The sequence below is a fragment of the Aliivibrio fischeri genome, assembly GCF_009727955.1.
GTDB lineage: Bacteria > Pseudomonadota > Gammaproteobacteria > Enterobacterales > Vibrionaceae > Aliivibrio > Aliivibrio fischeri_A.
Genome location: NZ_WOBR01000008.1, coordinates 114,653 through 223,660, shown reverse-complemented (window position 1 = coordinate 223,660; position 109,008 = coordinate 114,653). Strand labels below are relative to the sequence as shown.

Sequence of the window (109,008 nt, the reverse complement as noted above, 5' to 3'; positions counted from 1 at the left end):
AAGATTAGGGCTTTTTTACGTTTGTGGAAAATGGATAAGTGAAGGTAGACACTGTGAAGTGGTAGTTCAGTTGGTTAGGCTTTTTATTAGAGAGCTTAGCGGCCAGTCACGCCGGGGGGCGTGTCGCTTTCAAGGTTGATAGAAAGTCCCGTTAACGTAGTCACTTATTTGAAGAAGCCCTAATCGAAAGATTAGGGCTTTTTTACATCTGTAGAAAATGGATGACTGAAGGTAGACACTGTGAAGTGGTAGTTCAGTTGGTTAGGCTTTTTATTAGAGAGCTTAGCGGCCAGTCACGCCAGGGGACGTGTCGCTTTCAAGGTTGATAGAAAGTCCCGTTAACGTAGCCACTTATTTGAAGAAGCCCTAATCGAAAGATTAGGGCTTTTTTACGTCTGTAGAAAATGTATAAGTGAAGGTAGACACTGCGAAGTGGTAGTTCAGTTGGTTAGGCTTTTTATTGGGAAATAAGGCCCTTTTCTTCTAATTGTGTTCTTAGCTTTTCCACTCGTTTACGGTTTACGCCAAAATCTGAATAACCTGTTCGAGACTCAGAGCGAACAATCAGAGTATTACCGTAAATTCGTAGTTCTAAGTCATCAACAAAACGGAATATTGAGCTTGTACATTCAATGCGGGCGTAATCATTATTAATATCGACTAATTTAGCTCCTTTTAATTGGCTAGCAATATGGCTGATTGCTTTCATATTTGCTGAACTAGTTAATATAAAGGGTTTTGCAGTAAACTCCTCACGCTCATCGAGTGTTGATATGCAGTTGGGTTTATCTCCACAAGGGGCTATTGATTTGTCTTCCATTGATTCAGTCCTTTGACTACAAGCAACAAGTAATGAAGTGCTAACTAAAGTGAGAAGTAATTTTTTCATAAATATAATTAACCACTTTTTATTATAGATTTAGGTGTTTATTAAAGAAGTATAAGTACAAAATAGCTAAAAATCGTATTTAAATTGTCGATTTTTAGCTATGAAGCAGAAAAAAGGCCAACATCGAAATGTTGGCCAAAGGTTTGGAAGGAAACCTGAATTTAGTAAATTATGAAGCAGAAAGCATTAATGAATCTGCTTTTGCTTCTAAGTTAGAGCCACCCATTAGATAGCTATCTATTTCACGAGCACATTCACGACCTTCATTAATACAACGAACAACCAGAGATTGTCCTGTTCGCATATCTCCTGCCGCAAAAACGCCTTTTTGATTTGTCGCAAAGCCATCTGTAGCCACATTACCACGATCGTCTAGCTTGATGTCTAATTGTGCTAATACACCTGTTGGTTCTGGATGTAAGAAGCCCATAGCTAAGAAGGCTTGGTCACAAGGAATAACTCGTTCACTACCTGCAACTTCATCAAAGCCTGGGCGTTCACCTGGCTTCGCATCTTGCCAAACGATATCTGCAATACGAAGACCTTTTACATTACCAGCATTATCAGAGATAAATTCTTTGGTTAAAATATTCCAATGACGCTCACAGCCTTCTTCGTGAGAAGTGGTTGTTTTCATGATCATCGGATATTGAGGCCAAGGCATATTTGCAGGGCGTTTTTCTGGTGGGATCGGCATGATCTCTACCTGAGTAATGCTTGCTGCACCATGGCGATTAGAAGTACCAACACAGTCAGAACCTGTATCGCCACCGCCAATAACCACAACGTGTTTATCTTTAGCGTGGATTTCTTTGGTTTTTAAATCCATGTTATTAGCACGGCGGTTATTTTGACCTAAGAACTCCATTGCAAAGTGAACCCCGTTGAGTTCACGACCAGGAATTGGTAGATCACGTGGCACGGTAGAACCACCTGTAAGTAGAACTACATCAAAATCTTGTCGTAGTTGTTGTGCATTAACATCAATACCAATATGAGCGTTAACTTCGAATTTAATACCCGCATCAGCCATTAAATTGATTTTACGATCAATGATGTCCATTCCTAATTTAAAATCTGGAATACCAAATCGAAGTAGTCCACCTACTTTTTCGTCACGCTCATATACGGTGACTGAATGGCCAGCACTGTTAAGTTGCTCTGCCGCCGCTAAGCCAGCAGGACCTGAACCAACAATAGCTACCGTTTTACCTGTTCGTGAACGAGGTTTCTTCGGTTGTGCGTAGCCCTCACGATATGCCGTCTCGACAATTGTTTTCTCGATATTACAAATTGTGATTGGATCTTGGTTAATACCAAGAACACAGGCACTTTCACAAGGTGCAGGACACACTCGACCAGTAAATTCTGGAAAGTTATTTGTTGAACTTAAGATCTTCCATGCTTCTTCCCAACTATCACGATAAACGGCATCGTTAAATTCAGGAATAATGTTACCGATAGGACATCCGTTATGACAAAACGGTACGCCACAATCCATACAGCGAGATGCTTGAGTATTAATTTTGTCGCCAAACTCTTCGTTTAAGACGAATTCTTTATTGTCTTGAATTCGAACACTAGGGTCGATTTTCTTTGGAAGTTCACGACCATGCTCTAAAAAACCAGTAGGCTTACCCATTATACTGCCTCCACTTCTTCCGTTTGTGCTTGTTGTGCTTCAGCTTTACGCTTTTGAAGTACCGCTTTGTAATCTCGCGGCATTACTTTAGCCAAAGAGGCTAAGTTAGCTTCAAAGTTATCTAAGAAAGACTGAGCAACTTCACTTCCTGTGAATTCAACATGCTTGGTTAGCATTTCTAATAGAAGATCTTTATCTTCTTGTTCAATAGGGTCTAAATCAACAAGTTCAGGATTTAGTTTGGATTCAAAATCGCCTGATTTATCCCAAACATAAGCGATACCACCGCTCATGCCAGCAGCAAAGTTACGACCAGTTGAACCAAGGATAACAGCTACCCCACCAGTCATGTATTCACAGCCGTGATCACCAACACCTTCAACGACCACTTTGGCACCGGAGTTACGAACACAGAAACGTTCACCAGCCATACCACGAATGTAAGATTCACCTGAAGTTGCACCGTAGAAACAAACGTTACCAACAACAATGTTATCTTCAGCGACAATGGTTGATTTCGCATCTGGATAAAGAACGAGTGTACCCCCTGATAGGCCCTTACCCCAGTAATCGTTCGCATCACCTTCAACTTCAAATTTCACGCCTTTAGCTAGGAATGCTCCCAAACTTTGACCAGCAGAACCGTTGAATTTAACGTTCATCGGTTGAGGTAAACCTTGGTCTTTATACACTTTTGAAATCTCGTTTGACAGCATAGTACCGACACTTCGGTCTGTATTGATGATGTCAAATTCAGCAGTAACGGCTTCGCCTCGTTCTAATGCTGGAATTGCGGCTTGGATAAGTTTGCGATCCAGAACGTCTTCAAGGTTATGCTGTTGTTGAATTTGGTTATAAATACCATCTTCAGCACGTGGTTGTTCAATATGAAGAACCGGTGTTAAGTCTAGGTTTTTATATTTCCAATGGCCGATGTCATCACGAACCTTAAGTTTATGAGATTGACCAACCATTTCATCAATAGAACGGAAACCAAGTTCAGCCATCACTTCACGTAGGCCTTCAGCCATATATTGGAAGAACGTCACCACGTCTTCAACACGCCCGTCAAAGCGCTCACGAAGTGTTTTATTTTGCGTTGCAATACCTACAGGACACGTGTTTTTATGACATTTACGCATCATGATACAGCCTTCAACGACAAGAGCGGCCGTTGCTACACCCCATTCTTCTGCACCAAGAAGCGTTGCTACTGCAAGATCTCGAGGTGTTTTCATTTGGCCGTCTGACTGAACAACGATACGGTTACGTAAACCATTTTTCAGTAGCGTTTGGTGTGTTTCTGCTAGACCTAGCTCCCATGGAAGACCGGTATGACGGATAGATGACATTGGCGATGCACCTGTACCACCATCAAAACCAGCAATAAGAACCACATCAGCTTTTGCTTTAGCTACGCCAGAAGCGATAGTACCAACACCAGCTTCAGATACTAACTTAACGTTAACGCGTCCTTTACGGTTGGCGTTTTTCAGATCATAGATAAGTTGTGCTAAATCTTCGATAGAATAAATATCATGATGTGGCGGTGGTGAAATCAGACCAACCCCAGGAGTAGAGTGACGTGTTGCACCAATCCAATCATCGACTTTATCACCAGGTAGTTGACCACCTTCGCCTGGTTTTGCACCTTGAGCCATCTTAATTTGCAGCTCATCAGCGTTAGTTAGGTAATAAGAGGTAACACCAAAACGACCAGATGCGACTTGTTTGATAGCTGAACGTTCCCAGTCACCATTATCTTTCTTCTCAAAACGGATAGGGTCTTCACCACCTTCGCCTGAGTTAGATTTAGCACCAATGCGGTTCATTGCCACTGCAAGTGTTGAGTGAGCTTCATGAGAAATTGAACCAAACGACATTGCACCAGTCGCAAAACGTTTCAGAATATTCTCAATTGGCTCTACTTCTTCTAGAGGGATTGAACCCGCAGGGTTTTTAATGAAATCAAGTTGGCTACGTAGTGTTGCCGCATCATCACCTTGGTCATCTACCGCTTTCGCATATTTCTTAAATTGAGCGTAATCTTTATTGCGAGTTGATTCTTGTAGTAGTGAAATCGTTTCAGGATTAAACAGGTGTTTTTCACCACGTTGTTTCCATTGATATACACCACCAACATCAAGAACTTGCACTGGGATTTCGCGCGTTGGATAACCTACACGGTGACGGATAAGTACTTCTTTTGCGATATCATCAATCGTTAAACCTTGGATACGAGAAACGGTACCTGTGAAGTATTTATCAACAACTGGCTTACTAATACCAAGCGCTTCAAAGATCTGAGCGCCATGATAAGACTGCAGTGTTGAAATACCCATTTTAGAGAAAATTTTAAGTAGACCGCCATTAACCCCTTTACGGTAGTTATCAAAATATTCTTTTGTTGATACTTCTGGGTCAAGTTTCTTTGTTCTCTGCAGTTCAACAATGGTTTCAATAACAAGGTATGGGTTTACTGCGTTAGCACCATAGCCAACGAGTGTTGCAAAGTGGTGAGTTTCACGAGCGTCACCCGTTTCAATAACGATGTCACATTTAGCACGTAAACCTTTACGAATTAGATGGTGATGCACAGCGCCTACAGCAAGCATTGCAGGAATCGCAGCATGGTTTGAGTTCACTGCACGGTCTGTCAGAAGGATAATAGAGTAACCATCGATTACGGCATCTTCTGCATACTGACAAATGCGTTTAAGTGCTCGTTCAAGTTTACCTGCATCTTCATTTGCTTGGAAAACGATATCAAGCGTTTTAGCTTGTAAGTGTTCGTTATCAATCGCACGAAGCTTTTCTAACTCAGAGTTAGAAAGAACAGGGGATTCAAGTTCTACTTTTTGACAGTGTTCAGGTGTTTCAGTCAGTAAGTTCTGATCTTTACCTAAATAGGTATTCAGAGACATCACCATACGCTCACGGATCGGATCGATCGGCGGGTTAGTTACCTGTGCAAATAATTGCTTAAAGTAGTTAGATAAATGCTGAGATTGATGTGAAAGAATCGCTAATGGCCAATCGGCACCCATTGCAGTTAAGGGTTCATACGCCGTTTTTGCTAATGGTAGAATAATTTCATTCACTTCTTCTGATGTCACACCAAACGCTTGTTGACGGTTGAGTAGACGTTCAGGAGATGGTTGACTGAATTGGTTTGTTGCTTCAGGCAGTTTATTCAAACTTAATAGGTTTTCTTCAACCCATTTTTGATAAGGCTGTGCGTTAGCAATACCATCTTTTACTTCTTCATCTGAAATAATGCGACCTTGCTCTAAATCAGCAACAAAGATACGTCCTGGCTGTAAACGACCACGGAATTCTACGTTTTCAGGTGCAATGTCAACAACACCTGATTCTGAAGCCATGACAAGGAAGTCATCTTTTGTCACAGTATAACGAGAAGGACGAAGACCATTACGGTCAAGCGTTGCACCTACCTGTACACCATCGGTGAAACAAACAGAAGCTGGACCATCCCATGGTTCCATAACGTTTGCATGATATTGGTAAAATGCACGACGCGTTGGATCCATGTTTTTATTTTCTTGCCATGCTTCAGGGATCATCATCATTAGTGCATGTGGCAAGCTACGACCAGAAAGAACCAGAAGCTCTAACGCCATATCAAAATTAGATGAGTCAGAACTGCCTTCTTGACAGATAGGCAGTAGCATATCAATTTCTTGTTGAGTGAATAAATCAGATTCGATGATCGCTTCACGCGCTTTCATCCAATTTAAGTTACCACGAACAGTATTGATTTCACCGTTATGTGCAATGTAACGGAATGGTTGAGCTAAACGCCAGCGTGGGAAAGTATTGGTTGAGAAACGAGAGTGAACTAATGCTAAGGCTGTCACCATCGTTGGATTTTGTAAATCTAAGAAGTACTGTGGTACTTGTTCAGTCGTTAGTTGACCTTTATATACCAAGGTTTTGTATGATAGAGAGTTAATGTAAAAATCATCACCGATATTTGAAATGCTTTCTAAACACACACGAACCGTATAGTTACGTAAAACATATAATTTACGTTCTAGTTCTTCAGGGCTCATTGATGGGCCACCAGAAATAAATACGTGTTCAAATTGTGGTTCTGTGCTTAGAGGATCATCACCTAACATCGAGTTATCGACAGGAAGAACGCGGTAACCAAGGATTTCTAAATCCAAGCGTTGTGCATTACGCTCTAAAATATCTCTACATTGTTGACGTTTGTGTTCATCTTTAGGGAATAGAACAACACCAACACCATATTTTTCAAAAGAAGGTAATTTAATGCTGAGTTTAACGGCTTCTTCTAATAAAAACTCATGTGGCTTCTGTAAAAGAATACCCGCGCCATCACCACTGCATGGATCACAGCCTTGACCGCCACGGTGCTCCATTCGAGCTAGCATATCAAGCGCTTGAGTTACCACATCATGAGATTTGCGGTTCTTTAGGTGAGCGACAAAACCGATACCACACGCATCATGCTCCAGTTCTGGAGTATACATGCCTTGTGCATTCTGCTCTCTATCTACCATAGATACTTCCTTCCAGTTTAATGCAGACACAACTTCTCTACGTAAGTTTCTGTCTAGTCCTTTGCTAATTTTCAAATCGAACTTGCAGTGAGTTAGTCTCAAGAGGTTGCAAGTTTGAATCCATTCTGGTGTTTACTGGCATCACTTATTGTGACGTGCAAACTAACCAATCCATTGTGATATCAATCAAATACTTTTATCCGTAGTACTTGCTTAAAGAGGGTAGATATCACTATCGAAACGCCCCAATAACCATATTGGTGGCAAATTAAACTAATTAACGATGTAACTATCCTACATTTTTGTCATATTAAATACCAACTAAAGTTGCACGTAAATTTCACTTTTTTTCATCAAAATGAATAAATATTTAATATAAAACGGTGTTTTTCTCTAATAATTGCCAGTTTATGCGACTTTTATTGATATAAATTAGAATAGAGATAGCGGAATATCGTTATTATTTACGGTCTTTTTTTACAAACGAGTTAGCAACTTTCATAAATAACAAGAAAACTTCTTTTTATTTGTAAAGTAAGTGCTTGATTTAATACTGGTTACTCCAATGCAACTTCACGAATTAGCAAATACTTTTGGACAAGATTTACAACGCAGATATGGTGAAAAAGTACATAAACTGACGTTGCACGGTGGATTTAGCTGCCCGAATCGAGATGGAACAATAGGTAAAGGTGGCTGTACATTTTGTAATGTTGCTTCATTTGCTGACGAACAAGAACAATTTAAATCGATTCATGATCAATTGACCGATAGAGCGGGTGAAGTTCAGCGTGCGAAAAAGTATTTGGCTTATTTTCAAGCTTACACAAGTACTTTTGCTGAAGTACAAGTTTTAAAAAATATGTACGAAGAGGCGTTAAAAGCTGCCAATATTGTAGGACTTTGTGTCGGCACTCGTCCCGATTGTGTTCCAGATGCGGTATTAGACTTGCTTAAAGGGTACGTCGACGATGGCTATGAAGTATGGTTAGAGCTAGGTCTACAAACAGCGAATGATAAAACATTGAAACGTATTAATCGTGGACATGATTTTGCTTGCTATGATGCCATTACTCGTAAAGCCCGCTCTTTAGGTATTAAAGTTTGTACGCATTTAATTATTGGATTACCTGGCGATACTAGAGATGACAACCGTCAAACGTTAGATAAAGTATTAGCGACAGGAACTGATGGTATTAAATTGCATCCTTTGCATATCGTTGAAGGTAGCACGATGGCGAAAGCATGGCGTGCAGGTAAACTTAACGCACCAGAAATGGATGAATATGTTGATATTGCTTGTGAGCTTATTCGTTTAACGCCACCTGAAGTGGTTTATCACCGAGTGTCAGCAACCGCACGTCAACCAACACTATTATCTCCATTGTGGTGTGAACCAAGATGGTTAGGATTAACCAATGTCGGTATGGCATTAAATAATAGTGGTCCTCAAGGTTCATTGATTGATCAACCTTTCAAATATACTGCCCCAGAGCTGAAAAAATAACTCAAATGCATCTAACCCTGATATTATTTATGTGAATATTATCAGGGTATGTTTATGAAGCAGTTAAAAATTCTCGCGCAATTTTATGTCGACCTTATGGTAAGGCTCGGCATTGTTCGTTTTAGTCTATTACTTGCAATTGCCTTAGTTGCACTCGCCGTCATTGTTCAAGTTGGTGTGACGCTTGTTCTGAGTGGTGAAGTGAATGATCTCGATATTATTCGTTCTGTATTTTTTGGTTTATTGATCACGCCTTGGGCGGTGTTCTTTTTATCTGTGGTGGTTGAACATTTAGAAGATTCTCGTCAACGCTTGTCTAAATTGGTGAGTAAGCTTGAAGAGATGCGTACTCGAGATCTTGATCTAAATAAAAAGCTTAAAGGGAATGTTAAGAAGCTAAATCAAGAAATTGAAGAACGTGAAAAAGCAGAAGAAGCACGACAAGAAGCGATGGAAGATCTAGAAAATGAAGTTTTTCAGCGTGAGAAAGCACAATTAGAGTTAGCTGAACAAACTGCATTATTACGATCTTATTTAGATACCTCTCCTGATATTATTTATTATCGAAACGATCTTGGTCTATTCTCTGGCTGTAATAAAGCCATGGAGCATCTGACTGGAAAGCTAGAAAAAGAGCTGATAGGCCTCTCCCCTAAAGATGTATACGATGCAGAAGTCGCTGCAAAAGTTATTGATACGGATAGACAAGTTTTACAAGAAAACCAAGCATTAACTTATGAACAATGGCTTGATTACCCTGATGGCCGCAAAGCGTGTTTTGAATTGAGTAAAATTCCATTTTATAGCAAAGATGGCCGTCGTTTAGGCTTGGTTGGTTTTGGACGAAATATTACTGAACGTAAGGAATATGAAGACGCGTTACAGAAGGCGAGCCGTGATAAAACAACCTTTATTTCAACCATCAGCCATGAATTACGTACCCCATTAAATGGTATTGTCGGTTTAAGTCGAATGTTATTGGATTCTCGTTTAGATGATGAACAACATAACTACATGAGAACCATTAATGTTAGCGCTATTACATTAGGTAATATTTTTAACGATATTATCGATATGGATAAATTCGATCGTCGTAAATTAGAACTTTTCCCTAAACCGTTAGACTTCATTAGTTTTGTTACTGAAATGGAAAATATTTCAGGATTAATGGCAGAGCAAAAAGGGTTACGCTTTGATCTTGAACGCTTGACTGATTTACCGCCTCATATCAGTGTAGATAGCACTCGATTAAGACAGGTGTTATGGAATCTTGTTGGTAATGCCACCAAATTTACCAAAGAAGGTGGGGTTGTTATGTCTGTGAGTGCGGACATACATCAGAATAGCGCAGAGATAACCTTTGAGATTGAAGATACGGGAATTGGTATTCCTGAGGAAGAATTAGAAAATGTTTTTGCGATGTATTATCAAGTTAAACAAGGCAAAGATAATTTACATGCTGTAGGGACAGGGATTGGGTTAGCGGTATCAAAAGAGTTAATTAACTTAATGGGCGGTGATATCACGGTTACTAGCGAAGTCGATTTTGGAAGTACTTTCATGGTAACCATTAATGTTCCACTCGTAGATTATGTTGAAGAAGAAGAGGCAATGCCGGAAACAAAAAGCTCAAAGTCATTACGTATTTTTATGCTTGAAGACATTGAATTGAATGTCACGGTTGCGTGCTCTTTATTAGAAAGTTTAGGTCATACAGTTGATGTAGCAATGTGTGGTGAAGATGCAATAAAGCAATTTGATCCAACTAAATATGATTTAGCACTTTTAGATATTCAATTACCAGATATGACTGGATTTGATGTCGCTAAAACATTACGTGATAAGTTTGATAATTTACCACCATTAATTGCATTAACTGCTAATTTACTTAAAGAAAAAGATGAGTATTTTAAAAATGGAATGGATGAAGCGTTAAGTAAACCACTGAGTGTTAAAGCGTTAACCGAGGTACTTGAGCAATTTTCAATGTCAGAGAAGAAGACAGACATTCCAAGCGTACAACAAGAACAAGAAGTATCTTCTGAGCCGACTGAAAATGATCAGCTAATTGAATGTTTACTCGATTTAGAAATGTTAGAGTCTTATATTGAGATAGTAGGAACAAAACCTATTTATGCAAATATTGAAATGTTTGAAAAAAGTATGAAAGAATACATTCAAATACTTGATACAAACATGACGGCCAGAGACCAAGATGGCATTGTGTTTGAAACGCATAAAATGAAAGGTGCAGCAGGTTCGATTGGGTTAAAGCATATTCAACAAGTCGCACAGAAAGCACAATCACCAGATTTACCTGCGTGGTGGGAAAATATTGATGATTGGGTTGAAGAAATCAAAAATGAATACGAACATGATATTCAAATTTTAAAAAGCTGGTTAGAGCAGCAAGATAAGTAAGGAATAATATGAAGAAGGTACTATTTGCCGCAACACTAATTACAGCTTTATCTGGTTGTCAAATGACGACTCAATCTGAAGCGGATTGGAAACAAGATAATAAAATTGAAATGATGAATGCCAAAATTGAATTAAATTCAGCTATTTGGGTTGATCAAATGCCAACAATTGGTGAAGACAGCGATGAGAGTAAAGTTAACTTTGCATTAGGCTTGAGCTCAAAACAAGTCATTGCACCTGAATTGAATATTGAACGTGTTGAATTACGTCAAGGTGACGACTCTTGGGAAGTAACTGAAGAAGAGTATGAAGTTCGAGTTCAAGATAATCATAATTGGGAAATCGCTGGACAGACATTCCATACTTTAGATGCAAATAAAAAAGTAGATATAGCGATTAAAGCAAGTGGTGAATGGGTTATTGAAACAAACGTGAGTGTTGATACAGTATATTGATACTATGTTATACAGATAAAAAAATGCCCAGCTAGTGATAGCTGGGCATTTTATTTAAAAGTTATATAGAAGAGGTTCTTATAGCTCTTCTAGGTCACCACAGAAGCGGTAGCCTTCACCGTGAATTGTAGCGATGATCTCTGGAGTATCAGTTACAGATTCAAAGTGCTTACGGATGCGACGGATAGTTACATCTACTGTACGATCGTGTGGCTTAAGCTCACGGCCAGTCATTTTTTTCAGTAGATCTGCACGAGTCTGGATTTTGCCTGGGTTTTCACAGAAGTGAAGCAGAGCACGGAATTCAGAACGTGGAAGCTTGTAGCTCTCACCGCTTGGGCTAACAAGAGAACGGCTGTTGATTTCTACAGTCCAACCGTTGAACACATAGCGCTCAACCATTTTCTTATCTTCAACAACTGTGTTTTGGTTCATTGAACGAGTTAATAAGTTACGTGCACGAATAGTCAGTTCACGTGGGTTGAATGGTTTTGTGATGTAATCATCAGCACCGATTTCTAAACCTAAAATCTTATCAACTTCATTATCACGGCCTGTTAGGAACATTAATGCCATATCGCCTCGTTCACGAAGTTCGCGAGCAAGAAGAAGGCCATTTTTACCTGGCAGGTTAATATCCATAATCACAAGATTAAGCTGCTGTTCAGAAAGCACCTTGTGCATTTCTTCGCCATCGCTAGCTTCAAAAACATTGTAGCCTTCAGCTTCAAAAATGCTTTTTAACGTATTACGAGTTACGTGTTCATCTTCAACGATTAGGATCTGTGGGGTTTGCATGGGCGGTACCTAACTAACTGGTTAAAGTCAAAAGTAGAATTAACAAATTTTAATTCTATAATAAAAAATTTACAAATAGGAAAATAGATTCTTCAATAGTTAATAAAAAGTAATATAGAAGAATTGAAACCTAAACGGTACGCCATCCTTGGTGGTTGTTATTGAATATAAAATCAATAACAAAATAAAGCTCTAATTTGATGAGCTGCTTACTGAAACTCCATTAGAAGCAGGATTTTAATCCTTTAACACCACTCTAACAATAAGCGATTTTTATTTCCATACATTTTATTGATTTATATCAATAGCAACCGATAACAATAGAGTGTAGTAATAAATAAGGAAACATATCTATATTGAAATTGTAAATATCTATGCGAATACTAACTAAGAAATTTGAAAAATGTTGTTATTGTATAGCCTATTTTACAAACAAGGAGAACATAAAATGGATTTATTACCTGATATTTGTGACCAGTTTGAAGATAAAGTGCAGTTAGTTGATATCGATTTTAAAAACTTTGGCGGGAAGGCGTGTTTTTATGGCGAGATTGTAACGGTTCGTTGTTATAAAGATAATTCTTTGGTTAGAGAAGTGCTCCAGCAGAATGGAAAGGGCAAAGTATTATTCATAGATGGAAATGGATCGCGCCAAAAAGCGTTACTTGGTGATCAAGTTGCTACCTTAGCTGTTGAAAATCAGTGGGAGGGAGTGATTGTCTATGGTGTTGTACGTGATGTCGGTGCAATACAAACCATGCCATTAGGCCTAAAGGCACTAGGAACCTCACCTTTCAAAACAGAGAAAAGAGGTGCAGGAGAGCAACAAGTTTCTCTCACTATTAATGGAAAAATGATTTCTCCAGGAGATTATATTTATGCAGATCTCAATGGGTTATTAATGAGTAAAGAGTTATTAATTTAAATAAATTTTATAAATAAATAAAATATTTGTTTTTATTATTCAAGGTCTTGGTGATTAGTTTGTATATTTTATTGAGTAAATAAATAAACTTTTCATTGACTTATTAGCTCTAAGTAAGGTAAATGTTACATAAGACAAACAATTTACTTTAGAATTTATTATATGTTTATTATCAGCTCTATGATTATTACCACAACAATTACCGGCACCATGGTTGCTGGGGTGGGCTGATACGTATAAGTATATGAAAAAGCCTGCTCTGATTACCAGAGCAGGCTTTTTTTTTGCAAATTTGTTACTAATTCTTAATTGTATTCTTTTATTATCAAACGAAAAGGTTATGATGATGTTAGTTATGCAGTAAGGATATTGCAGTAACACTCGTTTTTAGGGAGGAAGAAATGCGAGTATTAAAATTTGGTGGTTCGTCATTAGCTGATTCAGATCGTTTTTTACGTGCCGCAGACATTATTGCCAATAATGCACAGCAACAAGAAGTTTCTGTCGTATTATCAGCGCCTGGAAAAGTAACAAATAAATTAGTTTCAGTGGTTGATAATCTTCTTACCAATGGTGAAGCAGAATTACAAATCTCAGAACTAGAATCTGTTTTTACTCAATTATTTAGTGGTATTTCTAACACCCTTCCACAAGTTGATCTTAAATTACTTGAAAATAAGCTGAAAGATTCTATTTCTCAATTACGTCAATATGCTCATGGGATCACCTTGCTTGGTATGTGCCCTGATAATGTATATGCAAAAATCATCAGTAAAGGTGAACGCATTTCTATTGTCATGATGAAAGCCGTATTAGAAGCAAAAGGTCAACCAGCAAGCTTAATTGATCCTGTTAAGTATTTATATGCGAAAGGCGATTACCTTGAAGGTGCGGTAGATGTTGATGTATCAACATTAAACTTTAAGAATGAACCATTGCCGCAAGGTCATGTAAATATTATGCCTGGCTTTACTGCTGGTAATGCGAAAGGTGAGTTGGTAACTCTTGGTCGTAATGGCTCTGATTATTCAGCAGCTGTACTTGCAGCATGTTTACGAGCTGAATGTTGTGAAATTTGGACTGATGTAGATGGTGTTTATAATTGTGATCCACGTTTAGTTGATGATGCTCGTCTATTAAAATCATTAAGTTATCAAGAAGCTATGGAGCTCTCTTACTTTGGTGCTTCTGTTCTTCACCCGAAAACCATCGCTCCTATTGCTCAATTCCACATTCCTTGTCTAATTAAAAATAGCTTTAACCCTCAAGGTGCAGGGACTCTAATCGGTCAAGATACTGGTGAAGATAATCTGGCTATTAAAGGCATCACCACACTCAATAATTTAACCATGGTTAATGTTAGTGGGCCGGGCATGAAAGGCATGGTTGGTATGGCAAGCCGTGTATTTGGAGCTATGTCGGCAACAGGGATCTCAATTGTCCTTATTACTCAATCCTCATCAGAATACAGTATAAGTTTTTGTATTGAAGCTGAAGACAAATGCAAGGCAGAGCAAGTACTAAGAGAAGCGTTTGAATTAGAACTTAAAGATGGCTTATTAGAGCCGGTTGAGTTTACAGATAATGTTGCCATTGTTACTTTGGTTGGCGATGGTATGCGTACATCGAAAGGCGTAGCATCTCAATTCTTTACTTCTCTTACTGAAGTTAATGTGAATATTATTGCCATCGCGCAAGGATCTTCTGAGCGTGCGATTTCTGCTGTTATTCCTGAAGATAAAGTATCTGAGTCGATAAAAGCATGTCATGAAAACCTATTCAATAGTAAACATTTCTTAGATGTATTTGTTGTTGGTGTTGGTGGTGTTGGTGGTGAATTAGTTGATCAAATCAAACGCCAGCAACCAAAATTGGCAGAGAAAGGCATTGAAATTCGAGTATGTGGTTTGGCAAACAGCCGAGGCTTACTACTGGATAGCAAAGGTATTCCGCTAGAGGATTGGCGTGAGCGCATGAGCAATACGTCTGAGGAGTTTAGCTTAGCTCGTTTAATTGCTTTGGTTCAACGTAATCATATCATTAACCCAGTTATTGTTGATTGTACATCGGATCATGGTATTGCTGCTCAATACGTTGATTTCTTATCAGCTGGTTTTCACGTTATTACGCCAAATAAGAAAGCCAATACGGATTCAATGGCTTATTACCATCAGTTACGTAACGCTGCTCGTGGTACTCGTCGTAAATTCATGTATGAAACAACGGTTGGTGCTGGCTTACCTGTTATCGAAAACTTACAGAACTTGATTGCAGCAGGTGATGAGCTTGAAAAGTTCAACGGTATCTTATCTGGCTCTCTTTCTTATATCTTTGGTAAGTTAGATGAAGGAATGTCATTAAGCGAAGCGACAAACGTAGCGAAAGAAAATGGCTTTACAGAACCAGATCCTCGAGATGATCTTTCAGGGATGGATGTTGCACGTAAATTATTAATTTTAGCTCGTGAGTCTGGACTTGAAATTGAGCTGGATGATGTAGAAGTAGAGCAAGCATTGCCACCGGGCTTTGATGATTCAGGTACGGTTGAAGAGTTTATGGCTCGACTTCCTGAAGCGGATGCGTATTTTGCTGAGCAATCGGCTATTGCAGCAGAAGATGGCAAGGTATTGCGTTATGTCGGTGAGATCTTAGACGGTAAATGTAAAGTAAGAATTGTTGCCGTAGATGGCGATGATCCTATGTTTAAAATTAAAGATGGCGAGAACGCATTGGCTTTCTATAGCCGTTATTATCAACCTATTCCATTAGTATTGCGTGGTTATGGCGCAGGAACCGAAGTGACAGCAGCTGGCGTGTTCTCTGATTTAATGCGTACACTTGGCTGGAAATTAGGAGTATAGAATGAGTGTTGTTGTTTATGCTCCTGCATCAATAGGAAATGTCAGTGTTGGCTTTGATGTATTAGGCGCAGCAGTCTCACCTATTGACGGTACATTATTGGGAGATCGTGTTTTAGTTGAGCTTGGAAGTGAGGCATTTACATTAGCTACCGCTGGCAGCTTTGTGGATAAATTACCTGAAAACCCGAAAGACAATATTGTTTATGATTGTTGGTGTGTATTTTCTCGTGAATTGAATAAAAAAAATGTGGCATTAAAGAATGTTCACATGATTTTAGAGAAAAATATGCCAATTGGTTCTGGCCTTGGTTCTAGTGCTTGTTCTATTGTTGCGGCGTTAGATGCATTAAACCAATTTCACGATAACCCTTTAAATGACATGGAACTATTGGCATTAATGGGAGAAATGGAAGGGCAGATATCAGGTGGTATTCACTATGATAATGTAGCTCCATGTTATCTTGGTGGTTTACAGTTAATGGTGGAAGAGCTTGGTATTATTAGTCAAGAAGTCCCATGCTTTGATGAATGGTATTGGGTTATGGCTTATCCAGGAATTAAAGTATCAACCGCTGAAGCTCGTGAGATTTTACCTTCTCAATACCGTCGTCAAGATGTGATTGCACATGGTCGTAACCTTGCTGGTTTTATTCATGCTTGTTATTCAAAGCAACCTGAACTTGCAGCAAAGATGATTAAAGACGTGGTGGCTGAACCTTATAGAGAGCGCTTGCTACCAAACTTTGCTAAAGCTCGTGAATATGCAGCATCAGCAGGTGCATTAACGACAGGGATTTCAGGTTCTGGGCCGACACTTTTTAGTATATGCAAAGATAAAGATGTAGCGGATAGGGTATCTCGTTGGCTACAAGAAAATTACGTTCAAAATAATGAAGGATTTGTTCATGTTTGTCGTTTAGATAAGCAAGGATCACAAGTGACAGGAAGTAAACTATGAAGCTGTATAACATAAAAGAAAATGATGAGCAGGTCTCTTTTGGCCAAGCGGTTCGCCAAGGTTTAGGTCGTAATCAAGGACTATTTTTTCCATCAGAATTACCTAAGTTTGATGATGTTGATGCACTTCTTGCTGAGGATTTTATTTCTCGTAGTACCAAAATTTTATCTGCTTTTATCAAAGAAGAGTTACCTCAAGATACCGTAAGAAGTATGGTTGAGAATGCATTTCAATTTCCAGCACCGATTAAAGCCGTAAAAGATGATGTCTATGCGTTAGAGTTATTTCATGGACCAACATTAGCATTTAAGGATTTTGGTGGCCGTTTTATGGCTCAATCTCTAGGTGCTGTGACCGATAGCGATGAACAAATTACGATTTTAACGGCGACATCGGGTGATACTGGTGCGGCTGTTGCTCATGCATTTTATGGTATGGATAATATTAAGGTCGTCATTCTTTACCCGAAAGGTAAAATCAGCCCGTTACAAGAGAAGTTATTTTGTACATTAGGTAAGAATATCCATACTGTTGCGGTTGATGGTGATTTTGATGACTGCCAAGCATTAGTGAAACAGTCTTTTGATGATGCAGAATTGCGTAAAGAAGTTGGATTAAACTCTGCAAACTCAATCAATATTAGCCGCTTGATGGCACAGATTTGTTACTATTTTGAGGCGGTATCTCAGCTACCAAAAGAAAAACGTAATGACGTTGTTATTTCAGTGCCAAGTGGTAATTTTGGCAACTTGACTGCGGGATTATTGGCGAAATCATTAGGCTTACCTGTAAAGCGCTTTATTGCTGCAACGAATGTTAATGATACTGTTCCTCGTTATCTTGAGACGGGTCAGTGGGAACCTAAAGTCACGATCCCAACGATTTCAAATGCAATGGATGTAAGTCAACCAAATAACTGGCCTCGTATTGAAGAGTTATGTCAGCGTTTAGGATGGGGATTAGAAACTCTGGGGAAAGGTGCCGTTACTGATGAGCAAAGTGCTGAAACATTAAAAGAGATGAATCAAGCGGGCTATCTATGTGAGCCTCATGGTGCAATTGCTTATCGTATATTGAATGAGCAACTTTCTGATGGTGAAACAGGTCTTTTCTTATGTACTGCACATCCTGCTAAGTTTAAAGAAGTAGTAGAAGATATCCTAGGTAATGATATTGAATTGCCAGCCCCACTAGCTAAGCATAATGCGATGGAATTGTTATCTGAAGATTTAGATAATGATTTTGATGCGCTCAAAGCGGTGTTAAGAAAAGTTCAATAAACATACGATAGAAATAGATGAGTCTCTTTGGTTTATGATCAAAGGGACTTTTTTATATGACTAAAGTAATAATACTCATTGCTATGGGTACAAAAAAACGGCACTCATGAGCATTGAGTGCCGTTTCGTATTTTTAAATCGACTATAAAATTATAGAGATTCAGTAAAAGTACGTGCGATAACGTCTTTTTGTTGTTCTGTTGTTAGAGAGTTAAAACGCACAGCATAACCAGATACACGGATAGTTAGTTGTGGGTAGTTCTCTGGGTGTTTAACAGCATCTTCTAGAGTGTCACGTTGTAAAACGTTAACATTTAGGTGCTGACCACCTTCAATTTTTGGTGCTTTTTCGATAGCTACATCACGGCTTTCGTACTCACCTAGTTCGCTTGCTGCGATAACTTGGTCAGCTTCAAAACCAGCTGTTGCAACAACACAACGTGCTTCGTTTTTCTCGCTATCTAGTAGCCAGATTGAGTTAAGAAGATCGTCATTTGCAGCTTTAGTAATTTGGATACCTGTGATCATTTTACTTTCTCCTAGTCCACTTTGTGGTTATTTTCTAAATATCTTATGGGTCACATTATATACATGATACCCTTACTTTGTATATTGATATATGTCAAAAAACTACAAAAACTTTCAATTAATTCAGATTGAAAATCTTGTCCTAAATCAATAAAGTGCCATATAGCTTGCTTGTAGCACGTTTTTTATGGTTATTGGTTTTGTTTTCTTTTTGTCGATTTGTAGTAAATTTACTACAAAATTAACTATTTACCTCATTCATGATTTATATAGCCAATTGTGGGTAGGGCAGAGAAGTACTGACAAATAAAGTGTTTACCGTAATAATAAGACGAAATAAATTTTGAAAGGAAATAACAGAGATGAAATATATTGGTGCGCATGTATCTGCTGCTGGTGGTGTTGATCAAGCGCCAAAACGCGCTTATCAAATTGGCGCTAATGCTTTTGCTTTATTTACAAAAAATCAACGTCAATGGGTAGCAAAACCATTAACAAAGAAAATCATCTCTGATTTTAAGGCTAACTGTAAGCGATTTGGCTTTAGTAGTGATCAAATCCTACCGCATGACTCATACCTAATTAATTTAGGAGCGCCTGAAGCTGAGAAGCTTGAAAAATCACGAGCGGCTTTTATTGATGAAATGGAGCGCTGTCATCAACTTGGTTTAACGTTATTAAACTTCCATCCAGGGAGTCATTTGAAGAAAATTTCAGAAGATGAATGTTTATCTTTAATTGCTGAATCGATCAACCTTGCTCATCAAGCGGTTCCTGATGTTGTTGCTGTTATTGAAAATACGGCAGGGCAAGGAACTAATCTGGGATGGAAATTTGAACAACTTGCTCAAATTATTGAACAAGTCGAAGATAAATCTCGAGTAGGGATTTGTATTGATACTTGTCACACGTTTGCTGCTGGATACGATTTAAGTTCAAAAGAAGCGTGTGAGCATACTTTCGCTGAATTTGAACGTATTGTTGGTTTCCAGTATTTACGAGGTATGCATATTAACGATGCAAAAATCGAATTAGGCAGTCGAGTTGATCGCCATCATTCGTTGGGGCAAGGAACGATCGGTTGGGATTGCTTTGAATATATTATGCAGGATGACCGATTTAATAATATACCGTTAGTTTTAGAAACGATTGATCCTGATCTTTGGAAAGATGAGATCGCTCAATTAAGAACGCTAAGTGAGAAAAAGTAATGGTATTAACTTGGGACTCTATTATATCAGCAGAAAAAAAGAAGGCTTACTATCAGTCTATGTCGGAAAAGATTGATGCCCAGCGCGCTCTTGAAAAACGTATTTTCCCAAAAGAAGAGCATATTTTTACTGCCTTTGACTTAACTCCTTTGAATGATGTAAAAGTGGTTATTCTTGGTCAAGATCCTTATCACGGAGAGGGGCAAGCACATGGATTGTCTTTCTCTGTGTTGCCTGGAGTCAAAATCCCTCCCTCTTTACGTAATATGTATAAAGAGCTGGCTGAGGATATTCCCGGTTTTACTATTCCTGAGCATGGATACTTAAAAACATGGGCAGAACAAGGGGTGCTGCTGTTGAACACGGTTCTGACTGTTGAGGAAGCAAAAGCTCATTCTCATGCCAAGCTTGGTTGGGAAACTTTTACTGATAGTATTATCAAAAGAATCAATGAGGATATGGAAGGCGTTATCTTTTTATTGTGGGGTGCTCACGCTCAGAAAAAGGGAGCGAATATTGATACAAGTCGTCACTTTATTCTTCAGGCTCCACATCCATCCCCTTTATCAGCACATCGCGGTTTTTTTGGTTGTAAGCATTTTTCACAAACGAATGAATTGTTACGCCAGCAAAACTTATCTGAAATCAATTGGGGATCGGTTACATTAAGTTAACTGGATAAAATTTGAACTCAATCCTGTGCTCTCATACTGATGATATACACTTATCTATTGTAATAGTTTACAAAGTAAAGGAGGACAGGATGCTTATTGAAAGTATTTATAAGGAGCATGGATACATAAATCGTATTGTGCAATTACTTGATAGTAAGTTGGAACGATTAGAGGATGAAAAAACAGTTAACTATAATGTAATTCGTGAAGGCGTTGATTATTTATCTTCTTTTGCTGAAAAAACTCACCATCCTAAAGAGGATATGATTTATCAATATTATATTGATCATTATGGTAAACATGAGGGGGTAAGTGATTTGCTTGAGGCTCATCATACTCTTTCACAAGATACTGAAGATTTTTCAATTACGATTGATATGATTTTAAATGATGCCATTGTACCTAAAGACATATTTAAAGCTCATTTGAAGGCATTTACTAAGCGTATAAAAGATCATTTAACACAAGAAGAGCAAGAGATTTTTCCTTTTTTAAAGGCGCACTTAACAACGGATGATTGGGATACCCTCGAGAAAGATTGGAAAGAGGTAGATGATCCTGTCTTTGGGGATAAGGTCGATAAACGCTATCGAGAATTAGCTGAAAAGGTAAGATAAGTTAGTTATATAAAAGGAGAGCAAGATGCTCTCCTTTTTCTTTAGAGGATTTTTATTTTAAATAGACATCGTCTAGATTACCGTTGAAAAAAGGGTCGAGCTCTTTTAGCTCATGTAATAATTGGCGGCGATCTTGAATCTCCTCAATCTCACGCCATAGGCGTTTGGCTTGCTTCTTTTTTGTCGTTGTTGTTTTCGTCGCTAATATATCGTTTAGTGTGTACCCATCCATAAGCACCTCATTTTTATAAATATTACAAAGAGTAAAACCATCCATTTAGCATGCTATTAAGTATCATAGAGAATAAATTATGACCTTGAACTGTTTCTCATTTGTTGATTTTTTATGAATTTTTTATGAGATAACGATCACTTAAATGCAATATATAGATAATTAATACTCAAAATGAGCGTCATAAAGGAATAAAAAATCAAAAGATAGCTAATTTTTTTATGTTTGTTTTTTGTTAACAGGAGTGCCGTTGGTTATCTGTCATCATTCGGTTTATTAGCAAACGTTTGTTTTAGTATGAAGATGCCGATTAAAAAATAATATTTAATATAGTAGTAAGTATCTTGTTGTTTTCTCTTAGGCATTCTTTTTAATTATCTTTATTTACTGTTCATTATTCCAATCTAATTTTGTAATTTTGTTGATTGAAATGTCATTAATATGCGTATTATTTGTTGCTTTGATAGCATTATTTTCTGAAATTGTAGAAAAAGTGTCACCTTTACTACATGTGTTTTCTATTGATTTTTTGTCAAATACTGATCATCATTCAGCACGCCAATCTTAAGCATCATTAAATGCATAAATAATTCATGAAAGTGAATAAAGGGGTAATCCCATAATTAATAGAATGATAGTTTAAGGTTAGGACGAGAAGGGGACACTTAATGATATTAAGTGTGTATGTGTTTTTACGAATGTAACTGAGGGGGAAAAGTGGCAAGTCTTATTAATTTATTGAATGACCTATTATGGGGTTCAGTACTTGTATATTTATTAGTTGCTATCGGTATCTACTTCACTGTTCGATTGGGTTTTATTCAATTCCGTCATTTTGGACATATGTTTTCGGTATTGAAGGACAGTCGAAAGTCAGACACATCAGGTATTTCATCATTCCAAGCATTATGTACGAGTTTAGCGGCTCGAGTTGGTACAGGGAACATGGCAGGGGTAGCTGTTGCGCTTACCGCTGGTGGACCTGGTGCTATTTTTTGGATGTGGTTGATTGCGATGTTAGGTATGGCAACATCATTTGCAGAAAGCACATTAGCGCAATTATATAAAACCAAAGACGATGATGGTAATTATCGTGGTGGTCCTGCCTATTATATGGAGAAGGGACTTGGAATGCGCTGGATGGGCGTGCTCTTTTCAGTTTTTTTAATCATCGCATTTGGTCTTGTATTTAACGCTGTTCAAGCCAACTCTATCGTTGGTGCAATGCAAACTGCATTTGGTTGGAAGCCTTTATATGTTGGTGTTGCGATTGTAATTTTATCTGCCATTGTAATTTTTGGTGGATTTAGAACAATTGCACGTACCGCTGAAATTGTTGTACCAGTAATGGCTTTAGCCTATTTGGCGATTGCTTTCTTTATCATGTTCACCAACATTGAAAAGCTACCAAGTGTCATTAGCTTGATATTCAAGAGTGCATTTGGTTTACAAGAAGCTGCAGCTGGTGGTTTAGGTTATGCAATAGCTCAAGCAATGATTAATGGTATTAAGCGTGGTTTGTTCTCGAATGAGGCAGGTATGGGCTCAGCTCCTAATGCTGCAGCATCTGCGACACCATATCCTCCGCACCCAGCCTCTCAAGGTTATGTACAAATGCTTGGTGTATTCATGGATACTATTGTGATTTGTTCTGCGACAGTGGCTATTATTTTGATGTCTGGTGAGTACGTTCCTCATGGTGAGGTCACTGGTATTGAATTAACTCAGTTAGCATTAACAAGTCAAGTTGGTGATTGGGGCGGTATTTTTGTTGCTGTAGCGATCTTCTTTTTTGCTTTTACCTCGATCATTGCTAACTACTCTTATGCGGAAACGAATTTAATATTCTTAGAGCATAATCACAAAGCGGGCATTGGTATTTTCCGAGTGATCGTTCTGGGTATGGTGATGTTTGGAGCGTTATCCTCATTACCTACTGTATGGGCATTAGCGGACGTATCAATGGGATTGATGGCAATTGTAAACTTAATAGCAATCGCATTGCTTTCAGGAACCGTGATTAAGCTTGCTAAAGATTATAATAAGCAACTTAAAGAAGGTAAATTACCTACCTTTGATAGTAAAGATTATCCAGAGCTTCACTCTCAATTAGAGGAAGGGATTTGGGATAATACAAAAGAGCAAAAATAGTCATTGTTTTTGCCCATCAAATAAATAGATAAAGCCATGCATTCGAGCGTGGCTTTTTTTTATTTGAATCGTTAATATCTTGTATATATAAAAATATACAGGGATATCTTGCTCATGCTTATTGTGGTTTCTCCAGCAAAAACACTCGATTATGAAACACCGCTACCAACATCTGCTTTTACTCAACCTGATTTCATTTCAGATTCGGCTGAGTTAATTAAGGTATGTAGAACATTAACGCCTGTTGATATCGCTAAATTAATGAAAGTAAGTGATAAAATTGCCAGTTTAAATGCTGTTCGTTTTGAAGAGTGGTCAACAACGTTTACTCAAGAGAATGCACGACCAGCTTTATTTGCTTTTAAAGGGGATGTATATACTGGTTTAGATGCAAATAGTTTGAGTGAAAGTGAAATTGAGTATGCTCAAACGAATTTGAGAATGTTATCTGGCTTATATGGGCTATTAAAGCCGTTGGACTTAATGCAGCCGTATCGTCTTGAAATGGGAACTAAGCTCGAAAATGGGCGAGGTGCAAACCTGTATCAATTTTGGGGAAGTTTAATTACTAATAAACTTAACCAAGAGTTAGAAGCTCAGGGCTCTGAAATATTAGTTAATTTAGCATCTAATGAGTACTTTAAATCTGTTAAGCCAAAAGAGCTGAAAGCAGATATTGTTACTCCTGTCTTTAAAGATTGCAAAAATGGTCAATATAAAATTATTAGTTTTTATGCGAAAAAAGCTCGTGGATTAATGGCTCGCTTTATTATTCAAAATAAGATCTCGAATGTTGAAGAATTAAAGAGTTTTGATAGTGATGGATATTACTTTGTTGAGGCAGAATCAACAGCGACTACGTTAGTCTTTAAGCGAGAAGAGCAGAATAAATAAACCCATATTTCAATAAATAAAATGTCAATAAAGTGTTTCACATTTGTACTTAACTCGTTATATTAACTAGGTGGTTGTAATTTAAACTTTTTCAGCTTCTTATAGAAGAGAAAGTAGTGAAATAATCAGGTTTTAAAATGGATTTTACCCCCAAGTTAACACAGAAAGTGTTAAAATCGGCGTAATGTCAAAATAATGGCAACCCTCTCAATTTTTTGAGAATAACTATAAAAGGACAAATCAAATGGCAGATCAAGGCGCTGTAACTGATTTAGCTACAACTGGTGTGGCTAATTTAGAGCATTGGCTAACAGATAATACTGAATTGTTTATTACTTATGGTGTAAACATTATTTCAGCTCTCGCGATTCTTTTTATCGGTAACATTATCGTAAAAAAAATAGCGAACAGTGTAAGTAACGTACTTAAAAAGAAAAAGATGGATAAAGCGGTTATCGACTTTGTTCACACTCTTGTTCGTTACCTTTTATTCATCATCGTATTAATTGCTGCATTAGGTAAAGTAGGCGTACAAACAGCATCGGTTGTTGCTGTGATTGGTGCGGCTGGTTTAGCGGTTGGTTTAGCGCTTCAAGGCTCGTTATCAAACTTTGCTGCTGGTGTATTGATCGTTGCTTTCCGTCCATTTAAATCTGGCGATTATGTCGAGATTGGTGGTGTTGCTGGTTCAGTTGACTCAATTCAAATTTTCCAAACGATCCTAACTACACCTGATAACAAAATGGTTGTAGTACCAAATGGTGGTGTTATTGGTAGCCCAATTACAAACTATTCTCGCCATGCAACGCGTCGTGTAGATCATGTTATTGGTGTTTCTTATAGTGCGGATCTTAAGAAAACAAAAGAAGTTATTACAAAAGTACTTGAGTCAGATCCTCGTGTATTGAAAACACCAGCTCCAACGGTTGGCGTTGTTGCTCTAGCTGATTCATCTGTGAACTTTGTTGTTCGCCCGTGGTGTAAAACTGCTGAGTATTGGGATGTTTACTTTGATACGCTTCAAGCGATTAAAGAAGGCCTAGATAACGAAGGTATTGAGATCCCATTCCCACAAATGGATGTTCATTTAAATAAAGTAGATTAATTTTTATTTAAATCAAAATATTAAATGCTACCTTCGGGTAGCATTTTTTTTGCCTTAACATGCATAATGATAAGGAATTATTTGCTGTTATTAGAGTCATAGCAATATGACATTATCTTGAGAATAAAAAATGAAAAAAATAATAAGTGTTTTATGTTTATCAGCTTTCTTAACGCCTGTAGCAATGGCTGCATCACCAGATTTCCCTCACTTGGAAGTTTCTGGTAAAGGAGAGGTTTTTGTTGTACCTGATATGGCTCAGTTCTCAGTGGATGTCGTTGAAAGTAAGGCAACAGCAGAAAAAGCGAAACAGGCTGCGGATAAAGCAGTAACTGGATTTTTAGCTCGCTTAGAAGTACAAGGTGTTAAACGTGAGAATATTAATAGTGGTAATATTCGTTTAACCCCTGAATACCGTTATCCAAAAGGTAAAAAGCCAGAGCTTGTTGGTTATAAAGCCACTCGAAATATTACCGTTACTGTAATGGATTTAAATAAATTGAATGGTTATTTAGATAAAGCATTGGGTGAGGGGATTAATCGTATTAACCATATTGAATTAAAAACAAGCAAAGAAAAGCAATACATTGAAGCGGCTCGTTTAGAAGCAATTCAAGATGCGAATGAAAAAGCCGCATCTTTAGCTAAAGGATTTGGAACTTCTGTTAAAGGGGTTTGGAAGGTTTCATATCATAATAATTACAGCCAACCTGTGCTAATGAGAAGTATGGCGATGGATAGCGCTGCAAATACAGCTGAAAGTTATCAGGATAACCAAATGGTGATTTCTGACTCTGTATCTGTTGTATATCGACTTAACTGATTACATTATTTAATATGAATAAAATGGGCAGCTAATTAAGCTGCCCATTTTTTATTTATCTTAATGAAGAATTCGAGCGCGGATAGTGCCTTCAATTGCTTTTAGTTGAACCAGAGCTTCTTCTGCTCGTGCGGTTTCAACATCAATAACAACATAGCCCATATCTGCTGATGTTTGTAAGTATTGAGCTGCAATGTTAATGCCTTCATTAGCAAAAATACTGTTTATTTGAGTTAGAATACCTGGACGGTTTTCATGGATATGCAATAAACGTGATGTATCAGTATGTTCAGGAAGTGACACTTCAGGGAAGTTAACTGATGATAATGTTGAACCATTGTCTGAGTATTTTGTTAGTTTACCCGCAACTTCAACCCCAATATTTTCTTGAGCTTCTTGAGTAGAACCCCCAACATGCGGCGTTAAGATTACATTATCAAACTTTTGTAATGGTGACTCAAATGGGTCAGCGTTTGTTTTTGGTTCTACAGGGAATACATCAACCGCTGCGCCACCTAAATGCCCAGACTCTAATGCGTCACATAGATCTTGAATTTTTACAACAGTTCCACGAGCAGCGTTAATAAAGATAGCCCCTGGTTTCATACGAGCAAATTCTTCTGCCCCCATCATGTCTTTTGTTCCAGCTGTTTCAGGAACATGTAGAGAGATCACATCACACTTATTTAATAATTCACTCATGGTAGGGATTTGAGTTGCATTACCTAGAGAAAGTTTATTTTCGATATCATAGTAATAAACTCGCATACCTAGGTTTTCAGCTAAAATGCCTAATTGTGTACCGATATGTCCATAACCTATGATACCCAAACGTTTGCCTCGCGCTTCAAAAGAAGCGTCAGCACTTTTTTTCCAAATACCACGGTGTGCTAATGCATTCTTTTCTGGGATACCACGAAGTAATAGTAGAATTTGACCTAAAACTAATTCAGCAACGCTTCGAGTATTAGAGAAAGGAGCATTGAATACTGGAATACCACGTTTTGCGGCTGCTTTTAAATCAACTTGGTTTGTGCCGATACAGAAACAACCAACAGCAACCAATTTGTTTGCAGCATCAAATACTTCTTGTGTTAATTGAGTGCGGGAGCGAAGACCAATAAAATGAACATCTTTTACTGCTTCTAAGAGTTCTTCTTCAGAGAGTGAACCTTTGTGGTATTCAATATTGGTGTAACCATCTGCTTGGAAAACTTCAACACAAGATGGGTGCAATCCTTCTAAAAGAAGAATTTTGATTTTTTCTTTTTCCAGAGATACTTTTGCCATGGTCGTTCTTATCCTTAAAAACAAAATTATGATGTGATTTATTGCTTGCTGATTATAAAGTATCAAAAAATAATCAGTTTGGGTAAGAAAATTACGGAATAGTTAATAAAAAACGGTGCTAATGAGCACCGTTTGTAATGAAATAACATTTTTGCTCCCTATTAGTAAGGGAACATTAAGTTTAGGTAGTTACTTAGTCGAACTTCTTAACGCCTTCTGGAGCACCTACTAATAGGACATCTGCACCACGGTGTGCAAATAGACCTACAGTTACTACGCCTGGAAGAGCATTGATTTTATCTTCTAGATCTTTTGCATCTGTAATTTTCATACCGTGAACATCAAGGATCACATTACCATTATCAGTAATTACGCCTTCACGGTATGCAGGGTCGCCACCTAATTTAACTAACTCACGAGCAACATAAGAGCGAGCCATTGGAATAACTTCAACAGGAAGTGGGAATTGACCTAAAACATCAACTTGCTTTGTGTCATCAACAATACAGATAAATTTATCAGAAATTGCAGCAACGATTTTTTCACGAGTAAGAGCTGCGCCGCCGCCTTTAATCATTTCGTTCTTGCCGTTAATTTCATCGGCACCATCAACATAAACATCAAGGCCTGCAACATCATTACAATCAAAAACTTCAATACCCAGTTCTTTTAACTTCTCTGTTGAAGCTACTGAGCTTGATACTGCGCCTTTAATTTCATTCTTCATGGTCGCAAGTGCGTCGATGAAATGGTTTACGGTTGAACCTGTACCTACACCAACAATGCTGCCAGCTTCTACGTATTCTAACGCTGCCCAACCAGCTGCTTTTTTCATCTCATCTTGAGTCATGACCTTCTCCTAGAAATATAATGTGCAAATGAAAGCGGCGTGATTATAGCGTAGAGTTTTTTCTTCGTCAGAAAAAATAAGTCAGTAAAGCGTAAAAAATGAATAAAATAGAAGCAAAGCAAACGGTTTCGGTTAACTATTTACCAGTACCATGTTTTTTGAGGCGTGATGATTTGAGGAAGTGGTACATCCCAAGATTCAATCGGTAGTAATGAAACTTGCTGACAAGTGTGTGATAACCCTATCGGCATTGGACCTTGCTGATGGGAGTGCCAATTAGAGAGTGTTCGGTCGTAGTACCCTCCGCCCATACCTAAACGATTACCGGTATGATCAAAAGCAACTAACGGCGTCAAAATTAGATCTAATTCAGAGGTCGGTATAATTTTAGTTTTGTTTAGTTTGGGTTCTAGGATCTGATATTTATTATGAACAAGTGGTGAGTTTTCAGTGTACTCGAGGAATAATAAATGACCCTTTGAGAATGGGTGTATTACAGGTAAAGCGACTTGTTTGCCCTGTGCCCATAACCAAGTGATGAGTGGATTGGTATCGATTTCACCATCGGAAGATAAATAGACGGCAATAGAGTGTGCTTTTTGAATTACAGGATTGATAGAACACTGCTGGACAAGAGCGTTGGCTGCTTGAGATTGTTCAATTGGAGATAAAGCGTTACGACGTTGACGTGTAGATTGTCGAATGAGTCGACGAGATGTCATGGAATACCCCAAAGTGCCGTAGTGGTCGTAGCCCTTGAACCCTAGGTTCAAGGCGGATCAGCAAAGTTTACCGTAGGCTTCTCAGTACAAGCCGAGCATGCTCAATAGCAAACAAGTACTAACCCTAATTTGTGCTTATCGGCTCAGGGACATAGATCCGCCTACAAACACTCCAGGGTAAATTTGATTCTTTTGCTATCCTTAGCGATGTTTCTATTCTGCCGTACTTTCTTCTGTTTGGCTAGGCTTAACTGTAGAAATTGCCGCTTCTAATGCGCTTGCAAGTAATCCCATGCGTTCATAAACATCAGAAGAGTGCTTACTTGCTTCTTTTTTGGCCGCATGAAGTTCGTAGCAGATATTTAACGACGTAATAGTCAATAGCTGTTCAGTATTGGTCACTTTGGTTCGTTCAGATAATTCATTTACACGATTATCTAAATCTTGAGCGGCTTCTTTTAATGCAGCTTCTTGACCAGCAGGGCAGTTAACCTTGATGGCTCGTCCTAATATTTGGACTTGCACGGCTTGGCTTGTCATCAATACATTACTCATCGTTAAACTATAAGATTCACTGACTTCATAAATAATCAGTGATAAGTGAATGAAACTATAAGAAATGATGTAAAAAGATTCAAGTATTTCGCATCGCTTTGTTGATGGTGGTTAACTATATTCTTAATAAAACAACAATCTGATGAAAAGATACTCAATTGCGAGAGATAGTGAGTTTTCTGAAAATGCATGAAGTGGTAGCATGGAGATATTAATCCTAATCTAGAGATCGTCAAATATGAGCGAAATTAAAATGCCAGAGTTTTTAACCGTTGAGTCAGCTTTAAAAGACAGCGGACTTGCAGTTACACCATCAGAATTGCATGGTCTATTAGTTGGCATGATAAGCGGTGGTCTATCTCTTGACGATCAAACCTGGAAGCCATTGATTTATGATTACACTAACGATGGTATGGGATGGCCAGACAGTGCAATTAAAGTAGGAAGTGCAGTATTCCAATGTACAGTAGCAGAACTAACCGCTGAGAAGTTGGCTTTAGAGTTGCTAATCCCTAGTGAGAAAGAGAGCTTAATGAATCGAGCTGATGGGTTAAGTGAATGGGTTAACCATTTTATCTCTGGTTTAGGTTTAGTTGAGCTTAAATTAGATAAAACATCTGATGCGCTGAAAGAAGCGTTGGCTGATTTAGAAGAAATTGCACGTTTAGGTATTGATGAAGAGGATGATCTTGAAGAACAAGAAAACCTCTTTGAACAAATAGTAGAGCATGTGCGCATTTGTGTTCTTACTATTCATGCTGAATTAGGTCAGCAAATACATACTGATGCATCTAAAACAGTGCATTAATGGATTCTAAAATGACACATTATGATGTAGTTATTGTTGGTGGTGCGATGGCTGGAGCAACACTCGCTTTAGCATTAGAAAAAATGAATCAAGGGCGTCTTTCGATTGCGGTTATTGAAGCTGTCGAACCAAAACTTGATTCACACCCAGGCTATGATTCTCGAAGTATTGCTCTTTCTAATGGAACTGCGCAGCTATTGAAAGACATTGCTTTGTGGTCTGATATCGCACCGTTAGCAACACCAATAAAGCATATTCACATTTCAGATCAGCAACATGCAGGAATAACAGAGTTAACATCAAAAGAATTGAATGTTGATGATCTTGGTTATGTTGTTGAGCTTGCTGATATTGGTGATTTTTATCATAAGAAATTAATTAACTCTTCAGATATAGAATTTATTTGCCCAGCATCGGTTTCTCATATTGAGCGAGAGTTAGCACTGACTAAGATCACGCTTTCTACGGGAGAGATTATCTCTGCATCTTTAGTTGTTGCAGCTGATGGCGCTGAATCTACCACGTGCAAAAGCATGCAATTAGAGTCTGAAGTGTTTGATTTTGAACAAGTCGCTATCATTGCTAACGTGACAACAGAGATTCATCCTCAAGGAAAGGCATTTGAGCGTTTTACTGAGCATGGTCCTGTGGCTCTCTTGCCGATGTCTAATGGTCGCAGCTCACTTGTATGGTGTGTCACCCCAGAAGCATCGCAAGAAATATTAGACTACAGTGATGAGCAATTTTTAGCGCATTTACAAAATGAATTTGGCTGGCGCCTTGGTAAGTTAATAAAAACGGGTAAGCGAGCACATTATCCTTTGTTACTTCGTCGTCAAAAACAGCATATCTCCCACCGTTTTGCTGCTATTGGTAATGCGGCTCAAACTCTGCACCCGATTGCAGGTCAAGGGTTTAACCTTGGAATAAGAGATGTATTTTCATTAAGTGAATGTATTACTCAAGCTTCTCTGAATGGTCAAGACATTGGTGATTATTCGGTACTAGCTGAATATCAGAATCGACGAGAACCAGACCAACAGCAAACCATAATGATGACTGCGGGATTAATTTCTATCTTTGCAACTCATTCATTCCCAATGGTAATTGGACGAAATATTGGTTTATATGCGGTTGATACTTTCCGTTTTTTATTAAAACCCGTGACATTACGAGCAATGGGTAGAGTGAAAAGATAATTATGATGCAGAGTGTAGATATTGCGATTATTGGTGGCGGTATGGTTGGTTTAACTGTAGCTGCTGCATTAGAAAATAGTGGATTAAGAATCGCAGTCATTGAAAGCCAACTGCCTAAAGAGGAATTAGCCTCTTTACCTGATATTCGAGTTTCAGCGATCAGTCGAGCAAGTGAAAATATCTTAAATAATGTTGGAGCATGGCAGGGCGTTTTATCACGCCGAGCTGCACCATATACATCGATGCGAGTATGGGAGCAAGACAGCTTTGCTAAGATTGAATTTGAAGCAGAGGACATCGCTCAGCATAATTTAGGGCATATTGTTGAAAACCGAGTTATACAGCTTTCTCTTTTGGATAAAATTTCAAAACAAGAAAACGTCACATTATTCGCGCCAGAACGATGCTCTAATATTATGTTTGGCGAAAGTGAAGCTTGGATTAATTTAGAATCAGGTAAAGCCATTACCGCAAAGCTGGTGGTTGGTGCTGATGGTGCAAATTCATGGTTACGTAATCAGTTAGATATTCCTTTAACACATTGGGATTACGGTCATAGTGCTCTGGTTGCAAATATTCGAACGGTTGATGTTCATGATGCAACTGCTCGCCAAGTATTTAGACCTGAAGGGCCGCTTGCATTTTTACCATTAGGTGAACCGAATTTAAGCTCGATTGTATGGTCTATTGATCCCTTACAAGCTGAAGATTTAGTCTCTATGCCTGAAGAAGATTTCAATAAACGGTTAACCACGGCATTTGATAATCAACTTGGATTATGTTCTGTTGAAGGTGTTCGTCAAGCATTTCCACTAAAGATGCGTTACGCCAAAGATTTTGTTCGTGAGCGAGCAGTACTGGTCGGTGATGCAGCACATACGATTCACCCTTTAGCAGGACAAGGTGTGAATCTTGGACTTGCAGATGCTGCAGCATTAGCTGAAACGATTTTAGCGTTACAAAATGAAAATAAAGACATCGGATTAAAAGTTAATTTACGTTCTTTTGAGCGATGGAGAAAAGCAGAAGCTGCTCAAATGATTGCCTCTATGCAAGGATTTAAAGAATTATTTTCTGGAAGTAATCCAGTTAAAAAGTTTATTCGAGGTGTGGGTATGTCTTTAACTAATGAGTTATCTCCCGTTAAAGATGAGTGCTTAAAAAGAGCGTTGGGTTTATCTGGACACTTACCAGAAATAGCCAAAAAATAGTATTTAGAAAAAACAAAAAAGGTAGCGCAATGCTACCTTTATTTTAATAAGCCATTTTCAACCGAGTTATTTCTGAGTTAATTTCTTTTACCATTTTATAGTGCTCACGCTCCGCTTCGGTAGGAGCAACTAATCGACCATCTTTAAATCGAAATTCGCCAATGCCATGAATATGAATCTTTCCATTAAATAGTCGACTAATATGTTTCGCAATCATGCTCGGTGCATAGTGCTTAAAAAATCGCATCACATTATCCTTCAGTGATTAAAACAAACGAGCTTTTATGCTCTGGATAGTATTATAACCAAATTTATGTGACATATATGTTGCATAAATGGGATAAGGTGAGGTGGAGCATATTATCAATATTTTAATATGCTGATATTTGATCTTTATCTAGATAAAAATATTAAAAAAAAGCCCGAAACAGAGTTCGGGCAAACAGTCACAGATGCATTTCCAATATATATAGGTATATTGGAGTAAATTGTTTGGAGTTAAACAATTTATGCGCTCTTTCGTAAGAAAAGAACATAAATAAAATAACTAAAAATTAACCAAAATGCTACTTATTCATAAAAAATAAATAATAATTCACTGATTGGTGGGGTTTAATGAGTAGCAGATCAAATTAGCTATGTAAGAATGTAAATTAATCTAATTCTCGACACAGAGAAGCTAGAGTCGGTTGACATAAATAGCATAAATCAGCGAGTGCAATTTCAAGTCCAGCCATTCGATCACCGCTAGATATATTAACAAGTTGATACTTTTGGAAATGAGAGTCTAGAAATATAGGTATAGAAGCGGTATTAATAATTGGATTTATAGTACCGATATCAAAACCTGTAATCACTTTAACATCACTAGCTGTAACACAAGTCATGCGCCTGCAATTGAGCTGCTGGCGAACTTTTTTTGGGTCGACTTGTTGATCTCCAGGAACGCAAGCTAAAGCTAGTTGGCCTCCCATATCTCGTAAAACTATCGTTTTAACCATCTGAGATGGAGAGACGCCACGCTGTTCTGCTGCATCTTGAACACTGATTGCGGGTGTTTTATGTGGAAGTATTCGATAAGGGATCTGCTCTTTATCAAGCAGATCCATCACAGGTGTTTGAAACTTACTCATCATCAAGTGTGTAAGGTAATTCTACTTTTTCCCAGATAGATTCTTGAAGTTTGAATTGTGTATCTTCATCTAAATCATTTGGAAGGATTGCTAGAGCAAGGGTATAACCATCTTCAAAACGGTATGCAGAAACAATGGTTCCGCCTTTACGCCAATTTTCACCCACGCTACGTTCAATAGCATCGCCAGCGCATGGTAATGTCTCTGATTGGCCTGAAAGCAAGTACATCGCACGTTTGTTTATACCACGATATTTTGCTCTTGCTACGGTTTCTTGGCCTGTATAGCACCCTTTTTTAAAGCTAATTCCATTGATGGCTTGTAGATTTAATGCTTGAGGAATATGTTCGTTACATAGTTGAGCGTCTATTTGCGGTAAGGCATGTTTAATATGGTGCAAAGACCATATAGCCTCATCGCATAATGTAGCTTCTGATAATAAAGAAAGAAGTTCTTCTTTTTTATCACCAGTTGTTACTAATAGCCATTGTGTATCGCTAATTTTGGCAAACGTACCAAATTTAGATACTCGGACGTTGGTATTTGAATCAGTATGTTGATCTATCCACTCAAGAGCTTTATCACCAGTAAAGCCAAGTAAAATATCATTACTAATTGAAATATCTACTTTAGAAAATACAGCGTATTTTTTTATTTCAGTCAATTCTGTTTCGATAGCACTTTTACGCTGAAATAAAGCGTAGCCATCATTATGATGAAATAGTTGGAAGATACTCCATAATTTCCCTTTTGCATCACAATGTCCACCAAAGGTGATCTCATCTTGAGCTAAAGAAACAACATCGCAAGTAACTTGACCTTGTAGGTATGATTTTTTATCAGCACCAACCATTGTGATTAATGTCCAATCATTTAATTCAGAGACAGTAAAGCTTGGTAACTGGTCATCTTTATTTAAATTTAATGTAGGGAATAGAGTACTCATCATAAAATTCTTATTTAAGTTAGATTATGTTCTTTATAGTAAATGCCTAAATTTTAAATGTCAGTAAAAAGAAACAAGTAGTTTCATGTCGCATCTTCTTAATCTTATGACTTTAGATCATGGTTGTCGTTGAAATAGACTGATAAACTCAAGGCCGTTATTTTATTTTTTACGCTAGGGGACAGTATGTACAGTGCCGAAGAAAAAGCACGAGTTAAGTGGGCTTGCCGTCGTGGAATGCTGGAATTAGACGTGGTAATAATGCCATTCTTTGATGAATGTTTTGAAGAGCTTACAGAAGCTGAACAACAAGCTTTTGTTTCATTGTTAGAGTGCGATGATCCTGATTTATTTACATGGATTATGGGACATGGGCGCAGTGACAATCTTGCTCATGCATCTATGGTAGATAAAATCGTTGAGCACAACCTCAGCAAGTTACGTTAAAATAACGCTGAACTTCTCTTATATCGCCTATCTTTTCCTAAATGGTAGTTATTTCTGCTTTGGATGGGCGATATTATTGATGGGGATAATCCCATTTCCAATCCTTCCCCTGTTTTTTTACTTCATTTATAAACAAGTGAACGCTACTTACCATCAACTATTAGAGTTGCAAGGTAGCTATACTTTTTCAAAGAAAGAAACCGATGATCATCGTGATTGGCTTGTGAAACGGGTACTGTGGAATAGTCGCTCATTAAGCATTATTTATGCTGAAAATGCTTATGCAAAGCAGTACTTTTATTTATTTTCAGATGCGATAGATAAAAAAAAGCACCATCAATTAATGGTGCTCTTAAAGTAGTCATGTTGTCGTTATTAAATAAACCTGGTTAGCGCTTACTTAAAGTTGGTTGGCACTAAAATAGTAGGACCGGACTCTTCCAATGCTTCTGGGTAGTCAAGTGTATAGTGTAAACCACAACTTTCTTTACGTTTCATTGCACAACGTACCATCAATTCTGATACATCTAATAGATTTCGTAGTTCAATTAAGTTATTAGAAACTCTGAAATTACTATAATAATCATGAGTTTCTTGTTTTAGTAACTGAATACGACGCAGTGCACGCTCTAAACGTTTATCAGTACGAACGATACCCATGTAGTCCCACATGAATAGACGCAATTCGTGCCAGTTATGCTGAATAACCACTTCTTCATCAGAGCATTCAACTTGGCTTTCATCCCATGCTGGTAATGTTGGTGGTAGTTCGCGTTTATCCATATCTTTAATAATATATTCAGCCGCTGACCAAGCATATACAACACACTCTAATAATGAGTTTGATGCTAAACGGTTTGCACCATGAAGGCCGGTGTAACTTACTTCGCCAATGGCAAATAAACCATCAATATCGGTTTGGCCTTGTTTATCAACCATTACACCACCACAAGTATAGTGAGCAGCAGGCACAATAGGGATTGGCTCTTTTGTCATATCAATACCAAATGAAAGCAGTTTTTCATTAATGGTAGGGAAATGATGGTGAATGAAGTCTTCAGGCTTATGACTGATGTCTAAATACATGCAGTCTGCCCCTAAACGCTTCATTTCATAATCGATAGCTCGAGCTACAACATCACGTGGAGCAAGTTCACCACGCTCGTCGAAATCTGGCATAAAACGAGTACCATCTGGACGGCGTAAATAAGCACCTTCACCACGTAATGCTTCTGTCATTAAGAAGTTTCGTGCATCAGGGTGGAAAAGACAAGTTGGGTGGAATTGGTTAAATTCTAAGTTAGCAACTCGACAACCAGCACGCCATGCCATTGCAATACCGTCACCTGAAGATACATCTGGGTTTGATGTATATTGGTATACTTTAGATGCACCGCCAGTGGCTAAAATAACGAATTTGGCACGAACGGTTTCAACGTGTTCTGCATCACGGTTCCAAATATAAGCACCAACCACTTTATCCGCATCACCACCAATTTTATCTTCAGTGATTAAATCCAACGCATTGTGGCGTTCAAAAATAGTAATGTTTGGATGGTTAAGCACATTTTCTTGCAGTGAATTCTGCATTGCTTTACCTGTCGCATCTGCAGCATGCAAAATACGACGGTGGCTATGCCCACCTTCACGAGTTAAATGGAATTTAGGATCGGAGATATCGGTTTCTTTTTCATCATCGTGATCAAAAGGAACGCCGCCATCAATTAACCATTGAACGCAATGTTTTGCGTTTTCTGCTATAAATGTAACGACATCTCGGTCACATATGTGTGCGCCTGCTACAAGGGTATCTTCAACATGTGATTCAACGGTATCACTTTCATCAAATACAGCAGCAATGCCGCCTTGAGCGTAATAGGTTGAGCCTTCATTTCGAGGGCCTTTACTTAAGACGATCACCTTTCCATGTGGTGCGACTCTAAGGGCAAGAGAAAGACCAGCAGCACCACTGCCTATGACTAAAACGTCACAACTGTGTTCATTGGTTATGTTCATATATTCATCATTTTCCTGTGATAATCCGATCATTTTACCAGAATCTATCCGGTTGCGTCACATTTTGGAATGGAATCTTAAATATCAAGAATAAAAGTTCGTAAATATCAGCAAAAAGGATTTTAAAGCCTCATGGATTGATATAGATATATTAAATTGATAAAAAAATGTAATAATAAAGGAACTTTCTAAGAATTAGAAACTCATACATAGTGCTCAAGTTAATCGTGGTATAGCTGGTTCATTATAAGCTATTGCGTTATGTAGACTTAATGCGCATCTAAGAAGAATAACATGGGAGTACCCGCTCCAATGAGTGAGCAGTTAACAGATCAAGTTTTAATTGAGCGTGTTCAACGTGGCGATAAACAAGCATTTAATCATCTTGTTGTAAAATATCAAAACAAAGTATGTAACCTTGTTGCTCGTTACGTAAAGAACAGTGGTGATGTGCCTGATGTAGCCCAGGAAGCGTTTATTAAAGCGTATCGTGCGTTACCAACCTTTCGTGGGGACAGTGCATTTTACACTTGGTTGTATCGCATAGCAGTCAATACAGCTAAGAATTACCTTGTTGCTCAAGGACGCAGACCGCCAGCATCCGATGTTGATGCAGAAGAAGCGGAATATTATGAAGGGGCAAGTGCATTAAAGGAAATCACGAACCCAGAGAATTTATCGTTGTCAGAAGAGTTAAGAGAAATCGTCTTTTCAACAATTGATGGATTGCCAGAAGATTTAAAAACAGCAATTACATTACGCGAGCTAGAGGGCTTAAGTTATGAAGAAATTGCTGCTGTAATGGAGTGTCCGGTTGGTACGGTTCGTTCTCGTATTTTCCGAGCTCGTGAAGTTGTTGAGAAAAAAATCCAACCGCTAATGCAGCGTTAATTATTTCCAACGGTCAAACGGTGAAGACAATGACTGATAAAGAACAAATATCTGCGTTTATAGATAATGAAGAAATGGACAATGCGTTCATTGAATCCTTATCAAACAGTGAAAATGCAGAGACTTGGAAAAATTACCATTTAATTGGTGATATTATGAGAGGCGATGCGCCTGACAGCAAAGAATGGAATATTGCTGCCAACGTTGCTCTCGCTCTTGAGGATGAACCCGCTCATTCTATGAATGATACGGTGACGGAGTTTATGCCGTCGCAACCTACACCAAGTGAAGCAAAGAAGACATTACCTAGTTGGTTAACTCAATTTGGCCAAGTAGCTATGGCAGCTTGCTTCTCGTTGGTTGTTATTGTTGGTGTTCAACAATATAACGGTTCAGAACCAAGCGCAATTCCTGCAAGTGGGGATATTCAAGTACTTGATACCATTCCATTTAGTGGCAGTGCTGAACCTGTGAGTCTAACGCGTGATTCATTAGTGAATAAAACGTCAAATGAAGCGGATGTAATGGAGCAACGTAAACGTATTAATGCGATGCTACAAGATTATGAATTACAACTTCGTTTGAATGCTCACGATGGTTCGATTGATAGAGAGCTATTAGAACAAAATTCAACATTGGCAGAATAGATGAAACGTATCCTGATCAGCTTTATTGCATTGGTCAGCTTCTTTCCAATAATGGCCTCAGCTGAAGAAAAACCTTCTGCTGAGGCTTTGTTGCATCTGATGGGAGAGGCTAGCCATAATTTAAATTATGAGCTTTCTTATATTTTAGTTAAGAAAAGTAGCATAGAACCTTTTATGTATCGTCACTCGCATTCAGAGAATATGACATTGTCTCACTTGGTTTATCTCAGTGGTTCAATGCGTGAGGTTATACGTAGAAATAATGAGATCAGTTACTTAGAGCAAGGCAGTAAGCCGTTTACGATTAAATCAGAGGCGATTGTTGCGCCTATTATTCCTCTTTTGCATAAAGATATTGCGAAATTAAAACAATATTATGATTTTGTATCGGTAGGTCGAGCAAGAGAAGCGGGTACGGCATCTCAAGTGGTACGAATTGTTTCAAAAGACGGTAATAGATACTCTTATATTGTTTGGATTGATGAACGTAGTCATCTCCCTATGCGTACTGACTTAGTTAGTCGAGAAGGTGACATTATTGAACAGTATCGTGTTATTTCTTATACCGTAAATGACCAAATTGCGACGTATATGACACAACGATTAGGTGATGCTGAGTTACCTAAGGTACTTTCTATTCCGAGTTCGACAAGTGATAAAGCTACGTGGGAAGTGACATGGATACCGAGTGGATTTAAAAATATTCACTTCAATCGTTATCGTTTAGCTATGAACCAAAGAGCGGTGGAAAGTCAGATGTATTCTGATGGTCTATTTAATTTTTCAGTTTATATATCAGAAGCCGATAAACTCAGTCATAAAGAACAACTTGTCCGTCAAGGTCGCCGTTCATTACATAGTTATATTAAAGGCGATTATGAAATCAGTGTTGTTGGTGATATTCCAGCATTAACAGCTAAACGTATTGCTGAATCAGTGGTTTTTAGTGAATCAAAACCAATTATTGAGGATAAGTAATCAAAATGATGACTGCATTAGCTACCGTTCTTGAAGTACAAGAAGACATTGTAGTAGTGGGATGCCAACAAAAAACAAGTTGTAACCATTGCTCATCAAAAGACTCTTGTGGAACAGGGATTGTTTCTAAAGCACTACCAGGAAAAGTCCATCACTGGGCTTTTCATACAGAGAAAAAATTATCAGTAGGCCAATTGGTTGAAATTGGTCTACCTGAAAAGAATTTATTGCAGTCTGCTGCTATTGTTTATTTAACACCACTTCTGTTTTTATTGCTTGGTGCGTTATTGTCTGAATGGTTTTTAAGTCCAATGATTGGGCTTGGAGAGTTAACAACAATTGTTGTATCGGCTTTATTCGCGCTTGGTGGTTACCAATTAGCAAAAAGACTTTCTCATCATATTGAGCAAAAAACAGAGCAACAAGTTAGCTTACTCAGAGTGCTAGGAGAGCCCGTTTCCGACACAAACTTGGGAAATGCTGCACGATAAGATAGCGACTTGCTCAGAAATTGGGTAGAATCCCACAACTTGATCTCACGATCCAATCCTATTAACTAATTGAGTTTGTCACATCATTCATGAAGCACATTCGTAATTTTTCTATTATTGCCCATATCGATCACGGTAAATCGACACTATCTGACCGCCTAATCCAAGTTTGTGGTGGCCTGTCAGACCGTGAAATGGCAGCGCAAGTTCTTGATTCAATGGATCTAGAACGTGAACGTGGTATCACCATCAAAGCCCAGAGTGTGACGCTCGACTACACGGCTAAAGATGGTGAGACTTATCAACTAAACTTTATCGACACACCTGGACACGTTGACTTCTCTTACGAAGTATCGCGTTCACTTGCTGCCTGTGAAGGTGCGCTATTGGTTGTCGATGCGGGTCAAGGTGTAGAAGCACAGACTCTAGCAAACTGTTACACAGCTATCGAAATGGACTTAGAAGTAGTGCCAATCTTAAACAAGATTGACTTACCTGCGGCAGATCCAGATCGTGTAGCTGAAGAAATCGAAGAGATCGTTGGTATTGATGCAACAGACGCAACGCGCTGTTCAGCAAAAACAGGTTTAGGTGTTGATGAAGTTCTTGAAACTATCGTTAAATCAATTCCTGCACCAGAAGGTGACCCTGACGCACCAACACAAGCACTTATTATCGACTCATGGTTTGATAACTACTTAGGTGTTGTTTCTCTAGTTCGAATCAAAAATGGTTCACTGAAGAAAAATGACAAGATCAAAGTAATGAGTACTGGCCAAGTTTGGGGTATCGACCGTATTGGTATCTTCACTCCAAAACAAATCGATACTGATGTATTGAATACTGGCGAAGTAGGTTGGGTTGTTTGTGGTATCAAAGATATTCTTGGTGCTCCAGTAGGTGATACATTGACACACGCTAAAGGCGGGTGTGAAGAGCGTTTACCTGGTTTCCAAAAAGTAAAACCACAAGTATATGCAGGTCTGTTCCCTGTATCTTCTGATGATTATGAAAACTTCCGTGATGCGCTTGGTAAATTAAGCCTAAACGATGCATCACTTTTCTATGAGCCAGAAAGTTCAGCGGCACTTGGTTTTGGTTTCCGTTGTGGCTTCCTTGGTATGCTTCACATGGAAATCATTCAAGAGCGTCTTGAGCGTGAATACGATCTTGACCTCATCACTACAGCACCAACCGTAGTTTATGAAGTGGTACTAAATAACGGTGATTTACTGTACGTAGATAGCCCATCAAAACTGCCAGCAGTTAACGATTTAGATGAAATTCGTGAACCAATTGCTCGTTGTAACATCTTAGTACCAGCAGATTATTTAGGTAACGTAATTAGCCTATGTGTTGAAAAACGTGGTGTACAAGTTGATATGGTTTATCACGGTAACCAAGTTGCACTGACTTACGATATTCCAATGTCTGAAGTTGTTTTGGACTTCTTTGACCGTTTGAAATCGACATCTCGTGGTTATGCATCACTGGATTACAACTTCCAACGTTATGAAGCATCAAACATGGTTCGTGTAGACGTATTAATCAATGGTGATCGAGTAGATGCATTAGCTATCATTACTCACCATGATAATGCACAAGGTCGCGGCCGTCTGTTGGTTGAAAAGATGAAAGAATTCATCCCTCGTCAAATGTTTGATATCGCGATTCAAGCAGCAATTGGTGCTCACATTATTGCGCGTTCAACAGTTAAGCAACTACGTAAAAACGTAATTGCAAAATGTTACGGTGGTGATATTAGCCGTAAGAAAAAACTGTTGAAGAAGCAGAAAGAAGGTAAGAAACGTATGAAGCAGATTGGTAATGTTGAATTACCACAAGAAGCTTTCCTTGCGATTCTTCATGTAGGTAAAGATTAATTTTCTGATTTCTGAATCCTCAGAGTTCTGTAAATTTAAGCTTTATTACAACTCAAAGAAAGCGATGATCCATGGTCTTCGCTTTCTTTGTTATGCAACACTTAACAACCGAAGGGAATGTAATGGCTAACACTTTTTCACTGATATTGGTTCTAGTAACCCTGTTTACTGGTGTTATTTGGGCAATTGATAAATTCGTATGGGCACCAAAGCGTAAGCAAAAAATTGCAGCAGCACGTGAACAAGCGAATGGACAAGTTGATGAGGCAACACTTGAAAAAGTAGCCCCACAACCAGCGTGGATTGAGCAGTCAGTCTCTATTTTTCCTGTAATTGGTATTGTTTTAGTGTTGCGCTCATTTATTTATGAGCCGTTCCAGATCCCATCCGGTTCGATGATGCCGACGTTATTGGTTGGTGATTTTATCTTGGTTGAAAAATTCTCTTATGGAATTAAAGACCCTGTTTGGCGTTCACAACTTGTAGAAACTGGTAAACCAGAACGTGGTGATATTGTGGTATTTAAATATCCACCACAGCCAAATATCGACTATATTAAACGTGTAGTTGGTGAACCTGGTGATACCGTTATCTATAGCTCATCTAAGCAATTGTGTGTGAAACCAAAAGGCGAAAGCCAATGTAACATCATTCCATTAACGAATATGAAAGACAGTGAATTCATGCAAGATCGCACTAATTTAGTTCAATATACTGAGCAATTAGCGAAAGATACAACGCATGATATTTTGGTTAACCCTATGCGTTCAGATCGTGTGTCGATGTATCAACCTCGACCAGGTTACAACGAATGGGTAGTACCAGAAGGTAACTACTTTGTGATGGGCGACAATCGTGACAACAGTGCTGACAGTCGTTATTGGGGATTTGTTCCTGAAGCGAACTTGGTTGGCAAAGCGGTCGGGATCTGGATCAGCTTTGAATTTGACCGTGGTAGCGATAGCATGCTGCCTTCCTTTATTCCTACTGGTGTTCGTTTCAATCGCATCGGTGGCATAGACTGATTAAAAATATATGAATTCTTCACTACAACGCTTAGAAAAGAAAATTGGCTATCAATTTAAAGATGAAAGTTTTCTTAAGTTAGCACTGACTCACCGTAGCGCTAATGGTACACACAATGAACGTCTAGAGTTTTTAGGCGACTCGATTTTGAGCTTTGTTGTTGCAGATGATTTGTACCACCGTTTCCCTAAAGTGGACGAAGGTGATATGAGTCGTATGCGTGCAACATTAGTTCGTGGTCATACATTAGCAGAGCTTGGTCGTGAGTTTCAGCTAGGTGATTACCTATACTTAGGTCCTGGCGAATTAAAAAGCGGTGGTTTCCGTCGTGACTCTATTTTAGCGGATGCGGTAGAAGCAATTATCGGCGCTATCTATTTAGATAGTGATACTGAAACAGTACGTGGCATTATTTTATCTTGGTACAACACTCGCCTTGAATCAATTGAACCTGGCGTATCTCAAAAAGACCCGAAAACACGTCTTCAAGAGTACTTACAAGGTCGTCGTAAGCCATTACCAACGTACACAGTAACTAAAATTAAAGGTGAAGCTCATAACCAAGAGTTCACTATTGAATGTATCGTGGCTGGCTTGGATAAGCCGGTTATCGGAAAAGGAAGCAGTCGCCGCAAGGCAGAACAGTCGGCTGCTGACATTGCATTAGGACAACTTAACTAATGTCAGATGAAAAAGAATTTGATTTAGACGCGTATTTCGCATCAGAAGGAAAGTCAGAAGTAGTAAGTGACAACCAACATTGTGGTTTCATTGCTATTGTTGGTCGTCCAAACGTAGGTAAATCAACGCTTCTTAACCAAATTTTAGGTCAGAAGATTTCGATTACTTCACGTAAGCCTCAGACTACTCGTCACCGTATTATGGGTGTTGATACTGATGGTGATTATCAAGCGATTTATGTTGATACTCCGGGGCTTCATATCGAAGAAAAACGAGCGATTAACCGTTTAATGAACCGTGCTGCAAACTCATCGTTAAGTGATGTGAATTTAGTATTATTCCTTGTGGATGGTACTCACTGGACTCCTGATGATGAAATGGTTCTAAACAAACTGAAGAAATCTGAATTTCCGACAGTATTGTTAGTGAATAAAGTTGATAACGTTAAAGATAAAAAAGACGTAATGACTCACTTGCAAGAAATGACGGAGAAAATGGATTTTGTTGATGTTGTGCCAATTTCAGCAAAAACAGGCTCTAACGTAGATGTGGTTCATAAGCTAGTTCGTGAGCACTTGCCTAAAGCGGTTCACCACTTCCCTGAGGAATACGTAACTGACCGTTCTCAACGTTTCATGGCATCAGAAATTATTCGTGAGAAATTGATGCGTTTTACTGGTGAAGAATTGCCTTATTCAGTAACCGTTGAAATTGAGCGTTTTGATTACAATCCAAAAATGGATGGTTTTCATATCAATGGTTTGATCCTTGTTGAGCGCCATGGCCAGAAAAAAATGGTTATCGGTAAGAACGGTGAAAAGATCAAAACTATTGGTCGCGAAGCTCGAATCGATATGGAAGGTTTATTTGACCGTAAAGTGTATTTAGAGCTTTGGGTTAAAGTGAAATCTGGATGGGCTGATGATGAGCGAGCACTTCGTTCTCTAGGTTACATCGACGATTTATAGAAAAAGCAGGGTTCAGATCGGTCGCAAGCTCCCTTAAAGGGTTCAGAAGAGCCGCGGTAGGCATCGAGTCTTACCGCGGCTCTTCTGAAATCTGCAAGCGAAGCGATCTGAACTCTTATTTATAGGTAAGAAACGTGGAAGAAGGCTTACAACGCTGTTTTGTCCTGCACCGTAGACCATATAGTGAAAGCAGTCTAATTTTAGATGTGTTTAGCGAAGAGTATGGCCGTTTATCTATTATATCCAAAGGGGCGAGAAGTAAACGCTCTAATTTAAAAGGCGTACTACAAGCCTTTACCCCATTGTTAATGAAATGGTCAGGTAAAGGATCCATGCGCACGCTGCGACAAGCTGAAACCATCAGCTTAGGCATTCCTCTTACTGGCATTAATCTTTACTCAGCAATGTACATCAATGAACTATTGGTGCGAGTTGTAGAGCAAGAAACCCCATATCCAGCCCTTTTTCTTGATTATCTCACCGCTTTAACTGAATTAGCTCAAAGTACCAATCCTGAACCTGCGTTGCGACGTTTTGAATTGGCTTTATTATCAGCAATGGGTTATGGCGTTGATTTTTTACATTGTGCAGGCAGTGGTGAAATGGTTTCTCCTGAAATGACTTATCGTTACCGTGAGCAACAAGGTTTCATGGCGTCCATTCGTCATGACCCTTTAATGAGCTTTAAAGGTAATGAGCTCATTGCCATTAGTGAGCGACGATTTACAACACCAGAACAATTAAAAGCGGCAAAACGCTTTACACGTATAGCCTTAAAGCCGTATCTTGGCGGTAAGCCCCTAAAAAGTAGGGAACTGTTTCTTCCTAGAACAAGGAGTATTCTAAAATGAGTTCAATTTTACTTGGCGTTAATATCGATCACGTAGCAACCCTTCGAAATGCGCGAGGTACTAAATACCCAGATCCTGTACACGCTGCAGAAATCGCTGAACGTGCTGGTGCTGCTGGTATTACGATTCACTTACGTGAAGATCGCCGTCATATTAAAGATCGAGATGTACGTATTCTGCGTGAAACGCTGCAAACTCGAATGAATTTAGAAATGGCTGTCACAGATGAAATGGTTGGAATCGCTTTAGAAACTAAGCCTGAATTTGTTTGCCTTGTTCCTGAAAAACGTGAAGAGTTAACCACAGAAGGCGGCCTGAATGTGTCAGGCCAGTTAGAAAAAGTGAAAGCTGCAACTCAAAAGCTGACAGAAGCGGGCATTAAGGTATCCTTGTTTATTGATGCTGATAAAGAGCAAATTGATGCGGCTGTTGAATGTGGTGCACCTTTCATTGAGCTCCATACTGGCGCTTATGCTGATGCAGAGACAGAAGAAGCACAGCAAGATGAGCTGAAGAAGATTGCAGCTGGTGCAAGCTATGCAGCAAATAAAGGGCTTATTGTTAATGCTGGCCATGGTTTGACTTACCATAATGTAGAAGCCATCGCAGCATTGCCTGAGATCTACGAACTAAACATTGGTCACTCAATTATGGGACGAGCGATGTTTGATGGTTTAGAAAAAGCAGTCGCTGATATGTATCGTATTATGCTAGGTGCTCGCAAGTAATGGCAATTGTTGGTCTAGGTACTGACATTGCAGAGATCGAAAGGGTTGAAAAAGCCCTTTCACGTTCAGGAGATGCGTTTGCAGAGCGCATTTTAAGTCAGTCTGAATTTGAAAAATATCAAGAGTTAAAACAGAAAGGGCGTTTTTTAGCTAAGCGTTTTGCTGCTAAAGAAGCGGCATCAAAAGCATTAGGCACAGGCATTGCTCATGGTGTTACTTTTCATGATTTTACGATTTCAAACGATGAAAATGGCAAACCAATGTTAACTTTGTCAGGAAAGGCGTTAGAGCTTTCCCAAAAAAGTCATATTGCGAATATTCATCTTACTATTTCTGATGAACGTCATTATGCAGTAGCAACCGTAATCTTCGAATCTTAAAATAAAACCAACTTAACTTACGGTTAGGTTGGTTTTATCATTTAATCAGACGTCCAGTTATTTATTGCTTAATAGCAGATTTGCATCTTTAGTTACTTTTTCCATTTCATCCTGCAGCTCAAACAACTCTGGTTCAATATCAGCGATAGTTTGATGTTGTCGCAATGACGTTTCAATTAAATTACAAAGTTGCTTCAAGCGTGGGACACCACAGTATGAGCTACTGCCATGTAGCTTATGAATATAATGGCAAAGTTCCTCTTCAGAAATATCACTTTCTAACGCCTTATCAACCCATTCGTTTACTTCAGGAATGAAGTCAATCAACATCTGTAGCATTTCTTGTGCAAGATCTTCTTTACCTGCTGATTGTTTTAATGCTGCTTCCCAATCGATACTGCCCATGACTTTATCATTGGCTTCTTCAACATGAAGCTCAGGGATTGCATCAGCTAATATTGTTATTTTTTCAACATCGCTATTGTCCGTTAATGGACTCCAGTGAATGATCACTTGTTGTAAAACATGCTCTTCGATTGGCTTAGTTAAGTAGTCATCCATACCTTCGCTAATTAAGCGTTCACGCTCACCTTCCATCGCATGTGCAGTAACAGCAACAACTGGTGTTTGTGCGTTTAGTGCTGTTTTACGTATTTCTTTACATGCCATTACCCCATCCATTTTAGGCATTTGGATGTCCATGAGAATAATGTCGAAGTGTTGTTCTGTTGCTTGTTGGACTGCATCTAAACCATTATCACAAGTAATAACCGTTTCTACTTGCTCACTTAATAGTGCTGAAATCAGTTTTAAGTTAGCTGGGTTATCATCAACAGCCATGACTTTAATTGGTAATTTTTGCTCTTCAGAAGCATGAGCCATTAAATCCGGTAGCTCAGGTACAGGTTGCAGATCTTTTTCAACGAGTAGGGCATCGAGTAGTTTTTTCTTCGCAAACGGTTTTGATAAGCACGTAATATGTGAGAACTGATTCAGTTCATCAGTCAGAGCAAGCTCGGTACTTGGTAGACCAACAATAATCGTTGAGCAGTGAGCTGAAAGTTGAGATGTCATCTCTTGGATCGTTTCAATACTCGGTTTTGAGTTCGAGCTTAAACTGATCAATGCGTAGTCATGTGGTTCAATAATCTCAGGTAGCGTTGAGCGATAAGTCACAAAGACGCCATGGCTAATAAACTGTTGTTGTAAAATAGAAGCCGATTGCATATTTGGTTCGATAAGTAACAGCTTTTTCTTCTCTAGCTGAGTAATATCATGATCATTCAGCATTGGTAGATCAGTCGGATGCATTCTTATCGTGAACCAGAATGTTGAACCTTGGTGCAGACGACTACTTAACCCAATTTCACCGCCCATTTGAGAAATCAGTTTTTGGGTAATGACAAGACCTAAGCCTGTACCGCCATAACGACGAGAAATACTGGCATCTGCTTGGCTAAATGCTTGGAAGAGTTGCGCCTGTTGGCGTTCAGAAATACCAATACCCGTATCGCGAACCACAAACTGCAAATCCACATAATCGTCAGCTAAATGTTTGAGTTCAACCGAGATATCAATGTTGCCTTTTTCGGTAAATTTAATCGCATTACCCACTAGGTTATTGAGCACTTGTTGAATGCGTAATGGATCACCAATTAAGCCTGATGGTACACGTTGATCAATTTTTAAGGTGATCTCTAGCCCTTTTTCGTGAGCGCTTGGTGCCAATAAGCTAACGACTTCATCAAGACTATCTTGGAAATCAAATGGCAGGTTTTCTAGCAGTAATTTACCCGCTTCCAGTTTAGAGAAGTCTAAGATATCGTTAATAATTGTCAGTAAGTTATTGGCTGAACGTTCAATAGTTTGTAAGTAATCTTGTTGGTTCTCTGATAATGACGTTTTTAGCATTTGTCGAGTAAAGCCAATCACACCGTTAAGCGGCGTTCTTAACTCGTGCGACATGTTTGCTAAGAATTCAGATTTTACTCGCGCAGCTTCTTGAGCGCGTTTTTTCGCAATATCTAACTCAACGTTTTGAATCTCTAGTTGTTCTAAAGTTTCACGAAGATCAGACGTTGCTTGGTCAATACTTTGTTGCATTTCAACATGGTATTCAGATAAAGAAATAGCCATGGCGTTGATACCATTTTTTAGAGTATCTAATTCACCATGTAGTTTATTTTCAATACGAACATCTAAATGACCACGACGTATCCTATCAACTACACTAACCATATGTGAGATAGGCTGAGTAACATCTTGCATTAAACGATAAGCAAAAACACCAGACAAGCCCAAACCTAAAGCAAGAACGAGTAGCGCAGAGAATATCTCTTGGTATTGCTGTAAACGTAAGCTAGAAAGATCAAGTTCAATGGCAATATAACCTAATGGCTCATTGATATGAGATGAATCGAAGTTGGCAGAGAACTTACCTTCAGGAAGAATAGGGGTTCTTAAAATCAGAGATTCTTCTTGAAAGGAAATATCAAGAAGTAATGGAATGGGTTTATCTTTAGGGAACGTTAAGCTTTCAAAGTTTGGATGAAAGTTAGAAGTAACAAAAAGCTCATGATGCTCATCAAATACGGCAATACTACGAACAATATTGGAATGCTTTCTGTGAGCGTAACTAATTAAACGACGAACCGCTTCTCGGTTTTTTCCTGTCATTCCGTATTCACTAGAAATAGCAAGAGGTTCAATAATACTTGTGCCACTAGAGATTAATTGATTCTCTAAGTCATTGTATCGGTTCATGGTAAAGAAACCACTCAGCAGTAACCCGATAATTAATGTAGGCGCTAATGTTAGCGTTATGACTCGTGCACGTAGGCCGTATTTTTTCATATAAATTCGATTCGTTTAACTTCCTTGAGGGCGTAGCTTAATCAACTTAGAGGCTAAGCTCAATTATTCTCTGTCGAAAGCGCAAGATAGAACGTAAATCAAGACTGCATCTTCATATGGTTTCGGTATAATGGAGCTAATTTTTGTAAACCAGGCAGTAATAATGGCGCAATTCTTCAAACCGAAAAAGAAAGCTTCTGTAAACACAAAACATCAATCAGTTGATGTGGTTCGATTAGATCACAACGGAGCTGGAATTGCTTTTGTTGATAAGAAACCCGTGTTTATTGAGGGAGCATTGCCTGGTGAAAAAGCGATCATTCAGTTTATTGAGCAAAAGAAGCAATTTTCTCGTGCAAAACTGATTAAGTTAGCGCAGAAAAGTGAAAAGCGACAAACACCAATTTGTCAGCATTATCATGAATGTGGTGGGTGTAACTTACAGCATTTACAACATGAAGAACAAATTGTAGCGAAAAATGAAAAGCTGCAAGAACTGATGAAAAAGCAAGGTGTCTCACAAGGTGAGATGGTTCAGCCTATTATGGGTGAGGAACTGAGTTACCGTCGTCGAGCTCGCATCAGTTTAATGATCAATAAACAAACCAATCAGCTTGATTTTGGTTTTCGTAAAAAACAGAGTAAGGCAATTGTAAATGTTCGCCATTGCCCTGTTCTTGTTCAAGAATTAGATCAACATTTAGAATCATTATTTACTTTATTAAATCAGTTAAAAGGTAAGAAAAACCTAGGTCATGTTGAGCTTGTACAAGCAGATAATGGCAGTGTTTTACTTATTCGTCATGTGGCAGATTTTAATGAGAAGGATCAGCAAGCAATAGTTAATTATTGTGAAGAACGCAATTTGATCCTATATCTAATGCCTGAAGCGGATGTATTAAATCATGTTCGTGGCGAAGAACCATTTTATCTTATTGATGGCACCAAAATTTATTTTACGCCGAAAGATTTCATTCAAGTAAATCGTAACGTCAATGAACAAATGGTAGAGCAAGCTTTATCTTGGTTAGATTTAAATGAAAACGACAGTGTATTGGACTTATTTTGTGGGTTAGGAAACTTTAGTCTGCCATTAGCTAAAAAAGTAAAAACAGTGGTAGGTATTGAAGGGGTTGATGACATGGTTCAGCGCGCAAAACTGAACGCTGAAAGAAATCATCTTTCTAATGTGTCGTTTTATCAAGCTAACTTAGAAGAAGAGGCTAGCGATCAAGTGTGGGCTAGCACAAAGTTTACAAAAATTTTACTGGATCCTGCCAGAGCAGGGGCTGCAGGTGTGATGGAAACTGTGGCAAAATTAACGCCTCAAACCGTGGTTTATGTTTCGTGCAACCCAGCAACACTTGCACGCGATAGCCAATTACTTATTCAACACGGTTTCAAGCTTACTAGGCTAGGTATGCTTGATATGTTCCCTCATACAGGGCATTTAGAATCTATGGCATTGTTTGAACGTTAACTCACTCTTGAGTTCGTTAGGCGGGATCAAAAGAATTACAGATTAGAGAATTAATAGGAAACGGACATGGTCGCAGTTCGCGGAGCACATCTAAAGGAAAATGAAACGTTCGAGTTAGCTGAATGGATAGACAGCCTCGAACAAGATAAATCCACTTCAAAAAAACTGACAGAGGTTTACCAACATTGTCAGGAATTAGTGGCGTCCCATGAAAATGGTCAGCTATTATTATGGCGTGGCCGAGAGATGATTGAAATTTTAATCACTCTGAGTATGGATAAAGCCACCTTGGTTGCTGCACAACTTTTCCCATTGGTGTCGAGTGGTCTTCTAGATAAAGAAACCCTCACAGAGCATTACAGTAAAGAAATTGAAAAACTCATTGAGGGCGTCGAAGAGATGGACTCAATTGGACAATTAAATGCAACCGTAGGGCCTGAGTCAGCATCAAACCAAGTCGATAATATTCGTCGTATGCTACTGGCTATGGTGGATGATTTTCGTTGTGTGATCATTAAATTAGCTGAACGTATTTGTAATTTACGCGAAGTGAAAAATGAGCCAGATGAAGTGCGTCGTGCTGCTGCGAAAGAGTGTAATAATATTTATGCTCCGCTTGCCAACCGTCTAGGTATTGGTCAATTAAAGTGGGAAATTGAAGATTACTCTTTCCGCTACCAACAACCGGATACCTATAAAAAAATCGCGAAACAACTTTCAGAACGAAGAATTGTTCGTGAGCAATATATCCATGATTTTGTCACTGATTTAAGTGATGAGATGAAAGTATGCAATATCAATGCAGAAGTAAGCGGTAGACCTAAACACATCTACAGCATTTGGCGAAAAATGCAGAAGAAAAGCTTAGCCTTTGATGAGCTTTTTGATGTTCGAGCTGTTCGAATTATTGCTGATAAACTGCAAGATTGTTATGCGGCTTTAGGTGTTGTTCATACCAAATTTAAGCACCTACCAAGTGAGTTTGATGACTATGTGGCAAACCCAAAACCCAATGGTTATCAATCTATTCATACTGTTGTTCTTGGTCCTGAAGGTAAAACCATAGAGATTCAGATTCGTACCAAGGATATGCATGAAGATTCAGAGTTAGGGGTTGCTGCTCACTGGAAATATAAGGAAGGTCCGGGTAGTAACAGCCGTAGTGGTTATGACGAAAAAATCACATGGTTACGTAAGTTACTTGATTGGCAAGAAGAGATGTCTGATTCGGGCGAAATGCTGGATGAACTTCGTAGCCAAGTATTTGATGATCGTGTTTATGCCTTTACCCCCCGTGGTGATGTGGTCGACTTACCTATGGGAGCAACGCCACTCGACTTTGCCTATCATATTCACTCTGAAGTAGGACATCGTTGTATTGGTGCTAAGGTTGGTGGACGTATTGTTCCTTTCACGCATCAATTATCAATGGGTGATCAAGTTGAAATTATCACTCAAAAAGAGCCGAACCCATCACGTGATTGGTTAAACCCAACATTGGGCTTTGTTAACTCGAGTCGTGCTCGCGCTAAGATTAATGCGTGGTTTAGAAAGCAAAGTCGTGAGAAAAACCTAGATGCCGGTAAAGAGATCCTTGAAGTTGAATTAGCCAAAATTGGCGGAACATTAAAAGACGCAGAGCGTTATGCTTTGAAGCGATTCAATGTAAATTCAACCGATGAGCTTTTTGCTGGGATTGGTAGTGGTGATCTGCGTATTAACCAGATCGTAAATCACATCAATGCGTTAGTGAATAAGCCGACAGCAGAGCAAGAAGATCAAAAAGCACTTGAGCAACTGCAAGAATCAGAGGCAAAAGCGCAAGCTCAGGCGCAAGCACAAAGCAAACAACGTAAAGATGCGGTTGTGGTTGAGGGGGTTGATAACTTAATGACGCATTTAGCGCGTTGTTGTCAGCCAATTCCGGGTGACCCAATTGCGGGATATATTACACAAGGTCGTGGTATTTCAGTTCACCGCAGTGATTGTGATCAGCTGAATGAACTTCGTCATCATGCATCAGAGCGTATAATTGATACGGTTTGGGGAAGTGGCTTTGTTGGTTCTTATATTCTGACTTTACGTATTACAGCAATGGATCGAACTGGGTTATTAAAGGATCTGACGACTCTATTTGCTAATGAAAAAGTTAAAGTGTCAGGCATGAAGAGCCGCAATGATTACAAGAAGCAGTTAACGATCATGGACTTTGATCTTGAGGTCTTTAATGCCGATATTGTTGGTCGATTAATTACACGAGTTGAACAAGTTAAAGATGTAATGGAAGCAATTCGCTTATCATAATTGTCATAGAGAAAATAAATTAACTGTTTTATCAATAAGATAGATTAAAGCCGAATGTTTTTTTAAATATTCGGCTTTTTTATTGAAAAAAAATCTCAAGTTCTGAAATTGTAGGCCGTAAATATGTGTATCAACGATGAATTATAGGCTTCAACCCTATAACAATAAATGAAGCCTGACCGGAGCAAATACAATGGCAATTTCAGTAAATACAAATATCTCGGCAATGACAGCACAACGTTACATGAACAATGCAACTGCTGCCCAAACTGATTCAATGGAAAAATTGTCTTCAGGTTCGAAAATTAACAGTGCTGCTGATGATGCTTCTGGTCTACAAATTTCAAACCGTATGACTGCGCAAAGTCGTGGTCTAAACGTTGCAGTACGAAATGCACATGAAGGTATGTCTATTACGCAAACTGCAGAAGGTGCAATGAAGGAAACAACTAACGTTCTTCAACGCCTACGTGATTTATCTCTTCAATCTGCAAACGGTTCAAACACAGATGCAGATCGTGCCGCAATGCAAGAAGAAGCAAGTTCATTAACTGATGAACTTAACCGTATTGCAGAAACAACTTCTTTTGCTGGTACTCGTTTAATTAACGGCGAATTTGGTACTAAATCATTCCAAATTGGTGCAGATTCAGGTGAAGCAGTTGCTGTAACACTTAACAGCATGCGTGCTGATGAAGCAACAATGGGTGGTAAATCTTACTTTGCTGAAGAAGGTCGTGACATTAACTGGAAAGTAGGTGCAGAGAATACGCAATTCAATGTGTCTTACAATGATAAGAATGGTAACGCTCAAGAAATCAATATCACAGCAAAAACGGGTGATGATATTGAAGAGTTAGCGACTTACATTAATGGTCAAACAAATGAGCTAAGCGCATCTGTTACTGAAGATGGTGTACTTCAAGTATTCATGTCTGGTGAGACGATCTCTTCTCCATTAGAATTCAGCGGTTCATTAGCTAATGAACTAAAAATGGGTGGCGAATCTGATGATACAGTAGCATCAATGGATTTAACTACTGTTGGTGGCGCACAGCGTTCAATTGATGTTATCGATGCTGCTCTAGAATACGTAGATAGCAACCGTGCTTCATTAGGTGCGATTCAAAACCGTTTTGATAGCGCAATTAAAAACTTAACGAACATCAATGAAAATATCTCTGACTCTAATAGCCAGATTAAAGATACGGATTTCGCTAAAGAAACAACAAACTTAACTAAGAGCCAGATCTTAAGTCAATCAAGCTCATCTATTTTGGCACAAGCGAAGCAAGCGCCAAATGCAGCAGTAAGTCTATTAGGCTAATTGACTAAAAAATAAAATTCATCGTGATTAAGAAAGCTGTGTCTATAATGGACACAGCTTTTTTTTGTTTTTAATACCAATCACAGGGAATAAATATGACCACCCCAAATAATCTTGAACAGTTACTCTCAATCATGGCTCAATTAAGAGATGATAAAAAAGGGTGTCCTTGGGATAAAAAGCAAACCTTCGATTCTATTGTTCCGCATACCATAGAAGAAACATACGAAGTGGTGGATGCGATTCATAAAAAGGACTGGAGCAATTTAAAAGAAGAACTAGGAGACTTACTATTCCAAGTGGTTTTCTATGCTCAAATCGCTAAAGAAGAGCAATTGTTTGATTTTAATGACGTACTAGAAACCTTAAATGAAAAATTGGTTCGCCGTCATCCACATGTTTTTGGTGAGGATAATTTTTCATCTGATGCTGAAATTGCAGCCAATTGGGATAAAGTAAAACAACAAGAACGTTTAGAGAAAGAGAAAAGCAATCAACAAACACCAGTTCAAGAAAGTATCTTGGATACAATTCCAACGGCTTTACCAAGCTTACTAAGAGCAAATAAAATACAAAAGCAGTGTGCCAAAGTTGGCTTTGATTGGGATGAGTTACAACCTGTTGCAAATAAAGTAAATGAAGAAGTGGCAGAAGTGCTAGAAGAGGTCTATAAAGTACCCAGAAATGAAGAAAAAGTAGAAGAAGAATTAGGCGATCTACTTTTTGCTACGGTAAATCTAGTGCGTCATTTAGAAAAAAATCCAGAGCAAGCTTTAAGCAAAGCAAATAACAAATTTGAGCGTCGTTTTCGTCAAATTGAAGCGAACGTCGCCAAAAAAGGTAAAAAAATAGAGCAATGTGATTTAAATGAGCTAGATTCTGAGTGGGAAAAAATTAAGCGAAGTGAGCGGAATTGATTTGGAGCAAAAAATAAATCAATTAACTGTGATACTTTTCACGTTGTGGCGATAAAGCGGTTCTGGTATATTCACTTCCCGTCCAGATGAAATCCATTTTTATTCCTCATTACACCAATTTCAGGTAACGTATGACGACGAATTACATTTTTGTAACTGGCGGGGTTGTATCCTCACTAGGTAAAGGTATTGCAGCAGCATCATTAGCAGCTATTCTTGAAGCTCGTGGCTTAAAAGTCACTATGATGAAGCTTGACCCATACATCAACGTTGATCCAGGCACAATGAGCCCAACTCAACACGGTGAAGTATTCGTCACGGAAGACGGCGCAGAAACGGATCTAGACTTAGGTCACTACGAGCGCTTCATCCGCACCAAAATGACTAAGCGTAACAACTTTACAGCTGGTCGAGTATACGCAGATGTTCTACGTAAAGAACGTCGTGGCGATTACTTAGGTGCTACTATCCAAGTTATCCCTCACATTACTAATGCGATTAAAGAACGTGTTATCTCTGGCGCTGAAGGCCACGATATCGCAATCGTAGAAGTTGGTGGTACAGTTGGTGATATTGAATCTCTACCGTTCATGGAAGCGATTCGTCAACTAGCAGTAGAATTAGGCCGTGAACGTGCAATGTTCATGCATCTTACACTGGTACCTTACTTAGGTGCTGCTGGTGAGCTTAAAACTAAACCGACTCAACACTCAGTAAAAGAACTGCTTTCTATCGGTATCCAACCTGATATCTTAGTTTGTCGTTCTGACCGTGTTATTCCAGCAAACGAACGTAAGAAAATTGCTCTTTTCTGTAATGTACAAGAAAAAGCAGTTATCTCAATGAAAGACGTAGATTCAATCTACAAGATCCCACAACTTATCAAAGCACAAGGTACTGATGATTTAGTATGTCAACGCTTTGGTATTACAGCTCCTGAAGCTGATCTTTCTGAGTGGGAACAAGTAATTTATGAAGAAGCTAACCCAACTGGTGATGTTGTTATCGGTATGGTTGGTAAATACATTGAATTACCAGACGCTTACAAGTCAGTAAATGAAGCATTAAAACATGCAGGCTTGAAAAACCGTCTAAACGTCACTATTAAGTATGTAGATTCACAAGATGTAGAATCTAAAGGTACTGAAATCCTTGAAGGCCTAGACGCAATTCTAGTTCCTGGTGGTTTCGGTGACCGCGGTGTTGAAGGTAAGATCCTTGCAGCACAATACGCTCGTGAAAATAAAGTACCATATTTAGGAATCTGTCTAGGTATGCAAGTTGCGTTAATTGAATATGCGCGTAACGTTGCTAATATGGAAGGGGCGCACTCTTCTGAATTCTCTAAAGACACGAAATTCCCTGTTGTTGGTCTTATCACTGAGTGGATTGACAGTGAAGGTAATGTTGAAGAGCGTACTGAGAAATCAGATCTTGGCGGTACAATGCGTCTTGGTTCTCAACTATGTCATCTTGCTAAAGGTTCAAAAGCTCGTGAGCTTTACGGTAATGCAACAGTTGAAGAGCGTCACCGTCACCGTTATGAAGTAAACAACAACTTACTTCCTCAGCTAGAAAAAGCAGGCCTTAAGGTTTCTGGTTTATCTGCTGATAAGAAGCTGGTGGAAATTATCGAAATCCCTAACCACCCATGGTTTGTGGCTGCGCAATTCCACCCAGAATTCACATCAACACCTCGTGATGGTCACCCATTATTTGAAGGTTTTGTTAAAGCAGCAGGCGAAAGCGTGCGCGGTGAATTAGAAAAGTAATAGGATTTACGAGTAGCTGTCCAATGTTGGATGGCTATTTTTAGCTTTTAAATTAAAGAAAAGTAAAGAGGAAACACAATGTCTAAGATCGTTAAAGTTCTAGGTCGTGAAATCATCGATTCTCGTGGTAACCCAACAGTTGAAGCTGAAGTTCACCTAGAAAGTGGTTTTGTAGGTATGGCTGCTGCTCCATCTGGCGCATCTACAGGTTCTCGTGAAGCTCTTGAGCTACGTGATGGCGACAAAGCACGTTTCCTAGGTAAAGGTGTTCTTAAAGCTGTTGCAGCTGTAAATGGTCCAATCGCTGAAGCTCTAATCGGCAAAGACGCGAAAAACCAAGCTGAAATCGATCAAATCATGATCGACCTAGACGGTACAGACAACAAAGCAAACTTCGGTGCTAACGCAATCCTTGCTGTTTCTCTAGCAAATGCTAAAGCTGCTGCAGCTGCTAAATCTATGCCTCTATACGCTCACATTGCTGAACTAAACGGCACTCCAGGCGTATTCTCTATGCCTCTACCAATGATGAACATCATCAACGGTGGTGAGCACGCTGATAACAACGTTGACATTCAAGAGTTCATGATCCAACCAGTTGGTGCTAAAACTCTTAAAGAAGGTCTACGTATCGGTGCTGAAGTATTCCACAACCTAGCTAAAGTACTTAAGTCTAAAGGCTACAGCACTGCAGTTGGTGATGAAGGTGGTTTCGCTCCTAACCTTAAGTCTAACGCTGAAGCTCTAGAAGTTATCGCAGAAGCTGTTGCAGCTGCTGGTTACGAACTAGGTAAAGACGTTACTCTTGCTATGGACTGTGCAGCATCTGAGTTCTTCGACAAAGAAGCTGGCATCTACAACATGAAAGGCGAAGGTAAAACTTTCACTTCTGAAGAGTTTAACCACTACCTAGCTGAGCTAGCTAACCAATTCCCAATCGTTTCTATCGAAGATGGTCTAGACGAGTCTGATTGGGCTGGCTTCAAGCACCAAACTGAACTACTAGGTGACAAACTTCAACTAGTAGGTGACGATCTATTCGTTACTAACACTAAGATCCTTGCTGAAGGTATCGAGAAAGGCGTAGCTAACTCTATCCTTATCAAGTTCAACCAAATCGGTTCTCTAACTGAGACTCTAGCTGCAATCAAGATGGCTAAAGACGCAGGTTACACAGCTGTAATCTCTCACCGTTCTGGCGAAACTGAAGATGCAACTATTGCTGATCTAGCAGTAGGTACAGCTGCAGGTCAAATCAAAACTGGTTCTATGAGCCGTTCTGACCGTGTTGCTAAGTACAACCAATTAATCCGTATCGAAGAAGCTCTAGGTGAAAAAGCACCTTTCAACGGTCTTAAAGAAGTTAAAGGTCAATAATCTCAATTTTTGAGAATTTGATTTTTAGTTCTTAATCGTTCGATTAGAATTTCGATATAAAACCGTCTCATTTGAGGCGGTTTTTTTTATTTCTGTCAGACAGCTAGTGAAGTTCTAATGCTGGATTGATATAGTTAGCCTTCTTTTATCATTTCTTATTTTCGGAGCAATTATGCGTACATTTGCCATTTTCTTATTGATCGCTTTAGGGTGGCTGCAATACACCTTATGGTTTGGAAAAAATGGAATGTCCGATTATGCACAAGTATCAAATGACGTTGCTTTGCAAGAAGAAGTCAATCAAGGTTTACGTAACCGTAATGAACAAATGTTTGCTGAGATTGATGACTTGAAAAAAGGCTCTGAAGCCATTGAAGAAAGAGCTCGTCATGAATTGGGAATGATAAAAAAAGGCGAAACGTTCTATCGAATTATTGATGAAAACAGTGAGGGTTAACTAATGACTCTGACTACACCTTTGTCGATTACTGCGATTGTTCCTGCTGCAGGGGTCGGAAGTCGAATGAAAGCCGACCGCCCTAAACAGTATTTATTATTAAATGGAAAAACCGTTTTAGAGCATACAATAGAACAGTTATTAGCTTTTCCTTTAGTTAGTAAAGTCGTTGTTGCGATTACTGACGGTGATCCTTATTTCCCTGAATTAAGTCTTGCTCATGATAGCCGAGTGATTCGAGTTTCTGGTGGTAAAGAGCGCGCAGATTCGGTGTTGTCTGGGTTATCGTACGTTCAAGAGCATCAATTAAGTGAGTGGGTTATGGTTCATGATGCTGCTCGCCCTTGTATTCGCCATTCTGACATTGATAAGTTAATTACAGAAGTGATCCCTGAGCACATTGGTGGCATATTAGCATCACCTGTGCGAGATACGATGAAACAAGCAACTCAAGAACAATGCATTGAGACGACGATTGATCGTAGCGTGTTGTGGCATGCGTTAACACCACAATTATTTACAACAGAATTATTGTACTCAGCCCTGCAAACAGGATTAGATAAAAATTTATCTATTACTGATGAATCTTCAGCTATTGAGTTAATGGGATATCAACCTAAACTGGTTCAAGGTCGTGCCGATAACTTAAAAATCACCCAACCAGAAGATCTCGATTTGGCTGAGTTTTATCTTCAAAAAATGAAAAAGGAAACCAAATAATGAGAATTGGACATGGATTTGATGTACATAAATTTGGCGGCGAAGGCCCAGTCATTATTGGTGGAGTAAGCGTTCCTTATGAGCAAGGCCTAATTGCTCACTCTGATGGTGATGTTGCTTTGCATGCGTTATGTGATGCGCTACTTGGTGCCATAGCTGAAGGTGATATTGGACGCCATTTTCCTGATACAGATGATAAGTGGAAAGGGGCGGATAGCCGAGCTTTACTTCGAGATGTATATCGCCGTGTAAAAGAGAAAGGCTTTGTATTGGGAAATGCAGATGTCACTATCATTGCTCAAGCACCTAAAATGGCTCCTCATATTCAAGCGATGTGTAATGCAATTGCAGAAGATTTAGAATCCGAGCTAGATAACGTTAATGTAAAAGCCACAACCTCTGAGCGTTTGGGTTTTACCGGTAGAAAAGAAGGCATTGCTTGTGAAGCAGTAGTGCTGTTAGTTAAAGCATCTTAAGAGATAGATTTATGTCAGACATCATGTCTAATTTTTCGTGGTTATACGGAAAGCCAGTAGCAACAGGTAAATTAAAACAACTTCCTGAGCACTTTATTGTAAAAGAGATCTTAGGTTTTGAGTTCACTGGTAGCGGTGAGCACTTAATGGTTAAAATCCGTAAAACGGGTGAAAATACCAAATATGTTGCTAATGAATTGGCAAAATTCTGTGGTGTTAAATCTAAAAATGTTAGCTGGGCTGGTTTGAAAGATCGACATGCCGTCACTGAACAATGGTTAAGTGTTCAAGTAGCTAACAGCGATGAATTAAACTTTGCTAAATTTGAAGCTACACATCCAGGTGTTGAGATCTTAGAAGTCACTCGTCATAACAAAAAGTTACGTCCTGGTGATTTACAAGGTAATCAGTTTCAAGTTATTGCAACGGAAGTAACCGATATTGAAGATGTGTTAGGTCGCTTAGAAAAAGTAAAATTGACAGGTGTTCCTAATTACTTTGGTTCACAGCGTTTTGGACATGAAGGCAATAACGTTAACGAGGCTCGCCGTTGGGGTCGAGATAATGTTCGTACTCGTGATAACAGTAAGCGTAGCTTTTATCTATCAGCAGCTCGTTCTTGGATTTTTAACCATATTGTTTCTCAAAGAATAACAGAGGGTTACTTCTCTCAACCTGTTGATGGTGATATTCTACTTGATCGCAATGACCGTATCGTAAATGAGAATGTAACGTCTGAAGAGTGCATTCAAAAGATTCAAAATGGTGAATTATCTATCACAGCAGCATTAGCTGGAGATAATCAATTACCAACAACGGGCAAAGCTCTGACATTAGAGCAACCTCATTTAGATGCTGAACCAGATTTAATGGCGTTAATTCGTGGTAACCGTATGCGTCATGAACGTCGTGTGATTGAGCTTCATCCTGAAAACCTAACATGGTCAGCTGAAGGCGATACGTTAACGCTAAATTTCTCATTAACTTCAGGCAGTTTCGCTACGGTAATCGTACGTGAATTGCTACAAGAAATTGAAGTTGAGCGCACTTATAGCTCAAACGATTAATATTAATATGGAGACAAGAGTGAAGAAGTTACGCATTTTGCTTAGTAACGATGATGGTGTATTTGCTGAAGGAATAAATACTTTAGCTCGTGTATTAGCTGATATTGCGGATATTACCATTGTTGCTCCTGATCGTAATCGTTCTGGTGCATCAAATTCTTTAACTCTTGAATCACCATTACGTGTTCGTCAAATTGACGAACACATTCATTCAGTGCAAGGGACACCAACAGATTGTGTTCACTTTGCATTGAATGAATTAATGAAAGATAACTTGCCTGATTTGATTATTGCAGGTATCAATCATGGCGCAAATCTAGGTGATGATACCTTGTACTCAGGTACCGTCGCAGCTGCTACTGAAGGGCACTTTTTAGGTTTGCCAGCTATCGCTATTTCTTTGGTTGGACGCGAGAACTTTGATACGGCAGCTCAAGTGGCACTAAAAATAGTTAATAACCATTTAGTTTCCCCATTAACCACTCAAAAAGTATTGAATGTAAATGTACCTGATTGCGAGTACGGACAATTAACGGGCTGGGAAGTGACACGATTAGGTGCAAGGCATCATGCTGAGAGCATGATTAAAGATACCGATCCTCGTGGTGAGACCATCTATTGGTTAGGTCCTCCAGGAAAAAAACAAGATGCAGGTGAGGGAACGGACTTCTTTGCTGTAAAGCAGCACCGAGTATCAATAACACCATTACAAGTCGATTTAACGGCTCATGATTCATTAGGTATGATTACTGATTGGTTATCATTAGAGAGTTCTAAATAATGCTTAATTCGCGTTCTGAATTACTAGATCAATTTTTGCGCCAACAAGGCATTAGAAACGAAGCTATTTTAGCGGCTATTCGAGAGTTACCAAGAGAGCGTTTTATTCCAGAAGCTTTATCACATCAAGCTTATCAAAATAACGCACTTCCTATTGGTGAAGGTCAAACGATCTCACAGCCTTATATTGTAGCGAAAATGACTGAATTATTAGAGCTAACACCTACATCAAATGTACTTGAAGTGGGGACAGGCTCTGGTTATCAAACGGCTGTATTGGCTAAATTAGTTGAGCATGTTAACTCTATTGAGCGTATAAAATCGTTACAATGGAATGCGAAACGATTGTTGAAACAATTGGATATATATAATGTCTCAACAAAGCATGGTGATGGCTGGAAAGGATGGGAATCAAAAGGTCCATTTGATGCCATCATTGTGACCGCAGCAGCGGAATCTATTCCTAATGATTTGTTATTTCAATTAAAAGATAATGGACATTTAGTTATCCCTGTAGGGGAAGAGTCGCAGCAGTTATTACGAATTACTCGTCAGGGAGAGGAATTTTTCTCTGAAGTGATTGAAGAGGTTCGTTTTGTGCCTTTAGTTGCAGGTGAATTAGCATAATATAATGAGAAAAATGATTATCAACCTTATTTCTATACGCTTATGGTTAATGGCAGCTGTTGTTAGCTTATTCCTTTCTGGTTGTTCTATGGGACCACATCGCCCTGCACCAGTATCGAGTGTTAATAGCTCTAGCTCTGCATATAACGGAGCTGAACGAGGCAGTTATCGCGGCAGTTATTACACCGTAGAGAAAGGTGATACTCTTTATTTCATTTCTTATGTTACAAATAAAGACGTAAAAGAGCTCATTGCATACAACGAGCTTAAAGCGCCTTATATGATTCATCCTGGCCAAAAAATAAAATTGTGGGGGCCTAAATATATTGCTCCTGCTTATGGTAGTGATGGGCATTCAGTCACACCATCTAATTCGTCTTCAAGCTCGACGGCGACAGCGGTTGCCGTTGTTCCTGTCGCAACAAATGAGCCTGCTCCTAAGCCAAAACCGACCACAACGAGTGCTAAAAAAACATCAACTGTACAAAAAGAAAGCACAAAAAAGGTTGAAAACAGCAAACCTAAGGAGTATGTTAATTCTAACAAAACGATAACATCTTCAAAACCTAAACCAGCTGCGAAGCCAAAACCAGCTCCTAAACCGAAGCCGAAACCAGTACAACAAAAAACGGAAAAGGTGGATTCTTGGTTATGGCCAACAAAAGGTCGGATCATCGCTAAATTCTCTACAGGAGACCAAGGAAACAAAGGGATCGATATTGCAGGCCAACGTGGTCAAGATATCATCTCAACAGCAAAAGGAACTGTGGTCTATGCAGGTAATGCATTAAGAGGGTACGGTAACTTGATTATCATTAAACATAACGATGATTACTTAAGTGCTTATGCTCATAACGAAGCATTATTTGTGAAAGAAGGCCAAAACGTCACAGCGGGACAAAAAATCGCGTCGATGGGAAGCTCTAGTACGAGCAGTGTACGTTTGCATTTTGAGATCCGCTTTAGAGGGAAATCGGTAAATCCACAGAGGTATTTACCATAAAAGGATGACATAGCTGAGTTGTAATGTCTTGCTGGCTCGCCATGGGGAGGCGCTATGAGTAAAAGCAATGCAGTAACTAAAGAAGTTGAAGAGTTCGATTTAGACACAATTAATGATGCTGAATTAACCAGTATTGAAGAAGAGTCTGAACGTCTTGAAGTAAGCAGTTCACAGAAAGTTATGGATGCAACGCAACTGTATCTTGGTGAAATTGGCTTTTCTCCACTACTAACAGCAGAAGAAGAAGTTTATTTTAGTCGCTTAGCCTTGAAAGGTGATGAAGCAGCTCGATCTCGAATGATTGAGAGTAACCTTCGATTGGTCGTAAAGATTGCTCGTCGTTATAATCATCGTGGTCTTGCTTTATTGGATTTGGTTGAAGAGGGAAATCTTGGCCTAATTCGAGCTGTTGAAAAGTTTGATCCAGAAAGAGGCTTCCGATTCTCTACTTACGCCACATGGTGGATACGTCAAACCATTGAACGTGCCATTATGAACCAAACGCGTACCATTCGTTTACCTATTCATGTTGTAAAAGAGCTTAATGTTTATTTACGTGCAGCACGTGAACTCTCTCAAAAGCTTGATCATGAACCAACACCAGAAGAGATTGCTGAAAAACTCGATAAGCCAGTGAGTGATGTTAGTCGAATGCTGCGTTTAAATGAGCGTGTCGCTTCAGTTGATTCAATGGTAGCTGGTGAATCAGATAAAGCGTTATTAGATATCCTTCCTGATACTAAAAATAGTGACCCAGAGTCAGAAACACAAAAGGATGATATTAATACGTCATTGGTGGGTTGGTTAGGGCAATTAAACCCTAAACAAAAAGAAGTTGTTGCTCGCCGTTTCGGTTTACTTGGTTATGAAGCTGCAACATTAGAACAAGTAGGCGTTGAGATTGGTTTAACTCGCGAACGTGTAAGACAGATCCAAGTCGAAGGCCTACGTCGTTTAAGAGAAATCATGACGAACCAAGGGTTAAATATGGAAACACTATTTGCCGTAGAAGAATACTAACTCACTTTTTAAATATACGTTTTAGTTAGTAAGAGAGCCCTAAGATAACTTAGGGCTTTTTTATTGGTACAAATCTTTGATGTATAAATTGAGGTAGACGTAATTAGTCGCTATATGATAAATCGATAGCTAGTGTTAGGTTAAATTTGGTAATTCGCTTTATTACCTATATCAAAATGAAGGGGCATTTTCCATTTTTGAATAGCAAGAAAAATGAAGATAACACCAGATAGAAATAAGCAAATAATCGCGATTAACCAAACTTCGATAGCCAACATTAAAATGGATATACACAATAGAAAAGGGATGGCTTTTAGACCAATAACCTTAAAACAAAAGGATTCTTTAAGTGCAATACCAGAGAAGCAAACACAAAGAAAGCCGATAGGTAGCCAAGCGAGTATCTCACTATCAATAGTAATGAGTAAAACTAACCCTATCCATGCTGACCAAGTAATAATGAGTCTTACTTTCTTATCATATACATGAAGGTTAGCGGCGCTCATCGCTGATGATACTGCAAACAAAGCTAATGCTAATTCCATTAAGTAATCATTCTTAATAAGAATAAATCCAATATCATCAGCTATCGCAAGACTAAAAACGATGAGAGTGATACCAAAAAGGGTGAGCCCTGTACGATATGTCACCACACTGAGCTTATCTAGCGCATCCAGTTTTTCGATATGATCAATACTCGCCATAATATTTCCTTCATCTTATTGTATTAATTTAGTTGATTATGTGTACTTTTGGATACTGTAGAGAAAAATAATTTATTTTTTTGTAGTAAATAGATGCCTCTATTTTTTCGAATAAGTAAAATTTGGTGATTTATGTCACATAATTCGTGATTTTAAATCATCTATATGTATACTCCTTCTCCCAATACAAGCCGTCACAGGGATACAGTGAATGACCCCAAGGACTAGGACCAGCTACTGTTAAACAGCTTGTAAAGGGTAAACAATGAATATCTTTATTTCTATTATAACTTCCTCTTGGTGTAGTCATTCTTCACCGATCTCGTCATCTACGATGGCAGCTCCTTTTGTTTCTTCATTTTATTCTAAAATCTCATAGGCATAATTATGAATATTTTATTTAGCCTATTAGGCATGTGCGCACTGATTTTTTGTGCTTGGGTATTTTCAGAGAAGCGTTCAGCAATTAACTGGAAATTAGTATTTAAAGCCTTTTTATTACAACTCTCTTTTGCTGCTTTAGTATTGTATTTTCCTTTGGGGCAAAAAGCGTTAGCAGGATTAAGTAGTGGTGTTTCTAGCTTACTTGGTTTTGCTGATGAGGGGATAGCATTCCTCTTTGGTGATCTTGCTTCTTCTGGTTTTATTTTTGCTATTCGCGTCCTTCCTATTATTATCTTCTTCAGTGCTCTAATCTCCGCTCTATATTATCTAGGTATTATGCAAAAAGTGATTTCTGTTCTTGGTGGCGGAATTCAAAAATTCTTAGGTACCAGCAAAGTAGAATCTCTCGTTGCAACAGGTAACATCTTCCTTTCTCAAGGTGAATCTCCTCTTCTTATTCGCCCATTCTTAGCTCAAATGACTCGTTCAGAACTGTTTGCTGTAATGGCTGGTGGTATGGCATCGGTTGCTGGTAGTGTACTAGGTGGTTATGCCGGTTTAGGTGTGGAACTTAAGTATCTGATTGCTGCAAGTTTTATGGCGGCTCCTGGTAGCTTATTAATGGCTAAGATTTTAATTCCTGAGCAAGAAACGCCTGTTGACCAACATGATGTGACCATTGATAAAAGTGAGCAAAGTAACGTAATTGATGCTTTAGCAAGTGGTGCAATGAATGGTATGAAGATTGCGGTTGCTGTAGGTACGATGTTGATTGCATTTGTGAGTGTTATTGCAATGCTTAACAGCGGACTAGAAATGGTAGCTGAGTGGTTTGGTTTTGCTGGTATTACACTGCAAACCGTATTTGGTTACTTATTTGCTCCAATCGCATGGGTTATTGGTATTCCAAAAGCTGAGATGGTAATGGCAGGTTCTTACATTGGCCAAAAAGTAGTTCTTAATGAATTCGTTGCATTTATCGACTTTGTTCAGCATAAAGATCAGTTATCAGCATACAGCCAAGTAATTATTACTTTTGCACTGTGTGGTTTTGCAAACATCAGCTCAATTGCAGTGCAATTAGGCTCTATTGGTGTGATGGCTCCTGAACGTCGTGCTGACGTTGCAAATATGGGCTTTAAAGCGGTATTAGCAGGCACACTAGCTAACTTAATGAGTGCATGTTTAGCGGGTTTATTCTTTAGCTTAGCAATGTAAAACATCGTTTATTGAAAATAAAAGCCCATGCAATGGTATTTGCATGGGCTTTTTTTGTAGTGATGAGTGGAATTAACCAATCACAATTTGGCCTAAAACATAACCAAGAATACAGGCTGAAACGACACCGATTAAACCGACTGACATGAATGAGTGGTTAAAATAGTATTTACCAATTTTGGTGGTACCTGAGCTATCAAAGTTTACGGTTGCAATGTCTGATGGGTAGTTAGGGATAAAGAAGTATCCATATACCGCAGGCATTAAACCAATAACCAATGCAGGTTCTAAACCCAGAGCTAAACCAACTGGTAGCATCATACGAGCTGTAGCTGCTTGCGAGTTAACCACAACAGAGACGATAAATAGAGATAGGGCGAACGTCCAAGGGTGAAGCGTTACCATATCAACAATACCAGCTCTAAATTGAGGCATGGCATATTGGAAATAGGTATCTGACATCCACGCGATACCAAAAATAGCAATTGCTGCCACCATTCCCGATTTAAATACAACGCCATTTGGTACATCACGAGGATCGGTTTTCGTTGCAAGTAAAATCACACCACCAAAAGCCAACATCATCATTTGAATAACAACGGACATTTTGATTGGTGCACCGCCATCAGTAATGGTGCGTACTTCTGGCCACATCGCAATAATAACGATAGAAACAATGGCACCTAAGAAGATCAGAACGGCATTACGTGCAGTTGTTGGTAATTCTTCATCAAGAGATGTTGATGTTGTATTTAGGATTTTTTCACGCCAAACCGGATCTTGTAAACGAGCTTGATACTCTTCATCATCTTCCAATTCTTTACCACGACGTAAGCTATAAAGAGACAGCATTAAAGTACCGAATAGCGTTGCAGGTACAGTAACCATTAAAATCGACATTAATGTAATAGAAGCATCAATATCAACCAGTTGAGCTAGGTAATACACAACTGCGGCAGATAATGGTGAAGCAGTAATTGCGATTTGAGACGCAACAGATGCGGCAGCCATAGGACGCTCAGGACGAATACCATTCTTTAATGCGACATCACCAATGATAGGCATAATTGAATAAACAGCATGACCTGTACCTAGTAAGAACGTCATTGCATAAGTAACAAATGGAGCAATGATGGTGACGCGTTTTGGATTCTTTCTTAAAATCCGCTCAGCAACTTGCAACATGTACTTTAAGCCACCAGCGGCTTCTAGTATTGAAGCACAGGTAACAACCGCCAAGATGATAAGCATTACCGTAACGGGTGGAGAGGTCGGTGGCATTTTGAAGATGAATACTTCAATCACCAAACCAATACCAGATACAACCCCTAATCCGATCCCTCCGTATCGAGAACCGATGTAGAGAACGAGTAATAAAAAGAGAAATTCAAAATACAACATACAACCACCTGCGTTAACGCAATTATAATTAAAATCAACTAACGCTATTAATACCTTACATTTCATAGGGTTTTATTGAGCTTGTTCTCATTTAGATTGTTGTTGGTTTTATAAATAGATGCAGGGTTGATCTGAATTAAATCAAAGCTCATTTTTTATCAAAAAAGGACAAAATGTGCTCTATTTATCAGATTGTAGTAGTGGTTTTGTGCTTGTAGCGGGTATGTATGAAGAATAATACCCGCTAATCATAATGAGTTAAGACTACTCATCTCTTGTGAAATTTTGCTCTGAAAAATGCTCAAGATCATAAGGGGTTTGTTGATAAACACAGTAGTTAAGCCAATTAGAAAAGAGCAGGTGCCCGTGGCTACGCCATGTCGCTTTTGGTGTGATATCAGGGTTGTCGTCAGGGTAATAATTAACAGGAATCGTTGGTTCCATTCCTTCTCCTAAATCACGCACGTATTCATTATGTAATGTGAATGAATCATATTCTGGATGACCCGTAACGAAGACGTTTCGTTTATCTTTAGTTGCAGCTAAATACACACCAGCTTCTTTGGAAGTAGCAAGAATATCCAAATCAGTATGTGATTTTAAATAATCGGCAGAGAAATCAGCATAGCGAGAATGAGGTGCTAAAAATTGATCATCAAAACCGCGTAGAATAGGGTGGTGTTGGTCAAGGTTAGTATGTTTATAAACCCCAGAAAGCTTTTCTTTACGTGTACGCTTTGGTAAATCATAAAGTAGCTTTAAACCAGCTTGTGCTGCCCAGCATACATATAAGCTAGAAGTGACGTGATCTTTTGCCCATGTCATGATGGTTTGTAGATGATCCCAATAAATAACATCTTCAAACTGCACCAATCCTAGTGGTGCTCCTGTTATGATTAGGCCATCAAAGTTACGATCTTTAATGCCTTCAAACTGACGATAAAAAGTATCTAAATGCTCGGTTGGTGTATTTTTGCTAGTGCGATTATCAATACGTAATAGCTCTACATCCACTTGTAATGGGCTATTAGATAGTAAGCGTAAAAATTGAGTTTCTGTCTCAATCTTTTTTGGCATTAAATTTAAAATAATGACTTTAAGAGGTCGAATCGCTTGTGTGGTAGCACGAGATTCCTGCATGAAAAAGATATTCTCTTCACGTAATACTTCAGTTGCAGGGAGTTGGTCAGGTATTTTGATCGGCACAACTTATCCTTAAGTTTTGGGTTTCTATACGTCTATACTTCTAAACTTACCTCATAATGGTCAGAGTGTCGAGTGTATAAAGGACGCTGATTACGTCCTTTATTAGAGATTAAAGCGATTAATTAGGCATTAGCAAAAGAATAAGTACGATAACCACCAATTAGGTTCCGAGCTTTAAATCCATTGTTTACTAGCTGACGATAGGCAACATTTCCACGTAGTCCAACTTGGCAATAAATGATGATCTCTTTGTCTTTAGGTAGTTCATTCAATCGTTGGCGAAGTTGATCTACTGGAATATTTATTGCCCCTTTAATATAACCAACATTGATTAACTCAGCAGGATTTCTTACATCAAGTAAGATTTGATTTTCATTAAGATGCTCTACTTCATCAAAATGAATCGCTTTGGTATCTCCTTTAATAAGGTTATTTGCTACAAAAGCGGCTTGGTTTATTACATCTTTCGCACTACCAAATGGCGGAGCATAAGTGAGTTCTAAATGCTCAAGTTGATCAACTGTCATTCCTGCTCGTTGAGCAACAGCCATAACATCAATTCGTTTATCGATGCCATCTTTACCAACGGCTTGAGCGCCTAAAATCTTTCTCGTTTCTGGCGAAAATAACAGTTTAAATGAAACGATTTCAGCGCCAGGATAGTAGCTTGCGTGACTTGCCGTATGGACAAATACTTTTTCGTAGCTAATGCCCTCGCGTTTTAATGTTTTTTCATTTTTACCTGTAGAAGCAATGGCTAAATTGAATACTTTGCAAATAGCGGTGCCTTGAGTTCCTTGGTAACTCTCATTTCGACCGAGCATATTATCAGTAGCCATACGGCCTTGACGGTTTGCTGGGCCAGCAAGTGGAACTAAAGTTTGGTTACCAGTAACAAAATCTTTTTCTTCAATGGCATCACCAACGGCATAGATAAATGGGTCGCTGGTTTGTAGTTGATCATTAGTATAAATACCACCTAATTCGCCAAGCTGTAATCCTGCCTCATTTGCTAGTTTGGTTTCAGGCTTAACACCAATAGCCATGATTAATAGGTTGGTGTCTAGAACTTCACCTGTACTCAAAGAAAGTGTTAATCCAGTTTCATTTTCAACGACTTCTTGAAGTGCTGATCCTAATCGAAGATCTATGCCTTTATCTTTTATTTCTTTATGAACAAAGCTTGCCATTTCGCGATCAACTGGAGTCATAACTTGATCTGCTAGCTCTAATAGCGTTGTCTTGATACCGAGTTGATGGAAAGCTTCCATCATTTCTAACCCAATAAAGCCGCCACCAACAACCGTTGCATGTTGTGGTTTATTGTCTTTAATTGAAGCGATAATACGATCCATATCTGGAACATTACGTAGAGAAAATGTCAGTGAGTTATTAATACCAGGGATAGGGGGGACAATGGGACCTGCGCCTGGACTTAGTAGAAGAAAATCATAACTTTCTTGGTACTCAGTATTATCGACTAAGTTTTTAATTGTAATTGTTTTTTCACTACGGTTAATGCTTATTACTTCGTTCATTACACGCACATCAACATTAAAACGAGCTAAAAAACTATCAGGAGTTTGTAGTAGTAAATTATCGCGATCTTTGATGTCACCCCCAATATGATATGGCAACCCACAGTTAGCAAAAGAGACAAAAGGCCCACGTTCTAGCATGATAATTTGTGCATCTTCACTTAAACGACGTGCTCTTGCTGCTGCAGAAGCACCACCAGCAACGCCACCAATAATTACAATTTTGGTCATTCCGATTTACCTCATAATGAAAAATCAGAGCAATTTATGCTCAATTATTTTTTACTATAGTTATTTAAATTAGCTTTGTCTAATATTTGTTTTGTTAAATTTTAACTTGCTAAATAAGTATTGACTAATTTAGCTAATAACCGTAACCTAAATTACATGTTCAAAAAACAAGCTAACAGGTATTGATAAATGACGATTCCATGGCTCTCTTTATTTGGCGGTATGCTTCTTGGTGTATCTGCTACGCTGCTTCTTTTGTTAAATGGAAAAATTGCTGGGATAAGTGGTGTATTAACAGGATTAATGACACCGAAAAAAAAGGATTACGCGTGGCGATGGTTGTTTGTTCTCGGCATGATTTCAGGTGGTGCTGCAGGTGTTTATTTCTTTGGCGCACATGTTCCTACTGAATATACAATAAGCACACCATTGTTAATTATTGCTGGTTTACTTGTAGGTATTGGTACTCGTCTTGGTAATGGTTGTACTAGTGGGCATGGAATTTGTGGGATTGGACGATTGTCTGTTCGCTCAATCGTCGCTACTTGTGTATTTATGCTAGTCGCTGGAATAACTGTTTTTGTTCGATTACACATACTTTAGGGAGAGTGATTATGAATAATGTCATGTTTCGAGTTATTGCGTTGATCTCTGGTGGGCTGTTCGGCATTGGAATGACACTATCTGGAATGGCTGACCCTGAAAAAGTGATTGGATTTTTGGATGTTTCAGGAGTATGGGATCCGAGTTTAATGTTTGTAATGGGAGGGGCATTGTTGGTATTTATGCTTGCTTACTTCTTATTTATTAAACCAAAAACAAAGCCATTGAATGCGGAAGAGTTTTGTTTGTCCACGAATAAACATATTGATAGTAAATTGATTTCAGGTGCAGCTATCTTTGGTTTTGGGTGGGGGCTTGCTGGAATTTGTCCAGGGCCTGTCGTTTCAAGTATTGCTTTAGGAAATAGTGATGTATTTATATTCCTATTTGCCATGATGTTTGGATTAGCAATGACCAATGTTTTAGTTAAAAAATAAATATTCATCCGTTTTCTTAGAGGCTAACCAAGTGGTTGGCCTTTTTTATTTCTATCTCATCGCAGTACGTATATTGATATTATTTGATAAAGATATTAATAGTGTTTTAGGTTTTTTATATCAATATTATTTTTGTTGATTTAAAAGTAATAGGTTGAGATTTATTGATCTATTTATACTCTATTTATGTTGTATTCATATAATTCGTAAAATATTAATGAAAATTATCTAGCTGTTCATTTATTTTTGTTGGCGGTTAATGGAATTATTAGGCCATTTTTAGTGCGTTTCATATTAGTTAGTTATCTTTATATTCATATGGTTACGAGATTTTCTCATTCGTTGAATAGTGGTTGGATCCTAAGATTCCATTTTTGAAATAGGAATATCATATAAATGAGAAGAAGTGTTATCTATAATCCCTGCTTCTTTAAAAGAAGAGCCTTAAAATACAGTAAACCTTATTATTTTTGAGACCTTTATTCTTTTACATTTATATCAATTCATACAAATGAGTATCTTATGGTCGGGATCTGTTTTCAAATTAATGACTGGACTCTAGTTATTGAGGAAAATAAGTTATATCGCCAAGATAGGGAAGTGTCGGTTGAACCACGTTTAATTAATTTACTTCGCTTTTTAGCACAGCATTCAGGTGAAGTCTTTTGTCGAGATGAGTTAATTAAACATGTATGGGATGGTGCGTTTGTTACCGATCAAGTGGTAACACAATCAATATTTGAACTGCGAAAAGTATTGCGTGATGGTCGTTTAGATAACACTCGTTATTTAGTTACGGTACCAAAACGTGGGTATAAGTTGGTTGCAGAAACCAAGCAAATAAGATTAGAAGATACACCTTATTGGAAACCTTGCGATACATTTACCTCAACAGAAGCTGATGAAAATCAGAATCATAATGTTGAATTGAACACCGCAGAGCAAGAAAAAGAACAAGATGAGACTGCACAACTCTCTTTTCCAGCAGGCCCATTAACTCGTGCTGTAACTAATATTTCTAATCAAGTATCAAACGAAAAGAAAAAGCAGGGTGAGAGTTTTAGCTTTTTACATCGTTGGAAGCTATTAGCGTTCGACTTTTTTCTCGTTGGCGTATTAATTGCGGTTATTTTTTCAGTTACTTATCAGCAAACAACCACTCATATAACTAAGGCTGTTGATACTGATTTAATTGAATTTACCTATCACGCAAGCCGTAACTCGAATAATGAAACCGAATATTTGGCTGATGGCATTAGTCAAAAACTGATGGCAGATTTAGCAAGTGTTGGCCATTACCGAGTTCAGTTAAATAAAACCGCATTTACTACCGGCATTTTGCCCGGAAAAGCGGTGAATGTACGAGTAGAAGAACAGCAAAATAAAACGTATTTAGATGTAGAGTATCGCAGTAATATTTCAAATCGAGTGCTGTTTAGTCGTCAATATTTAATGACCAATGCCAACTTAGCGCATGTGTTACGCCAATCATCTCAAGATTTAATGCGTACTTTAGGCGTTAAAGCGTCAGAGCAAGAGATGAATAGGCTAATGCTTGGTTTACCAAAGGAGCATGGTCTATTAGAAATGTTGGTTCGAGCTAATCACTTTATTAATCAAACAGATCAAAAAAACTTTGAAAAAGGGATCGATCTGTTAGAGAACATTGCATTAGCAGAACCGAATAATGATTATGTACTTTCAGAGTTATACATTGCTTATAACGCATATTCAGCGCTTAACCCTGAATTAGAGTTGGATGAAAATACCGCTAAAATTGAAAAGTTAAGTCAGGATCTTCAAGCTAGATACGCTTTATCGGATGTCGATGTATTGCCTTCTCGTATCTATGAAGCATTAGCTATGATAGCGATTAAGCAAGATAACAAAGAGGATGCAAGAGCTTATCTTAACTTAGCATTTAAGAATAGAGAGTCAGCATTCTCTTATATATTAGAAGGGAAACTTGCTGAGTTAGATGGCGACTTAGATCAAGCAGGGGAGTCATACAGCAAGGCTTTCTTTATGGATACGTCACTTGAAACGTATATGCTCGCTGAAAATCTTGCATTTTACAGTGACTTAGAAACCGTTGCTTATTTTATGTATCGAGCTGTTAATCCAAGTGAAGTTCGCTTGATGGGGTAATCGTGATTAACGATTCATGCAGTATATTGGTGTAATAAAAAAGCCCGTCGAATTTAGTTCGACGGGCTTTTTTTAACTAATTGTGGATTAAATTAGTGTTGTTTTTTCTTTGGGTGCCACGCACCTTTTAAATCATCAAGTTCAGGGAACTTAGTTCTGTCAAATTCAGGTGTTTTTCCTGCTTTAAGTTGAACTTCGTAATCTTTGATAACTTTGATTGCTAGTTTAGATAGTAGAACTAGAGCAACAATGTTGATTAAAGCCATCATACCCATAGAAGCATCTGCAAGGTTCCATACTACTGGCAGAGACGCTACTGAACCGAACATAACCATTGCTAGTACACACATACGGAAACCAAACAAGCCTTTCTTAGAATTGCCATTCAAGAACATTACGTTTGTTTCAGCGTAGCTGTAGTTTGCAATGATAGAAGTAAAACAGAACAGAAGAATAGCTAGCGCCATAAAGTAGCTTGTCCAACCGCCTAACTCGTTAGTTAGTGCTTGTTGAAGTAGGCTGATACCCGTAGCTGCATCTGGTTGATCCATTACGCCAGAAAGCATAATCATCGCTGCAGAAGCAGTACAGATAACTAACGTATCTACAAACACACCTAACATTTGCACAAAACCTTGTGATGCTGGGTGGTTAGGGTTTGGCGTAGCACTTGCTGCGATGTTAGCAGCAGAACCCATACCCGCTTCGTTTGAGAACAAACCACGAGCAATACCTGATTGCATAGCTTGTGCGATAGTATATGCCACACCACCCACAGCCGCTTCTTGCCAGCCAAATGCACTTTTAACGATAAGAGCCAGTACTGCTGGTACTTCAGTGATATTCATTACTACGATGATAAGTGCAATTGCTAGGTAACCAATCGCCATAACAGGAACGATTTTCGATGATGCGTTAGCAACACGACGTAAACCACCCATGATAAAGAAACCAGAGATAACAACAATCACGATACCCATAATGGTTTTATCAAAACCAAATGAGTGGTTAAGAGCGTCAGTGATAGTGTTTGCTTGAACAGCGTTGAATACTAAACCAAAAGCGATGATTAAGAAGATAGAGAAAAGCGTACCCATCCAGCGTTGGCCTAAACCTTTTTCCATGTAATAAGCTGGACCACCACGGTATTGACCATCAACATCTTTTACTTTGTAAACTTGCGCCAGTGTTGATTCGATGAAAGCTGTTGCCATACCAAATAGAGCAATTAACCACATCCAAAAGATAGCACCAGGGCCACCGACGGTTAATGCAACTGCAACACCTGCCATGTTACCCGTTCCCACGCGGGCTGCCATAGAGGTGCAGAATACTTGGTAAGAGCTGATGCCATTTTCGATTTCTTGGCCGCTACGTAAGATTTTGATTGAGTGTCCTAGTTGGCGAATTTGAATAAAACCAAGACGCAGAGTGAAGTAGACACCCACACCAACTAATAAATAAACAAGGACTTGCCCCCAAAGAAGCCCATTGATACTACCAATAACCGAAAGCAAGGCTTCGTTCATCGATTCAATAAGCGTTGAATCTGTGTTTGTCATGAAATTTCCTTATTATTAATCGTTAATTTATTTTTCTTAAATAATGGATAACGAGCGCCATCCTTTAAGAAATATAAGTAACTTTGTTATAAAGTTGTATAAAATATCGTTTGCTAAGGATTTGCGGCGATTAATATAGTTCAGCGAAGTTTGATTAGTCAATAATAATGAAACAATATGTCGTACTTTTTTTACGTATAAGCATAAAGATTTACAAAATAATCGTTGCGCTTTTTCTTTCAGTGCTCATTCGGAACTTAAGAGTCAAAATTGGTTTTATATTCTTATAATGATGAGATAAACCTCACTATAATCCTGTCGAAAATTCCCTTCTTGATAAATTTATATTTTTTATAAAAACCACCATAAATATAAAAATGAAATATTAACCACTTGAATTTAAGTGTATTTTTAATTATGGGTAAAAAAATAAAGGTCAATAGGATTATGTTTTTATCATTATTTTATTGATAATTTTATCCTGATTTTTTTTCGCTTTGTTGGGCGTAGTCTTCTCCTCAGAATTTGAGCGAGATGTTGTTTATCTACCCCAGCAGAGTTTGCATGACCTGCTTCAAATAATATCTCGCTTCCTTAAAGAAAAAATTTCGTATAACGGGTAAAAAATTGCCCATTCGATGATCCTTGGAGATGTTATGGAATCGAATACAAAAAAAATTGGCTTAATAGCCTGTACGGGTGTTGTTGCCGGCAACATGATGGGGAGTGGTATTGCACTATTACCTTCTTCATTAGCAGCGGTTGGTTCAGTATCTATTTTTAGTTGGATTATCTGTTTGGTTGGTGCGTTAAGTTTGGCGTTTGTTTTTGCCCGCTTAGCAACGAAAAACCCTCAAGAAGGTGGTCCAATCGCTTATGCTGGTGAAGTGTCTCCTGTATTTGGCTTCCAAACTGGTGTTCTTTACTACCACGCAAACTGGATTGGTAACTTAGCTATCGCTATTACTGGTGTATCTTACTTATCTGTATTCTTCCCTGCGTTGAATGACCCTATCCCTGCAGCTGCCGCGACGATTGCATCAGTATGGTTATTTACCCTAGTTAACTTACTAGGTGGTAGTTGGGTAAGTCGCCTATGTACATTAGGCTTAGGTCTTATTCTTATTCCTGTTGTTGGTACTGCTGTTGTTGGTTGGGGCCATTTTGACCCAGCGTTATATAACCAAAACTGGAATGTATCTTCAGGTACAAGTTCTCACGCTATTATTAGTGCTGTACTTATCTGTCTATGGTCATTTGTTGGTGTTGAATCAGCCGCTGTATCATCAGGTATGGTAAAAAATCCAAAACGTACTGTTCCTCTAGCAACAATGTTAGGTACAGCGATTGCCGGTGTGATTTACATTCTATCAACTCAAGTAATCAGCGGTATGTTCCCAGCAGCAGAAGTTGCTGCATCCGGTGCGCCATTTGCGCTAGCAACCACTGAAATCTTCGGTAGTTGGTCAGCACCATTTGTTGCAGCATTCACAGCGTTAGCGTGTTTCACATCTCTAGGTTCTTGGATGATGTTGGTAGGTGAGGCGGGTAAACGTGCGGCTCACGATGGTAACTTCCCTAAAATCTACGGCGAAACAGATAAAAATGGTGTAGCGAAAAAAGGTCTAATCTTAGCTTCACTTAAAATGACAGCACTAATGGTTGCACTAACTGTATTCAGTTCTCAATCAGCTCACACTGCTGACTTATTTAATCAGTTAACGACTGATGCCGTACTACTAACAATGCTTCCTTACTTCTACTCAAGCATTAACCTAATTCGTTTCGAAGGTATGACAACACGCAGCGGCTTCACCATGTTCTTCTCTGGTATTGCTTGTGTGTTCTGCATGATTGCACTGGCTGGTGCAGAGGGTGCAACACTAACTGCAACCTTTATCGTGTCACTTGTCATCCTTATGTTCTACGCAAAAAAAATGGGTCTGAAACAATCAGAGCAACATGTAACTGCAGAAGCAGTAGCCCATTAATGTCACTCGATAGCGTAAACACTTAACGCTACCAACTTAGTAAGTTTTACCCCTAGCGGCGCTCCACTACCTCACCATCAAAATGATGGGGAGCGCCTCTCTTCGTCTTGGAGATATAAAATGAATATTTTTGCTATCCTAAATCACTCAGGTGTTTTCTTTAAAGAAGAGCCAGTTCGCGAATTGCATGCTTCTTTAGAAAAAGCAGGCTATAAAGTGGTTTACCCAGTAGATGCACAAGATCTATATAAAATGATTGAAATGAACCCACGTATTTGTGGTGTGTTATTTGACTGGGATAAATACTCACTAGACCTATGTACTGAAATTAATACACTGAATGAAAAATTGCCGCTATATGCATTTGCAAACCAACATTCAACATTAGATATTTCATTAACTGATTTACGTCTAAACCTACATTTCTTCGAATATGCGTTAGATATGGCTGACGATATCGCTCTGAAAATTAATCAAGCGACAGAAGAATACAAAGACCAAATAATGCCTCCTTTTACTAAGGCATTATTTAAATACGTAGAAGAAGGCAAATATACCTTCTGTACTCCAGGTCACATGGGCGGTACGGCTTTCCAAAAAAGTCCTGCGGGCAGTATCTTTTATGATTTCTACGGTCCAAACGCATTTAAAGCAGACGTATCAATCTCAATGCCTGAACTGGGTTCATTACTTGATCACTCAGGTCCTCATAAAGAAGCTGAAGAGTACATCGCTCGTACCTTTAATGCAGACAGCTCTTACATCGTAACCAACGGTACTTCTACATCAAACAAAATTGTAGGTATGTACTCAGCACCAGCAGGAAGCACAGTACTTGTTGACCGTAACTGTCACAAATCACTCACTCACATGATGATGATGAGTGATGTAACACCTATCTATTTCCGTCCAACGCGTAATGCTTACGGTATTTTAGGTGGCATTCCACAAAGCGAATTCACTCGTGAAGTAATTGAGCAAAAAGTAGCAGCAACACCAAACGCAACAATGCCGGGTTATGCAGTTATTACTAACTCAACTTACGATGGTCTGTTGTACAACACTCAATACATCAAAGAAACGCTAGATACTAAATACATTCACTTTGATAGTGCTTGGGTTCCTTACACTAACTTCAACAAAATTTATGAAGGCAAGTGTGGTATGAGTGGCGAAGCAATGCAGGGTAAAGTGTTCTATGAAACACAATCAACTCATAAATTACTGGCTGCGTTCTCTCAAGCATCAATGATCCACGTAAAAGGTGAATTTGATAAAGAGTCATTTAACGAAGCCTTCATGATGCACACATCAACATCACCTCAATACGGTATTGTTGCATCAACTGAAACCGCTGCAGCAATGATGCGTGGTAATACAGGTAAGAAACTGATCCAAGACTCAATTGATCGTGCGATTCGTTTCCGTAAAGAGATCAAACGTCTACAAGGCGAAAGTGATAGCTGGTTCTTTGATGTATGGCAACCAGAAAACATCGATACAACGGAATGTTGGAAACTGGATCCAAAAGATTCATGGCACGGCTTCAAGGACATCGATGATGATCACATGTACCTTGATCCAATCAAAGTAACGCTATTAACTCCAGGAATGAACGAAAATAGCGAAATGAGCGAGACAGGTATTCCTGCATCAATCGTTGCTAAATACTTAGATGAGCGCGGTATTGTAGTAGAGAAAACAGGTCCATATAACCTATTGTTCCTATTCTCTATCGGTATTGATAAATCAAAAGCAATGCAACTGCTACGCGCATTAACTGACTTTAAACGTGGCTTCGATCTTAACTTAACAGTGAAAAACTTCCTTCCTTCACTGTACAACGAAGATCCAAGTTTCTATGAAGGCATGCGAGTACAAGAACTGGCACAAGGCATTCACGATTTAACTCGTAAATACCGTTTACCAGAACTGATGTTCAAAGCGTTCGATGTTCTTCCTGAACTAAAAGTAACACCACATGCAGCATGGCAAGAAGAGCTTCGCGGTAACGTAGAAGAAGTGCCTCTAGCTGATTTGGTTGACCGTGTAAGTGCGAATATGATCCTACCTTACCCACCGGGTGTGCCTCTAGTACTTCCAGGTGAAATGGTAACGGCTGAATCTCGTCCAGTGCTAGATTTCTTAGAAATGCTATGTGCTATTGGCGCTCACTACCCAGGTTTTGAGACTGATATTCACGGTGTATATGCTCAAAAAGATGGCAGTTACACTGTGAAAGTTCTAAAACAAAATTAAGCCCTAGGGTTTTGAAGGAATATCGTTTATTTTAGGGCACGGAAGCCCTTACTCTATTTAAAATTATGGTGATGTTATGAAACGTATTCTTTCCATTCAGTCTCATGTGGTATTTGGTTGTGCAGGCAACAGTGCTGCGGTTTTTCCAATGCGAAGAATGGGAATGGAAGTATGGCCTATTAATACGGTACAGTTTTCAAATCACACACAATATCAACAAGGTTGGAAAGGCATCGCAATGCCAGCCGGCCACATTTCAGAATTAGTTGATGGTTTATCAGCAATTGAAGCGACTCAAGTTTGTGATGCGGTGTTAAGTGGTTACTTAGGATCAGCAGCGCAAGGGCAAGAGATTGTTACTGCGGTAAACAAAATCAAACAAGATAATCCAAACGCAATTTACTTCTGTGATCCGGTAATGGGTCATCCAGAAAAAGGCTGTATCGTTGCCCCAGAAGTAGAAACCTTCTTTAAAGAATTAGCCTTAAGTTCAGCGGATATTATCGCGCCTAATTTATTAGAACTAGAAAGCTTAACAGGCATGACAATTAACACCTTAGAGCAAGTGATTGAAGCAAATAATCAATTACTTGAGAAGGGCGTTAAAATGGTAGTGGTTAAACATTTAAGCCGTGCTGGTATTCAAAAAGATCGTTTTGAAATGTTATTAACGACTGAAGATGGAAGCTACCACGTTTCTCGTCCTTTATATGATTTTGATGCAAAGCGTCAACCAGTAGGCGCAGGTGACTTAATCAGTGGTGTAATGCTAGCGAATTTATTGTCAGGTTATACACCTGTTGAAGCATTTGAACGTACTAATGCTGCAGTTGATTCTGTAATGCAAGAAACGTTTAATCGTGGCGCGTATGAACTGCAACTTATCGCATCACAAGAGCGTTTTAATGCTCCTGAAATTATCGTAAAAGCAGAAAAAGTTGCGTAATTAACTCGATATAAAAATCGCAAATAAAATAGAAAAGCCCATGATGTGCAATATGCATATCATGGGCTTTTTGTGTATTTTTAGTTTAAAAAACGAATTTATAAAATTGATCTGAAATAAGGAATTGGTTGCTAATAATTTAACAAAATATACACATATAAAAGCCGAGTGTAATTTATCACTATGAAAAGTAAGGCTATTTAATGTTGCATTTTTGAGGTATCGATTAAAGCGATGATTCTCATGATATTTCTTCCTTGGAAAGCCTCTTTTTTTCATTTTATCGTGTGCGCATATTCGTATTGCAGGAGATAATAATGAAAAAAATAGGATTAGTAGTTGGTTTAGGCGTCGTTGCTTATCTTGGAACGGTTTACATTGTTGATTCATCAGATGAAGCGCTTAGCCAAAGAAAATTGGCTCAAGCACAGATTAAAGATGACCCTATCTCTTCTGCTGCGTTTAAAGTATTAACAGAGAATGGTTGTGGTTACTGCCATACTGAAAATAGCGAAATGCCTTTTTATGCTAACTTTCCAATCGCTAAACAGATCATGAAAAAAGATGTGGAAAGTGGATTACGTCATTTCCAATTTGATGATGTATTAAATAGTTTTCAAGTTGGCAATGAAATATCAGATGTTGCCTTAGCTAAAATTAGTGGTGTATTGAATGATGAATCAATGCCACCAAAAGCGTATTTGTCGATGCACTGGCGCTCAAGTTTATCTAATGAAGAAAAGCATACTCTACGCGCTTGGATAAAGCAGGAACAAAAGAATAAACACTCATTGGCTAGTAGTGAATATAAATACGAAGCGGTTCAACCGATTAATGAAAATGTAATTGTAGATGAGCAAAAAGTAGCGTTAGGTGATGCGCTATACCATGATAAACGTCTTTCTGGTGATAACACGGTCGCTTGTTCTAGTTGTCATTCATTATCAACGGGAGGGGTGGATAGATTAACCACATCAACAGGTATTAATGGCTCAAAAGGCCCAATTAATGCGCCGACGGTGTTTAACTCATCTTACAATATTCATCAATTCTGGGATGGTCGCGCGAATGATTTACAAGAACAAGCGGGTGGACCACCGATGAATCCTATCGAGATGGGGTCAACATCATGGGATCAAATTACAGGCAAACTTGAACTTGATGAAGAGATGAAAGCGATCTTTGCTAAGATTTATCCTGATGGGATCACTGGTGACAATATTACAGATGCAATTGCTGAGTTTGAGAAAACCTTGGTGACACCTAACAGTCGATTTGACCAATTCTTAAAAGGTGATGCGTTAGCGTTGAATGCGCAAGAGCAACACGGTTATGAATTATTTAAACAAAACAAATGTTCGACTTGTCATGCTGGTCAAGCAATGGGTGGACAAACGTTTGAAGTCATGGGCTTAAAAGCGGATTACTTTGGTGAGCGAGGCAATGTATCTGAAGTTGATAATGGTCGCTTTAATGTGACAAATAAAGCACATGACATGAATCGCTTTAAAGTTCCGACATTAAGAAATATTGCACTAACTGCACCGTATTTCCACGATGGTAGCGCTGAAACTTTAGATGAAGCAGTTGCATCGATGGCTCAATACCAAGTTGGTGTAACTTTATCTCAAACTGAAGTTGAAGATATTAGCGCTTATTTGAAGACCTTAACGGGTGAGTACAAAGGTGAAATGCTGAATTAATTGCTATTTCATTAAATGATAAAAGGAGATCATGCGATCTCCTTTTTTGTTATTGATGAGCTATTTCATCTAAAAAGTCCAATCGTTCTTTTTCTTCTTCTGACATTTTATAAGGCTGGTCATTCAAACTAGAGACATCAAATGAAGAGAGTGAATAGCTGTGCTCTTTGCTTATTCCATAATGTGCTTTTTCACCAGGAAAGCCTGACATTTTTTCTACTGTAATACTGCGTAACTCAAAATCACTCCCTTTCCCTTTCAATACAGAGTGGTGTGCTTTTAATTCAAATGTGACTTCACCTGTTGTAAGAGGCATTTTATTCATAAGAGAAGCAATGGGTTCACCTGTCTTTTGATATAAATTAGCTCGAATTCGATACAAACCGGATTCTTTCACATCCACTTGTAAAGGAATGACCATATCACTGCCTTGTGAGTAAGGTGCTAATGCTTGGTTAACAAAGGCAATTGGGTTAGAGAACTGAAAATCTGCAGTTAATACGTCATCCCCTTGGTCAAAAGAGATATTTGCTTTTATGCGAATTTCTTGTGGCCAATCTTGTTTAGGTGAAAATTCAGCGCTTAACTCTTGAGTATATAGGCTAGTAAGCGTTTTTTGAGTTTCAATATCAATCAGTTGGTATTCAATATGGTCAACATTAAGATCTGAATTTAAGGTAACGATAATGGGTTCAGGGTAGCTAAAACGATACTTACTTAATCCTAATGAGGCTGAGTGACTGCCATCCAATACAGGTAAGGCAATTTCAGTAAAGTGATTAGGCTCAAGGTAACTATGATTATTCGGCGTTAATGGCAAAGAGTAACTAGGGTATTGAAGCTCTTGTTCGTAGATTTTAGATAATAGTGCGAACTGTTGACTGACTTCTTCTGGTGTTGATTCTGAATCGATAGGTTCGGGCGTTATTGATTTTATTGTGCGGTTTTCTTGCTTTTGGTTGAGTGGTTTTGGCAACAAGGTGTTTGTCGATACGGATTTACTCTCCGTTTTAGATAGAGGAGAGATTCTCGCAGGGGTCGGTGTCGTTTCTTGGATAATCCAATGGTAAAACACTGCTGAACAAGTCAGCAGTGCACCAATCATAAATGCGTTTTTATTCATTATAGTAAGTCACTGACTAATTCAGACATGGTGGCATTTTCTGAATTATTGACATAACGATAGACATTTCCAGTCAACCAATAAGCCGAATCTGTGGTTTCCACCTTGATAACGCTACCATCTTGTAATGTTAGTGTTGGATTAACTGCGGTGACTTTACCTTGGTGTTTACCGCTAATTAAACCGCTATGACTGTAATCATCTCCCATTAACATTGGATAATGGAACGGCATAAATTCAGTAACTGCGTTCGTTTGAGGTTTGATTTTTCCATCAAAAGCTACATTGATAGAGCAACTATTAAAGTTACCGGCTTCACTTGCACCACATGAAGAGTGACTCGCCACTACACCATCGTCTTTACCTAATAAAAATGGACTTGTTGAACCAACATAATCACTGCCTTTACCAACAAAGCGAATTCTTGGTATACGGTTGTCAGGTAGTGCGGCTAATTGACGAGCATTAGCCACTTTTAAATCATTAAGAACCCCCGTATTTTTAGGAGATGGTACTTCCCCAAGCCATAATGACATGGCGTATTTTAGCGGTGCATTTAAATAACCACTGCCCTCAGAAATATTAATCGCAAGATCACCTAATTCAGAACCGCCACCAGCACCAGCAAAATCAAACGTCGCAATGATTTTTAAAGGTGTTAGGCCTGCATTAGTTAGCCAGTTTTCTTGGTTATCTAACAAATGGCGAGCAACCAAATCGCCAGTAGAGTGAGTGACTAAAATACAACCGTTTTTACAGGTGTTATTTTTAGATAATTCTTGAAGTTTTGGCCAGATGTAATCAGTTGATATTTTACCTGCAACTCGCTCTTGAGATGGCCAATCAATACGGTCATCGGCCTTGGCTAGCCAATAGTCTTGCCAGTAATTTTTACCATCAGCAACAACAGCGTCATGATTAGGCTTAGTTTGTAATTGTCCGGCTTGGAAGCCATGGATTAAAATTATCGGATGTTCACCAAGAGCGGCAAAGCTGCTTAGTGGGAAGGTTAGTGAAGTGAATAGCAACAATTGAGAAAGTAATTTCATAAAAGTATTTCTTTTTTTAGTAATTATGTTTATAGAGTATAAGCTCTACCTTTATTTAGCAAACTAATGAATCGATTGCGTTCTCATTTATAAAATCAAATTTATTATTATCAATAACATAGAAAAAATAATGTAACTGAATACAAACTCTGACATTTCTTCTTACAGTCCGTAATGGTAACGACAGAATGAATTGGTTAGAGTCCCCTCCGTCAAGATCACTTAACCAATTAAGAGTGGTCAGATTATTTCTTGTTTCTATAAGGAACACCTCATGAATACACATCTACAGGAACCCCCAAGTTGGTGGTTTAACTTATTAAATAAATGATGTTCTGAGGATAGTTACGTCTTCAGAGCAGAGGACGTATTATGGAATTTGTACAAAAAAATTCGACTCCAAACACTGACACTTCAGAGATGATGCACAAAGAAGCGCATATTGAAAATCTGGGGATCAGCATCAAAAATGCTTCTATTGGTTTACTTTATAAAAAGCGTGTTTTTTGGCTCGTTATTCTAGTCTTTGGAAATATTTTTTCAGGAGCAGGAATCGCCTATTTTGAAGAGATCATTACCTCTTATGTTGCACTGGTTTTCTTTTTACCCTTATTAATTGATAGTGGCGGTAATGCTGGTTCTCAATCAGCAACGTTAATGGTTCGAGCGTTGGCCACTGGCGATGTAAACCCTAATGATTGGGGACGAATGTTAGCAAGAGAAGTCTTTGTTGCTTTAGGTCTTGGTTTTAGCATGGCAATTGCGGTCTATTTTTTGGGGTTATATCGTGGTGGCTATGAAATCGCGATGGTGGTTGGTATTAGTATGATAGCCATTGTGTTGATTGGAAGTTTAGTCGGAACGGCTTTGCCTTTTGTTTTACATAAATTGAATTTGGATCCTGCTTCTGCCAGTGCCCCTATGATCACATCCATTGCTGATATCTCTGGTGTATTGATTTATTTTGCTATCGCTTCTGCAATATTAGATATTGGTTAATATAATAAAAGCCCAGAGATGTACTGCTCTGGGCTTTATTGTTTTTATTCTTTGCCTTTAATTTGAGGGTTATTTTTTATTAACTCTTTAAATTGTTCTAATAGCGCAATACTTTGTTTATTTTGCTGGCCATCTTTATGCAGATAAGCGCCAATCGTCGCTTTACCAAAGCATTTTTTCATTTTTAACGGCACAATCCCAAAGCCTTCAAAATACGTTTTCATGCCCACAGGATAAGGCAAAATTGCATCACTATTTTGCAGTAAATCAAGCGCGGTTAATAAGGAATTGGTGTTGTAAATGACTTTTTCTTGTAGATAGTGTCGTTTTTGAAATGAACTTAATTCATTGTTTTGTTGTTGCACGAGATGCGCATAGCGTTTTTTTGATGCCCCTAAATCAACTGAAGGAAAACGGGCAATATCTTCATCACTACACACTCGCTCTAAGAGTGGGTGCTCTTTTCTAACATACACTTCTTCATGACTACTAAATAAGGGATGGAAAAGGATATCTTCGTATTGAGCCAGACCTAATATTTCATGGCCGACAAAAATACTGATTTCATCACTGAGAAGTAGGTTCATTAGCTGTAAATGATCACCAACATCAATGGTGATATTACTGTGAGGGTTGGTGTCTCTAAAATCTTGAACACAGTCGCGAACAAAAAGATGCCACCAAGCATCACCGCAACCGATTTTTAATTCTGTTTGATGCCGTAATTTATTTTTTTCTAATTTATGAAGGGTATTTTCGTATAAATGCTGCATCATTTTGGCTTGCTCGTAGAGCACTTCGCCACTGGAGGTGAGGGTGATGCCTTTTGAATTGCGATAAAACAGTTTGCTTCCCAGCTTTTCCTCTAGTTTCTGCATATTATGACTTAACGTCGGTTGACTTAAGCACAAGGTATTCGCTGCTTGCGTAACATTTTGTGCTTTTGCAACTTGTATGAATTGAAGCATTAATTTAAACATAATAGCTCTTCAGACTAATCGAAAAGAGCTATTTTATGTTTCTTATCAATGCATTGCTACTTATAGCGTTTAAATCTGATAAACAACAAAGCCAAATGCAGGCACCGTCAAACTTTGCGTTAATTTAACGGAGGTTTCATGATAAATATCGGTGACTTCTTGAGCGTGCCACTCACTAGGAAGCGTCATACAAGCGGGGGCATTACTGTTGTTCATGGCAATAATAATACGTTCACCTTGATGCTCTTTTTGGTAGATAAAGCACTGTTGTTCATCGTCAACCATAAGCCAGTTTATGGCATGGGCACGTAATGCTGGGTGAGCTTTACGTAGTTTGATGAGCTGCATGATGTGATGTTTCATGTTCATATCGTGCTGACGTTCATCCCAAATCATGCATTTTCGGTTAAGCGGATCAGCACCGCCATCTAGCCCAATTTCACCACCGTAATAAACACAAGGCGTACCACTGTGAGTGAATTGGAATAAATAGGCTAACTTTGCTTTTTCTTTATTGCCGTTGCATCGGTTAATAATACGTGGTGTGTCATGGCTATCAAGTAATGAAAACGCCACTTCATTCACGTTAATTGGGTAGTTAGCATTTACGTCATTTACCGCAAATTTAAACTGATTTGCACTTAGGTTGTCATGGGCAAAAAAGCCTAACATGGCATCCGCTAATGGGTAATTCATTACGCCATCAAACTGATCGCCACCTAGCCAGTTCATAGAGTCGTGCCACACTTCACCTAAAATATATAACTCAGGTTTGATGGCTTTGAGCTCATCACGGAAGCGTCGCCAAAAACGTTGATCAACTTCGTTTGCTACATCTAAACGCCATGCATCAATATCAAAGTTTTTCACCCAGTAGCGGCCAACTTCAATTAGGTATTCAATCACTTCTGGATTTTCTGTATTGAGTTTTGGCATGTTTTGCGCAAAAGCAAAGGCACGATAATTTAATTGCTCTTTACTGTGGTACGCTTTTTTTGACTCATCAATCAGTGGAAATTGCTCGACATAAAACCAATCGATGTATTGAGAGTCTTTTCCATGTTTAATGACATCTTGCCACTGAATTGAATTAGCACCGATATGATTAAATACCGCATCTAGCATGACTTTCATACCACGTTTATGTGCTTCATCTATTAAAGTATGAACCGTTTCATCACTACCAAAAGCGGGGTCTACTTTTAAATAATCGGTGGTGTCGTATTTATGGTTCGTTTCACCTTGAGTGATAGGCGTGAAATAAATACCCGTAATACCAAGATCTTGCAGGTAATCAAGATGATCAATAACCCCTTGTAAATCACCACCAAAGAAACTGTTGGTTTTTGGATCTTCAGATCCCCAAGGAAGTACATTTTGGGGTGAGATAGACGGATCACCATTAGCAAAACGCTCTGGGAATATTTGATACCAAATGGTCTCTTTAACCCACTCAGGTGCATTAAATACATCGGTTGGGTTCATGTATGGGAAGCAATAAAAATTCAGTAATTGGCTGAGTATTGGATCAGCATCATCAGTTATTGGGGTGATGAGCTTTTCGCTTACCAGTAATTTTTCACTGTCTTTGCTTTCAAGAAGGAAAGCATAACGTGCACGATAAAAGCGTGGTTGTGCTTCACAAAACCAGTAGTCAAATAGTTCTGTTTCACACTCTTTTATCATGGGTAAGTTGGTTTCACCTGTCCAGCCGCTTGCGTCTTCTGCATTTAAATTGCCGCCACCGCCACCAAAAGTCCAATCGTATGGGTCGCCAATTCTTAGCGTCGCATTGTTCACTTCTCCTTTTGCGGTACGAATTCGCAAATGAAGCGTGTCCTTATCATATGCATAAGAATAACTAGAGTGAGATCGATGATAAATCGCTGCTTTTGTAATCATTATTAATACCGTTTAGCGTTAAGTTCGTAATGGTTAGATACGTTCTTCATAATGTTTAAGAACACGTAGCACTTCGCTGACGCTCCAAGCTTGAGCAAAACAGCCACGAGATTGGTTAGGTGAATAACCATCATAAATTTCAGCTAATTGACCAATACACCCTTCAGATAGCGCATCTTGGTTATGAGCAATGAACTGCTCGACAATGTGCATGAGTGAAGCATCATTAGGGAAGTGACGTAAAATACCCATCAGGAACTGACCAATCATAAAGCCCCAGACGGTACCTTGGTGGTAAGCCATATCACGATCATAATGAGACCCTGTATGTACCGATTTAAACTCGGGATCTTGCATCGCTAAAGAGCGTAAACCAAGCGGGGTATAAAGGTGCTGGTAGATAGTTAAAATAACCGAACGCGCTTTTTCTTCACTTAAAATAGGGAAAGGAAGACCAACAGCATAAGCTTGGTTTGGACGAATTTGTTGATTTACTTCCTCACCTTTAATCCAATCGTTTAAATAGCCTTTATCATTATAGAAAGCGTGATTAAATGTTTCTTTTACTTGCTCAGTCAGAGCCGGTAATTCTGGCATGGTTTTCCCTAACTTTTGGTTAAAGAAATGCAGAATAGATAACGCGTTATACCAAAGTGCATTGATCTCAACGGCGCAACCTTGGCGAGGTGTTGGAAGAATATCGCCATAACGAACGTCCATCCATGTCAGTTGATCCAAACCACTGCCACCGCTAATTAAGCCGTTATCTAGCATCTTGATATCGAAATCGGTGCCATTACGATAATGCTGATAAATATTCACCATGCAGTCGTAAGCTTCATCACGGATAAAATCGAGATCGTTACTGGCTTGGTAATATTCATACAGGCTCACCACAAATAAAAGGGCGGCATCAATGGTGTTGTACATAGGTTCGACACCCGCTTCTGGGAATAAGTTGGGTAAGATCCCTTTATGCTCATAACGGATGAAGGTTCTGAATATTTGTTTTGCATCTTCAAATTGGTTGGTGGATAAATTACATCCCCAAAGTGCAATCATGGTATCGCGTCCCCAATCGGCAAAGAATGGGTAGCCAGCAATAATGGATTTCGATTCGGTTGAATCGCGCATTACGACAAATTGATCACTTGCTCGAACCAATTGCTGAGCAAACGTACTCTTTAGACCTGATTGTGTAATACAGGCTTGCTGACGTTGAACTTCCTCATTGATCATGGTTTCAATAGAGCTTGGTGCTAAGTAATGTGCTCGTTCTTCTTCTGTCTCGAAGATAACAAAAAAGGATTCGTTACTCTCTGTGCCATCAAAGGTAATGGTATGCAGCGCCACTTGAGCATCACTTGCCGAACGTCCGTCTCGAGCGTCATAAGAGAAATACAATCCAGACTCATAGCTTGGTGCTGATAGGGCCGTATTTGAACCGTTATGACGGTAATGCAGTGTTTGTCCGTTACTACTCACTTTGCCTTCTTGATGAATGAAAGCTTGTTCTTTTGATAATGCCTCACCTTTCGCACAGAAGTGATATTTCGGTGTGATATCTAAAGTGAATGGGTGTTTTAACGGATTAAATACACGGTATTCAACCCCTAAGCGATTCACGCCTTGTGCCATGACGATGGTCTTTGTGATTTCAATACCATCGATACGATAGGTGTATTGAGGTAAGTAAGTCTGGCTAAAATTATCAAATAAAAGGGATGAATCAACCGTATCGTATGGGTTCACTTTTGCTTGAGAAGAGAGTGGGTGTGATGTGCCATTTGCCAGTGTCAGGCGATCATCTAAATGGCGAACAAAACAAAAACGACTATTAGGAGCCACTAGGCTTCCCATAAATAGCGCGTGATCATTTCGGCTACAAGAACCAGCAAGAGTTAATGATGAATAACCGCCTAACCCATTGGTTAGTAAGTAATTTGATTCTTCAAGGCGATTCATATCGCGAAAGTTAGCTTTAGAAAGAGAGATTTTCATGTGAAATCCTTTATGACAAAAAATACCTAATCGGCTAGCTTGTGCCTTTTTGGCCTACGATAGGCCAATAAGTTAAATAGCGATTGGTGTTAGCTTTTAATTTCGTTGTAAACGAGTAATAACTTTTGTACTTCACCTTGGGTATAAGCGAGATCTTGGCTCTGTTCATATTCCCAAAGTGGTGTGATGTGAAGGCTCTCTTTGGTTGGTGTTACCTTCATAGCGACAATGCGCTCTTGGTGCTTATCTGAAATAAAAAATAAATACGGTTGTGGTTGTTCAAGTAATGCATTGTATTGAGAGGGCGTGGTGTAAACGGCATTCACCGCTTTGACCTCTTTTGAACCATAAAAGCGTTGTGCTTCTGCTAATACTGGTAAGGCCATCTCTTCAAGTTGTTCATAGCTGCTTTCTACATGAAATGATCCACAGTCACTTGGGATCTGATCACGCAGTGCTTTAAATTGGTTTTGAATGGATTCGAGCGAAAGGGTTGCATAACTATTTTCAAACCCTTTAGCAGAAAGAAAAAGCGCCTCATTGTTTACACATTGTTTGAATTTTTCTTGTTGTTCAACAAAGGTGCTGAATTCAAACGAAGGCTTTGGCAGGTTGCTATAGGCGATAATAAACCCCGAAATAAAAATAACGATGGCAACCGCAATATGAAACATGTAGTCGTGAATGCGTTGAAGTTGTCCGCGAAAAATCAAGGTAAGCCTCCTTTTTGTTAAGGCGAAATGTGTGAAGAACCTCCCTCACTACGTCGTAATGTGACGTAAGAGGGAAGGGTTATGGGATCAATTATTTTTGGAACTCAGCCGCTTTGATTGGGTATTTAATGGACTCTTGAGTGTCACTATCAAAAAAGTGAAGTTTGGTGTTATCGATAACTAACGTGATTTTTTCATCAATCTCAACGTCTGGTTCACCCGTACCCAAAGTACCAACAAACATATTCATTGGTGCTGCATCGAAGAAAACATTGACGCTATCACCCAGATATTCACTGTTTAATGCCGTGGTTTCAAAGCAGCAATCAGGGAAGGCTTCTTCGTATTTCTTGCCTGAACGAATCGCACTAGAGCGTGCGCCCAAGCAGACAGATTTACCGTTGTAACCAGCGTTATTTAATATGCGTTGGTCTTCTTCACTTAATGTGATGGTGAAAGAGTGACAAGTGAACTGCCCACCTTCATAAACCCCTTCAATAATGTTCATTGAAGGCATGCCCATAAAGGTCGCAACGAAGCTATTTTTAGGGTTAGTAAACAACTCTTTTGGCGTACCAATTTGCTGAACTTCGCCCATCGACATTAATACAATGCGATCAGCCATTGTCATTGCTTCAACTTGGTCATGCGTTACGTAAATAGTGATCGCACCTTTATCACGATGCATACGTGAAATCTCAGTACGAGTGGTAGTACGAAGTTTGGCGTCCAAGTTACTTAACGGCTCATCCATTAGATACAATTTTGGAGTACGAACCATGGCACGACCAAGGGCGACACGTTGACGTTGACCACCTGACAGCTCTTTTGGTTTGCGTTCTAGGTATTCTGTTAAGAACAGATCTTTTGAAATATTATCAACGTGATCTTTAATCTCACTTGCCGGATAGTTACGCAGTTTTAATCCATAACCAATGTTGTCGCGAACAGACATGTGTGGGTAAAGTGCGTAGCTTTGGAATACCATCGCAATATCACGATCTTTAGAACTCACGCTATTAACGACTTTGCCATCAATGATGAATTCGCCTTCTGTAATATCTTCTAACCCTGCAATCATACGAAGCGTGGTGGACTTACCGCACCCCGATGGGCCAACAAGTACAATAAACTCACCTTCTTCAATATCGATGTTGAAGTTACTTACTGAGTAGGTATCAGAATTAGGGTATTTTTTATTGATGTTTCTTAGTGAAATCTTGCTCATTATCCTTTTACTCCACCAGACGTTAAACCGCCTACGATATAATCTTGAAATTTATAAAATACAACCACAGGAGGAATTGCAGCCAAGACCGCCCCCGCAGCAAATACGTTGTAGCTTGATTCTTTAATATTGTTGATAAGGCCCATGAGACCAACGGCCAGTGTTTTCGCTTCTGCACTCATACTTGCGATCAGGAATTTCGGCATGATGATGTCGCCAATCGGACCTAAGAAACAGAAGATAGCAATAACCATGATCATCGGTTTTACTAACGGCAGTAGAATCTCAGTGAAGATCTGCAGTTGCGTTGCGCCATCAATTTTTGCTGATTCATCCAAAGCACGAGGAATGGAATCGTAGTAGCCCTTCATCAAAATGGTGTTCATGGTTATCCCACCAGTGGTGTAGATAAGGATCATAAAAATGTAGGTATATAACGTGGCATTCTCAGAGCTGTAGATCCCAATCGAACTTGCAATGGCGTAAAGCGCGATCAAACCACTGCCTGATGGAATGATTTGAATGATCAATAGTGACATCAATGCACTTTTACGTGATTGGTAACGGTAGCGTGAATAGACAAAGCCAGACACGGTGACAATCGCAGTAGAAAGCACCATAGTAATAATCGATACTAAGAAGGTATTTCGATACCAGCTTAAGTATGGAATATCCGTAAACAGCGAAACAAAGTTTTCCGTTAAGCTGAAGTTTTCAGGAAAAAATGAGGTTGAATAGAGTGAGTTACTGACGTTAAACGCACTCATTAACGTAACCAAAATAGGGTAAATAATGACGATCACCATCGAAATTAAAAACGCATAACTAAAGAATAGCCCTAGGTTTTTTGTGATGACATGGCGATTGAACTTGGTTGCTTTTGCTTGATGATTAAGATTGATTGCCTTATCCATTACATCACTTCCTCATTTTTAAATGCGCCTGCTTTTAGCCATGAATACAGAACGACCGCACCCACAACCGTACTGGTAATCAAGGTGTAAACTGCCGCTTCGTTGTATTTCGCATCCATCATTAAACGGAAACCAAGCGATGAAATGGTATCCAATGGTTTGTAGATAGAGCCGACGGTTTGAACCGTTGCTTCACCTAGCATGTAAACAATGGTGACGTTGTTAAAGTTGAAGGTGAATTGGGTTATGAATACCGGAGCAACACTGATTAAAATCAATGGCAGGGTAATATCAAAGAAGTTAGTCCAAGCGTTACCACCATCAATGCCACTTGCTTCATAAAGATCATCAGGAATGGTTTGTAGTACGCCTGTTACTAAAATAAATACGTATGGGAATCCCAACCACGCTTGAATCAAGATAATGGTGATTTTGGCGTAGTCCGCATTTAGGAAGAACCCAATAGCAGTACTCACGTCATATTCATTGCCTGTAAAGAAAGGGATCACCATGGTGTTCATTCCACCTACTTTTGAGAAAAAGAGTTGGAAAACTAAGATGGTTAAAAACGCAGGCACCGCCCAAGGTAAAATGTAAACCGTACGGAAGAACTTCTTACCGCGAATGTGTTTATTGTTCGCTACAACAGCGAGTAGCGTACCTAAAATGATGGTTAATGCCGAAGCACAGAAGGTCCACGTCAGTGTCCAAGTTAATGTTTCCTGAAACGCTGCTGCTGTTCGTTCACTGGTAAACAGACGCTCGAAGTTGGTTAATCCTTTCCATTCAATTAAAAACGCTGGAGGTAAAATCGGGCGTTTATAGTTGGTGAAAGCTACCACTATCGACACAATTGCAGGTAGTAAGGCAAAGATGAACAGAAGAATAAATTTAGGTGCTGTAATTAAATTAGGAACGATTTCGTGCGATAAACCACGAACCTTTTCTGTAAAGGTAATCGCAAAACCAGACTCTTCTATTTGGCGCTTCACATCTTTTGCATCACGAGCAAACGCATAGTGTAGAGCTAAAAAGACCAATAGCATTAAAGCGCCAATGGTTGAACCGACCATAATAAGGAAAGAGTCGTCAACAAAGCGCTCAGCACCAATTGTGATTTTTCCATTAGGCTGCTCAACAGCTAATAGACGGAAATTAGGGAGAATAAATTGAATATAAACCAATATCTCTAAGGCCAGCATCGAGAAACCAAATACGGTTTCGCGCATACGACGCAGTAGAAGGTGTCCACTGCCTGGGATTGCCATAGAGAGCCAGAAAACAAACTGTTGACTCATGTTATAACCTACTTTTTTATTAAGTTAGTGTAGATATGTAACGGATTTAGGGGACAACGATGCCCTAATTTAATAGGGACACCGTTGAGGTTGGTACGTTGAAAAGAGTGAATTACATATCTTCAATGTCGATTTCGATTGTCTCAACTGCGGCATCAAGTACTGCTTTGGTATCTTGACCTTGAGCGATTTGAGCTAGAGCCGTTTTCATCGGGCCCCACACTTTCATGAACTCAGGAATGCTTGGCATAGGTTGACCAATGTTCGTTGCATCGAAAATAGCTTTATGCAGTGAGCCTTCTTCGTACTTAACAGAAAGGCTAGGTGATACTTCACGAGTCATTGAGTACCATTTTTGTGCATTTTCTGGTGTTGCCATAAACTTAATAAAGGCATTTGCACCATCTTTGTTGCTGCTGTAGCCGTTAATTGTCATGCCTTTTGTGCCGGTAAGGGCTTTATATGGATGACTGCCATCCCAGCTAGGAATTGGAGCTGCACCAACGTTTATTCCTGATTTTTCAATATCAGCAATTGCCCAAGGACCATTGATGATGGCTTTTAGCTTACCTTCCATGAAGTATTTCATCATGATGTCATAAGCAACCGTGTCATCTTGCATTAGTGTCCAGTGGCCTACGCCACTCTTGTAAAGGCTTTGAGCTGCAAGGCCGGCTTTAATTGAGCCTTCGTTGTTCAGACCAATATTTTCAGGATTATTGTCTTGGAAAATGTAACCACCATTAGTCATGAATAGACCACCAGTGAAGTAGAAGTCTGTGAACTTAGCAGCCCATTCTGATGGTGGGATTTCTTTTAATGTTTTTGGTACTTCAGTCACCATGTCTTTGTTGTAAAGGAACAGAGTCGTATCTGTCGACATTGGTAGCATGTACGTTTGACCGTTATACGTTGCAGCATCCGTCGCTGCTTTAGTAAAGCCATTGATAGTAAAGTTAGCAGGAGTGATCAAATGTTGGTCCGCAAGCTCACCGATACGGTCATTTGGGATCATGAAAATATCAGCAATATTGCCTTTTTGCGTTGGTAGTGCTGCCAGTAAATCGAACATACTTGTTGCAGCAACTTCTACTTTAAAGTCTTTACCTTTGTTGAACTGCTCAGCTAATTCAGTGAAGTAAGGTACATAGCTTTTTTCTACGCCGATAACGATATTATCTGCAGCCATTGCAGTGCTTGAAAAGAGTAGTGCAGCTGATACGGCAAGCGATATTTTCTTAATCATTTGATTTCTCCTGAAAAGGGATAAAGTATTTTGAATCAATAAAATTACGTGAGTAAAGGTAGCTTTATTGTTATATCAATGAGTTACCTTTGATTTAATCGATACTCCCCAGAGTGCTCCCTGCGATGTATTTCATGCCTAAACGCTATCTATAAAAGAGTGTTGAAAGCGTCGACTGAATGTTTATTGAGGCTAATAATAGGAGGTCGTTGTGATAGGGTGAAATGCTATTTATGCGAGTGAGCCATAGATAAAATGCATATCACATAGATAAATGTTATCTACTAAACGATAAGAGAGGTATTTCAGCGGTTAGATAAGTTAAAAAACGTGAAGGCTATAACAGATTGTAGGGTGAGATGAAAAAAGCCCAACTCGATAATCGGTTGGGCTTAATTTTTATAAGTGAAAAATCAACTGAATTACAGCTGAAACTGTTCAAGTCTGGCTTTTAGATTATGAGTTAAACGGCTGATGTCCTGACAAGCAACTGCCGTTTGTGACGCACCTTCTGTCATTTCAGAAGAGGCCGTATTAATGTACTCAACACTTCGATTTAATTCTTCTGACACTGAGTTTTGCTCACTGCATGCGGTTGCTATGTGAGTGCTCATTTCTGCAATACTATCCACGGTATGTTCAATTTCACTGATTTGTTCACCCGCTTCATTTACTTGATTCACACATAATGAAATACCTTCTTGGCAATCACGACTTGATTGACCAATTTTATGAGTGTTTTCTTGTAGCTGGCTGATGATATCAATAATCTGAGTTGTTGAACTTTGTGTTCTTTGAGCAAGAGAGCGTACTTCATCAGCTACGACCGCAAAGCCTCGACCTTGTTCACCAGCACGAGCTGCTTCAATAGCCGCATTAAGTGCAAGTAAGTTAGTCTGCTCTGCAATACCACGAATAACATCAACCACCATATTAATGTTATTTGAGCTGGTTTCTAACTCCTGAGCAAGTTCATCTGACGTTTCAATTTGCTTAGAAACCGTTGAAATCACTTCAATGGTTTTTCTAAGAGTGTCATTACCGATTTTCGCTAACTCTGATGCAGAGTAAGCAGAAGTTACTCCGGTTTCTGTATTTTGAGCAACTTCATTAACCGCAGCTTGCATCTCAGTCATAGCTGAAGCAACAGAGCTTAATTCCATTTGCTGAGTTTGCATTCCTGATGCGGTTTGAGATGAAATCGCACTGACTTCTTCAACAGCTGTAGTTAGCTGAATAGTAGAGTCATTTATCTCAGATACTAACGTGTTTAGGTTGGTTTGCATTGTCACCAACTCTTTAAGCAAAATGCCTAATTCATCTTTTGTTAGCTCTTCTTCATTAATGCGGTTATTAAGCTGTCCGCTGGCAATTTTTGATGCAAACTCTAAGGCACGGTCGATTGGACGACAAATAATTCGGGAAAGAAAAAGAGAAGATAAAATGATGGTTGAAGCAATGAACAGTGCTCCGATCCCGGTACTATAAAGCATAGAGTCTGCTTCTTGTTGTACATCGTTACTTATTTGATTCACAGAGACATCATTAAGAGCCAGCGTATCATCCAAGCTTGTTAGTGCCTTACTGTAGGTGCCAAAGCTGGATAGTACCACTTCATTAGCTTGGGTAGTGTTACCTTGGCTCAGTAAATTATTGTATGAGTGAGTTTCTTTAATGTATTGATTCCAAGTTTCTTTAAATATTTGAAAAGAAGCTCTTTCTTCAGAACTTAATGCCAAAGATTCATAAGATGAAATTCCAGTTTGAACATCAGCTCTCCATTGGTCTAAATCTTTTAACCAATCATTAATGCTTGAATGCCCGGCATTAGGTAGGAGTGAAAATTCATCTTTTCGTACTTTTGTTATATCAACTTGAATTCCTTTTAACAGAGAAATGGAAGCCAAGCTTTTATTGGTGATGGTCGAAACGTTGTCATTAAGGCGTGATAAATTAAGTATTATCAATACACCTACAATTGAAAAAATGGCAAAAACAATTAAGTAACTTCCCCATATTTTCTTTACTACACTTAAATCTTTTATCTTCATAGCTGCATACCTTAGTTATAACTCACTATTTTAAAAGGTTAATGAATTGTCTAACTAATATATCGACTGGTTAAAATAAAGCCTTAATGATATTTATATAAATAATGATTCAACTGAGGAAATGATGCGAAAGATGTGAGGGGAGTCAACTTACAGATACAAAAAAGCCCAACCTCTTTCGAAGTTGGGCTTTTCCAAACGTTTGGTGGAGCTGGGGGGATTTGAACCCCCGTCCGAAAATCGTTCACCGTTGGCGCTACATGTTTAGTCGATCTTTAATTTCACCGTAAAACTGCGAACCGACACGCTATCTTATGGCTATCCTGAATTATAATTCGAAGTTCATCTCTCAGGCGGGAGAATCCGTTCTAGCTCGTTTGGGTTTGATCTCCTGTTATTCCCCGTCTTACAAGCGGAAGCTAGGGCAGGAGAGCTCTCAGCAGGTTATTAAGCTGCTAGTGCGTAGTTTTCGTCGTTTGCGACTATTTTTTTGCGGCTTTTTACGTGGCCAACCGCCCCACGACATGCTCCTCGGGTTTCAAAATTCCCGTCGAATCCTGAATCAGCCCCAAAGTTTTGTTACCAGATGATATTAACAGAAAAACAGCGTCTGTCTAGCTAGTATCAATCTAACTGGTTGAAATTAACGCAAACTACTCTTCATAATTCGTGCTTTATCTCTGTTCCAGTCTTTTTCTTTTGAATCTGTACGTTTATCGTGCAGTTTTTTACCTTTAGCTACGCCAACTTTGATTTTCGCCCAAGAACGAACCCAATACATTGTCGTTGCAACCAGTGTCATACCTTCACGATTTACACGGCCAATAAGGTTATCAATTTCTTTACGGCTCATCAGTAATTTACGAATACGAGTTGGATTCGCTACAACGTGAGTCGATGCTGCTTGTAGTGGCGTGATTGTCATACCACTAATAAAAATTTCGCCATCGCGTACGTAAACGTAACTTTCAGCGATGTTCACTTTACCAGAACGAAGAGATTTAACTTCCCAGCCTTGGAGTTCAATCCCAGCTTCGATTTCATCATCAATGAAATATTCGTGGCGAGCTTGCTTGTTCATAGCAATGGTATTACTGCCCGCTTTATCTTTTGATTTTTTCTTTGCCATAATGCCCGCATTATACGTTATTAGTTGAGAGTAGGGGAAGTAGTTTGGCTCTTAACATCAAGATGGTATGATGCTTACCTCTATAATGTAAAGGATAATTTATGCCTCAGGTTAGCCGATCTGCATTAGTGCCGTTTAGCGCAAAGCAGATGTACGATTTAGTCAATGATGTTGCGTCATACCCTCAGTTTTTACCTGGTTGCTCAGGTTCTAAGATCTTAGAGCAAACAGAAAGTACAATGGTAGCGTCTGTTGATGTCGCAAAAGCGGGCATAAAGAAAACATTTACAACCAAAAATACCTTAATTGACTCTGAAATGATTGGAATGAATCTTGTCGATGGTCCATTTAAATCATTAACTGGCGGTTGGCATTTTATGGCACTCGATGAAACCGCTTGTAAGGTTGAGTTAAAGTTAGATTTTGAATTTTCCAATGCGTTAGTTGCGATGGCGTTTGGGAAAGTGTTCCAAGAATTAACTAATAATATGGTGAATTCATTTACTCAAAGAGCGAAGCAAGTATATGACTGTAATTAACGAAATGATCCACGTAGAAGTTGTTTATGCTCTGCCAGCGGAACAAGTGGTATTTAAATTAGCGGTAAAAGCAGAGCAAACCGTAGAAGAGATCATTGTTCAATCTGGCGTATTAGAACGTTACCCTGAGATTGATTTAAAAGTGAATAAAGTCGGTGTGTTTAGCCGTAACGTTAAACTAGATGCGACAATTCGAGATAAAGATCGCATTGAAATCTATCGCCCACTATTAGCTGATCCAAAAGAAATTCGTCGTAAAAGAGCTGAGCAAGCTAAGAAAGAAGCGGCAAAAAAGTAATTTCAATAATAAACAGATAATTAGTTATAGAAATAAAAAACCGGATTTCGTTAAACGAGATCCGGTTTTTTTGTGTTTGAAATACGGTGAGGAAATTAAAGTTTCTCGAAGAAGCTGTCACTCATCGGGAAGTCGCCTTCCATATTGGTTAGGTTACCATTGTCATCAAAGTGAACGATTAAGTTCTTTTGAATGGATTTTTCGTGACCATGAGTAAAGTGATAGATGTAGTACCACGTATTTGGATAACCAGACTCAACAAGCATTGGTGAACCCATTACAAACTGTACTTGTTGTTTGGTCATGCCAAATCGCAGTTTGTCGACAGCTTCTTGTTCAACGTAATTACCTTGGGCAATATCGATTCGATATACCAATGGCTCTAATAACGAGCAACCACCCAGTAGTCCAACAGCGAGGGGTAGAGCAATGATCCATTTTTTGAATTGCATAGTTCGTACAGCTTTAGCCTTTTAAATAATTAAACAGATGATAAACAAGCTGACCTAAGAAGTAAAAAGGTTAAGCGTGTTCTAGTGTGTTTTGACCCTAAATTTTGAATCTAGTTGCATTGATTCTTTCGATTTTAGTGATTACTTTCATTAAAAAAGCCAATATTAATAAAATAATATTGGCTTTTTGAGTCGATAAACGAATGCTGTAGATATTAAGCCGCGTTCAGTAATTCTTTTGCGTTGGCTAATGTGTGAGCAGTAATTTGAGTTCCGCCAAGTAAGCGAGCTAGCTCTTCTACACGTTCTTCTAAGTTTAATGCTCGCATTTGGGTTTCCGTTTTACCTGATTTTGTATGCTTAGCAACAAACAGTTGGTTATGACCACAACCTGCAACTTGAGGTAAGTGAGTTACGCACAACACTTGGGTTGATTCACCTAGAGTGCGTAGCATTTTACCTACAACTGCCGCAGTTGGTCCGCTAATACCCACATCAACCTCATCGAAAATCAGGCTTGGTGTATCGACTTTTTGCGCTGTAATCACTTGAATAGCCAGTGAAATACGTGATAACTCACCACCTGAAGCCACTTTAGCAATAGGCTGCAGTGGTTGTCCCGGGTTTGTGGATACCTTAAAGCACAAGGTATCGATACCGAGAGGTGAAATCTTCGTATGTGCATCACTTTCAATTTGAATGTCGAATACCGCTTTTTCCATGCTTAAAGTTTGCATGCTGTCGGTAATTTTGTTGTTTAATTCTTTTGCGTAACGTTGACGACTTTTCGTTAACTTATGTGCTGCTTCTAAGAAGTGTTGTTTTAGTTCTTCCACTTCTTGTTCACGCTGTTCACGTTTTTCATCTGAGCAATCAAGGCGATCATATTCTGCTAATAACTGTTGGTGATGTTCATATAATTCGTCAGCAAGAACATGATGTTTTTTTGCCATCGACATGACTCGACTAAAGCGCTCTTCAACAAAAGCAATTTGTTCAGGATCAACATCAATATTATCAAGGTAGTTTTTGATTTCATGATTGGCTTCTTCAACCTGAATCATGGCTTCATTCAACATCTCAGATAAAGGAGCAAGTTGAGGATCTAATTGTCCTAATTGTTGAATATGATTATTGGCATATTGCAGTAATTGAAGTGCATTCACTTCATCATTTTCATACAAAATAGAGATGGCTTGTTGGCTGCATTCAACTAATTCACCAGAGTTAGAAAGGCGTTTGTGGTCTTCTTCTAATTGAGTGAACTCTTCTTCACCTAATGCAAGCTCATTCAGCTCTTTTATTTGGTATTCGATCAGCTGTTTTTGAGCTTCGTTTTGTTGACTATGCTTGATCATTTGTTTTAACGCATTGTCAGCTTGTCGCCATGCTTGATAACGGCTGCGAGTTTTATTTAATAATGAAACATGTCCTGCATATTGATCCAACATATTGAGTTGGTATTCAGGTTTCATTAGTTCATGGTGAGCATGTTGGCCATGAATGTTAATCAACAAATGACCTAATGTTTTTAGCTGAGCAGCAGGGACAGGGCTACCATTGATAAAGCCGCGAGAACGGCCTTCTTTGGTAATGACACGACGTAAAATACAATCATTGCCATCATAAAGTTCGTTATCTTCTAACCAACGTTTGGCATTAATGTTGTTTTCTAGAGTAAAAAGAACGGTGATTTCCGCTTTTTCTTCCCCTTGGCGAACCATGGAAGCTTCTGCGCGATCACCAAGACATAAACCAAGGGCATCAATGGCGATGGACTTACCTGCACCAGTTTCACCTGTGATGGTTGTCATGCCTTTGGTTAGATCAAGCTCTAAAGATTTTACGATAGCAAAATGAGTAATTTTAATATGTGCCAACATAAGTCAGTCTCTGCGAAATTTAAAATACTAAAAACACTGTATATAGACACAGTATATACTGTTTCTTTATACAGTAAAGTGAATTTAAATTTTTTGTGACTAACTTAACTTTACTCGTTAGAACAACTTACTTGACCAACCTAGCTTATTTCTAAGTATATGATAGTAGCTATAATCTTTAGGATGGATCAGTTTTAGTCTTGATGGGCTTTGGAAAATATGCACTTCATCACCCGGACTAACAGGCAGAGATACTTGGCCATCGCAGCTGACTTCTAACGTAGTGCGATTTTCAGGAGATATACACAACTTAATGTGACGCTTTCCTTCGACCACCAAAGGGCGGCTTGAAAGTGTATGCGGAAACATTGGTACAATTGAGATGGCATTCAAGTTTGGAGACAGAATTGGACCGCCGCCAGACAAAGAATACGCAGTTGATCCTGTAGGTGTTGAGATAATTAAACCATCTGAGCGTTGAGAGAAAGCAAAAGTGTCATCAATATACACTTCAAATTCAATCATGTGTGCGACTTGACCTGGGTGAAGTACCACTTCGTTAAAGGCTGAATTATGACTTTTGACTTGTCCATGGCGATGAACTTCAGCTTCTAATAAAAAGCGCTCTTCTTTTACAAAGTCACCATTTAATACCGCTTGCAGAGGTTCTTCAAAGTTATCAGGATCAAGATCAGTTAAGAAACCAAGATTACCTCTATTAACCCCAATGACTGATATATCAAATCGAGAGAGTACACGGGCTGCACCTAGCATATTGCCATCACCACCAACAACAATGGCAAGATCAGCTAATTCCCCTAATTTTAATAGATGATTGAAACGGTCAGCTGGAATTTCAGGCAGGGCTTCACGTAAACGGTCATCGAGAAGGACCGTATAATTTTGATCAGTAAGCCAGTGATAAATCGATAAATGCGTTTTTATCGCATTAGGATCTCTTGGTTTACCAATGATAGCAATAACGTTAAAGGCTCTTTTCATATCCATCATCCATCATGAAATGGGGAACAAATGTTACAATTCGTACTATTATGCTTGAATCGCACTATTTAGTCCCCATAATAATGTCAAAGTTTTAATTTGCGTGTAGAGCGACGCCTTGGTTTGTATTAAGATCGCTTTATATAGCTAGTCATTAGCATTCTGGAGAAAGCAGTAATGAGTAACGAAGAAAACAAAGTAAACGAAGAAGCAGTAGTAGAAGAGCAAGTTGAAGCAGTTGGCACAGAAGCCGATGTGGAATGGAATGAATCTGCTGAAGACAGCCAAGAAGCAAAAATTGCAGAACTAGAAGCAGCACTACTTGCTAGCCAAGCTCAAATTAAAGAACAACAAGATACGGTTCTACGAGCAAAAGCAGAAGAGCAAAATGTTCGTCGTCGTGCTGAAGAAGACGTTGATAAAGCGCGTAAATACGCACTGAAGAAATTTGCTGGTGAGCTTCTTCCTGTTCTAGATAACTTAGAGCGTGCTCTTGAAAACGGCGATAAAGAAAACGAAGCAGCAAAAGCACTGCTTGAAGGTGTTGAGCTAACACTTCAAACGTTTGTTTCGACTGTTGAAAAATTCGGTTTAACGGTAATTAATCCAATGGGTGAAGCGTTTAATCCTGAACTTCACCAAGCGATTGGTATGCAAGCAAGCCCAGATCATGAATCAAATACAGTAATGATCGTGATGCAAAAAGGCTATACGTTGAACGATCAAGTATTGCGTCCTGCAATGGTAATGGTTGCTCAATAATTATCACTTTTAAATTTAAATAGTGGTTAAAAATCAAGCGGTTCCAGTTTTGGAATCGCTTTTTTTTGTCTTTTTTTTAAGATGTGATGTCTCTATTTTTAGAATGTGCCTTATAAATAAGGAATGAGCATCAAAGGTTTGTATATTTGTCGTTATTGGTGTCGTTATTTCTTTTGTTTTTTACTACATTTTAATCATCATGGAATGATATGAGTTAACTTAAAGGATATGAAAAAGAATATGAAATTAGCATCAATACTTCTTAGTGCATTATGCTTATATAGTCCATTGAGTTTGGCTGAGCATGTGGTTGCGTCAGACACTTATTCGTCAATGGCCTTACCTAATGATGCCAAACTATATAACGCACCAACAACCTCTGGATGGGCAAGTGGAGCAACGATAGTTCAAGGGATCCCTAGAGGTGATGCTGCCCCTTCATATTGGGCTGATGAGATTATAGATAAAAGCATGACAACGTCTGAACCATGGAGTGGAATGACTCAATGGTTTACGGTTTTTGAAGACCAAAAAAACACATCGAGCAACGTACGTGTGGTAATTGGTGATGCGGACATGTGGTTGCTTCAATCTACCGATGGTTCGATGGACCCATTAGCTGCTGAATGGGTAAATGTTACGGTAACTAAAGCACAAGTTAATTGGGCTGCTTACTATTCTCATAACATCATTAAATACATTGAAGATGTGCCTTATCGTCGCAGTGCTGATGGTTTAAAAGAGTATGAGTTACACCCTGAGCATTACCCATTACATGGCGGTACCAGTAAGGTCGAAATTGATGGTGAAAATGTTCTTGCTGCATTTGTTCGAATGAAAGCTTGGCTTGTACCTGATAAGCCGCAAGGCAAACAAGATGTTGCTACAGCAAAAGTATTGATTAGTACTGGTGCTGACTATTACCCAACAGTAAATACATCCGTTTCACATGGTGATTTATCTAACGCTAATTACCTTCCAGGAGCAGGGGGCAGTCGTTTCCAATATTTAACCACAACACCGACTTGGTACTACATGGGAACGGTAGCTCCTGATGATTTATCCATTGTTGATGATAACAGTCCATACATTAAATCAGGTGGTAAAACCTATTTAACAAAAGAAGAATGGCATAAAAACCCGCCTCCCATTCACTTTGAACCAATGAGTTGTAATGATTCTTATTAGTTAATATGAATTGAAAGTACCTAGAATGATTGAGCCTGACATGATTGTTAGGCTTTTTTTTGTTCAGATGGAAATAAAATTGAATTTTTTTTATTTCATCCCTTGAATTGTGATTTAGCGCCCTTATTAATTAGTCATAGAATGAATTATGGGATTCACTCCCAACCCTTACTCAAGTTGTTTTGGGTAAGTTTGAATAGATAAATTTGGAGATAACCTGATGGGTAAGATCATTGGTATTGACTTAGGTACTACTAACTCTTGTGTTGCTGTTCTTGATGGCGATACGCCACGTGTTTTGGAGAACGCAGAAGGTGAACGTACAACGGCATCGGTAATTGCATACACAGATGGCGAAACTCTTGTAGGTCAACCAGCTAAACGTCAAGCGGTAACTAACCCGCAAAACACGTTATTTGCTATTAAGCGTCTTATCGGTCGTCGTTTTGAAGATGAAGAAGTACAGCGTGATATCGAAATCATGCCGTTCAAAATCGTTAAAGCTGACAACGGTGATGCATGGGTAGAAGCGAAAGGCCAAAAAATGGCTGCTCCTCAAGTATCTGCTGAAGTTCTTAAGAAAATGAAGAAAACAGCTGAAGACTTCCTAGGTGAAGAAGTAACTGGCGCAGTTGTTACTGTTCCTGCTTACTTTAACGATGCTCAACGTCAAGCAACTAAAGATGCTGGTCGTATTGCAGGTCTTGATGTTAAACGTATCATCAACGAACCAACAGCAGCTGCACTAGCTTACGGCCTAGACAAGAAAGGCGGTGATCGCACTATCGCTGTATACGACCTTGGTGGTGGTACATTCGATATCTCTATCATCGAAATTGACAACGTTGATGGCGAGCAAACGTTCGAAGTTCTTGCAACTAATGGTGATACACACCTAGGTGGTGAAGACTTTGATAACCGTCTAATCAACTACTTAGTATCTGAGTTTGAAAAAGAGCAAGGTATCAACCTTAAGAACGATCCTCTTGCGATGCAACGTGTTAAAGAAGCTGCTGAAAAAGCAAAAATTGAGCTTTCTTCTGCACAACAAACTGACGTAAACCTACCTTACGTTACTGCAGATGCTACTGGTCCTAAGCACATGAACGTTAAAGTGACTCGTGCAAAACTAGAATCTCTAGTTGAAGACCTAGTAATTCGTTCTCTTGAGCCATTAAAAGTAGCTCTTGCGGATTCAGATCTATCAGTAGACGAAATCACTGACGTTATCCTAGTTGGTGGTCAAACACGTATGCCTATGGTTCAAGCTAAAGTTGCTGAGTTCTTCGGTAAAGAAGCGCGTCGTGACGTGAACCCTGATGAAGCAGTAGCAATGGGTGCTGCAGTTCAAGGTGGTGTACTAGCTGGTGACGTTAAAGACGTTCTACTACTAGACGTTACTCCTCTATCTTTCGGTATCGAAACGATGGGTGGTGTGATGACTAAGCTAATCGAGAAGAACACAACAATCCCAACAAAAGCGGATCAAACGTTCTCAACAGCTGAAGATAACCAAAGTGCGGTAACTATCCACGTACTTCAAGGTGAGCGTAAACAAGCGACTTACAACAAGTCTCTAGGTCAATTTAACCTAGAAGGTATCCAACCTGCACCACGTGGCATGCCACAAATCGAAGTAACATTCGATCTAGATGCAGATGGTATCTTAAATGTATCAGCAAAAGATAAGTCTACTGGTAAAGAGCAGAAGATCACAATCCAAGCTTCAGGCGGTCTAACAGACGAAGAAATCGAAGCAATGGTACAAGAAGCTGAAGCTAACAAAGACGCGGACAAAAAGTTCGAAGAACTAGTAACAGCACGTAACCAAGCAGACCAAATGATCCACGGTACTCAAAAGCAAATCGAAGAAGCAGGTGATGCACTTCCAGCTGATGAGAAAGAGAAAATTGAAGCAGCAATCAAAGCGTTAGAAGAAGTTAAATCTGGTAACGACAAAGAAGCGATTGATGCGAAAACTCAAGAGCTAATGCAAGCAGCGCAAAAGCTAATGGAAATTGCTCAACAGAAAGCTCAAGCACAACAAGGTGCTGACGCAGGTGAGCAACCTAAGCAAGATGACGATGTAGTAGACGCTGAGTTTGAAGAAGTAAAAGACAAGTAATTTCTTGTCGCTAGAAGGGTTAATTCCTGCGTCGAAAGTACTCATTTACTAACGTGCACTTGTTCGTAAAGAAATGGCATGCTTTCTCCTTGAACTTAACACTTCTAGCTTAAAGAAATCATTGCCTTAGCCATTTAAGAAAAGAGCAAAAGCCCTATATCTTGAATGCTTCGAATGGAAAATATATTGCGGGCGTTGGAGTTTTCTCTACCGCCCGCAAGTTTGTAATATCAACCTGAATATCTAACAAGCAAGAATGAGTTGGTACTTGTTTAGGTTGATATATTATTAGGTCAATCTAGATAATCATTCTCGAACCTGAACCTGATTATCTAGATTGAACTCATGCCGATGGTGCTTGTAACCGGCGGTATCAAAAGAATTGGTGACCAAAGC

Annotated in this window: 93 protein-coding genes, 2 other RNA genes and 1 other annotated feature; of the genes, 58 read left to right on the top strand and 37 right to left on the bottom strand. The window is 38.9% G+C overall.

Features of this window, described 5'->3' with window-relative positions; all coding sequences use genetic code 11:
- Positions 1-457 precede the first annotated feature (457 nt).
- From GNP81_RS12810 to gltB, 3 genes are all read right to left on the bottom strand, one after another.
- Positions 458-889, bottom strand: a complete 432-nt coding sequence (locus tag GNP81_RS12810; protein ID WP_155669948.1) for a DUF1499 domain-containing protein — start codon at positions 887-889, stop codon at positions 458-460.
- A gap of 169 nt (positions 890-1,058) precedes the next feature.
- Complete coding sequence (locus GNP81_RS12805) at positions 1,059-2,531, bottom strand: glutamate synthase subunit beta (protein ID WP_155669946.1); 1,473 nt, start codon at positions 2,529-2,531, stop codon at positions 1,059-1,061.
- Positions 2,531-7,078, bottom strand: a complete 4,548-nt coding sequence (gltB, locus tag GNP81_RS12800) for a glutamate synthase large subunit (protein WP_011262574.1) — start codon at positions 7,076-7,078, stop codon at positions 2,531-2,533. The genes GNP81_RS12805 and gltB overlap by 1 nt, the downstream gene beginning before the upstream one ends.
- Before the next feature lie 565 nt (positions 7,079-7,643).
- Here gltB and mnmL point away from each other — a divergent pair.
- From mnmL to GNP81_RS12785, 3 genes are read left to right on the top strand one after another with little or no spacing between them, the layout of a single operon-like run.
- Positions 7,644-8,585: a tRNA modification radical SAM protein MnmL/YtqA gene (gene mnmL / locus GNP81_RS12795; RefSeq protein WP_155669944.1), complete on the top strand. Its 942-nt coding sequence runs from the start codon at positions 7,644-7,646 to the stop codon at positions 8,583-8,585.
- A 54-nt stretch (positions 8,586-8,639) separates the two neighbouring features.
- Positions 8,640-11,006 carry an aerobic respiration two-component sensor histidine kinase ArcB gene (arcB, locus tag GNP81_RS12790; protein WP_155673383.1) on the top strand — a complete coding sequence of 789 codons (2,367 nt, stop codon included), beginning with the start codon at positions 8,640-8,642 and terminating at the stop codon, positions 11,004-11,006.
- An 8-nt stretch (positions 11,007-11,014) separates the two neighbouring features.
- Entirely contained in the window at positions 11,015-11,461 is a 447-nt protein-coding gene (locus GNP81_RS12785) for a membrane lipoprotein lipid attachment site-containing protein (protein WP_155673382.1), read from the top strand.
- 78 nt (positions 11,462-11,539) lie between these two features.
- Here the strand turns inward: GNP81_RS12785 and arcA are convergent, their stop codons facing one another.
- A complete protein-coding gene (arcA, locus tag GNP81_RS12780; RefSeq protein WP_005420775.1) occupies positions 11,540-12,259 on the bottom strand; it encodes a two-component system response regulator ArcA in 720 nt (239 codons plus the stop codon).
- 448 nt (positions 12,260-12,707) lie between these two features.
- On the opposite strand from arcA, the gene GNP81_RS12775 reads away from it, so the two are divergent.
- From GNP81_RS12775 to thrC, 4 genes are all read left to right on the top strand, one after another.
- The gene (locus GNP81_RS12775; protein ID WP_005420773.1) at positions 12,708-13,184 is read left to right on the top strand and encodes a putative 4-hydroxy-4-methyl-2-oxoglutarate aldolase; all 477 of its coding nucleotides are present in this window, start codon (positions 12,708-12,710) and stop codon (positions 13,182-13,184) included.
- Between the two features lie 169 nt (positions 13,185-13,353).
- Positions 13,354-13,470, top strand: a sequence feature (Thr leader region).
- 115 nt (positions 13,471-13,585) lie between these two features.
- Entirely contained in the window at positions 13,586-16,045 is a 2,460-nt protein-coding gene (thrA, locus tag GNP81_RS12765) for a bifunctional aspartate kinase/homoserine dehydrogenase I (RefSeq protein WP_063645259.1), read from the top strand.
- Position 16,046: 1 nt separating this feature from the next.
- Positions 16,047-17,003, top strand: coding sequence for a homoserine kinase (gene thrB / locus GNP81_RS12760; protein WP_005420768.1), 957 nt, complete (start codon positions 16,047-16,049; stop codon positions 17,001-17,003).
- On the top strand, positions 17,000-18,283 hold the full coding sequence (gene thrC / locus GNP81_RS12755) for a threonine synthase (RefSeq protein WP_017019070.1): 1,284 nt from the start codon (positions 17,000-17,002) through the stop codon (positions 18,281-18,283). The genes thrB and thrC overlap by 4 nt, the downstream gene beginning before the upstream one ends.
- A gap of 150 nt (positions 18,284-18,433) precedes the next feature.
- Here thrC and grcA read toward each other — a convergent pair whose 3' ends face one another.
- Positions 18,434-18,811: an autonomous glycyl radical cofactor GrcA gene (gene grcA / locus GNP81_RS12750; protein ID WP_005420764.1), complete on the bottom strand. Its 378-nt coding sequence runs from the start codon at positions 18,809-18,811 to the stop codon at positions 18,434-18,436.
- A 362-nt stretch (positions 18,812-19,173) separates the two neighbouring features.
- Here grcA and nfo point away from each other — a divergent pair, with 362 nt between their 5' ends.
- From nfo to GNP81_RS12735, 3 genes are all read left to right on the top strand, one after another.
- Complete coding sequence (nfo, locus tag GNP81_RS12745; protein ID WP_155669933.1) at positions 19,174-20,022, top strand: deoxyribonuclease IV; 849 nt, start codon at positions 19,174-19,176, stop codon at positions 20,020-20,022.
- Positions 20,022-20,696, top strand: coding sequence for a uracil-DNA glycosylase (gene ung / locus GNP81_RS12740; protein WP_155673381.1), 675 nt, complete (start codon positions 20,022-20,024; stop codon positions 20,694-20,696). The genes nfo and ung overlap by 1 nt, the downstream gene beginning before the upstream one ends.
- A gap of 89 nt (positions 20,697-20,785) precedes the next feature.
- On the top strand, positions 20,786-21,313 hold the full coding sequence (locus GNP81_RS12735; protein WP_155669928.1) for a hemerythrin domain-containing protein: 528 nt from the start codon (positions 20,786-20,788) through the stop codon (positions 21,311-21,313).
- Between the two features lie 52 nt (positions 21,314-21,365).
- Here the strand turns inward: GNP81_RS12735 and GNP81_RS12730 are convergent, their stop codons facing one another.
- Entirely contained in the window at positions 21,366-21,545 is a 180-nt protein-coding gene (locus GNP81_RS12730) for a DUF3545 family protein (protein ID WP_005420756.1), read from the bottom strand.
- A 717-nt stretch (positions 21,546-22,262) separates the two neighbouring features.
- On the opposite strand from GNP81_RS12730, the gene GNP81_RS12725 reads away from it, so the two are divergent.
- The 4 genes from GNP81_RS12725 to GNP81_RS12710 all read left to right on the top strand — a co-directional run bounded on the left by GNP81_RS12725 (position 22,263) and on the right by GNP81_RS12710 (position 26,518).
- Positions 22,263-23,696 (top strand): alanine/glycine:cation symporter family protein, encoded by a 1,434-nt coding sequence (locus GNP81_RS12725; protein ID WP_336495503.1) that lies wholly within the window; start codon positions 22,263-22,265, stop codon positions 23,694-23,696.
- Between the two features lie 114 nt (positions 23,697-23,810).
- The gene (gene yaaA / locus GNP81_RS12720; protein WP_155659285.1) at positions 23,811-24,590 is read left to right on the top strand and encodes a peroxide stress protein YaaA; all 780 of its coding nucleotides are present in this window, start codon (positions 23,811-23,813) and stop codon (positions 24,588-24,590) included.
- A gap of 244 nt (positions 24,591-24,834) precedes the next feature.
- The gene (mscS, locus tag GNP81_RS12715) at positions 24,835-25,695 is read left to right on the top strand and encodes a small-conductance mechanosensitive channel MscS (protein ID WP_155669926.1); all 861 of its coding nucleotides are present in this window, start codon (positions 24,835-24,837) and stop codon (positions 25,693-25,695) included.
- A 130-nt stretch (positions 25,696-25,825) separates the two neighbouring features.
- Positions 25,826-26,518 (top strand): oxidative stress defense protein, encoded by a 693-nt coding sequence (locus tag GNP81_RS12710; RefSeq protein ID WP_155673380.1) that lies wholly within the window; start codon positions 25,826-25,828, stop codon positions 26,516-26,518.
- A 60-nt stretch (positions 26,519-26,578) separates the two neighbouring features.
- Here the strand turns inward: GNP81_RS12710 and serA are convergent, their stop codons facing one another.
- The 5 genes from serA to zapA form a co-directional block, all read right to left on the bottom strand.
- Positions 26,579-27,808 carry a phosphoglycerate dehydrogenase gene (gene serA, locus GNP81_RS12705; protein WP_005420747.1) on the bottom strand — a complete coding sequence of 410 codons (1,230 nt, stop codon included), beginning with the start codon at positions 27,806-27,808 and terminating at the stop codon, positions 26,579-26,581.
- Between the two features lie 193 nt (positions 27,809-28,001).
- Positions 28,002-28,658: a ribose-5-phosphate isomerase RpiA gene (rpiA, locus tag GNP81_RS12700; RefSeq protein ID WP_005420746.1), complete on the bottom strand. Its 657-nt coding sequence runs from the start codon at positions 28,656-28,658 to the stop codon at positions 28,002-28,004.
- A gap of 140 nt (positions 28,659-28,798) precedes the next feature.
- Positions 28,799-29,380 carry a 5-formyltetrahydrofolate cyclo-ligase gene (locus GNP81_RS12695; RefSeq protein WP_155669922.1) on the bottom strand — a complete coding sequence of 194 codons (582 nt, stop codon included), beginning with the start codon at positions 29,378-29,380 and terminating at the stop codon, positions 28,799-28,801.
- Between the two features lies 1 nt (position 29,381).
- Positions 29,382-29,562, bottom strand: a non-coding RNA gene (gene ssrS / locus GNP81_RS12690) — 6S RNA.
- Between the two features lie 31 nt (positions 29,563-29,593).
- A complete protein-coding gene (gene zapA, locus GNP81_RS12685) occupies positions 29,594-29,920 on the bottom strand; it encodes a cell division protein ZapA (protein ID WP_005420743.1) in 327 nt (108 codons plus the stop codon).
- 253 nt (positions 29,921-30,173) lie between these two features.
- Between zapA and GNP81_RS12680 the strand changes: the two genes are divergently transcribed.
- Genes GNP81_RS12680 through GNP81_RS12670 form a run of 3 tightly spaced genes read left to right on the top strand, consistent with a single transcriptional unit; the run spans position 30,174 to position 33,153 of the window.
- Positions 30,174-30,743: a YecA/YgfB family protein gene (locus GNP81_RS12680; RefSeq protein ID WP_155669920.1), complete on the top strand. Its 570-nt coding sequence runs from the start codon at positions 30,174-30,176 to the stop codon at positions 30,741-30,743.
- Between the two features lie 11 nt (positions 30,744-30,754).
- On the top strand, positions 30,755-31,942 hold the full coding sequence (gene ubiH, locus GNP81_RS12675) for a 2-octaprenyl-6-methoxyphenyl hydroxylase (protein ID WP_196587325.1): 1,188 nt from the start codon (positions 30,755-30,757) through the stop codon (positions 31,940-31,942).
- Positions 31,943-31,944: 2 nt separating this feature from the next.
- Positions 31,945-33,153 carry an FAD-dependent 2-octaprenylphenol hydroxylase gene (locus GNP81_RS12670; protein WP_155673378.1) on the top strand — a complete coding sequence of 403 codons (1,209 nt, stop codon included), beginning with the start codon at positions 31,945-31,947 and terminating at the stop codon, positions 33,151-33,153.
- A 43-nt stretch (positions 33,154-33,196) separates the two neighbouring features.
- Here GNP81_RS12670 and GNP81_RS12665 read toward each other — a convergent pair whose 3' ends face one another.
- The 3 genes from GNP81_RS12665 to ygfZ all read right to left on the bottom strand — a co-directional run bounded on the left by GNP81_RS12665 (position 33,197) and on the right by ygfZ (position 35,235).
- Positions 33,197-33,400 (bottom strand): DUF1107 domain-containing protein, encoded by a 204-nt coding sequence (locus GNP81_RS12665; RefSeq protein ID WP_005420739.1) that lies wholly within the window; start codon positions 33,398-33,400, stop codon positions 33,197-33,199.
- Positions 33,401-33,806: 406 nt separating this feature from the next.
- On the bottom strand, positions 33,807-34,289 hold the full coding sequence (locus tag GNP81_RS12655; protein WP_155673377.1) for an aminoacyl-tRNA deacylase: 483 nt from the start codon (positions 34,287-34,289) through the stop codon (positions 33,807-33,809).
- Entirely contained in the window at positions 34,279-35,235 is a 957-nt protein-coding gene (gene ygfZ, locus GNP81_RS12650) for a tRNA-modifying protein YgfZ (RefSeq protein ID WP_155673376.1), read from the bottom strand. Before ygfZ ends, GNP81_RS12655 begins: the two co-directional genes overlap by 11 nt.
- Before the next feature lie 183 nt (positions 35,236-35,418).
- On the opposite strand from ygfZ, the gene GNP81_RS12645 reads away from it, so the two are divergent.
- Positions 35,419-35,679 (top strand): FAD assembly factor SdhE, encoded by a 261-nt coding sequence (locus tag GNP81_RS12645; protein ID WP_012533480.1) that lies wholly within the window; start codon positions 35,419-35,421, stop codon positions 35,677-35,679.
- 79 nt (positions 35,680-35,758) lie between these two features.
- On the top strand, positions 35,759-36,040 hold the full coding sequence (locus tag GNP81_RS12640) for a hypothetical protein (RefSeq protein ID WP_196584916.1): 282 nt from the start codon (positions 35,759-35,761) through the stop codon (positions 36,038-36,040).
- Between the two features lie 35 nt (positions 36,041-36,075).
- On the opposite strand, the gene nadB is transcribed toward GNP81_RS12640, so the two are convergent.
- Positions 36,076-37,695, bottom strand: a complete 1,620-nt coding sequence (gene nadB, locus GNP81_RS12635) for an L-aspartate oxidase (protein ID WP_005420727.1) — start codon at positions 37,693-37,695, stop codon at positions 36,076-36,078.
- 312 nt (positions 37,696-38,007) lie between these two features.
- On the opposite strand from nadB, the gene rpoE reads away from it, so the two are divergent.
- The 11 genes from rpoE (at position 38,008) to acpS (ending at position 47,219) form a co-directional block, all read left to right on the top strand.
- On the top strand, positions 38,008-38,586 hold the full coding sequence (gene rpoE, locus GNP81_RS12630) for an RNA polymerase sigma factor RpoE (protein WP_005420724.1): 579 nt from the start codon (positions 38,008-38,010) through the stop codon (positions 38,584-38,586).
- A gap of 29 nt (positions 38,587-38,615) precedes the next feature.
- Positions 38,616-39,233: an RseA family anti-sigma factor gene (locus tag GNP81_RS12625; RefSeq protein ID WP_155653063.1), complete on the top strand. Its 618-nt coding sequence runs from the start codon at positions 38,616-38,618 to the stop codon at positions 39,231-39,233.
- Complete coding sequence (gene rseB / locus GNP81_RS12620) at positions 39,234-40,211, top strand: sigma-E factor regulatory protein RseB (RefSeq protein ID WP_005420722.1); 978 nt, start codon at positions 39,234-39,236, stop codon at positions 40,209-40,211. It begins immediately after the preceding gene.
- Between the two features lie 5 nt (positions 40,212-40,216).
- On the top strand, positions 40,217-40,702 hold the full coding sequence (locus GNP81_RS12615) for a SoxR reducing system RseC family protein (protein ID WP_155653062.1): 486 nt from the start codon (positions 40,217-40,219) through the stop codon (positions 40,700-40,702).
- Between the two features lie 89 nt (positions 40,703-40,791).
- Positions 40,792-42,585 carry a translation elongation factor 4 gene (gene lepA / locus GNP81_RS12610; protein WP_005420718.1) on the top strand — a complete coding sequence of 598 codons (1,794 nt, stop codon included), beginning with the start codon at positions 40,792-40,794 and terminating at the stop codon, positions 42,583-42,585.
- 122 nt (positions 42,586-42,707) lie between these two features.
- On the top strand, positions 42,708-43,610 hold the full coding sequence (gene lepB / locus GNP81_RS12605; RefSeq protein ID WP_005420716.1) for a signal peptidase I: 903 nt from the start codon (positions 42,708-42,710) through the stop codon (positions 43,608-43,610).
- Positions 43,611-43,620: 10 nt separating this feature from the next.
- Positions 43,621-44,292 (top strand): ribonuclease III, encoded by a 672-nt coding sequence (rnc, locus tag GNP81_RS12600; protein WP_005420714.1) that lies wholly within the window; start codon positions 43,621-43,623, stop codon positions 44,290-44,292.
- Positions 44,292-45,260: a GTPase Era gene (era, locus tag GNP81_RS12595; RefSeq protein ID WP_005420713.1), complete on the top strand. Its 969-nt coding sequence runs from the start codon at positions 44,292-44,294 to the stop codon at positions 45,258-45,260. The genes rnc and era overlap by 1 nt, the downstream gene beginning before the upstream one ends.
- Before the next feature lie 134 nt (positions 45,261-45,394).
- Entirely contained in the window at positions 45,395-46,111 is a 717-nt protein-coding gene (gene recO / locus GNP81_RS12590) for a DNA repair protein RecO (protein WP_005420710.1), read from the top strand.
- Entirely contained in the window at positions 46,108-46,839 is a 732-nt protein-coding gene (pdxJ, locus tag GNP81_RS12585; protein ID WP_155673375.1) for a pyridoxine 5'-phosphate synthase, read from the top strand. Before recO ends, pdxJ begins: the two co-directional genes overlap by 4 nt.
- On the top strand, positions 46,839-47,219 hold the full coding sequence (acpS, locus tag GNP81_RS12580; protein ID WP_155669908.1) for a holo-ACP synthase: 381 nt from the start codon (positions 46,839-46,841) through the stop codon (positions 47,217-47,219). The genes pdxJ and acpS overlap by 1 nt, the downstream gene beginning before the upstream one ends.
- Before the next feature lie 57 nt (positions 47,220-47,276).
- Here acpS and barA read toward each other — a convergent pair whose 3' ends face one another.
- Entirely contained in the window at positions 47,277-50,072 is a 2,796-nt protein-coding gene (gene barA, locus GNP81_RS12575) for a two-component sensor histidine kinase BarA (RefSeq protein ID WP_155673374.1), read from the bottom strand.
- 163 nt (positions 50,073-50,235) lie between these two features.
- Between barA and rlmD the strand changes: the two genes are divergently transcribed.
- The 14 genes from rlmD to rpoS all read left to right on the top strand — a co-directional run bounded on the left by rlmD (position 50,236) and on the right by rpoS (position 65,399).
- Positions 50,236-51,552 (top strand): 23S rRNA (uracil(1939)-C(5))-methyltransferase RlmD, encoded by a 1,317-nt coding sequence (rlmD, locus tag GNP81_RS12570; protein WP_196587324.1) that lies wholly within the window; start codon positions 50,236-50,238, stop codon positions 51,550-51,552.
- Between the two features lie 66 nt (positions 51,553-51,618).
- Positions 51,619-53,856 (top strand): GTP diphosphokinase, encoded by a 2,238-nt coding sequence (gene relA / locus GNP81_RS12565; RefSeq protein ID WP_155656458.1) that lies wholly within the window; start codon positions 51,619-51,621, stop codon positions 53,854-53,856.
- Positions 53,857-54,049: 193 nt separating this feature from the next.
- On the top strand, positions 54,050-55,183 hold the full coding sequence (locus GNP81_RS12560; protein WP_005420704.1) for a flagellin: 1,134 nt from the start codon (positions 54,050-54,052) through the stop codon (positions 55,181-55,183).
- Between the two features lie 95 nt (positions 55,184-55,278).
- Entirely contained in the window at positions 55,279-56,100 is an 822-nt protein-coding gene (gene mazG / locus GNP81_RS12555) for a nucleoside triphosphate pyrophosphohydrolase (RefSeq protein ID WP_155673372.1), read from the top strand.
- A 131-nt stretch (positions 56,101-56,231) separates the two neighbouring features.
- Entirely contained in the window at positions 56,232-57,872 is a 1,641-nt protein-coding gene (locus GNP81_RS12550) for a CTP synthase (protein WP_005420701.1), read from the top strand.
- 78 nt (positions 57,873-57,950) lie between these two features.
- Positions 57,951-59,249: a phosphopyruvate hydratase gene (eno, locus tag GNP81_RS12545; protein WP_005420700.1), complete on the top strand. Its 1,299-nt coding sequence runs from the start codon at positions 57,951-57,953 to the stop codon at positions 59,247-59,249.
- Between the two features lie 172 nt (positions 59,250-59,421).
- Entirely contained in the window at positions 59,422-59,706 is a 285-nt protein-coding gene (ftsB, locus tag GNP81_RS12540) for a cell division protein FtsB (RefSeq protein WP_005420699.1), read from the top strand.
- 3 nt (positions 59,707-59,709) lie between these two features.
- The gene (gene ispD / locus GNP81_RS12535) at positions 59,710-60,426 is read left to right on the top strand and encodes a 2-C-methyl-D-erythritol 4-phosphate cytidylyltransferase (protein WP_155669900.1); all 717 of its coding nucleotides are present in this window, start codon (positions 59,710-59,712) and stop codon (positions 60,424-60,426) included.
- A complete protein-coding gene (ispF, locus tag GNP81_RS12530) occupies positions 60,426-60,902 on the top strand; it encodes a 2-C-methyl-D-erythritol 2,4-cyclodiphosphate synthase (protein WP_155673371.1) in 477 nt (158 codons plus the stop codon). The genes ispD and ispF overlap by 1 nt, the downstream gene beginning before the upstream one ends.
- An 11-nt stretch (positions 60,903-60,913) precedes the next feature.
- A complete protein-coding gene (truD, locus tag GNP81_RS12525) occupies positions 60,914-61,969 on the top strand; it encodes a tRNA pseudouridine(13) synthase TruD (protein ID WP_155673370.1) in 1,056 nt (351 codons plus the stop codon).
- Between the two features lie 7 nt (positions 61,970-61,976).
- Positions 61,977-62,750 carry a 5'/3'-nucleotidase SurE gene (gene surE / locus GNP81_RS12520; protein WP_155673386.1) on the top strand — a complete coding sequence of 258 codons (774 nt, stop codon included), beginning with the start codon at positions 61,977-61,979 and terminating at the stop codon, positions 62,748-62,750.
- Complete coding sequence (locus tag GNP81_RS12515; protein WP_017019051.1) at positions 62,750-63,376, top strand: protein-L-isoaspartate(D-aspartate) O-methyltransferase; 627 nt, start codon at positions 62,750-62,752, stop codon at positions 63,374-63,376. The genes surE and GNP81_RS12515 overlap by 1 nt, the downstream gene beginning before the upstream one ends.
- A gap of 13 nt (positions 63,377-63,389) precedes the next feature.
- Positions 63,390-64,379 (top strand): peptidoglycan DD-metalloendopeptidase family protein, encoded by a 990-nt coding sequence (locus GNP81_RS12510; protein ID WP_196587323.1) that lies wholly within the window; start codon positions 63,390-63,392, stop codon positions 64,377-64,379.
- A 54-nt stretch (positions 64,380-64,433) separates the two neighbouring features.
- Positions 64,434-65,399, top strand: a complete 966-nt coding sequence (gene rpoS / locus GNP81_RS12505) for an RNA polymerase sigma factor RpoS (protein ID WP_155673368.1) — start codon at positions 64,434-64,436, stop codon at positions 65,397-65,399.
- Positions 65,400-65,539: 140 nt separating this feature from the next.
- On the opposite strand, the gene GNP81_RS12500 is transcribed toward rpoS, so the two are convergent.
- Complete coding sequence (locus GNP81_RS12500) at positions 65,540-66,103, bottom strand: DUF2301 domain-containing membrane protein (protein WP_155673367.1); 564 nt, start codon at positions 66,101-66,103, stop codon at positions 65,540-65,542.
- Positions 66,104-66,490: 387 nt separating this feature from the next.
- On the opposite strand from GNP81_RS12500, the gene GNP81_RS12495 reads away from it, so the two are divergent.
- Complete coding sequence (locus GNP81_RS12495; RefSeq protein ID WP_005420686.1) at positions 66,491-67,705, top strand: NupC/NupG family nucleoside CNT transporter; 1,215 nt, start codon at positions 66,491-66,493, stop codon at positions 67,703-67,705.
- Between the two features lie 72 nt (positions 67,706-67,777).
- Here the strand turns inward: GNP81_RS12495 and GNP81_RS12490 are convergent, their stop codons facing one another.
- The 3 genes from GNP81_RS12490 to GNP81_RS12480 all read right to left on the bottom strand — a co-directional run bounded on the left by GNP81_RS12490 (position 67,778) and on the right by GNP81_RS12480 (position 72,081).
- Positions 67,778-69,106: an anaerobic C4-dicarboxylate transporter gene (locus GNP81_RS12490; protein WP_012533838.1), complete on the bottom strand. Its 1,329-nt coding sequence runs from the start codon at positions 69,104-69,106 to the stop codon at positions 67,778-67,780.
- Between the two features lie 264 nt (positions 69,107-69,370).
- Entirely contained in the window at positions 69,371-70,312 is a 942-nt protein-coding gene (metA, locus tag GNP81_RS12485; protein ID WP_005420682.1) for a homoserine O-acetyltransferase MetA, read from the bottom strand.
- Between the two features lie 122 nt (positions 70,313-70,434).
- Positions 70,435-72,081, bottom strand: a complete 1,647-nt coding sequence (locus GNP81_RS12480; RefSeq protein WP_155673366.1) for an FAD-dependent oxidoreductase — start codon at positions 72,079-72,081, stop codon at positions 70,435-70,437.
- Positions 72,082-72,270: 189 nt separating this feature from the next.
- Between GNP81_RS12480 and GNP81_RS12475 the strand changes: the two genes are divergently transcribed.
- The 3 genes from GNP81_RS12475 to cadC all read left to right on the top strand — a co-directional run bounded on the left by GNP81_RS12475 (position 72,271) and on the right by cadC (position 75,269).
- A complete protein-coding gene (locus GNP81_RS12475) occupies positions 72,271-72,684 on the top strand; it encodes a YeeE/YedE family protein (protein ID WP_072055147.1) in 414 nt (137 codons plus the stop codon).
- 11 nt (positions 72,685-72,695) lie between these two features.
- Entirely contained in the window at positions 72,696-73,121 is a 426-nt protein-coding gene (locus GNP81_RS12470; protein ID WP_155673365.1) for a YeeE/YedE family protein, read from the top strand.
- A gap of 522 nt (positions 73,122-73,643) precedes the next feature.
- Entirely contained in the window at positions 73,644-75,269 is a 1,626-nt protein-coding gene (gene cadC, locus GNP81_RS12465; protein WP_155673364.1) for a lysine decarboxylation/transport transcriptional activator CadC, read from the top strand.
- Positions 75,270-75,361: 92 nt separating this feature from the next.
- Here cadC and GNP81_RS12460 read toward each other — a convergent pair whose 3' ends face one another.
- Positions 75,362-76,831 (bottom strand): alanine/glycine:cation symporter family protein, encoded by a 1,470-nt coding sequence (locus tag GNP81_RS12460; RefSeq protein WP_005420672.1) that lies wholly within the window; start codon positions 76,829-76,831, stop codon positions 75,362-75,364.
- Between the two features lie 656 nt (positions 76,832-77,487).
- Between GNP81_RS12460 and cadB the strand changes: the two genes are divergently transcribed.
- The 4 genes from cadB to GNP81_RS12440 all read left to right on the top strand — a co-directional run bounded on the left by cadB (position 77,488) and on the right by GNP81_RS12440 (position 83,730).
- Positions 77,488-78,822, top strand: a complete 1,335-nt coding sequence (gene cadB / locus GNP81_RS12455) for a cadaverine/lysine antiporter (protein WP_155655338.1) — start codon at positions 77,488-77,490, stop codon at positions 78,820-78,822.
- Between the two features lie 120 nt (positions 78,823-78,942).
- The gene (locus tag GNP81_RS12450; protein ID WP_155673363.1) at positions 78,943-81,081 is read left to right on the top strand and encodes a lysine decarboxylase CadA; all 2,139 of its coding nucleotides are present in this window, start codon (positions 78,943-78,945) and stop codon (positions 81,079-81,081) included.
- A 76-nt stretch (positions 81,082-81,157) separates the two neighbouring features.
- Positions 81,158-82,027, top strand: coding sequence for a pyridoxal kinase PdxY (gene pdxY / locus GNP81_RS12445; RefSeq protein WP_155673362.1), 870 nt, complete (start codon positions 81,158-81,160; stop codon positions 82,025-82,027).
- Positions 82,028-82,344: 317 nt separating this feature from the next.
- Positions 82,345-83,730, top strand: coding sequence for a cytochrome-c peroxidase (locus GNP81_RS12440; RefSeq protein ID WP_155673361.1), 1,386 nt, complete (start codon positions 82,345-82,347; stop codon positions 83,728-83,730).
- 49 nt (positions 83,731-83,779) lie between these two features.
- Here the strand turns inward: GNP81_RS12440 and GNP81_RS12435 are convergent, their stop codons facing one another.
- Positions 83,780-84,853 (bottom strand): hypothetical protein, encoded by a 1,074-nt coding sequence (locus tag GNP81_RS12435; protein WP_155673360.1) that lies wholly within the window; start codon positions 84,851-84,853, stop codon positions 83,780-83,782.
- Positions 84,853-85,902 carry a hypothetical protein gene (locus GNP81_RS12430; protein ID WP_155673359.1) on the bottom strand — a complete coding sequence of 350 codons (1,050 nt, stop codon included), beginning with the start codon at positions 85,900-85,902 and terminating at the stop codon, positions 84,853-84,855. Before GNP81_RS12430 ends, GNP81_RS12435 begins: the two co-directional genes overlap by 1 nt.
- Positions 85,903-86,274: 372 nt before the next feature.
- Here GNP81_RS12430 and GNP81_RS12425 point away from each other — a divergent pair, with 372 nt between their 5' ends.
- Positions 86,275-86,901 carry a magnesium transporter gene (locus tag GNP81_RS12425; protein WP_155673358.1) on the top strand — a complete coding sequence of 209 codons (627 nt, stop codon included), beginning with the start codon at positions 86,275-86,277 and terminating at the stop codon, positions 86,899-86,901.
- Positions 86,902-86,945: 44 nt separating this feature from the next.
- Here GNP81_RS12425 and GNP81_RS12420 read toward each other — a convergent pair whose 3' ends face one another.
- The 11 genes from GNP81_RS12420 to smpB form a co-directional block, all read right to left on the bottom strand.
- Positions 86,946-87,881 (bottom strand): LysR family transcriptional regulator, encoded by a 936-nt coding sequence (locus GNP81_RS12420; protein ID WP_155673357.1) that lies wholly within the window; start codon positions 87,879-87,881, stop codon positions 86,946-86,948.
- 69 nt (positions 87,882-87,950) lie between these two features.
- Positions 87,951-89,783, bottom strand: a complete 1,833-nt coding sequence (locus tag GNP81_RS12415) for a glycoside hydrolase family 13 protein (protein WP_155673356.1) — start codon at positions 89,781-89,783, stop codon at positions 87,951-87,953.
- Between the two features lie 33 nt (positions 89,784-89,816).
- Positions 89,817-91,784, bottom strand: a complete 1,968-nt coding sequence (locus GNP81_RS12410; protein WP_155673355.1) for an amylo-alpha-1,6-glucosidase — start codon at positions 91,782-91,784, stop codon at positions 89,817-89,819.
- Between the two features lie 89 nt (positions 91,785-91,873).
- Positions 91,874-92,497, bottom strand: coding sequence for a hypothetical protein (locus GNP81_RS12405; protein WP_047863475.1), 624 nt, complete (start codon positions 92,495-92,497; stop codon positions 91,874-91,876).
- A gap of 91 nt (positions 92,498-92,588) precedes the next feature.
- Positions 92,589-93,725, bottom strand: coding sequence for an ABC transporter ATP-binding protein (locus tag GNP81_RS12400; protein WP_012533390.1), 1,137 nt, complete (start codon positions 93,723-93,725; stop codon positions 92,589-92,591).
- Positions 93,725-94,639, bottom strand: a complete 915-nt coding sequence (locus GNP81_RS12395; RefSeq protein ID WP_012533809.1) for a sugar ABC transporter permease — start codon at positions 94,637-94,639, stop codon at positions 93,725-93,727. The genes GNP81_RS12400 and GNP81_RS12395 overlap by 1 nt, the downstream gene beginning before the upstream one ends.
- Positions 94,639-95,937: a carbohydrate ABC transporter permease gene (locus GNP81_RS12390; protein WP_155673354.1), complete on the bottom strand. Its 1,299-nt coding sequence runs from the start codon at positions 95,935-95,937 to the stop codon at positions 94,639-94,641. Before GNP81_RS12390 ends, GNP81_RS12395 begins: the two co-directional genes overlap by 1 nt.
- Positions 95,938-96,049: 112 nt before the next feature.
- Positions 96,050-97,183, bottom strand: coding sequence for a sugar ABC transporter substrate-binding protein (locus GNP81_RS12385; RefSeq protein ID WP_005420642.1), 1,134 nt, complete (start codon positions 97,181-97,183; stop codon positions 96,050-96,052).
- A gap of 422 nt (positions 97,184-97,605) precedes the next feature.
- Positions 97,606-99,234, bottom strand: a complete 1,629-nt coding sequence (locus GNP81_RS12380; protein WP_155653042.1) for a methyl-accepting chemotaxis protein — start codon at positions 99,232-99,234, stop codon at positions 97,606-97,608.
- Between the two features lie 203 nt (positions 99,235-99,437).
- Positions 99,438-99,804, bottom strand: a transfer-messenger RNA (tmRNA) gene (gene ssrA / locus GNP81_RS12375).
- A gap of 73 nt (positions 99,805-99,877) precedes the next feature.
- Positions 99,878-100,363 carry an SsrA-binding protein SmpB gene (gene smpB / locus GNP81_RS12370; RefSeq protein WP_005420639.1) on the bottom strand — a complete coding sequence of 162 codons (486 nt, stop codon included), beginning with the start codon at positions 100,361-100,363 and terminating at the stop codon, positions 99,878-99,880.
- Positions 100,364-100,464: 101 nt separating this feature from the next.
- Here smpB and GNP81_RS12365 point away from each other — a divergent pair, with 101 nt between their 5' ends.
- Together GNP81_RS12365 and GNP81_RS12360 are read left to right on the top strand one after the other, a co-directional pair.
- Positions 100,465-100,902: an SRPBCC family protein gene (locus GNP81_RS12365; RefSeq protein WP_005420637.1), complete on the top strand. Its 438-nt coding sequence runs from the start codon at positions 100,465-100,467 to the stop codon at positions 100,900-100,902.
- A complete protein-coding gene (locus GNP81_RS12360) occupies positions 100,889-101,200 on the top strand; it encodes an RnfH family protein (protein WP_063645217.1) in 312 nt (103 codons plus the stop codon). Before GNP81_RS12365 ends, GNP81_RS12360 begins: the two co-directional genes overlap by 14 nt.
- 95 nt (positions 101,201-101,295) lie before the next feature.
- Here GNP81_RS12360 and bamE read toward each other — a convergent pair whose 3' ends face one another.
- From bamE to nadK, 3 genes are all read right to left on the bottom strand, one after another.
- A complete protein-coding gene (gene bamE, locus GNP81_RS12355) occupies positions 101,296-101,652 on the bottom strand; it encodes an outer membrane protein assembly factor BamE (RefSeq protein WP_011262460.1) in 357 nt (118 codons plus the stop codon).
- 215 nt (positions 101,653-101,867) lie between these two features.
- On the bottom strand, positions 101,868-103,535 hold the full coding sequence (recN, locus tag GNP81_RS12350; RefSeq protein ID WP_005420633.1) for a DNA repair protein RecN: 1,668 nt from the start codon (positions 103,533-103,535) through the stop codon (positions 101,868-101,870).
- A 117-nt stretch (positions 103,536-103,652) separates the two neighbouring features.
- Positions 103,653-104,537: an NAD(+) kinase gene (nadK, locus tag GNP81_RS12345; RefSeq protein ID WP_026029291.1), complete on the bottom strand. Its 885-nt coding sequence runs from the start codon at positions 104,535-104,537 to the stop codon at positions 103,653-103,655.
- A 177-nt stretch (positions 104,538-104,714) separates the two neighbouring features.
- Between nadK and grpE the strand changes: the two genes are divergently transcribed.
- The 3 genes from grpE to dnaK all read left to right on the top strand — a co-directional run bounded on the left by grpE (position 104,715) and on the right by dnaK (position 108,612).
- Positions 104,715-105,299 carry a nucleotide exchange factor GrpE gene (gene grpE / locus GNP81_RS12340; RefSeq protein WP_005420631.1) on the top strand — a complete coding sequence of 195 codons (585 nt, stop codon included), beginning with the start codon at positions 104,715-104,717 and terminating at the stop codon, positions 105,297-105,299.
- Between the two features lie 240 nt (positions 105,300-105,539).
- Positions 105,540-106,487, top strand: coding sequence for a hypothetical protein (locus GNP81_RS12335; protein ID WP_196587322.1), 948 nt, complete (start codon positions 105,540-105,542; stop codon positions 106,485-106,487).
- A 220-nt stretch (positions 106,488-106,707) separates the two neighbouring features.
- On the top strand, positions 106,708-108,612 hold the full coding sequence (dnaK, locus tag GNP81_RS12330; RefSeq protein WP_005420629.1) for a molecular chaperone DnaK: 1,905 nt from the start codon (positions 106,708-106,710) through the stop codon (positions 108,610-108,612).
- Positions 108,613-109,008 lie beyond the last annotated feature (396 nt).

What these genes read in the sequence shown, in the direction of transcription:
- GNP81_RS12810 (WP_155669948.1), bottom strand. Translation starts at nt 889, where the DNA reads ATGAAAAAATTACTTCTCACTTTAGTTAGCACTTCATTACTTGTTGCT.
- GNP81_RS12805 (WP_155669946.1), bottom strand. Translation starts at nt 2,531, where the DNA reads ATGGGTAAGCCTACTGGTTTTTTAGAGCATGGTCGTGAACTTCCAAAG.
- gltB (WP_011262574.1), bottom strand. Translation starts at nt 7,078, where the DNA reads ATGGTAGATAGAGAGCAGAATGCACAAGGCATGTATACTCCAGAACTG.
- mnmL (WP_155669944.1), top strand. Translation starts at nt 7,644, where the DNA reads ATGCAACTTCACGAATTAGCAAATACTTTTGGACAAGATTTACAACGC.
- arcB (WP_155673383.1), top strand. Translation starts at nt 8,640, where the DNA reads ATGAAGCAGTTAAAAATTCTCGCGCAATTTTATGTCGACCTTATGGTA.
- GNP81_RS12785 (WP_155673382.1), top strand. Translation starts at nt 11,015, where the DNA reads ATGAAGAAGGTACTATTTGCCGCAACACTAATTACAGCTTTATCTGGT.
- arcA (WP_005420775.1), bottom strand. Translation starts at nt 12,259, where the DNA reads ATGCAAACCCCACAGATCCTAATCGTTGAAGATGAACACGTAACTCGT.
- GNP81_RS12775 (WP_005420773.1), top strand. Translation starts at nt 12,708, where the DNA reads ATGGATTTATTACCTGATATTTGTGACCAGTTTGAAGATAAAGTGCAG.
- thrA (WP_063645259.1), top strand. Translation starts at nt 13,586, where the DNA reads ATGCGAGTATTAAAATTTGGTGGTTCGTCATTAGCTGATTCAGATCGT.
- thrB (WP_005420768.1), top strand. Translation starts at nt 16,047, where the DNA reads ATGAGTGTTGTTGTTTATGCTCCTGCATCAATAGGAAATGTCAGTGTT.
- thrC (WP_017019070.1), top strand. Translation starts at nt 17,000, where the DNA reads ATGAAGCTGTATAACATAAAAGAAAATGATGAGCAGGTCTCTTTTGGC.
- grcA (WP_005420764.1), bottom strand. Translation starts at nt 18,811, where the DNA reads ATGATCACAGGTATCCAAATTACTAAAGCTGCAAATGACGATCTTCTT.
- nfo (WP_155669933.1), top strand. Translation starts at nt 19,174, where the DNA reads ATGAAATATATTGGTGCGCATGTATCTGCTGCTGGTGGTGTTGATCAA.
- ung (WP_155673381.1), top strand. Translation starts at nt 20,022, where the DNA reads ATGGTATTAACTTGGGACTCTATTATATCAGCAGAAAAAAAGAAGGCT.
- GNP81_RS12735 (WP_155669928.1), top strand. Translation starts at nt 20,786, where the DNA reads ATGCTTATTGAAAGTATTTATAAGGAGCATGGATACATAAATCGTATT.
- GNP81_RS12730 (WP_005420756.1), bottom strand. Translation starts at nt 21,545, where the DNA reads ATGGATGGGTACACACTAAACGATATATTAGCGACGAAAACAACAACG.
- yaaA (WP_155659285.1), top strand. Translation starts at nt 23,811, where the DNA reads ATGCTTATTGTGGTTTCTCCAGCAAAAACACTCGATTATGAAACACCG.
- mscS (WP_155669926.1), top strand. Translation starts at nt 24,835, where the DNA reads ATGGCAGATCAAGGCGCTGTAACTGATTTAGCTACAACTGGTGTGGCT.
- GNP81_RS12710 (WP_155673380.1), top strand. Translation starts at nt 25,826, where the DNA reads ATGAAAAAAATAATAAGTGTTTTATGTTTATCAGCTTTCTTAACGCCT.
- serA (WP_005420747.1), bottom strand. Translation starts at nt 27,808, where the DNA reads ATGGCAAAAGTATCTCTGGAAAAAGAAAAAATCAAAATTCTTCTTTTA.
- rpiA (WP_005420746.1), bottom strand. Translation starts at nt 28,658, where the DNA reads ATGACTCAAGATGAGATGAAAAAAGCAGCTGGTTGGGCAGCGTTAGAA.
- GNP81_RS12695 (WP_155669922.1), bottom strand. Translation starts at nt 29,380, where the DNA reads ATGACATCTCGTCGACTCATTCGACAATCTACACGTCAACGTCGTAAC.
- zapA (WP_005420743.1), bottom strand. Translation starts at nt 29,920, where the DNA reads ATGACAAGCCAAGCCGTGCAAGTCCAAATATTAGGACGAGCCATCAAG.
- GNP81_RS12680 (WP_155669920.1), top strand. Translation starts at nt 30,174, where the DNA reads ATGAGCGAAATTAAAATGCCAGAGTTTTTAACCGTTGAGTCAGCTTTA.
- ubiH (WP_196587325.1), top strand. Translation starts at nt 30,755, where the DNA reads ATGACACATTATGATGTAGTTATTGTTGGTGGTGCGATGGCTGGAGCA.
- GNP81_RS12670 (WP_155673378.1), top strand. Translation starts at nt 31,945, where the DNA reads ATGATGCAGAGTGTAGATATTGCGATTATTGGTGGCGGTATGGTTGGT.
- GNP81_RS12665 (WP_005420739.1), bottom strand. Translation starts at nt 33,400, where the DNA reads ATGCGATTTTTTAAGCACTATGCACCGAGCATGATTGCGAAACATATT.
- GNP81_RS12655 (WP_155673377.1), bottom strand. Translation starts at nt 34,289, where the DNA reads ATGATGAGTAAGTTTCAAACACCTGTGATGGATCTGCTTGATAAAGAG.
- ygfZ (WP_155673376.1), bottom strand. Translation starts at nt 35,235, where the DNA reads ATGATGAGTACTCTATTCCCTACATTAAATTTAAATAAAGATGACCAG.
- GNP81_RS12645 (WP_012533480.1), top strand. Translation starts at nt 35,419, where the DNA reads ATGTACAGTGCCGAAGAAAAAGCACGAGTTAAGTGGGCTTGCCGTCGT.
- GNP81_RS12640 (WP_196584916.1), top strand. Translation starts at nt 35,759, where the DNA reads ATGGGGATAATCCCATTTCCAATCCTTCCCCTGTTTTTTTACTTCATT.
- nadB (WP_005420727.1), bottom strand. Translation starts at nt 37,695, where the DNA reads ATGAACATAACCAATGAACACAGTTGTGACGTTTTAGTCATAGGCAGT.
- rpoE (WP_005420724.1), top strand. Translation starts at nt 38,008, where the DNA reads ATGAGTGAGCAGTTAACAGATCAAGTTTTAATTGAGCGTGTTCAACGT.
- GNP81_RS12625 (WP_155653063.1), top strand. Translation starts at nt 38,616, where the DNA reads ATGACTGATAAAGAACAAATATCTGCGTTTATAGATAATGAAGAAATG.
- rseB (WP_005420722.1), top strand. Translation starts at nt 39,234, where the DNA reads ATGAAACGTATCCTGATCAGCTTTATTGCATTGGTCAGCTTCTTTCCA.
- GNP81_RS12615 (WP_155653062.1), top strand. Translation starts at nt 40,217, where the DNA reads ATGATGACTGCATTAGCTACCGTTCTTGAAGTACAAGAAGACATTGTA.
- lepA (WP_005420718.1), top strand. Translation starts at nt 40,792, where the DNA reads ATGAAGCACATTCGTAATTTTTCTATTATTGCCCATATCGATCACGGT.
- lepB (WP_005420716.1), top strand. Translation starts at nt 42,708, where the DNA reads ATGGCTAACACTTTTTCACTGATATTGGTTCTAGTAACCCTGTTTACT.
- rnc (WP_005420714.1), top strand. Translation starts at nt 43,621, where the DNA reads ATGAATTCTTCACTACAACGCTTAGAAAAGAAAATTGGCTATCAATTT.
- era (WP_005420713.1), top strand. Translation starts at nt 44,292, where the DNA reads ATGTCAGATGAAAAAGAATTTGATTTAGACGCGTATTTCGCATCAGAA.
- pdxJ (WP_155673375.1), top strand. Translation starts at nt 46,108, where the DNA reads ATGAGTTCAATTTTACTTGGCGTTAATATCGATCACGTAGCAACCCTT.
- acpS (WP_155669908.1), top strand. Translation starts at nt 46,839, where the DNA reads ATGGCAATTGTTGGTCTAGGTACTGACATTGCAGAGATCGAAAGGGTT.
- barA (WP_155673374.1), bottom strand. Translation starts at nt 50,072, where the DNA reads ATGAAAAAATACGGCCTACGTGCACGAGTCATAACGCTAACATTAGCG.
- rlmD (WP_196587324.1), top strand. Translation starts at nt 50,236, where the DNA reads ATGGCGCAATTCTTCAAACCGAAAAAGAAAGCTTCTGTAAACACAAAA.
- relA (WP_155656458.1), top strand. Translation starts at nt 51,619, where the DNA reads ATGGTCGCAGTTCGCGGAGCACATCTAAAGGAAAATGAAACGTTCGAG.
- GNP81_RS12560 (WP_005420704.1), top strand. Translation starts at nt 54,050, where the DNA reads ATGGCAATTTCAGTAAATACAAATATCTCGGCAATGACAGCACAACGT.
- mazG (WP_155673372.1), top strand. Translation starts at nt 55,279, where the DNA reads ATGACCACCCCAAATAATCTTGAACAGTTACTCTCAATCATGGCTCAA.
- GNP81_RS12550 (WP_005420701.1), top strand. Translation starts at nt 56,232, where the DNA reads ATGACGACGAATTACATTTTTGTAACTGGCGGGGTTGTATCCTCACTA.
- eno (WP_005420700.1), top strand. Translation starts at nt 57,951, where the DNA reads ATGTCTAAGATCGTTAAAGTTCTAGGTCGTGAAATCATCGATTCTCGT.
- ftsB (WP_005420699.1), top strand. Translation starts at nt 59,422, where the DNA reads ATGCGTACATTTGCCATTTTCTTATTGATCGCTTTAGGGTGGCTGCAA.
- ispD (WP_155669900.1), top strand. Translation starts at nt 59,710, where the DNA reads ATGACTCTGACTACACCTTTGTCGATTACTGCGATTGTTCCTGCTGCA.
- ispF (WP_155673371.1), top strand. Translation starts at nt 60,426, where the DNA reads ATGAGAATTGGACATGGATTTGATGTACATAAATTTGGCGGCGAAGGC.
- truD (WP_155673370.1), top strand. Translation starts at nt 60,914, where the DNA reads ATGTCAGACATCATGTCTAATTTTTCGTGGTTATACGGAAAGCCAGTA.
- surE (WP_155673386.1), top strand. Translation starts at nt 61,977, where the DNA reads ATGGAGACAAGAGTGAAGAAGTTACGCATTTTGCTTAGTAACGATGAT.
- GNP81_RS12515 (WP_017019051.1), top strand. Translation starts at nt 62,750, where the DNA reads ATGCTTAATTCGCGTTCTGAATTACTAGATCAATTTTTGCGCCAACAA.
- GNP81_RS12510 (WP_196587323.1), top strand. Translation starts at nt 63,390, where the DNA reads ATGATTATCAACCTTATTTCTATACGCTTATGGTTAATGGCAGCTGTT.
- rpoS (WP_155673368.1), top strand. Translation starts at nt 64,434, where the DNA reads ATGAGTAAAAGCAATGCAGTAACTAAAGAAGTTGAAGAGTTCGATTTA.
- GNP81_RS12500 (WP_155673367.1), bottom strand. Translation starts at nt 66,103, where the DNA reads ATGGCGAGTATTGATCATATCGAAAAACTGGATGCGCTAGATAAGCTC.
- GNP81_RS12495 (WP_005420686.1), top strand. Translation starts at nt 66,491, where the DNA reads ATGAATATTTTATTTAGCCTATTAGGCATGTGCGCACTGATTTTTTGT.
- GNP81_RS12490 (WP_012533838.1), bottom strand. Translation starts at nt 69,106, where the DNA reads ATGTTGTATTTTGAATTTCTCTTTTTATTACTCGTTCTCTACATCGGT.
- GNP81_RS12480 (WP_155673366.1), bottom strand. Translation starts at nt 72,081, where the DNA reads ATGACCAAAATTGTAATTATTGGTGGCGTTGCTGGTGGTGCTTCTGCA.
- GNP81_RS12475 (WP_072055147.1), top strand. Translation starts at nt 72,271, where the DNA reads ATGACGATTCCATGGCTCTCTTTATTTGGCGGTATGCTTCTTGGTGTA.
- GNP81_RS12470 (WP_155673365.1), top strand. Translation starts at nt 72,696, where the DNA reads ATGAATAATGTCATGTTTCGAGTTATTGCGTTGATCTCTGGTGGGCTG.
- cadC (WP_155673364.1), top strand. Translation starts at nt 73,644, where the DNA reads ATGGTCGGGATCTGTTTTCAAATTAATGACTGGACTCTAGTTATTGAG.
- GNP81_RS12460 (WP_005420672.1), bottom strand. Translation starts at nt 76,831, where the DNA reads ATGACAAACACAGATTCAACGCTTATTGAATCGATGAACGAAGCCTTG.
- cadB (WP_155655338.1), top strand. Translation starts at nt 77,488, where the DNA reads ATGGAATCGAATACAAAAAAAATTGGCTTAATAGCCTGTACGGGTGTT.
- GNP81_RS12450 (WP_155673363.1), top strand. Translation starts at nt 78,943, where the DNA reads ATGAATATTTTTGCTATCCTAAATCACTCAGGTGTTTTCTTTAAAGAA.
- pdxY (WP_155673362.1), top strand. Translation starts at nt 81,158, where the DNA reads ATGAAACGTATTCTTTCCATTCAGTCTCATGTGGTATTTGGTTGTGCA.
- GNP81_RS12440 (WP_155673361.1), top strand. Translation starts at nt 82,345, where the DNA reads ATGAAAAAAATAGGATTAGTAGTTGGTTTAGGCGTCGTTGCTTATCTT.
- GNP81_RS12435 (WP_155673360.1), bottom strand. Translation starts at nt 84,853, where the DNA reads ATGAATAAAAACGCATTTATGATTGGTGCACTGCTGACTTGTTCAGCA.
- GNP81_RS12430 (WP_155673359.1), bottom strand. Translation starts at nt 85,902, where the DNA reads ATGAAATTACTTTCTCAATTGTTGCTATTCACTTCACTAACCTTCCCA.
- GNP81_RS12425 (WP_155673358.1), top strand. Translation starts at nt 86,275, where the DNA reads ATGGAATTTGTACAAAAAAATTCGACTCCAAACACTGACACTTCAGAG.
- GNP81_RS12420 (WP_155673357.1), bottom strand. Translation starts at nt 87,881, where the DNA reads ATGTTTAAATTAATGCTTCAATTCATACAAGTTGCAAAAGCACAAAAT.
- GNP81_RS12415 (WP_155673356.1), bottom strand. Translation starts at nt 89,783, where the DNA reads ATGATTACAAAAGCAGCGATTTATCATCGATCTCACTCTAGTTATTCT.
- GNP81_RS12410 (WP_155673355.1), bottom strand. Translation starts at nt 91,784, where the DNA reads ATGAAAATCTCTCTTTCTAAAGCTAACTTTCGCGATATGAATCGCCTT.
- GNP81_RS12400 (WP_012533390.1), bottom strand. Translation starts at nt 93,725, where the DNA reads ATGAGCAAGATTTCACTAAGAAACATCAATAAAAAATACCCTAATTCT.
- GNP81_RS12395 (WP_012533809.1), bottom strand. Translation starts at nt 94,639, where the DNA reads ATGGATAAGGCAATCAATCTTAATCATCAAGCAAAAGCAACCAAGTTC.
- GNP81_RS12390 (WP_155673354.1), bottom strand. Translation starts at nt 95,937, where the DNA reads ATGAGTCAACAGTTTGTTTTCTGGCTCTCTATGGCAATCCCAGGCAGT.
- GNP81_RS12385 (WP_005420642.1), bottom strand. Translation starts at nt 97,183, where the DNA reads ATGATTAAGAAAATATCGCTTGCCGTATCAGCTGCACTACTCTTTTCA.
- GNP81_RS12380 (WP_155653042.1), bottom strand. Translation starts at nt 99,234, where the DNA reads ATGAAGATAAAAGATTTAAGTGTAGTAAAGAAAATATGGGGAAGTTAC.
- smpB (WP_005420639.1), bottom strand. Translation starts at nt 100,363, where the DNA reads ATGGCAAAGAAAAAATCAAAAGATAAAGCGGGCAGTAATACCATTGCT.
- GNP81_RS12365 (WP_005420637.1), top strand. Translation starts at nt 100,465, where the DNA reads ATGCCTCAGGTTAGCCGATCTGCATTAGTGCCGTTTAGCGCAAAGCAG.
- GNP81_RS12360 (WP_063645217.1), top strand. Translation starts at nt 100,889, where the DNA reads ATGACTGTAATTAACGAAATGATCCACGTAGAAGTTGTTTATGCTCTG.
- bamE (WP_011262460.1), bottom strand. Translation starts at nt 101,652, where the DNA reads ATGCAATTCAAAAAATGGATCATTGCTCTACCCCTCGCTGTTGGACTA.
- recN (WP_005420633.1), bottom strand. Translation starts at nt 103,535, where the DNA reads ATGTTGGCACATATTAAAATTACTCATTTTGCTATCGTAAAATCTTTA.
- nadK (WP_026029291.1), bottom strand. Translation starts at nt 104,537, where the DNA reads ATGAAAAGAGCCTTTAACGTTATTGCTATCATTGGTAAACCAAGAGAT.
- grpE (WP_005420631.1), top strand. Translation starts at nt 104,715, where the DNA reads ATGAGTAACGAAGAAAACAAAGTAAACGAAGAAGCAGTAGTAGAAGAG.
- GNP81_RS12335 (WP_196587322.1), top strand. Translation starts at nt 105,540, where the DNA reads ATGAAATTAGCATCAATACTTCTTAGTGCATTATGCTTATATAGTCCA.
- dnaK (WP_005420629.1), top strand. Translation starts at nt 106,708, where the DNA reads ATGGGTAAGATCATTGGTATTGACTTAGGTACTACTAACTCTTGTGTT.